The organism is Kitasatospora sp. NPDC088134 (assembly GCF_044741705.1).
Classification (GTDB): Bacteria; Actinomycetota; Actinomycetes; order Streptomycetales; family Streptomycetaceae; genus Kitasatospora.
Window position 1 is genome coordinate 1 of the sequence record NZ_JBIUTD010000021.1, and the last position, 114,120, is coordinate 114,120.

Annotated in this window: 107 protein-coding genes, 1 tRNA gene and 2 pseudogenes (1 of these 110 only partly in view); 52 read left to right on the forward strand and 58 right to left on the reverse strand. The window is 72.2% G+C overall.

What is annotated here, in order from left to right; genetic code table 11:
- Positions 1-39: 39 nt before the first annotated feature.
- The 5 genes and pseudogenes from ACIOHG_RS27030 to ACIOHG_RS27050 form a co-directional block, all read right to left on the reverse strand.
- Positions 40-228: a hypothetical protein gene (locus tag ACIOHG_RS27030; protein ID WP_400954245.1), complete on the reverse strand. Its 189-nt coding sequence runs from the start codon at positions 226-228 to the stop codon at positions 40-42.
- Complete coding sequence (locus tag ACIOHG_RS27035) at positions 225-842, reverse strand: hypothetical protein (protein ID WP_400954246.1); 618 nt, start codon at positions 840-842, stop codon at positions 225-227. The genes ACIOHG_RS27030 and ACIOHG_RS27035 overlap by 4 nt, the downstream gene beginning before the upstream one ends.
- A 226-nt stretch (positions 843-1,068) precedes the next feature.
- Positions 1,069-1,536, reverse strand: coding sequence for a HEPN domain-containing protein (locus tag ACIOHG_RS27040; protein ID WP_400954247.1), 468 nt, complete (start codon positions 1,534-1,536; stop codon positions 1,069-1,071).
- Positions 1,533-2,129: an ArsR family transcriptional regulator gene (locus ACIOHG_RS27045; RefSeq protein ID WP_400954248.1), complete on the reverse strand. Its 597-nt coding sequence runs from the start codon at positions 2,127-2,129 to the stop codon at positions 1,533-1,535. The genes ACIOHG_RS27040 and ACIOHG_RS27045 overlap by 4 nt, the downstream gene beginning before the upstream one ends.
- 65 nt (positions 2,130-2,194) lie before the next feature.
- Positions 2,195-2,437 (reverse strand): annotated as a pseudogene (locus ACIOHG_RS27050) (LLM class flavin-dependent oxidoreductase); the annotation flags it as partial.
- A gap of 300 nt (positions 2,438-2,737) precedes the next feature.
- On the opposite strand from ACIOHG_RS27050, the gene ACIOHG_RS27055 reads away from it, so the two are divergent.
- Together ACIOHG_RS27055 and ACIOHG_RS27060 are read left to right on the forward strand one after the other, a co-directional pair.
- Positions 2,738-2,986 carry a hypothetical protein gene (locus ACIOHG_RS27055; RefSeq protein WP_400954249.1) on the forward strand — a complete coding sequence of 83 codons (249 nt, stop codon included), beginning with the start codon at positions 2,738-2,740 and terminating at the stop codon, positions 2,984-2,986.
- Complete coding sequence (locus ACIOHG_RS27060) at positions 2,983-3,384, forward strand: DNA-binding protein (protein WP_400954250.1); 402 nt, start codon at positions 2,983-2,985, stop codon at positions 3,382-3,384. Before ACIOHG_RS27055 ends, ACIOHG_RS27060 begins: the two co-directional genes overlap by 4 nt.
- A 72-nt stretch (positions 3,385-3,456) precedes the next feature.
- Here ACIOHG_RS27060 and ACIOHG_RS27065 read toward each other — a convergent pair.
- Positions 3,457-3,666, reverse strand: a pseudogene (locus tag ACIOHG_RS27065) (LLM class flavin-dependent oxidoreductase); the annotation flags it as partial.
- Complete coding sequence (locus tag ACIOHG_RS27070) at positions 3,663-4,094, reverse strand: hypothetical protein (RefSeq protein ID WP_400954429.1); 432 nt, start codon at positions 4,092-4,094, stop codon at positions 3,663-3,665. The gene ACIOHG_RS27070 and the pseudogene ACIOHG_RS27065, both read right to left, overlap by 4 nt.
- A gap of 309 nt (positions 4,095-4,403) precedes the next feature.
- Between ACIOHG_RS27070 and ACIOHG_RS27075 the strand changes: the two genes are divergently transcribed.
- A complete protein-coding gene (locus ACIOHG_RS27075; RefSeq protein WP_400954251.1) occupies positions 4,404-7,031 on the forward strand; it encodes an RICIN domain-containing protein in 2,628 nt (875 codons plus the stop codon).
- A 146-nt stretch (positions 7,032-7,177) separates the two neighbouring features.
- Here ACIOHG_RS27075 and ACIOHG_RS27080 read toward each other — a convergent pair whose 3' ends face one another.
- A complete protein-coding gene (locus ACIOHG_RS27080) occupies positions 7,178-8,098 on the reverse strand; it encodes a serine/threonine-protein kinase (RefSeq protein ID WP_400954252.1) in 921 nt (306 codons plus the stop codon).
- Between the two features lie 97 nt (positions 8,099-8,195).
- Here ACIOHG_RS27080 and ACIOHG_RS27085 point away from each other — a divergent pair, with 97 nt between their 5' ends.
- The 3 genes from ACIOHG_RS27085 (at position 8,196) to ACIOHG_RS27095 (ending at position 10,377) form a co-directional block, all read left to right on the forward strand.
- On the forward strand, positions 8,196-8,741 hold the full coding sequence (locus tag ACIOHG_RS27085; protein WP_400954253.1) for an RNA polymerase sigma factor: 546 nt from the start codon (positions 8,196-8,198) through the stop codon (positions 8,739-8,741).
- Positions 8,738-9,550: a hypothetical protein gene (locus ACIOHG_RS27090; RefSeq protein WP_400954254.1), complete on the forward strand. Its 813-nt coding sequence runs from the start codon at positions 8,738-8,740 to the stop codon at positions 9,548-9,550. Before ACIOHG_RS27085 ends, ACIOHG_RS27090 begins: the two co-directional genes overlap by 4 nt.
- Positions 9,551-9,645: 95 nt before the next feature.
- A complete protein-coding gene (locus tag ACIOHG_RS27095) occupies positions 9,646-10,377 on the forward strand; it encodes a hypothetical protein (protein ID WP_400954256.1) in 732 nt (243 codons plus the stop codon).
- Between the two features lie 155 nt (positions 10,378-10,532).
- Here ACIOHG_RS27095 and ACIOHG_RS27100 read toward each other — a convergent pair whose 3' ends face one another.
- The 8 genes from ACIOHG_RS27100 to ACIOHG_RS27135 form a co-directional block, all read right to left on the reverse strand.
- Complete coding sequence (locus ACIOHG_RS27100; protein ID WP_400954257.1) at positions 10,533-10,976, reverse strand: hypothetical protein; 444 nt, start codon at positions 10,974-10,976, stop codon at positions 10,533-10,535.
- Between the two features lie 319 nt (positions 10,977-11,295).
- The gene (locus ACIOHG_RS27105) at positions 11,296-11,775 is read right to left on the reverse strand and encodes a hypothetical protein (RefSeq protein ID WP_400954259.1); all 480 of its coding nucleotides are present in this window, start codon (positions 11,773-11,775) and stop codon (positions 11,296-11,298) included.
- 30 nt (positions 11,776-11,805) lie between these two features.
- Positions 11,806-15,603, reverse strand: coding sequence for an RHS repeat-associated core domain-containing protein (locus ACIOHG_RS27110; protein ID WP_400954261.1), 3,798 nt, complete (start codon positions 15,601-15,603; stop codon positions 11,806-11,808).
- Entirely contained in the window at positions 15,600-16,328 is a 729-nt protein-coding gene (locus tag ACIOHG_RS27115) for a WXG100 family type VII secretion target (RefSeq protein ID WP_400954263.1), read from the reverse strand. Before ACIOHG_RS27115 ends, ACIOHG_RS27110 begins: the two co-directional genes overlap by 4 nt.
- A gap of 31 nt (positions 16,329-16,359) precedes the next feature.
- The gene (locus ACIOHG_RS27120; protein ID WP_400954265.1) at positions 16,360-16,998 is read right to left on the reverse strand and encodes a hypothetical protein; all 639 of its coding nucleotides are present in this window, start codon (positions 16,996-16,998) and stop codon (positions 16,360-16,362) included.
- A 224-nt stretch (positions 16,999-17,222) separates the two neighbouring features.
- Positions 17,223-18,116 (reverse strand): DUF72 domain-containing protein, encoded by an 894-nt coding sequence (locus ACIOHG_RS27125; RefSeq protein WP_400954266.1) that lies wholly within the window; start codon positions 18,114-18,116, stop codon positions 17,223-17,225.
- Between the two features lie 62 nt (positions 18,117-18,178).
- Entirely contained in the window at positions 18,179-19,024 is an 846-nt protein-coding gene (locus tag ACIOHG_RS27130; RefSeq protein ID WP_400954267.1) for a hypothetical protein, read from the reverse strand.
- A 197-nt stretch (positions 19,025-19,221) separates the two neighbouring features.
- Entirely contained in the window at positions 19,222-20,154 is a 933-nt protein-coding gene (locus ACIOHG_RS27135; protein WP_400954268.1) for a LamG domain-containing protein, read from the reverse strand.
- Between the two features lie 255 nt (positions 20,155-20,409).
- Here ACIOHG_RS27135 and ACIOHG_RS27140 point away from each other — a divergent pair, with 255 nt between their 5' ends.
- From ACIOHG_RS27140 to ACIOHG_RS27195, 12 genes are all read left to right on the forward strand, one after another.
- Positions 20,410-20,931 (forward strand): hypothetical protein, encoded by a 522-nt coding sequence (locus ACIOHG_RS27140; protein WP_400954270.1) that lies wholly within the window; start codon positions 20,410-20,412, stop codon positions 20,929-20,931.
- A 103-nt stretch (positions 20,932-21,034) separates the two neighbouring features.
- Positions 21,035-21,958, forward strand: coding sequence for a hypothetical protein (locus tag ACIOHG_RS27145; protein ID WP_400954272.1), 924 nt, complete (start codon positions 21,035-21,037; stop codon positions 21,956-21,958).
- Positions 21,959-22,110: 152 nt separating this feature from the next.
- Positions 22,111-22,923 (forward strand): HAD family hydrolase, encoded by an 813-nt coding sequence (locus tag ACIOHG_RS27150; RefSeq protein ID WP_400954273.1) that lies wholly within the window; start codon positions 22,111-22,113, stop codon positions 22,921-22,923.
- A 160-nt stretch (positions 22,924-23,083) separates the two neighbouring features.
- Positions 23,084-24,424 carry a hypothetical protein gene (locus ACIOHG_RS27155; protein WP_400954274.1) on the forward strand — a complete coding sequence of 447 codons (1,341 nt, stop codon included), beginning with the start codon at positions 23,084-23,086 and terminating at the stop codon, positions 24,422-24,424.
- Between the two features lie 198 nt (positions 24,425-24,622).
- Entirely contained in the window at positions 24,623-25,552 is a 930-nt protein-coding gene (locus tag ACIOHG_RS27160; RefSeq protein WP_400954275.1) for a hypothetical protein, read from the forward strand.
- A 34-nt stretch (positions 25,553-25,586) separates the two neighbouring features.
- On the forward strand, positions 25,587-26,450 hold the full coding sequence (locus ACIOHG_RS27165) for a hypothetical protein (RefSeq protein ID WP_400954276.1): 864 nt from the start codon (positions 25,587-25,589) through the stop codon (positions 26,448-26,450).
- Positions 26,447-27,301 (forward strand): hypothetical protein, encoded by an 855-nt coding sequence (locus ACIOHG_RS27170; protein ID WP_400954277.1) that lies wholly within the window; start codon positions 26,447-26,449, stop codon positions 27,299-27,301. The genes ACIOHG_RS27165 and ACIOHG_RS27170 overlap by 4 nt, the downstream gene beginning before the upstream one ends.
- Positions 27,298-28,302, forward strand: a complete 1,005-nt coding sequence (locus ACIOHG_RS27175) for a hypothetical protein (protein ID WP_400954279.1) — start codon at positions 27,298-27,300, stop codon at positions 28,300-28,302. The genes ACIOHG_RS27170 and ACIOHG_RS27175 overlap by 4 nt, the downstream gene beginning before the upstream one ends.
- A 158-nt stretch (positions 28,303-28,460) precedes the next feature.
- Entirely contained in the window at positions 28,461-29,435 is a 975-nt protein-coding gene (locus ACIOHG_RS27180; RefSeq protein WP_400954280.1) for an ABC transporter ATP-binding protein, read from the forward strand.
- Positions 29,432-30,322: an ABC transporter permease gene (locus tag ACIOHG_RS27185; RefSeq protein WP_400954281.1), complete on the forward strand. Its 891-nt coding sequence runs from the start codon at positions 29,432-29,434 to the stop codon at positions 30,320-30,322. Before ACIOHG_RS27180 ends, ACIOHG_RS27185 begins: the two co-directional genes overlap by 4 nt.
- A gap of 10 nt (positions 30,323-30,332) precedes the next feature.
- Positions 30,333-31,250, forward strand: coding sequence for an ABC transporter ATP-binding protein (locus ACIOHG_RS27190; protein WP_400954283.1), 918 nt, complete (start codon positions 30,333-30,335; stop codon positions 31,248-31,250).
- Between the two features lie 13 nt (positions 31,251-31,263).
- Positions 31,264-31,980 carry an ABC transporter permease gene (locus ACIOHG_RS27195; protein WP_400954285.1) on the forward strand — a complete coding sequence of 239 codons (717 nt, stop codon included), beginning with the start codon at positions 31,264-31,266 and terminating at the stop codon, positions 31,978-31,980.
- 73 nt (positions 31,981-32,053) lie between these two features.
- On the opposite strand, the gene ACIOHG_RS27200 is transcribed toward ACIOHG_RS27195, so the two are convergent.
- Both ACIOHG_RS27200 and ACIOHG_RS27205 read right to left on the reverse strand, forming a co-directional pair.
- Positions 32,054-33,307 carry a CynX/NimT family MFS transporter gene (locus tag ACIOHG_RS27200; protein WP_400954286.1) on the reverse strand — a complete coding sequence of 418 codons (1,254 nt, stop codon included), beginning with the start codon at positions 33,305-33,307 and terminating at the stop codon, positions 32,054-32,056.
- A gap of 59 nt (positions 33,308-33,366) precedes the next feature.
- The gene (locus ACIOHG_RS27205) at positions 33,367-34,086 is read right to left on the reverse strand and encodes a FadR/GntR family transcriptional regulator (protein ID WP_400954288.1); all 720 of its coding nucleotides are present in this window, start codon (positions 34,084-34,086) and stop codon (positions 33,367-33,369) included.
- Between the two features lie 356 nt (positions 34,087-34,442).
- On the opposite strand from ACIOHG_RS27205, the gene ACIOHG_RS27210 reads away from it, so the two are divergent.
- The 4 genes from ACIOHG_RS27210 to ACIOHG_RS27225 all read left to right on the forward strand — a co-directional run bounded on the left by ACIOHG_RS27210 (position 34,443) and on the right by ACIOHG_RS27225 (position 40,033).
- Entirely contained in the window at positions 34,443-34,784 is a 342-nt protein-coding gene (locus ACIOHG_RS27210) for a peptidase inhibitor family I36 protein (protein ID WP_400954289.1), read from the forward strand.
- 68 nt (positions 34,785-34,852) lie between these two features.
- Positions 34,853-35,563 (forward strand): ABC transporter ATP-binding protein, encoded by a 711-nt coding sequence (locus ACIOHG_RS27215; RefSeq protein ID WP_400954291.1) that lies wholly within the window; start codon positions 34,853-34,855, stop codon positions 35,561-35,563.
- Positions 35,560-38,031: a hypothetical protein gene (locus tag ACIOHG_RS27220; protein WP_400954293.1), complete on the forward strand. Its 2,472-nt coding sequence runs from the start codon at positions 35,560-35,562 to the stop codon at positions 38,029-38,031. The genes ACIOHG_RS27215 and ACIOHG_RS27220 overlap by 4 nt, the downstream gene beginning before the upstream one ends.
- 184 nt (positions 38,032-38,215) lie before the next feature.
- Entirely contained in the window at positions 38,216-40,033 is a 1,818-nt protein-coding gene (locus tag ACIOHG_RS27225) for an LCP family protein (protein ID WP_400954295.1), read from the forward strand.
- Between the two features lie 260 nt (positions 40,034-40,293).
- Here ACIOHG_RS27225 and ACIOHG_RS27230 read toward each other — a convergent pair whose 3' ends face one another.
- The 9 genes from ACIOHG_RS27230 to ACIOHG_RS27270 all read right to left on the reverse strand — a co-directional run bounded on the left by ACIOHG_RS27230 (position 40,294) and on the right by ACIOHG_RS27270 (position 50,686).
- On the reverse strand, positions 40,294-41,112 hold the full coding sequence (locus ACIOHG_RS27230) for an HAD family hydrolase (RefSeq protein WP_400954297.1): 819 nt from the start codon (positions 41,110-41,112) through the stop codon (positions 40,294-40,296).
- A gap of 34 nt (positions 41,113-41,146) precedes the next feature.
- Positions 41,147-42,424, reverse strand: coding sequence for a serine--tRNA ligase (gene serS / locus ACIOHG_RS27235; RefSeq protein ID WP_400954299.1), 1,278 nt, complete (start codon positions 42,422-42,424; stop codon positions 41,147-41,149).
- 735 nt (positions 42,425-43,159) lie between these two features.
- On the reverse strand, positions 43,160-44,101 hold the full coding sequence (pheA, locus tag ACIOHG_RS27240) for a prephenate dehydratase (protein ID WP_400954300.1): 942 nt from the start codon (positions 44,099-44,101) through the stop codon (positions 43,160-43,162).
- 147 nt (positions 44,102-44,248) lie between these two features.
- A complete protein-coding gene (gene efeB, locus ACIOHG_RS27245) occupies positions 44,249-45,493 on the reverse strand; it encodes an iron uptake transporter deferrochelatase/peroxidase subunit (protein WP_400954301.1) in 1,245 nt (414 codons plus the stop codon).
- A gap of 209 nt (positions 45,494-45,702) precedes the next feature.
- Positions 45,703-47,724: a FixH family protein gene (locus tag ACIOHG_RS27250; RefSeq protein WP_400954302.1), complete on the reverse strand. Its 2,022-nt coding sequence runs from the start codon at positions 47,722-47,724 to the stop codon at positions 45,703-45,705.
- A 6-nt stretch (positions 47,725-47,730) separates the two neighbouring features.
- Entirely contained in the window at positions 47,731-48,198 is a 468-nt protein-coding gene (locus tag ACIOHG_RS27255) for a copper chaperone PCu(A)C (protein ID WP_400954303.1), read from the reverse strand.
- A complete protein-coding gene (locus tag ACIOHG_RS27260) occupies positions 48,195-48,872 on the reverse strand; it encodes an SCO family protein (protein ID WP_400954304.1) in 678 nt (225 codons plus the stop codon). Before ACIOHG_RS27260 ends, ACIOHG_RS27255 begins: the two co-directional genes overlap by 4 nt.
- A 128-nt stretch (positions 48,873-49,000) precedes the next feature.
- Entirely contained in the window at positions 49,001-49,726 is a 726-nt protein-coding gene (locus ACIOHG_RS27265) for a YcnI family protein (protein WP_400954305.1), read from the reverse strand.
- A 132-nt stretch (positions 49,727-49,858) separates the two neighbouring features.
- Positions 49,859-50,686: a hypothetical protein gene (locus tag ACIOHG_RS27270; RefSeq protein ID WP_400954306.1), complete on the reverse strand. Its 828-nt coding sequence runs from the start codon at positions 50,684-50,686 to the stop codon at positions 49,859-49,861.
- A gap of 62 nt (positions 50,687-50,748) precedes the next feature.
- Between ACIOHG_RS27270 and ACIOHG_RS27275 the strand changes: the two genes are divergently transcribed.
- From ACIOHG_RS27275 to ACIOHG_RS27290, 4 genes are all read left to right on the forward strand, one after another.
- A complete protein-coding gene (locus ACIOHG_RS27275) occupies positions 50,749-51,570 on the forward strand; it encodes an ATP-binding protein (protein WP_400954308.1) in 822 nt (273 codons plus the stop codon).
- Positions 51,571-51,661: 91 nt separating this feature from the next.
- Complete coding sequence (locus ACIOHG_RS27280) at positions 51,662-52,897, forward strand: MFS transporter (RefSeq protein WP_400954309.1); 1,236 nt, start codon at positions 51,662-51,664, stop codon at positions 52,895-52,897.
- Positions 52,898-53,001: 104 nt separating this feature from the next.
- On the forward strand, positions 53,002-53,388 hold the full coding sequence (locus ACIOHG_RS27285; protein ID WP_400954424.1) for a YciI family protein: 387 nt from the start codon (positions 53,002-53,004) through the stop codon (positions 53,386-53,388).
- Between the two features lie 66 nt (positions 53,389-53,454).
- Entirely contained in the window at positions 53,455-53,688 is a 234-nt protein-coding gene (locus tag ACIOHG_RS27290; protein ID WP_400954310.1) for a hypothetical protein, read from the forward strand.
- Between the two features lie 305 nt (positions 53,689-53,993).
- Here the strand turns inward: ACIOHG_RS27290 and ACIOHG_RS27295 are convergent, their stop codons facing one another.
- The gene (locus tag ACIOHG_RS27295; RefSeq protein ID WP_400954311.1) at positions 53,994-54,221 is read right to left on the reverse strand and encodes a DUF5302 domain-containing protein; all 228 of its coding nucleotides are present in this window, start codon (positions 54,219-54,221) and stop codon (positions 53,994-53,996) included.
- 84 nt (positions 54,222-54,305) lie between these two features.
- A complete protein-coding gene (locus ACIOHG_RS27300) occupies positions 54,306-54,449 on the reverse strand; it encodes a hypothetical protein (protein ID WP_400954312.1) in 144 nt (47 codons plus the stop codon).
- Between the two features lie 165 nt (positions 54,450-54,614).
- On the opposite strand from ACIOHG_RS27300, the gene ACIOHG_RS27305 reads away from it, so the two are divergent.
- Positions 54,615-55,436, forward strand: coding sequence for an integrase (locus tag ACIOHG_RS27305; protein ID WP_400954313.1), 822 nt, complete (start codon positions 54,615-54,617; stop codon positions 55,434-55,436).
- Positions 55,437-55,443: 7 nt separating this feature from the next.
- Here the strand turns inward: ACIOHG_RS27305 and ACIOHG_RS27310 are convergent, their stop codons facing one another.
- On the reverse strand, positions 55,444-55,995 hold the full coding sequence (locus tag ACIOHG_RS27310; protein WP_400954314.1) for a 1,4-alpha-glucan branching protein: 552 nt from the start codon (positions 55,993-55,995) through the stop codon (positions 55,444-55,446).
- Between the two features lie 98 nt (positions 55,996-56,093).
- Here ACIOHG_RS27310 and ACIOHG_RS27315 point away from each other — a divergent pair, with 98 nt between their 5' ends.
- Positions 56,094-56,930 (forward strand): hypothetical protein, encoded by an 837-nt coding sequence (locus ACIOHG_RS27315; protein ID WP_400954316.1) that lies wholly within the window; start codon positions 56,094-56,096, stop codon positions 56,928-56,930.
- A 27-nt stretch (positions 56,931-56,957) separates the two neighbouring features.
- On the opposite strand, the gene ACIOHG_RS27320 is transcribed toward ACIOHG_RS27315, so the two are convergent.
- The 3 genes from ACIOHG_RS27320 to ACIOHG_RS27330 are packed head-to-tail and all read right to left on the reverse strand — an operon-like array spanning position 56,958 to position 59,519.
- Positions 56,958-58,121 carry a hypothetical protein gene (locus ACIOHG_RS27320; protein WP_400954317.1) on the reverse strand — a complete coding sequence of 388 codons (1,164 nt, stop codon included), beginning with the start codon at positions 58,119-58,121 and terminating at the stop codon, positions 56,958-56,960.
- Positions 58,118-58,954: a hypothetical protein gene (locus tag ACIOHG_RS27325; RefSeq protein WP_400954318.1), complete on the reverse strand. Its 837-nt coding sequence runs from the start codon at positions 58,952-58,954 to the stop codon at positions 58,118-58,120. The genes ACIOHG_RS27320 and ACIOHG_RS27325 overlap by 4 nt, the downstream gene beginning before the upstream one ends.
- A 52-nt stretch (positions 58,955-59,006) precedes the next feature.
- Positions 59,007-59,519, reverse strand: a complete 513-nt coding sequence (locus ACIOHG_RS27330; RefSeq protein ID WP_400954320.1) for a SigE family RNA polymerase sigma factor — start codon at positions 59,517-59,519, stop codon at positions 59,007-59,009.
- Between the two features lie 377 nt (positions 59,520-59,896).
- Between ACIOHG_RS27330 and ACIOHG_RS27335 the strand changes: the two genes are divergently transcribed.
- On the forward strand, positions 59,897-61,207 hold the full coding sequence (locus ACIOHG_RS27335) for a lectin (RefSeq protein WP_400954321.1): 1,311 nt from the start codon (positions 59,897-59,899) through the stop codon (positions 61,205-61,207).
- Positions 61,208-61,232: 25 nt separating this feature from the next.
- Here ACIOHG_RS27335 and ACIOHG_RS27340 read toward each other — a convergent pair whose 3' ends face one another.
- Positions 61,233-62,075: a hypothetical protein gene (locus ACIOHG_RS27340; RefSeq protein WP_400954322.1), complete on the reverse strand. Its 843-nt coding sequence runs from the start codon at positions 62,073-62,075 to the stop codon at positions 61,233-61,235.
- The gene (locus ACIOHG_RS27345) at positions 62,072-62,602 is read right to left on the reverse strand and encodes a SigE family RNA polymerase sigma factor (RefSeq protein ID WP_400954323.1); all 531 of its coding nucleotides are present in this window, start codon (positions 62,600-62,602) and stop codon (positions 62,072-62,074) included. Before ACIOHG_RS27345 ends, ACIOHG_RS27340 begins: the two co-directional genes overlap by 4 nt.
- Positions 62,603-62,918: 316 nt before the next feature.
- On the opposite strand from ACIOHG_RS27345, the gene ACIOHG_RS27350 reads away from it, so the two are divergent.
- A complete protein-coding gene (locus ACIOHG_RS27350; protein ID WP_400954425.1) occupies positions 62,919-65,306 on the forward strand; it encodes a non-reducing end alpha-L-arabinofuranosidase family hydrolase in 2,388 nt (795 codons plus the stop codon).
- A gap of 267 nt (positions 65,307-65,573) precedes the next feature.
- Here ACIOHG_RS27350 and ACIOHG_RS27355 read toward each other — a convergent pair whose 3' ends face one another.
- Together ACIOHG_RS27355 and ACIOHG_RS27360 are read right to left on the reverse strand one after the other, a co-directional pair.
- Positions 65,574-66,728: a damage-control phosphatase ARMT1 family protein gene (locus tag ACIOHG_RS27355; RefSeq protein ID WP_400954325.1), complete on the reverse strand. Its 1,155-nt coding sequence runs from the start codon at positions 66,726-66,728 to the stop codon at positions 65,574-65,576.
- 38 nt (positions 66,729-66,766) lie between these two features.
- Positions 66,767-70,339: an NB-ARC domain-containing protein gene (locus ACIOHG_RS27360; RefSeq protein WP_400954327.1), complete on the reverse strand. Its 3,573-nt coding sequence runs from the start codon at positions 70,337-70,339 to the stop codon at positions 66,767-66,769.
- Positions 70,340-70,738: 399 nt separating this feature from the next.
- On the opposite strand from ACIOHG_RS27360, the gene ACIOHG_RS27365 reads away from it, so the two are divergent.
- From ACIOHG_RS27365 to ACIOHG_RS27390, 6 genes are all read left to right on the forward strand, one after another.
- On the forward strand, positions 70,739-71,005 hold the full coding sequence (locus tag ACIOHG_RS27365) for an ATP-binding protein (RefSeq protein ID WP_400954328.1): 267 nt from the start codon (positions 70,739-70,741) through the stop codon (positions 71,003-71,005).
- Positions 71,006-71,110: 105 nt separating this feature from the next.
- Positions 71,111-72,448, forward strand: coding sequence for an ATP phosphoribosyltransferase regulatory subunit (locus ACIOHG_RS27370; protein WP_400954329.1), 1,338 nt, complete (start codon positions 71,111-71,113; stop codon positions 72,446-72,448).
- A complete protein-coding gene (locus ACIOHG_RS27375) occupies positions 72,442-73,473 on the forward strand; it encodes a polyprenyl synthetase family protein (RefSeq protein WP_400954331.1) in 1,032 nt (343 codons plus the stop codon). Before ACIOHG_RS27370 ends, ACIOHG_RS27375 begins: the two co-directional genes overlap by 7 nt.
- Positions 73,474-73,538: 65 nt before the next feature.
- Complete coding sequence (locus tag ACIOHG_RS27380; RefSeq protein ID WP_400954333.1) at positions 73,539-74,489, forward strand: phosphotransferase; 951 nt, start codon at positions 73,539-73,541, stop codon at positions 74,487-74,489.
- Between the two features lie 151 nt (positions 74,490-74,640).
- Complete coding sequence (locus tag ACIOHG_RS27385) at positions 74,641-75,114, forward strand: NUDIX domain-containing protein (protein WP_400954334.1); 474 nt, start codon at positions 74,641-74,643, stop codon at positions 75,112-75,114.
- A gap of 143 nt (positions 75,115-75,257) precedes the next feature.
- On the forward strand, positions 75,258-76,919 hold the full coding sequence (locus ACIOHG_RS27390) for a PE-PGRS family protein (protein WP_400954336.1): 1,662 nt from the start codon (positions 75,258-75,260) through the stop codon (positions 76,917-76,919).
- On the opposite strand, the gene ACIOHG_RS27395 is transcribed toward ACIOHG_RS27390, so the two are convergent.
- On the reverse strand, positions 76,849-77,694 hold the full coding sequence (locus ACIOHG_RS27395) for a PE-PGRS family protein (RefSeq protein ID WP_400954338.1): 846 nt from the start codon (positions 77,692-77,694) through the stop codon (positions 76,849-76,851). The genes ACIOHG_RS27390 and ACIOHG_RS27395 overlap by 71 nt on opposite strands.
- A 395-nt stretch (positions 77,695-78,089) precedes the next feature.
- Between ACIOHG_RS27395 and ACIOHG_RS27400 the strand changes: the two genes are divergently transcribed.
- Positions 78,090-78,290 (forward strand): hypothetical protein, encoded by a 201-nt coding sequence (locus ACIOHG_RS27400; protein ID WP_400954340.1) that lies wholly within the window; start codon positions 78,090-78,092, stop codon positions 78,288-78,290.
- A 213-nt stretch (positions 78,291-78,503) separates the two neighbouring features.
- On the opposite strand, the gene ACIOHG_RS27405 is transcribed toward ACIOHG_RS27400, so the two are convergent.
- Both ACIOHG_RS27405 and ACIOHG_RS27410 read right to left on the reverse strand, forming a co-directional pair.
- Complete coding sequence (locus ACIOHG_RS27405; protein ID WP_400954341.1) at positions 78,504-79,463, reverse strand: pirin family protein; 960 nt, start codon at positions 79,461-79,463, stop codon at positions 78,504-78,506.
- Positions 79,464-79,612: 149 nt separating this feature from the next.
- Positions 79,613-80,101, reverse strand: coding sequence for an SseB family protein (locus tag ACIOHG_RS27410; protein WP_400954343.1), 489 nt, complete (start codon positions 80,099-80,101; stop codon positions 79,613-79,615).
- 212 nt (positions 80,102-80,313) lie between these two features.
- On the opposite strand from ACIOHG_RS27410, the gene ACIOHG_RS27415 reads away from it, so the two are divergent.
- Entirely contained in the window at positions 80,314-82,143 is a 1,830-nt protein-coding gene (locus ACIOHG_RS27415) for an acyl-CoA dehydrogenase (protein WP_400954344.1), read from the forward strand.
- Between the two features lie 203 nt (positions 82,144-82,346).
- The gene (locus ACIOHG_RS27420) at positions 82,347-83,648 is read left to right on the forward strand and encodes a M18 family aminopeptidase (RefSeq protein ID WP_400954346.1); all 1,302 of its coding nucleotides are present in this window, start codon (positions 82,347-82,349) and stop codon (positions 83,646-83,648) included.
- Between the two features lie 43 nt (positions 83,649-83,691).
- Here the strand turns inward: ACIOHG_RS27420 and ACIOHG_RS27425 are convergent, their stop codons facing one another.
- The 4 genes from ACIOHG_RS27425 to ACIOHG_RS27440 all read right to left on the reverse strand — a co-directional run bounded on the left by ACIOHG_RS27425 (position 83,692) and on the right by ACIOHG_RS27440 (position 87,662).
- Positions 83,692-85,512 carry an NHL domain-containing thioredoxin family protein gene (locus tag ACIOHG_RS27425; protein ID WP_400954347.1) on the reverse strand — a complete coding sequence of 607 codons (1,821 nt, stop codon included), beginning with the start codon at positions 85,510-85,512 and terminating at the stop codon, positions 83,692-83,694.
- Positions 85,513-85,613: 101 nt separating this feature from the next.
- The gene (locus ACIOHG_RS27430; RefSeq protein WP_400954348.1) at positions 85,614-86,786 is read right to left on the reverse strand and encodes a methyltransferase domain-containing protein; all 1,173 of its coding nucleotides are present in this window, start codon (positions 86,784-86,786) and stop codon (positions 85,614-85,616) included.
- 3 nt (positions 86,787-86,789) lie between these two features.
- On the reverse strand, positions 86,790-86,957 hold the full coding sequence (locus ACIOHG_RS27435) for a hypothetical protein (protein WP_167344929.1): 168 nt from the start codon (positions 86,955-86,957) through the stop codon (positions 86,790-86,792).
- Between the two features lie 450 nt (positions 86,958-87,407).
- Positions 87,408-87,662: a hypothetical protein gene (locus ACIOHG_RS27440; RefSeq protein WP_400954349.1), complete on the reverse strand. Its 255-nt coding sequence runs from the start codon at positions 87,660-87,662 to the stop codon at positions 87,408-87,410.
- Between the two features lie 146 nt (positions 87,663-87,808).
- Between ACIOHG_RS27440 and ACIOHG_RS27445 the strand changes: the two genes are divergently transcribed.
- Positions 87,809-88,552, forward strand: coding sequence for an XRE family transcriptional regulator (locus ACIOHG_RS27445; RefSeq protein WP_400954350.1), 744 nt, complete (start codon positions 87,809-87,811; stop codon positions 88,550-88,552).
- Positions 88,553-88,556: 4 nt separating this feature from the next.
- Positions 88,557-89,027 carry an NUDIX domain-containing protein gene (locus ACIOHG_RS27450; RefSeq protein ID WP_400954351.1) on the forward strand — a complete coding sequence of 157 codons (471 nt, stop codon included), beginning with the start codon at positions 88,557-88,559 and terminating at the stop codon, positions 89,025-89,027.
- 77 nt (positions 89,028-89,104) lie between these two features.
- On the opposite strand, the gene ACIOHG_RS27455 is transcribed toward ACIOHG_RS27450, so the two are convergent.
- From ACIOHG_RS27455 to ACIOHG_RS27485, 7 genes are all read right to left on the reverse strand, one after another.
- The gene (locus ACIOHG_RS27455; RefSeq protein ID WP_400954352.1) at positions 89,105-89,599 is read right to left on the reverse strand and encodes a phage terminase small subunit P27 family; all 495 of its coding nucleotides are present in this window, start codon (positions 89,597-89,599) and stop codon (positions 89,105-89,107) included.
- A 1,473-nt stretch (positions 89,600-91,072) separates the two neighbouring features.
- The gene (locus tag ACIOHG_RS27460; protein ID WP_400954426.1) at positions 91,073-91,291 is read right to left on the reverse strand and encodes an HNH endonuclease; all 219 of its coding nucleotides are present in this window, start codon (positions 91,289-91,291) and stop codon (positions 91,073-91,075) included.
- 224 nt (positions 91,292-91,515) lie between these two features.
- A complete protein-coding gene (locus ACIOHG_RS27465; protein WP_400954353.1) occupies positions 91,516-92,013 on the reverse strand; it encodes a hypothetical protein in 498 nt (165 codons plus the stop codon).
- A gap of 2 nt (positions 92,014-92,015) precedes the next feature.
- Complete coding sequence (locus ACIOHG_RS27470) at positions 92,016-92,264, reverse strand: hypothetical protein (RefSeq protein WP_400954354.1); 249 nt, start codon at positions 92,262-92,264, stop codon at positions 92,016-92,018.
- A gap of 85 nt (positions 92,265-92,349) precedes the next feature.
- Positions 92,350-92,625: a hypothetical protein gene (locus tag ACIOHG_RS27475; protein WP_400954355.1), complete on the reverse strand. Its 276-nt coding sequence runs from the start codon at positions 92,623-92,625 to the stop codon at positions 92,350-92,352.
- A gap of 703 nt (positions 92,626-93,328) precedes the next feature.
- Complete coding sequence (locus ACIOHG_RS27480; RefSeq protein WP_400954356.1) at positions 93,329-94,864, reverse strand: recombinase family protein; 1,536 nt, start codon at positions 94,862-94,864, stop codon at positions 93,329-93,331.
- Between the two features lie 21 nt (positions 94,865-94,885).
- A complete protein-coding gene (locus ACIOHG_RS27485; protein WP_400954431.1) occupies positions 94,886-95,026 on the reverse strand; it encodes a hypothetical protein in 141 nt (46 codons plus the stop codon).
- Positions 95,027-95,168: 142 nt separating this feature from the next.
- Here ACIOHG_RS27485 and ACIOHG_RS27490 point away from each other — a divergent pair, with 142 nt between their 5' ends.
- On the forward strand, positions 95,169-96,302 hold the full coding sequence (locus ACIOHG_RS27490; protein WP_400954358.1) for a hypothetical protein: 1,134 nt from the start codon (positions 95,169-95,171) through the stop codon (positions 96,300-96,302).
- On the opposite strand, the gene ACIOHG_RS27495 is transcribed toward ACIOHG_RS27490, so the two are convergent.
- On the reverse strand, positions 96,283-96,510 hold the full coding sequence (locus ACIOHG_RS27495; RefSeq protein WP_400954360.1) for a hypothetical protein: 228 nt from the start codon (positions 96,508-96,510) through the stop codon (positions 96,283-96,285). The two genes, ACIOHG_RS27490 and ACIOHG_RS27495, sit on opposite strands and share 20 nt — an antisense overlap.
- A 71-nt stretch (positions 96,511-96,581) precedes the next feature.
- On the opposite strand from ACIOHG_RS27495, the gene ACIOHG_RS27500 reads away from it, so the two are divergent.
- The 3 genes from ACIOHG_RS27500 (at position 96,582) to ACIOHG_RS27510 (ending at position 98,454) form a co-directional block, all read left to right on the forward strand.
- Complete coding sequence (locus ACIOHG_RS27500) at positions 96,582-97,370, forward strand: aminoglycoside 3'-phosphotransferase (protein ID WP_400954362.1); 789 nt, start codon at positions 96,582-96,584, stop codon at positions 97,368-97,370.
- Between the two features lie 66 nt (positions 97,371-97,436).
- Positions 97,437-97,928, forward strand: coding sequence for an LURP-one-related/scramblase family protein (locus tag ACIOHG_RS27505; RefSeq protein ID WP_400954364.1), 492 nt, complete (start codon positions 97,437-97,439; stop codon positions 97,926-97,928).
- A 103-nt stretch (positions 97,929-98,031) separates the two neighbouring features.
- Positions 98,032-98,454 (forward strand): DUF350 domain-containing protein, encoded by a 423-nt coding sequence (locus tag ACIOHG_RS27510; protein WP_400954366.1) that lies wholly within the window; start codon positions 98,032-98,034, stop codon positions 98,452-98,454.
- A gap of 43 nt (positions 98,455-98,497) precedes the next feature.
- On the opposite strand, the gene ACIOHG_RS27515 is transcribed toward ACIOHG_RS27510, so the two are convergent.
- Entirely contained in the window at positions 98,498-99,091 is a 594-nt protein-coding gene (locus tag ACIOHG_RS27515) for a GNAT family N-acetyltransferase (RefSeq protein ID WP_400954368.1), read from the reverse strand.
- Between the two features lie 155 nt (positions 99,092-99,246).
- A complete protein-coding gene (locus tag ACIOHG_RS27520; protein WP_400954370.1) occupies positions 99,247-100,530 on the reverse strand; it encodes an adenylosuccinate synthase in 1,284 nt (427 codons plus the stop codon).
- Between the two features lie 126 nt (positions 100,531-100,656).
- Here ACIOHG_RS27520 and ACIOHG_RS27525 point away from each other — a divergent pair, with 126 nt between their 5' ends.
- The 3 genes from ACIOHG_RS27525 (at position 100,657) to purM (ending at position 104,369) form a co-directional block, all read left to right on the forward strand.
- Positions 100,657-101,472 carry a diacylglycerol kinase gene (locus ACIOHG_RS27525; RefSeq protein ID WP_400954372.1) on the forward strand — a complete coding sequence of 272 codons (816 nt, stop codon included), beginning with the start codon at positions 100,657-100,659 and terminating at the stop codon, positions 101,470-101,472.
- 175 nt (positions 101,473-101,647) lie between these two features.
- Complete coding sequence (gene purF, locus ACIOHG_RS27530) at positions 101,648-103,228, forward strand: amidophosphoribosyltransferase (RefSeq protein ID WP_400954374.1); 1,581 nt, start codon at positions 101,648-101,650, stop codon at positions 103,226-103,228.
- 64 nt (positions 103,229-103,292) lie between these two features.
- The gene (gene purM, locus ACIOHG_RS27535; protein WP_400954376.1) at positions 103,293-104,369 is read left to right on the forward strand and encodes a phosphoribosylformylglycinamidine cyclo-ligase; all 1,077 of its coding nucleotides are present in this window, start codon (positions 103,293-103,295) and stop codon (positions 104,367-104,369) included.
- Between the two features lie 135 nt (positions 104,370-104,504).
- Here purM and ACIOHG_RS27540 read toward each other — a convergent pair whose 3' ends face one another.
- Positions 104,505-104,744, reverse strand: coding sequence for a DUF3073 family protein (locus tag ACIOHG_RS27540; RefSeq protein WP_400954378.1), 240 nt, complete (start codon positions 104,742-104,744; stop codon positions 104,505-104,507).
- A gap of 371 nt (positions 104,745-105,115) precedes the next feature.
- Positions 105,116-106,258: a Glu/Leu/Phe/Val dehydrogenase dimerization domain-containing protein gene (locus ACIOHG_RS27545; protein WP_400954380.1), complete on the reverse strand. Its 1,143-nt coding sequence runs from the start codon at positions 106,256-106,258 to the stop codon at positions 105,116-105,118.
- Between the two features lie 170 nt (positions 106,259-106,428).
- Here ACIOHG_RS27545 and ACIOHG_RS27550 point away from each other — a divergent pair, with 170 nt between their 5' ends.
- Positions 106,429-107,331: a hypothetical protein gene (locus ACIOHG_RS27550; protein ID WP_400954382.1), complete on the forward strand. Its 903-nt coding sequence runs from the start codon at positions 106,429-106,431 to the stop codon at positions 107,329-107,331.
- A gap of 452 nt (positions 107,332-107,783) precedes the next feature.
- On the forward strand, positions 107,784-107,990 hold the full coding sequence (gene bldC, locus ACIOHG_RS27555) for a developmental transcriptional regulator BldC (protein WP_030459248.1): 207 nt from the start codon (positions 107,784-107,786) through the stop codon (positions 107,988-107,990).
- A 348-nt stretch (positions 107,991-108,338) separates the two neighbouring features.
- On the opposite strand, the gene ACIOHG_RS27560 is transcribed toward bldC, so the two are convergent.
- Together ACIOHG_RS27560 and hrpA are read right to left on the reverse strand one after the other, a co-directional pair.
- Positions 108,339-108,412 (reverse strand) — tRNA-Asp (locus tag ACIOHG_RS27560).
- A 117-nt stretch (positions 108,413-108,529) separates the two neighbouring features.
- The gene (gene hrpA, locus ACIOHG_RS27565) at positions 108,530-112,495 is read right to left on the reverse strand and encodes an ATP-dependent RNA helicase HrpA (RefSeq protein ID WP_400954384.1); all 3,966 of its coding nucleotides are present in this window, start codon (positions 112,493-112,495) and stop codon (positions 108,530-108,532) included.
- Between the two features lie 212 nt (positions 112,496-112,707).
- Here hrpA and ACIOHG_RS27570 point away from each other — a divergent pair, with 212 nt between their 5' ends.
- Entirely contained in the window at positions 112,708-113,052 is a 345-nt protein-coding gene (locus ACIOHG_RS27570; RefSeq protein ID WP_400954386.1) for a WXG100 family type VII secretion target, read from the forward strand.
- 40 nt (positions 113,053-113,092) lie between these two features.
- A protein-coding gene (locus ACIOHG_RS27575; protein WP_400954388.1) for a hypothetical protein crosses the window boundary here: on the forward strand, positions 113,093-114,120 show its 5' portion. It continues 70 nt past the right edge of the window; 1,028 of the gene's 1,098 nt are visible here — the first part of the coding sequence; the start codon lies at positions 113,093-113,095; the stop codon falls past the right edge of the window.

Consider the following 114,120-nt stretch of genomic DNA (forward strand, 5'->3'; position numbering starts at 1 on the left):
GGCAACGCCGGCGGTCTCACCATGATCGATCAGACTCCTTCAAGCAGCAGGACCCGCAACAAACGAGCCCTGCCACAAAGTCTGACGCGGGACATTGTGGGCGACCTTCTTCAGGTTGTCGCCGGCCTTGCGGTAGAAGTTCTTCAGCGCCTTCCCGGCGTCCTCGGCGAGGGTCTTGCCGAGCTTCTGCGCGCCGTGCTCCAGCGCCTTGACGATCTGGTTGCTCATTCGAAGCTCACCGACGCGATCTTGGACTGGAACACTTCGGCGTGGCCGGCCACCGTCTCGGCGTGCTCGTGCACCATCCGCGCATGCTCGTCCAACGCGTCCGGATCGATCCGGAACCCGGTCCCGCCGCCCCCGCCGCCGTTCGCCGACACCCCGAGCGCGGACTCCGCCGCCTGGAACACCAGGCCCTGCACCGCCCTGGCCACCGTGTCGATCAGCGGACCGATCGCCGTCTCCACCACCTGCGCGATGATGTACTGCTCCAACTGCTGTTCCAGGTAGTTGATCAGACGCTTCGCGGTCTCCTCGATCAGCAGCACCGCCGCCTGGTCCGCCACGAACGCCGCCGCCAGCGCGATCAGCTCGCCGATCGTCTCGACCTTCATCGCTACGGTCACGTCCGCCGCGATGTCCAGCGCGTCCGCCACCACGTGGCACGCCTGGACCAGTTCGTTCAGATGCTGGTCCGAGACCGACGCCCACTTCGCCAGCAACGCCTCGTACGCCTGCCCCAACTGCTGGACCGTCGACGTCGACTGCTCGTGCGCCGACTCCACGTTCTGCCCGAACTCCCGCACATGGGAAGCGAACTCACGAATCTTGTCCTCGTTCACTGTCGGTCAGTTGATACCGATGAACGACAGGAACTCCACTACCTCACCGGGCAGTTCGATCGCCACGCCACGCCCGCCCCCGATGGCACCCACACATCCGTGCGAACGTAACCGCCAATGCTCAGGGGTAAGCACACTTTGCCGATTCGTGACTACGGACGCGCCAAGTCCGGTTCCACGGACCCACCACCCGCGGACCCCAACGGCGCCGGAAATCAGACTGCGCTCAGTAGCGACCCATGTGCGGCATGGCCTTCTCCGCCAGTTCGATGATCGCCCGCGCCTTCGGCAGATCTCCCTCGACTTCCTCGGGCGTGATCAGCGGAGCTTCGGCAGATCGGTACTCGCTCTCGTTCCTGCGGACGCGCATACGGCTGAACGGTCGCAGGATGCTTCCGAGCGGTGGGTCCAACTGTGCCTTCACCGTCTCGTAGACGGCGACATGGCCACCCCTGCTCGTGGCACGAAGTCCCTGATTCGCCAGGACCGCCGCAAGCGCCTTGCGTGCAGCGTCATAGGCGAGGCTGTACGCACCGACCGGGTCGACATCGGCGAGCAACTTCGCAGAGGCCAGGTGCTGCCGGGCCTGGACAAGTTCTGCCTCTGCGTGTTCTGTCGACGCCGGCACCCTCTCGACTTCCCGCCGTTGGATCAGGTCGTCAACTACGGCGCGGCCCTGCTCCCAACGACTCATTCGCTGCTCTCCTCATGTAGTTGCAGCCGGACCAGCGGTCGTTCGCGGACCGAGGTCAGGAACGGTTCGTCACTCGGCGACGCCCATGCCTCAGGAGTGACGCGGTGGACGTTGACCTCCCGGAACAGCTCCCGGGATGCGCGCGCGGCGAGATCGAACAGCTCGTCCGGATCGGGCCGGCCGATGACCAGGACGTCGACGTCCGCCGGGATCGGTCCGGGCACTCCGCTGTGCCTGGCCGCCCAGGAACCGTAGATGTACGCCTCATCGATGCCGTCCAAGCCGGACAGCAGCGAGCTCAGCCGAGGCATCGGGCCGTAAGTCGCCAGCAGCAGGTCACACAGCGGCCTGTACAGGACGGTGTCAGTTCTCGCGCTGATGACTCGGGTTCGCCCCACGCGTTCCTCGGAGAGAATCTCCGCGCCGACCAGCCGGTCCGCCTCTCGAAGGACGGCCGTGTGTGAGGCCCCCAGTTCCTTGGCAAGGTCAGTGAGGGTCCAGCTGCGATCCGGATGCAGCAACACCAGCGCCAGCAGGTCTCCCTGCAATTGCGACCGAAAGAGAGCGAGTAGCGAGGGGGCAGGCATCTTCATCAAGCGCACAATATCATGCGCGTAACGCAGATATGTGTTGTGTATGGCTGCGTCGCCGCAGGTCGGACTGCGATGGGTGAACGAGGATTGACCGAGGTCACCAGCGTCCCCAGCCTGGTCCGCTCCGTGGCCGTCGCCGCCGCCGTCAACGTCGGCACCGCCCCGAACCAGGTCTCCTCGCGGAGGCTCCGCCGGCTCAGCTGGTCGTACGTGCAGGCGGCGTGGAACCCCAGCTCCTCGGCCCGCCGCCAGATCTTCTGCCCCTCGGCCCACCGGTGGACGGGGAGGCTCACCGTGCTGAGTCGCATGCCGCCGACCCTGCGCCGCGGAGCGGGTCTCACCCTCCCGGGCTCCGGACGTCGCTGCCACCACCGGACCGGCAGCGCCGGATCGAGCCGCGAGGGCCCCGGCGCCGCGCGCGGCAAGCCAAGCACAGGAAGCCTCGACGATGCGCAGCGGTCCGGCGCCACTGCCCGAGTGGCCCACCCGGTACTCCTCTCATAGGGGGCGGGGGCCCTGGGCGCCCGGCGGGTTGCCGGCCCAGTTCTCGAACTTCACGCCCAGGGAAAGGCCGACCAAGTCGAGACATACCGCAGTATGCTTGCTTCATGGCAGCTACCACCCGGATCACAGTGACTCTGCCCACCGAGCAGGTGGCCGAGCTGAAGAAGCTCACGGACAACGTCTCCGGCTACGTCGCCGAAGCGGTCGCCCGGCAGATCAGGCACCAGTTGCTCGGCGAGGAGCTGCGCCGCTACGAGGAAGAGCACGGCGCGTTCACAGAAGAGGAGCTTGCTGCCGCGCAGGCGAGGATTTTCGGCTCGGCTGGGCCCGACAACACGGCGAACGCCGCGTGAGCGAGCGTGTCGAGACGGTCGTGCTGGATTCCCAGGGAGTGTCCGCCTGGATTTCACAGGACCGCACCGTGCTTGCGATGATCCGCTCCTTCCACTCCATGGCGGCCGATCTGGTGGTCTGCGCCAACACCATCGTGGAGATCGCGCACGCACGGGTGGACACTCCTCGGCTGAACTGGGTGCTCTCACAGGTCAAGATCGAGGTGGTCACCGAGCAGGCCGCCAGAGCCTCCGCAGCGCTGCTGAAACAAGCCGGCCTTCATGGCCACAAGTACGCCATCGACGCGACCGTTGCCGAGATGGCGCTGCGCCAGCCCGGACCGGTGGCCATGCTCACGCCGGACGTCGACGACATGCGGAAGCTCTGCGGCACCCGAGTCCGACTCATCGCGATCTGAACCAAGCGGGGTCCGGAGGCTCTCGGCGAGCGTTTCCGCAGCTCAGGCTGCGATAGGTGAAAAAGGCTTGACCGAGGTAGCCGGCGTCCCCAGCCTGATCGGCTCCGTGGCCGTCGCTGCGGCCGTCAGTGTCGGCACCGCCCCGAACCAGGTCTGTTCCCGGAAGCTCCGCCGGCTCAGGTGGTCGTGCGGGTAGGCGGCGTGGAACCCCGGCTCCTCGGCCCGCTGCCGGATCTTCTGCCCCTCGGCCCACCGGTGGACGGGGAGGAGCACCGTGCTCAGGTCACCGGCCGGAACGACTCCGATCGGAGGTCGAGGACGATCGTGACGTCCGCGGTGGAACGGATCACCGCGCGGTCGCCGGTGACCGTGAGGTCTACGAACGGATTCGATTCCTCCAGGTACACCGCCCAGAGCAGGTCGTGGTCCGGGCTCAGCCGGGCGAAGAAACCCTCGGACCCGTGGGAGCCCTCGCCGCAGCACAGGTAGCCCGCACCGGCGGGGAGCTCCACCTCGGCAGTGGTGGTCAAGGATGTGATCCACTCGGGGTCCTCCCGGAGGAACTCCTCGACGTCGAACCCGTCGAGGACCCGGAGCCCGCCCGGCGCCCGGGGATCGACCTCGACGTCGAAGGCACCGCCGGCAGCGGTGTACAGGCCGTCGCGGATCGGGAGCTGCTCCCGGCTCCAGAGCCGTGCGAGGGCGGTCATCTGCTTCTCCTTCGCGGGTACGGCACCTGCTGGGGCCGTTCGGAGCGGCCGTGCGACGGCACCGGCCGGCCGTTGAGCCGGTTGCGAGGGTCCCTGGAACGGCGATCGAACGCCTCCTGCCAGGTCGGTCCCGTCGTGGACGCAGGATACGGCGAGTCGGGATCCGACCGGGGGAGAGAAGTTCCCGGCAAGAAGTTCCGACTCGCGGCAACCTTTTGCGACCCCTGCGACCACAAGGGTGCGGAGCCGGCCCGGTGGCCGGCTTCCCCCCGACCCCTCGTGCAGAGTTCGCAAGGAGAACGCCCACCCATGAGCAACCCCACGATCGGCAGGCGCCGCGGACGTCACCGCCGTCGACTGAACGTCACGGCGCTGGCGATCGCTGCGTCCCTCGCCGTCGGGTCGTACTTCGTGTTCGTGCACGAGGACTCCCAGGCCGCGACGGTCGACGGCGGCGCCTACTACCGGCTGGTCTCGGTGCGCAGCGGCCAGGTGCTGGACGTCAACGCCTTCTCCACCGCCGACGGCACCCGTATCCAGCAGTGGACCGACCAGAACACCGCCAACCAGCAGTGGAAGCTGAAGTCCACCGGGGACGGCTACTACGAGCTGGTGAACCGCAACAGCGGCAAGGTGCTGGGCATAGCGGGCGACTCGACCGGGCAGGGGGCCGCCGCCGAGCAGCAGACGGACCGCTCCACCGCCTCCCAGCAGTGGCGGATCGACGAGGTGAGCGGGTCCGACGCCGTCACCTTCACCTCCCGCAAGAGCGGCCAGGTCCTGGACGTGTCGGGCAACTCCACGGAGCGGGGCGCGCAGATCGTCCAGTGGCCCGGGTGGGGCGGCGCCAACCAGCGGTGGCAGCTGGTGAAGGTGCCCGGGACCGGCGGTGCCCAGGGCTCCGGCTCGTACGTGTGGCGGAACGCCCCGGTGGTGGCCGGCGGTTACGTCACCGGCCTGGTCTTCAACCAGAAGGAGAAGGGCCTGCTGTACGCGCGCACCGACATGGGCGGCGCGTACCGCTGGGACACCGGCGCCGAGCAGTGGACACCGCTCACCGACTGGGTCGGCCAGCAGGACTGGAACCTGCTGGGCATCGAGTCGCTGGCCACCGACCCGGTCGATCCGGACCGGCTCTACCTCGCGGCGGGCACCTACACCAACGACTGGGCCGGCAACGGCGCGATCCTGCGCTCCACCGACCGCGGCCGCACCTTCCAGCGCACCGACCTGCCGTTCAAGCTGGGCGGCAACGAGGACGGCCGCGGGGCGGGCGAGCGCCTGGTGATCGACCCCGCGAACCACGACCATCTGCTGCTGGGCACCCGCAAGAACGGCCTGTGGCGCAGCACCGATGCCGGTAGGAGCTGGAGCCAGGTCTCCTCGTTCCCGGTCAAGGACGGCGCGAGCTCCGGCACCGGCCTCTCCTTCGTGACGTACGGCCCGGCCGGCAGCGGAACGATCTACGTCGGCGTCGCCGACAGGTCCACCAACCTGTACCGCTCCACCGACGGCGGCAACTCCTGGCAGGCCGTCCCCGGGCAGCCCACCGGCCAGGTGCCGCAGCACGGCGTGCTCTCCGCCGACGGGTCGCTGTACCTGACGTACACCGACGCCCCCGGGCCCAACGGCGTGACGGCGGGTTCGGTGTGGAAGTACACCACCTCCGGCGGGGCGTGGAAGGACATCTCGCCGTCCCGGGGCAGCTACGGGTTCGCCGGTCTGGCCGTCGACCCGCAGAAGCCGTCCACGGTGATGGTCAGCACGCTGGACCGCTGGTGGCCGCAGGACGAGGTCTACCGCAGCACCGACGGCGGTGCGACCTGGAAGACCCAGTCCGACCGGTCCGTGCGGGACGCCGCCATCGCCCCGTACCTCGGCACCGGCATCGGGCACTGGATGACCGCCCTGAGCATCGACCCGTTCGACTCCGGGCACGTGATGTACGGCACCGGCAACAGCATCTGGGCCAGCAAGGACGCCAACGCGACCGACAACGGCGGCACCAGCCACTGGTTCGTCGGAGCCCGCGGGCTGGAGGAGACGGCGTACTACGACGCGGTCTCCCCGCCCGGCGCCGCCGCCCTCATCACCGCGCTGGGCGACCAGGGCGGCTTCGTGTACGACGACCTGACGAAGGAGCCCACCGGGCGGCTGACCAACCCGGAGATGTACAACAGCACCTCCGTCGACTTCGCCCAGTCCGACCCCGCGCTGGTGGTCCGGGTCGGCCGGGGCGGCCAGCAGGACGGCGCCCTCTCCACCGACGGCGGCCACACCTGGAACGGCTTCAAGAGCGAACCGGTGCCCGGCGCGGACAGCGGCCGCATCGCGATCGCGGCGGACGGCTCCAGCATCGTGTGGGCCGAGGCCGGCCAGGCCCCGTACCGCTCCACCGACCGGGGCGCGAGCTGGTCCAGGGTCAACGGCCTCGGCAACGACGCCGTGGTCGTCGCCGACCGGTCCTCGGCCACCACCTTCTACTCGCTGAGCAACGGCACGCTCTACGCCAGCACCGACGGCGGCGCGAACTTCACCGCCCGCTCCGGCAACCTGCCGGGCGGCAAGCTCAGCGCCGTCCCCGGCGTCGCGGGCGACCTGTGGCTCGCCGGCGACGGCACGGGTCTGCTGCACTCCACCGACGGCGGCCGCAGCTTCGCCAAGGTGTCCTCGGTGGAGTCCGCCTCCGCCGTCGGTTTCGGCAAGGCCGCACCGGGGACCTCGTACCAGGCGCTGTACCTGATCGGCACGGTCAAGGGCGTCGCCGGTGTCTTCCGCTCCACCGACCAGGGCACGAGCTGGGTCCGGATCAACGACGACGCGCACCAGTGGGGCAACTTCGCCGGCAGCCGCATCGTCACCGGTGACCCCGACACCTACGGCCGGGTGTACATCGGCACCAACGGCCGCGGTCTCCAGTACGGCGACCCCTCCTGATCCCCACCCCTCTCCTGATCCCACTCCTCGGCGGGGCCGCAGGCGCAACGGCCTGCGGCCCCACCGCAGTTGACGGGCAGTCCACCGCTTCCCGACGCCACTGTCCGACCCCGTACGTTCGCCGCGACGGCGGTCGGGCGGCGGGGTCAGCGGAGCAGCCAGCTCAGCAGGGTCGTCGCCGCGAACACCGCGCCCGAGGCCAGGGCGAGGGCACGCGGGGTCAGCCGGCCGGGTGTCCGGGCCTCGGGGTGCGGTGGCGGGGGTGAGGGCGGGGACAGGAGGGCGTCGGCGAAGGCGCGGGCGGTGGGTGGGCGGTCGGCCGGGTCGACGGACATGGCGGTGCGGAGGAGGAGGGCGATGTTGGGCGGGAGGTCGGCGTCGGCGGGGAGGGCCGGCAGGGTGGCGGCGGTCGGGAGGTCGGTCAGCAGGGCGGTGGCGCGGCCACCCGGGCCGAACGGCTTCTGGCCGGTGAGGAGTTCGTAAGCGACGACGGCCAGGGCGTACACGTCGGCGCGCCCGTCGAGCCCGCCGGTCTGGAAGGCCTGTTCGGGGGCCATGTACGCGGGCGTGCCCGTGGTCACCGTCAGCCCGGACGCGTCGGCCAGCTGCTTCGCGCTGCCCAGGTCCGCGACCAGCACCGCGGCCGGCCCGGGCCCGGCGGTGAGCAGCAGGTTGGACGGCTTGACGTCGCGGTGCACCACGCCCGCGTCGTGCAGCACCTGGACCGCGTGGCCCGCCTCCGCGGCCAGCCGCAGCGCCTCCTCCGGGTCGCACTGCCCGACCCGGTCGGCCAGTGTGCCGCCGCGCACGTAGTCCATGACGAAGTAGGGCCGGTCCTCCTGCACCCCGACGTCGTGCACCCGGACCACCCGCGGGTCGGCGATCCGGCGCAGCAGCCGGGCCTCCGTCAGGAACCGCTCGCGCACATCGGCGTTGGCGGCCCAGTTCTCGGCCAGCACCTTCACCGCGACCTCGGTGTCGAGCTCCGGATCGTAGGCCTTCCAGACCGTGGCGAAGGAGCCGGCCCCGAGCCGATCCAGGAGGAGGTAACGGCCGAGCTTGTGCATGTGGCAGCATTCTGCCGGAGTCGGGGGGAGTGCGGAACTCCCGCACGACGGACGGCAAGCCGGGCGGGACGCCGGGCGGACTGATCGGGGGCTCCGGGTGTTCGAGGACGACGCGCTGGAACGGATGGTGGCGGCCGCCCGGGCGGGGGACCCGGGGGCGACGGAGTACCTGCTCGCCAAGTTGCGACCGGTGGTGCTGCGCCGCTGCTCGCGCTTCCTGCCGCACCACGCCGACGCCGAGGAGGCCGCGCAGGACGCGCTGCTGTCCATCAGCACGCACCTGCACGAGTACGGCGGCCGCGGCTCCTTCCTCGGCTGGGTGACGGTGATCGCGTCGAACGCCGCCCGCTCCACCTACCGTTCGATGCGCCGGCGCGCCGAGGACAGCCACGCCGACCTCCCCGAGTCCGTCGACCCGCGCACCACCAGCGTCATCGCCGGGACCAGGCTCGACCTGATGGAGGCGCTGGCCGCGCTGGAGCAGCAGCACCCCGCCCTGGTGGAGTCCTTCGTCCTGCGCGACCTGGGGGACCTGACCTACGTCCAGGTGGCCGAGGAACTGGACGTCCCGCTCGGCACCGTCAAGGACCGCATCCACCAGGCCCGCCGCTTCATGCGCGGACGCCTGGGCAGCGGTCTGTGAACGGCGGACCCGCGACGGGCGGCGCCCCCGGGACGGGCGGCGGTCCAGGGACGGGTGGCGGCCGCATCGCCGTCCGGCCCCGGACCGCCGTCGCCGCGCTGGTGGCGGCCGCCGCGCTCGGGCTGGTGACCGGCGGGTTCCTGCTGCCGGCCCGCCCGGGCGGGGCCCGTCCGGCGGCCGCGCCCCCGAGCACCGGCGCTGCTTCCGCCACCGGGCCGGCCGGTGCGTCCGGGCCGGTGACGGCCGCGAACCTGTTGGGGCCGGCGGCGTTCGGCCCGGAGGTCGACCCCGGGCGGATCCACGTCACCGACCGGTACGGCGACGGGTCCTACGCCAACGCGGCCTGCTCCGGGGAGAAGACCCTCGAACAGACGCTGGGCGGGCCCGGCGCGCACTTCCGCGGACTGATGACCGGCACCCGCACCTCCTCGGAGGACCCCACGCAGGCGGTCCTGCCGAGCGAACAGGTCGCCCGCGAGGTCGTCGGCGATGCCCGGACCCCCTCCCTGGCGCAGAACTTCTCCGAGCGCCTGCTGCTGGAGGAGGTGCCCTGCCAGGAGGAGGCGCCGGGCCACTGGGTCTACGGGAGGACCACGGCGGTGCGACTCTCGCCGGACGTCACCGCGAACTGGATGGGCCTCTACCAGGGGGACCTGAACACCACCGGCCGGGCGCCCGAGGGCAGGGAGCCCTGCGGCGGCATCGCCGTGCTGCGCAGCGGCAGCCACTACGGGGTGCTGGAGGTCGACGCCTGCCTGGGGACGGCCGCGATGGACCGCGTGGTCAGGACCGCTCTGTCACAGCTGTGAAACAGCGGGCCGGGGCTCCAACTTTCCCTCCGGCGGCGGCATCTCCCCGGTTGTACGAGGACGCAGCAGGCGTCCCGACCAGCAGGGGGACCACGATGACCGAGAACCTGACCGCCCAGCAGCAGTCCGTCCAGCAGCAGTCCGCCCAGCAGGAGTCCGTCCGGCCGAAGTCCGGCCGCCGCAACCGGATCGCCGCCGCGGCCTGCTTCGCCGCCGCGCTGATCACGGCCAGCGTCGTTGGCACCCAGTCGGCCACCGCCGACGGGGCCGCGCACCCCGCCCCGGCCCGCACCACGGCCGCGGTCGCGGCCGCCGCGCCCGGGCTCGGCTCCGCCGGCCTGCTCCAGAGCGAGGACCAGCAGGGCCTGAACCCGGTCGGCGGGACCGTCTCGCTGACGGGTCGTCAGGGGCTGTCCGCGTGCTCGGGCGAGGAGACGATGCGCGACCTGACCAAGGGCCGGGCCACCGGGTACGCGTCCGTGAACTGGACCTTCGACACCGACGGCCTGCTGACCGAGTCGGCCGCGAGTGCCGCCACCGGGGCCGAGGCCGCCGCCTGGGAGAAGCAGCTCGTCGCCCTCGTCGAGGAGTGCCGCAACGAGCCCGCCGGCCACTGGTACTACGACGCGCCCCACACCCTCACCACCGCCGGCGGTACCGCCCGCTGGTACCTCGCCCACAACGGCGACGGCACCGTCGGCGGCGGGGTCGCCGTCCTGCGCACCGGCACCCGGGTCGCCGTCGTCGAACTCACCGGCCGCCCCGTCGACGCCCGGGCCCGCGTCGAAGCCCTCACCGGCGCCGCCCTCAAGCGCCTCCCCGCCTGACCCCACTGGCCCCGGCTCCGCCTGCGGCGGCGGGCGGAGCCGGTTTTTGACACTCCGTCAGCCCGGGCGGCCCAGGTCCCCTTCGATCTCCAGGTCGCCCAGGTCGAAGCCGCTCTCGGGTGCCTGGTCGGGTTGGCAGGTGAGACGGAAGGTGATCATGGCGCGGTGGAGCGGATGAGCCAGACGTCGTGCTCCTCGGTGGTGACGCCGCAGGTGGCGTGGCCGTCGGGGGACATGGTGACGAACTCGGGCCGGCGCGGGCCGTCGGTCAGGTGCGCGGCCAACTGCGCGTCGTCGGTCCAGCGGACCAGGGCCCAGCCGAGGCGGCCCAGGCCCTGCCCGCCGACGTGGATGAGGAAGGTCTCGTCGGGGGCGGGCAGTTCGGACTCCTGCGCGAGCCGGAGCCACTGCGCGTCGACCCGCTCGGCCCAGTCGGGGGCGTCGAGCGCGACGGTGGCGTCGGGCTCGACGAGGAAGCCCGCGACCGACTGCCAGACCTCGGCCGGGGACGGCAGCCCGGCCGGGTCCGGTGCGTCGAGGACGGTGAGGCCGGCGGTCTCCAGCAGGAGCCGCCTCGCCTCCTCGGGAGAGGTAGACATCATTTCCTCCGGTAGAAGAAGCGGTGGTCTCCCCCGGGTGAATTGTCCCGGCCGAAATTCACCAGTTGCCGACTGTCGTCACCCTTGGGTTTTTCGGCGTGGAAGTGCAGTCCGGCGGGGTCGTCGGTGTGTTCCACGACCACGCGGGAGCCGTTTTCGGTTTTGAATTGCCGGAAATTTCCCCCCGTGCGTGGGACCGCTGGAGCAGACGTGTCCCGGCATGTTCTTGGACCGCTTGTCGCCGACCGCCTTCCATTCCGCGATCGGCTCCTCCCCGTATGGAGCGCCCGCCAGGTCGAACGCCGCGGCACACGAGGGGTCAGGCTTCGAACGTGCGCCGGAAGTCGTCGAGTACGCCCCGGGAGAAGCTGTCGTCTTCGGGGTCGGCCGGGGTGACGAGGGAGACCAGGAAGAACGTGGACATCATCAGTTCGGTGCCCGCGGCCGACCGGCGCACTTCCTCGTCCTCGGTGTCCACGCTCTCCAGGTGCGCGCCGATCCGGCCCCGGTGGAAGCTGTAGAAGAGCGAGAACGGCCCCTCTCCCTTCTCGTCCAGGGCGTATCCGTGTTCTTCCCAGAACTCCTCCATCGGTGCCCCGCTGGAGAACGTCAGGATTTCCGGGTACTCCGCGTCGGGGTCGACGGCCGGCCGCCATCCGGTGTCCAGCGCATCGGCGGCGGGCGCGCCGCAGAAGTGGAGGGTGGACCACCGCTCGCGCTGGGCCTGGACAAAACGGACCACGCATTCCTCGAACGAGGAATCGATCACAAAATCCGTCGAGAAACCACTGATGTCCATCGAACCTCTCCGGCTGTTCCGCTGCGGCGGCTATCCCGTCCAACCCGACGTCGGACCATGGTAGGTGATCGAGCTCTTGGGTATGTTGATGTTCTCGGGGCTGAACCAGATGTGCGAACGCCCGCCGCGGAGCCGTCCGGCGAAATGGTCCGCCGGTACTTGGAATTCGATGAGGTATTCCGACTTCTCCCTGGTGACGCCGAGGAACGATTTGAATCCGCCGGGCTTCTTCAGGAGTTCCGCCGGGCTCATCGGCGTCACGTAGACGCCGCGGGGGTTTCCGCAGTCGGGGTTGGACGCCTTGAGGAGGATGTGTTCCTTCGTGCCGCCGTTCATGATCTTCTGGTAGCTCTCCTTGTTGGTGAAGTGCCGGATGGTGACCAGCTCGGGCGGCTTGGGGGTCTCCGGCCGGCCGGAGCGACGGCCTCCCCAGTGCGGGGAGAGCCCGAGGTGGTCGCTCCACGTGTGCGGATTGTGGACGTAGGTCTCGTTGTTCAGCGCCGGAGCGAGGCCGAGCGGGTCGGGGCTGGTGTACCGGGCCGTCTCGGGGTCGTAGTAGCGGTGGAGGTTGTAATGCAGGCGGGTCTCGGGGTCGAAGTACTGGCCGGGGAACCGCAGCGGGGTGTAGGTGGTGCTGTCGGCGGGCCACGTGGTGATGCCCCAGAGGGTGGTGCCGGCCCGCCAGGCGACGCTGCCGGTGACGGTGTCGACCAGTTCGACGGGGGTGCCGACGAGGTCGGTGACGATCGCGAAGAAGCGCCGGTCGGTCCGCTCCTGGGCGGTGATCGTCTCGGCCTGGGCCAGCGGCTGGAACCCCTCGTGGTCCCAGCTGAGGGTGTACGGGCCGGGTAGGCCGGAGGCGTGCGTGGTCTGTTCGGCGAGGACCGAACCGTCCCAGGTGAAGTCGGTCCACTCGACCACGTCGGTGCCGGCCAGGCGTTGCTTGGCGGTGCGTCGGCCCAGCGGGTCGTACAGGTAGCGCCACCGGGTGCCGTCGGGGGTGGTGGCCTCGACCAGGCGGTCCTCCGCGTCCCAGCCGTAGCGCCAGGTCTCGGCCTTGCCGGAGAGGGTGCGCTGCCGACGTGTCGTCACGCGCCCTGCCGCGTCGTACTCGTAGTGGGTGCGGCCCGCCTCGACGAGCCTGGTGCCGGAGTAGCTGCGGGCGCCGAGGGCGGCCCGGTGGGCCGGGGAAGCCGGCCAGTCCGCCGCGGTGATGTTGCCCGCGAGGTCGTAGGAGTAGCTCTCCTGCCCGGTCGGGGCGGTGACGGCGGACACCCGGCCCATCGCGTCGAGGGCGAAGGTCCGCGCCCCGGACAGCCGGTCGTCGATGCCGACCAGACCGTCGTCCGCCCGGTAGGCGTAGTCCCGCTGGGCGAGTACGGCGTTCGGGGTGTGCAGGGTCCGGCCGGTCAGCCGGTTGCGGCTGTCCCACCGGCTGGCCAGGGTGAGGTGGCCGTTGACGGTGCGCTGCGCCTCGCGGCCCGCCCGGTCGTAGGCGAAGTCGAGCGACCCGCCCGCGGTGGTGAGGGTGGTGGGCCGCCCGGCCGGATCGTAGCGCCACTCGCTGACGTGGCCGGCCGGCGTGGTCCGGCGGACGGGGCGGCCGAGGGCGTCGCGTTCGTGGACGAGGGTGCGGCCGTTGACCGTCTCCGTGAGCAGGTTGCCGGCGGCGTCGAAGGTGCGGCTCAGCTCGCCGTCGCGGCCGGACGCCGCGACCAGGCGTCCGGCGAGGTCGTACGTGTAGCTGGTGGTCTGTCCGTCGGCGAGCACCGAGACGGTGCGGCCGAGCCGGTCGTACTGGTAGGCCAGTTGCTGTCCCAGCGGGTTGGTGAACGTGCTGAGCTGGCCTGCGGCGTCGAGCGCGTAGCCGACCGTGCGCCCGTTGAAGTCCTGCTCGCCCACGACCCGTCCGGCCGCGTCGTAGCTGTACGTCCAGCGCCGGCCGTGCGGGTTGGTCACCGACACCAGCCGCAGCTGGGCGTCGTAGTCGAAGGTGTAGCGCGCCCCGTCCGGGTCCGTGCGGGCGATCGGTGTCTCGAAATGGGTGTACTCGAAGGCGGTGACCTGACCGAGCTGGTCGGTGTGGGTGAGGATGTTGCCCTCGCCGTCGTAGCTCCAGGCTTCGGTGGCCCCGTTTGCTGTGGTGCGCGTGGCCAGCCGGCCCTCGGGCGTCCAGGTGAGCCGGGTCTCGGCGCCGAGCGGGTCGGTGTGCACGACGACCCGGCCGAAGGCATCGCGCCGGTAGCGGTCGGTCGCGCCGGTGGCGTCGGTGACCTCGATCGGCAGGCCGGCCGCGTCGCAGACCATCGTCGAGACCGCGCCCAGGGCGTCGGTGACGGTGGTGACGTGCCCGCGGGCGTCGTACCCGAAGACCGTGGTCGCCCCGAGCGGGTCGGTCACCGAGGTCCGCTTCCCGGACTCGTCGTAGGTCTGGCGCCAGGTCGCACCGCCCGGCTCGGTGATCTCCGTCGGGAGGCCGAGGAACTCGCCGTACGTCGCCCTGAGTTGCTCCCCGTCGTTGCGGGTGACGGAGATCAGGTCGCCGGCGCCGTCGTACTCGTAGCGGGTGGTGCGGCCGAGCGGGTCGGTCTCGACCAGCAGGCGGTCGTACGCATCGCGTTCGTAGTGGGTGGTGTGGCCGAGGGGGTCGGTGACGGCGGTGACCTGGGCGTGGTCGTTGACGGTGTAGGTGGTGGTGCGGCCGAGGGCGTTGGTCTCGGTGTGCACCTTCAGGCCGGTGACCGGATCGGGCTCGCCGTAGGTGAAGCGGAAGCGCAGGCTGCCGTCGGCGCCGCCTTCGTCCACGACGCGGTCGCGGGGGTCGTAGGTGTAGCGGTACTGGGAGTCGTTGCGGTCGGTCCAGGAGAGGATGCGGCCGGTGGCGTCGTTGGCGAAGCGCATCGGCTTGCCGCTGGAGTTGTAGACGGCCGACAGGTGGCCGTCGGTGTAGCTGTAGCGGGTGAGGAGGGCATCGCCGCCGGTGTCGCCGGCACCTGCGAGGCGCAGGGCGGTGATGCGGTCGTTGTCGACGGTGACGAGGAGTTGGTAACCGCCGGAGTGGGTGATCGAGAGCGGGACGCCGTCGGTGTCGTAGGCGAGGGTGCAGCGGCGGCCGTGGCGGTCGCGGACCTCGGTGAGCCGGGCCTCGTCGCCGTCGGGGGTGAAGGTCTTCACCAGGCCGGTGGTGGGGTCGGTAACGGTGAAGTGGCCGTCCACGAGGTCGAGTTCGTTGCGGGAGCCGGCCGAGGCGAAGACCGGGTCACCGGCCTCCGGGTGCGGATAGGCCTGGGTGATCCGGTCGGCGCGGACGTGGACGACGCCCTCGTCGTCGATCTCCAGACGCTCGTCGAAGGGGCACAGCCACTTGGTGCCCATCCAGCGGCCGGTCAGCAGCCCGGACTCGAAGGAGCGGGTGAACTCCATCGGCAGGGAACCGGGGAAGGAGGCGTCGACCTGGTCGATGAACATCCGGCCGGTGGCCATGTCGACGGGCTCGCCGCCCGGGCAGCGCGACTCCTCGGGGCGGCCCTCGGTGCGCGGGCTCCGGACCTGGTCGCGGCCCCGGCCCTTGGGGTGCGAGCCGCCGCGGCCCCGGCCGCCGCCGTTGCCGTGCCGGGGGTGGGGCACCTTGGTGTCGTGGCCCTCCAGGATCTTCTTCAGGTCCTTGGTGTGCTTGGCCTCGATCTCGCGGGTGTTGTGGGCGACCTTCTTCAGGTTGTCGCCGGCCTTGCGGTAGAAGTTCTTCAGCGCCTTCCCGGCGTCCTCGGCGAGGGTCTTGCCGAGCTTCTGCGCGCCGTGCTCCAGCGCCTTGACGATCTGGTTGCTCAATCGAAGCTCACCGAAGCGATCTTGGACTGGAACACTTCGGCGTGGCCGGCCACCGTCTCGGCGTGCTCGTGCATCGTCCGGGCGTGCTCCTCCAGCAGGTCCGGGTCGATGGTGAACCCCGAGCCGCCCCCGCCGCCGTCCACCGACACCCCGAGTGCGGACTCCGCGGCCTGGAACACCAGGCCCTGCACCGCCCCGGCCACCGTGTCGATGAGCGGTTCGATCGCGGCCTCGACCACCTGGGCGATGATGTACTGCTCCAGCTGCTGCTCCAGGTAGTTGATCAGGCGCTTGGCGGCCTCCTCGATGGCGATCACCGCGGCCTCCGCGATCCCGAAGGTCGCCACCGCCGCGGCCTGGTCCGCCACGAACGCCGCCGCCAGCGCGATCAGCTCGCCGATCGTCTCGACCTTCATCGTGACGATCACGTCCGCCGCGATGTCCAGCGCGTCCGCCACCACGTGGCACGCCTGCACCAGCTGGTCCAGGTGGCTGTCCGAGACCGACGCCCACTTCGCCAGCAGCGCCTCGTAGGACGCGCCCTGGTACGCCTCGCCCATGCCCTGGACGGTCTGTGTCGACTGCTGGTGCGCGGACTCCACGTTCTGCGCGAACTCGCGGACGTGGCCCGCGAACTCGCGCACGCTGTCCTCGTTCACCGTCGGCCAGTTGATGCCGAAGAACGACAGCAGGTCCACCACTTCGCCGGGCAGTTCGATCGCCACGCCAAACCCTCCCCCGAAGACGTCCGGACATTCAGGCGACCGTAACCAGTGACATGTACCGATTGGAACGAATTTTCCACAACCTTGACCATGGGCGCGGCCGGTCCACGTCACGAGCGCCCCGGACGACCCCAAGGTGACGGACTGCGGGGGCCCGCGGGCCCGCGCCCTGTCCGAGCGCGATGCTGAAGACGTCTCCCCGGCCCGGCCAGTCGTCACGTTCCTCGTCGCGTTCCTCGTCGCCGTCCACGACGAGGGCGGAGACCCTGGTGGTCGGGGAGCGGTATTCGATGTAGCCGGTCTGGTCGGTCCGGGGAGTCAGTTCGGGGTGGCCGGGAATTCGGGAGATTTCGGCCGCGATCTCGTTCCAGGTGAGGTATTCCGGGAAATCCACGCCCTGGGCCTCCTGCCATTCCGCTGCGAGGTCCTCGACGACGGCCAGACGGTGGATCTCGATGGAGGCGCCCACCACCGTCCACGCCAGGCCGTCGTTGAAGGAGAACTCGACGAGTCCGTAGTCCCGTCGGAGGGACAGGTTCTCCTCCGCGTCCGGATCGTCGACGTAGCCCGCGCGGAAAACGTTCTCCACCTCGGCCAGCGAGGAGCCGATCCCCACTCCGTGCAGCTTTCCGGTGGTGATGGCCGAGGCGATGAATTCGGCGCCGTCCACGGAACGTCCTCCAGGAATTCGATCGGTTCTTGCATTTCGCCGACAGGTCCGCTTGGATTTTCGGGTCGGAATGTACCAGGCCGACGGCCGTCCGTCCGCTCTCGGGGATGCCGTGCCGTGAGTGAGCCGGCCGCCGGGGCCCGGTCCGGAGCCGGCGGGGAGTACCGATCGGGGCGAATTCTCCGCACCCTCGACCATGGGCGCGGTCGGCCCCGCGGGTCAGGTCACCGCGCTCCGGCGGGCCGGTCGGTGGTATCGAGCAGGTGGCGCATCGTGGCGGCGGCGCGGACGGCCGCGTCGCCGCAGCAGTTGTTGAACAGGACGTGGACCTCGCGGGCCCGGTCGGCCATCGCGTGGACGGCCGGGAGCCAGGAGGAGAGCTCCTCCGGGGTGTAGCGGTGGCGGAAGCGCTCCTCCTTCGTCCCCGTGCCCCAGGCGCGGTTGCGGCCGTGGAAGCGCACCACCGCGAGCCGGGCGGAGGTGACCGGGGCGACCGGGGGAACGGAGGTGGGGAGGGACTGCGCGGTGTCGACGGCCACGGCGGACAGCTCCAGTTCCTTCAACAGGCCCGCGGTGGACTCCCGTTGGCCCGGCTGCCACCAGTCGGGGTGCCGGAACTCCACCGCCACCGGCCAGCCCGCGGTGCGCTCGCGGCACGCGCGCAGCGCCGCGACGGCGGCCGCGTCCGGGGCCAGCCAGGGCGGGAACTGGAACAGGACCGCGCCCAGGCGGCCCGCGCTCCGCAGCGGTTCGAGCGCCCCGGCGAAGCGGCGCCACACCTCGTCGAGCAGTTCCGGGGACGCCGTCGTCCGGCCGTACCGTCCGACGGCGGCCGTACGCAGCTCGGCGGGGAGCGCGCCCGGCCGGGTCGGGTGCCCGGTCAGCAGCGAGAACGCCTTCACGTCGAACCGGAACCCGACGGGCGAACGCTCGACCCAGAGGTGGCTGTTGCGGGTGCTGGGCATCGCGTAATAGGTGGCGTCCACCTCGACCAGCGGGAACCGGCCGGTGTAGTACCGCAGCCGGTCCTCCGCGCTCCGGCAGCCCGCCGGGTACCAGCCGCCGGCCAGCAGCTCCCGGTCCGTCCACGAGCACGCCCCGACGAGGATCTCTCCCATGCCCGCCGTCTGCCCGTTTTCGCGCCGCGGACTCCTGGTCGGCCTCCCGGTCGGCCGCCCGCTCAGTTCGGGAAGGCGGGGCGGAGGGCGGCGCGGACGCGGGCGGCTCCGGCGCGGGCGACGGCGGGATCGGGGGCGGTGGGCCGGGGGACCAGGCCGGTGCAGGGGAGGCAGTGGCCCGGGCGGGGGACGGGGTCGTGGCAGGCGGGGCACTCAGGGCGGGGGACGGGGGGCCCGGCGGGCCGGGCGGTGGGCGGGAGTTTGCGTTCGAGGCGGTTGCGGAGGACGCCCGTCGGGGAGTGCATCGGGACGGGCAGGCCGGGGAGCAGGGCGTGCGCGAGGTCGGCGACGGTCGCGCCGCGCTCCAGCCAGCGGGCGACCAGCGGGGCGAGCGCCCGGGCCTCGGACTCGCCGATCCGGAGCCGGGGTTCGGGGCGGATCGCCCGGAACAGGGTGTCGATCGCGGCGCGCAGGCCCTCGTCCGGGAGGGTCGGCTCCGGAGTCGCCGGCTCGGCGGGGAGGGTGGGTGCTTGGTCCCGTTCCTTTGGAGGGGAAGCGTCAACCTCGGCGACGGCCGCTTCACCGGGTACCGGACGGGTGGTACTCGGCAGGAACTGCCACGGCGTGTCGTAGACGTGGTTCTCGGTGACGAAACGCCCGTCGGCGAGCTGGATCCGCTCGACCCGGTAGAAGCCGGCCTCGGTCAGTTCCTTCAGGGCCTTGGCGACGGCGCGGCGGCCCTGCGGGCTGCTGTCGGCCATCTGTCGCCCGTCCTCGCGCCAGCCGTCCGGCCGGGAGAGCAGGTCCACCAGGAGGCCCCGGGCGGTGTACGACAGTTGGCGGTACTGCAGCAGGAAGTTGGGCAGAACCGTGAAATGGCGCGCGTGCGCGCTACGATGAACGTGCATCGGGAGTGTGTGCTCCTGGTGTCAAACCCCGGGGTGTTGGTAGCACCGCCGGGGTCATAAGTTTCTATCCGTGCGCGGAACGTAGCACACGGTGACGCCCGGAGCCGATCCGGTCACCGAACGGTCGGGATCGCTCCGAAGTGATCCCGACCGCCGTACGCGACAGATCATTTGAGCCCGGATCGGTCCGGTTCCGCTCAGGGGTTCAGGACGCCCCCGGCGGAGGTCGCCCCGCCCTTCCCCAGCTTGCCGACCTGATCGGCCGTCAGCGCCTCCTTCCACACCCGGACGTCCGTGATGCCGCCGTTCCAGGCGTCCGCCCACTTCCCCTTCCAGCGGGCCCGGCCGAGCTCCAGCGGGCCCTGGCCGGGGATGATCGCGGGCGCGGGGGAGGTCTGCGCGAGGGCGCCGTCCACGTACAGCGAGATGGTCTTCGCCTTGGCGCTGTAGACGCCGGTGAGGGTGGTCCAGCGGCCGGTGGCGGCCGCGCCGGGGGAGAGCGCCAGCGCGGTCTTCCCGGCGTCCTCGGCGGTCTGCACCTTGAACACCCAGCGGTTGCGGGTGGCGGCCGAGGCATCCTCCCGGCCCAGGTAGAAGCTGAAGAACTGGGCGCCGTTCTGGGAGAGGGCGGCCTTCGGCGCGCTCGCCGCCTCGTTCCGGACCACCGCCGAGACGGTGAAGTCGCGGGAGGTGTCGACGACCGCGTCGGCCGCCTCCCCCCACCCGTCGCCGCTGCCGGTCAGCAGCAGCGCCTGCCCGTCCCGCCCGGCCGCCGCGCCGAGCTTCGCCGCCGGGCCCAGCTTCAGCCCGGGCGCGGAGGCGGTGGTGCCGGGGCCGGTCCCGGTGCCGTCGGCGCGCTCGGGCCCGGCGGAGGCGGCGCCGGGCGCGGTGGGCGCGGCGGCCGCAGCGGTCTGCTGCGGCTCGTCGGCCGGGTGCCCGTCGGCCCGGTTCTGCACGATGACGGCCACCGCCACCATCGCGCCGACCGCCACCATCGCGGTCGCCCAGGCGGTCATCGCCACCGTCCGCTTCCGGCGCGCCTCCCGCTCGTCGGCCGCCGTCATCACCTGCCAGTACGAGGCTTCGGCTCCCCCGAGGGCGGCTCCTCCGGGCGTCGGACGCTCCGTCACGCCCGCTCCGCCCGACCTGCCCGCCGCACGCCTGCCCGCCACGCATCTCCCCGTTCGTCCGTTCGGTTCGTCGGCGGAACTCTAGTGACGCCCCGTACGGGCGCGCTAACCGGAAGGGGCCGGGTGCGATTCGTCACAGCACACGACAACGACCTTCACCGACAAGGGGGTTGAGGTGGTGACGGTTGCCGACAAACCCGCCGGGAGAGGGCCGAAGCGGACATCGAACATACGGGCGGGGGGTATGCTGGCGGGATGGAGCGGACGGCGGCCACCAGCCCGGCACCGACCGGGCGGACCGCCGCCCGGTGGGCGGTGCTGTGCGCCCTGCTGCTCGGACTGTTCCTGATGCACGGCAGCCCGGCGAGCGCCGCCGGGTGCCACCCCGAGACGGTCGCCACCGCGCACGGCGCGGGGTTGCACGGTGCGGGGTCGGGCGGCGCGGGGTCGCAGGCCGCAGGGTCGTACGCCGCTGTGCTGCACGATGCCGGGCCGCAGGGCGCAGGGTTGCCCGAGGCCGAGCCTGCGGGGACGGTGGCGGGTGGCCGACAGGTCGTCAATCTGCCGATGCGACAGGGCAGTTCGGCCGAGGCGTGCGTCTCCATCCAGGCCCGTGACCGGGTGTCGCCCGCCGCCCCGGCCACCGCTGCCGCGCCGTGGACGCACCCGCGCCCGCCGGGTGCCGCCGCCCCGGCCGCCGGTGGGAGGGCCGGGGAGGGCCGGGCCCCGCCCGGTGGGCGGGAGTTGCTGCTCCGGGTCTGCGTCGCCCGCAGGTGAGGGCGCCACCCGGCCGGGCCCGTACGGGTCGGCCGGGCGCCGCGTCCTGTCCACCGCGCGATCCGCCACCGGGCGATCCGCGTGCACCCTGGAGCGAACTCCGATGACCCGCAACACCCGTACCCACTCCCGCACCCTGGCCGCCGTCGCGGCCGCCGCCGTGCTCACGCTGACCCTGGCCGCCTGCGGCAGCGAGTCGATGGCCGGCATGGACCACGGCAAGTCCGCCTCCGCCGCCCCCTCGGGCCCCTCGGGGCACGACATGGCGGGGATGAGCCACGGCCCGGACGGCATGAGCGGCATGGGCGGTGCGTCCACCGGCGCGACCGCCCCCGGCCTGGCCGCTGAGCAGGGCGGCTACCGGCTGGACGGCCGACTGTCCGGCACCGAGTACCGGTTCACCGTCACCGGGCCGGACGGGGCCGTGCTGACGCAGTACCAGCCGGAGCAGACCAAGCAGATGCACTTCTACGCGATCCGCTCCGACCTGTCCGGCTTCCAGCACCTGCACCCGACGATGGCCCCGGACGGCACCTGGACCGCCCCGCTGGCCGCACTGGAGCCCGGCGACTGGCGGATGTACACCTCGTTCGTCCCCGGCACGGGAGCGGGCGCGGGCACCGGCCTGGTGCTCTCCCGCACCGCGAACGTGCCCGGCGCGGCCACCGCCGTCCCGCTGCCGCCGGCCGCCGCGAGCACCACCGTCGACGGGTACACCGTCACCGTCGCGGGCGCCCCGAAGGCCGGGAAGGCAGGGGAGTTGACCGTCACGGTCAGCAAGGACGGGCAGCCCGTCACCGACCTCCAGCCCTACCTGGAGACCTACGCCCACCTGACGGCCTTCCACGCCGGGGACCAGGCCTTCGCGCACCTCCACCCGGAGACCAGGGCCACCGGCGCGGGCGGCGGCCCGACCCTGCCGTTCCACGCCGAACTGCCCGCCCCCGGCGACTGGCGGCTGTTCCTGCAGTTCCAGACCGGCGGCACCCTGCACACCGCCGCGCTCACCCTGAACGTCGCGGCCTGACCCCGGAGCCGGGCCCGCCCCCCCGCCCGGGGCGGGCCCGGTCCCCGCGTCCCGTCCGGTGCCGCACCGACCCGGTCACCGCCCGAGTCCGTTCCCGGGCGAGTCCGCTCCCGCCCGAGTCCGTTCCCGGGCGAGTGCGCGAAGATGGACGGGTGACCTCCTCGCCGCGCCCCCGCCTGATCGCCACCGACCTCGACGGCACCCTGCTCTGCTCCGGCGGAAGGGTCTCGACCCGGACGGCGGCCGCGCTGGCCGCCGCCGAGGAGGCCGGGATGCAGGTGGTGTTCGTCACCGGGCGGCCGCCGCGCTGGATGCAGCACCTGGGGCCGCACATCGGCGGCCACGGCGTGGCGATCTGCTCCAACGGCGGCGCGGTGGTCGACGTCCGGCGCGGCGAACTGCTGGAGACCTCCCCGATCGACCCGGCCGACGCGCTCACCCTCGTCACCCGGATGCGGGCCGAACTGCCCGGCACCGCCTTCGCGTTCGAGTTCCCGGACGGCTTCGCCCGGGAGCCCGGATACACCGTGGTGATGTGGGAGTCCGACAAGGAGCACCCGATCGCCCCCACCGAGGAACTGCTCGCGGACGGCCGGGTGGACGGCCTGTTCAAGATCCTCGCCAAGCACCCCGACCTCGACCCGGACGTCTTCCTGGAGCGGACCCGCGCTGTGCTCGGCCCGCTGGCCGAGAGCACCCGCTCCAGCCCGATCCCGCTGGTCGAGATCAGCGCCCCGGGCGTCACCAAGGCGAGCAGCCTGGCCCGCTGGTGCGCCCAGCACGGCATCTCCGCCGCCGAGGTGGTCGCCTTCGGCGACATGCCGAACGACCTGGAGATGCTGGCCTGGGCCGGGCAGTCCTACGCGGTGGCCAACGCCCACCCGCTGGTGCTCGCCTCGGTCGCCCGACACACCGTCAGCAACGAGCAGGACGGCGTCGCGGCGATCATCGAGACCCTGATCTGACCGCGGGACGCGCCGCGCCGGCCCCGTTCCGACATGTGCAGATGGTCCGCCGGTACGGCCGGAACGGCTCCAGGGGGCGCTGTGGGAAACGTGGGAGCAGCGCCCTAGGCTCGGCCTCGCATCCCGAGGTACGGGAGCGACGGACTCAGGAGGGGTACGGATGAGTGGGGACAGCGGCAGTCCGGGGCAGCAGCCCTACGGGCAGCAGCAGCCGGGCGGTCACGGTCAGCCCGGCGGTTACGGACAGCCGGGCGGTTACGGACAGCCGGGCGGTTACGGGCAGCCGGGCGGGCAGCCGGGCTGGGGCGCGCCCGGCGGGTGGGGGCAGGGCCCCTGGGGCCGGGTGCCGATCGCGCCGAAGCCGGGCGTGATCCCGCTGCGGCCGCTCGGCTTCGGCGAGATGTTCTCCGCCGTCATGGACACCGTCCGCCGCTACTTCAAGGCGCTCTACCTGCCGCTGCTGGCGGTCACCGGCATCGCCGCCGTCCCCGCGCTGGTGCTGTCGTTCTTCTTCGTCGACGGGCTGCGCAACGCGCTCGACAAGCTGCCCGACAGCGACGACGCCCCGACCGACGACCAGGTGCTCACCGTCCTGGGCGCGATCGCGCTGGTCGGCGTGGGCTACCTGCTGGCGCTGCTGGTCCAGTACGTGGTCGCCTCGGTGCTGTCCGCCGTGGTGGTCCGGGCGGCGGCGCTCGGGCGGCCGATGACGGCGGGTCAGTCCTGGAAGGAGTCCAAGCCGCACCTGCTGCGGGCGGCCGGTGCGCTGGCGCTGCTGTTCCTGCCGATGATGCTGATGGCGGCGGGCCCGCTGGTGCTGCTCCTGCTGATCGACGACAGCCCGGGCGCGCTGGTGCTGACCGATCTCCTGTGGTGGGCGCTCATCCTCGGCGGCGCCTACGTCACGGTGCGGCTGGCCCTGCAGATCCCGGTGCTGGTGCTGGAGGAGAGCACCCCGGTCGCGGCGATCCGCCGGGCCTGGCAGCTCAACAACGGCAACTGGTGGCGCAGCCTGGGCCTGCCGCTGCTGGTCTCGCTGGTCGGCCGGATCGCCGTGAACATCGTGACCTACCCCGTGCTGGCGATCGGCATGGGCGTGGTGGCCGCCGCCGTCGACACCAGCGGCTCGCCGTCCGACAGCACCGCCGCGATCACCGTCGCCCTGATCGGCCTCGGCCTGCTGACGCTGCTCTCCGCGACGGCGACCACGCCGCTCGGCATGATCGCCAACGGCATCCTCTACATCGACCGCCGGATCCGCAACGAGCGCCTGGACGTCGCCCTGGCCGAGGCCGCCGGCATCCGGCTGGCCGAGTCGGCCGGCTACCCGGCCTACCAGCCGCCCGCCGCGCCGACCGCCGCCCCGGCCCCGGAGGCCCCGCCGGCCCCGGTCGCCGATGCCGCTCCGCAGGCCCCCGCTGCCGAGCCCACCGTGCCGCCGCAGGCCCCCTCGGCGGACGCTCCGGCCAAGCCCGCGGAGGAGGGTTCGGGGTCGAACTGACCTTGTGTCGGTTGCGGTTCGATCACGGCCTGTCCGATTGCTGAGGAATACGGCTATTGGGCACCGGAACCGTGTTGTTGACGGTCTTACAGGGCTCACATAATTCGTTCACCGCACGTGGAAAACGGTGTCCGGGCCGACCGGGGGGACGGCCGGCACCGCCGTGCGGTCTGCCATGTGAGCCCTGGGGGGAGACCCTTGTCCGTTCCCGAACCGACCCCTGACCGCGAGCAGTCCACCGCCGGGACCCCGGCCGGACCGCCCGCCTTCGAAAAGCCTCCGCTGCCCGAGCAGCCGCCGGCCCCCGAGCAGTCGCCGGACGTCGAGCAGTCACTGGACGTCGAGCCGCCGGTCGCCGACCAGCCGCCCGCCGGGGCGCGAAAGCTGCCCCGGGCCGCCGGGGTCGCGCTCGCGGTGGCCGGACTGCTCGCGGTGACCGCGACCAGCGCGGCCGTCACCGTCGCCGTCGGCAAGCCCGACCACCCCGGACACGCTGTCGCGGGCGCGGCCCCCTCGGCGACGGCCTCGGCCGCTCCGAGCGCCGCACCGAGCGCGAGCGCGAGCCCGTCCCCGACACCGCCCCCGAGCGCGGTGACCCCCGTCCCGCGTCCGGCCAGCACCCTGCAGGGCAGCGTCTCGGGGGACCGGCACAGCGGCGACCTGCGCTACTTTCTGCTGCCGGTGCCGGACACCGCCGACCCGTACGGCTCGTCGGACGGGGCGATGCTGACGGTCGAGGAGATGCAGAAGTCGTACGGCGACGACGTCGACCTCAAGGGCATCCTCGACTCCTGGGGCTTCAAGGACGCGGCCACCCGCACCTACCGCACCCGCGACGGGAAGATGGAGGTGGACGTCGAGCTGCGCCGGTTCAACCGGGCGGACGACGCGCGCGGCTTCGGCAAGGCCACCACGTACAAGCTGGAGCCCTTCGACGTCGACGGGGTGCCGGGCGCCCGGGGCTACCTCGACAAGCCCGAGCAGCAGGCCTTCACCGGGCGGCTGCACGGCATCGGCGTGGTCGGCGACGTGGTCTACGAGGTCCACGTCCGGGTCCAGGGCGACCCCGACAAGGCGCTGCTCGCCGACGCGATGAAGCGCCAGCGCGACCGCCTCGCCAACGGCTGAGCGCCGTCCCGAACCCTTCTTCCAGGAGCACCAGTTGAGCACCGAACCGACGGGCGCCGCGGAGCCCGGGACGGCCGCTGCCGATCCGTCCGAACCGCCCGTCCCCACCGCCCCGCCCGTCCCCGCCGAGCCGTCCGCCGAGTCGTCCGCCGTGACGGCTCCCGAGTCGTCCGAGGTGATCGGGTCGGCGGCCGAACCCGCACCGCGGAAGCGGAAGTTGAGCGCGGGGGCGCTGTTCCTGACGGCCGTGCTGGCCGGGCCGGCGCTCGGGCTCGCGGTCGGCTACGGCGTCCAGGCGTCCCGCCCGGAGACCCCGCTGCCGAAGATCACCGCGTCCCCGCTGGCCTACCCGGCCGCCCGGGTCGACCCGGCGGCGCTGGCCGCGGCCGCCCCGAAGCCGCTGAACATCGACGGCGACCTGCGCGACCTGCTGGTCAAGAAGCCCGACGGGGCGCAGGACACCAAGCGGTTCGGCACCGACGGCTGGATGGACGCCGCGGACATCGCGGAGACCTTCGGCGACACCAAGGGCGTCTTCCAGCGGCTGCTGACCAACGGCTTCCGCCGCGCCGCCGTGGTGGCCTGGGAGGCCGACGACGCGCAGTACCGGGTCGAGCTGCTCCAGTACCTGCCGGAGAACACCGGTGAGGTGATCGACCAGGTGAACATCAGCACCTCCCGCGCGGACGTCTCCAGGCTCCCCGGCAACGACGACTGCCTGATCGTGGTCCACAAGGACGCGATGCACTACGCCAAGAGCACCGAGCAGTACTACTACGGCGAGGCGGCGGCCCGGAAGGGCACCGTGCTGATGCACGTCCAGGTCTACGCCAAGAACCCCGTGGACCGGGCCAAGCTGGAGGACCTCGCCAAGCGCCAGTGGGAGCGGATCGCATGACCGACATCGAATCCGCCGAGCCCGCTGCCGAGGTGACGGGGCGTCCGGAATACCCCGCCGAGGCACCGGAGCAGGCACCGGAACAGGCGCCTGAGCAGGCACCCGAGCCCGTCCGCACCGGCCCGCGCCGCACCGCGCTGAAGGCCGCCGCCGCGGTGGTCGCGGCGGCGCTGGTCGGCGTCGGCATCGGCGAGGTGGTCCTCAAGGTGAACTACCGGGACGAGGCGCCGGTCGCCGCCGCCCCGGCCCCGGCCCCGTCGTCGAGCGCGCCCGCGCCCTGGGGCGCGAAGTCGAACGGCACCCACTTCGGCAGCTTGCGCGACCTGCTGCTGCCGATCCCGGCGGGGTACCGGGCCGGCCCGGACTTCCAGTCCTTCGGCAACGACAGCGAACTCCGGGGCGAGGAGCTGGAGAAGGCGCAGAAGGACATGCTGGCGGAGGTGCCGGAGAAGTACCGGAAGAACACCGAGGACCTGCTCTCCTCGATGCGCCTCCAGGGCATCGGCACCCGCACCCTGGTGACCGGCGACAACCGGATCTCCGTCGCGCTGTCGCTGCGCCAGTTCAACCAGCAGTGGGTGGCGGCGCAGAGCACGGCGTACGGCGCCTGGTACACCGACAACGACCTGTACCGGCAGGGCCCCGGCGTCGCGGGCCACCCGGAGGCGCACTGCGCGCTGCCCGCGCTGAAGGCCGGCGACCAGCTGGACTTCGTGCAGTGCTACTCCGCGATCGGCGACCTGCTGGTGGAGATGGAAGTCTCCGGCGTCGCCCCCCTCGACCAGAACAAGGTCGTCGACCTGTTCCGTCAGCAACTCGACCGCCTGGCCATCCCGGGAGCCTCCGTATGAGCAGCGACAGCGCCACCACCCCGGGCACCGGACCCGCCGCCGAGCCTCCGGCCCCGGCCGCAGAAGCCCCGGCCCCGGCGGACCCGTTCGCCCCGGCCGCCGCCGACCCGTTCGCGCCGGGCGCGTTCACCGAGCCGCCCGCGCCCCCGCGCACGCCGGCCGAGCGCAAGCGGCTCTGGCAGGTCGGCGCCGCGGCCCTGCTCGCGGTGGTGACCGGCGCGGCCACCGCCGTCGCGGTGACCCTGCCCGAGCGCACCGACCTGCCGGGCCTGGCCACGCCGAACGACGGCCGGTACGCCTTCCCGGAGTTGGCGCTGCCGCCGCTGCCGGTGGGCGCCTCGGCCCCGGCCGAGTCGAAGATCCGCACGCACGCCGCGGACCTGCGGGCCCTGCTGCTGCCGCTGCCCAAGGGCGCGACCGCGACCGGCCCGGCCGCCGCCGCGGCGAGCCCGAACCCGTCCGCCTCGCCGAGCCCGTCCGCCACGGCGACCGGCACCGCGACGGGCACCGGCACCCCGACCGGTTCGCCGTCCGCGAGCGCGGCCGCCGCGCTGCCGCCGGTGACGGGCCGCTGGGTCCCGTGCGACCAGGACGCGATGCTGGCCAAGGACGGCACCTACAGCCTGCGGCTGACCACCGCCGCCTGCCGGGCCGCCGCCGCCCAGGGCTGGACCGCGAAGGACGGCACCCGCACCGAGCTGCGGCTGTTCAGGTTCGGCTCGCAGTACGACGCCTCGGACTTCTACTCGCGGGCCACCTTGATGACCTCGACCAAGGACATCGACGGCAGCAAGCCCAACACGAACGGCGAGTTCCCGATCGCCTCCGGGCAGCTGGAGGTCCGCAACGCCACCGCGCTGGCCGGCGACGTGCCGACCGGGCGGTTCGCCTGGCTGCAGTCCGGTGACGTGGTCGCGCTGGTCCAGCTGACCAACCCCAAGGGCGTCCCGGTGCAGTCGTTCCGCCAGGTGGTCGCGCTGCAGAGCGAACTGCTGGCCTGACACCGCCGACCTGACGCCGCGTCACGAGGTGCACCCTCCCGGCCCGCCGCCCCCACCGAACCCCTAGGGGGCGGGCCGGGAAGGTCATCCCGTGGGCGGAGGGAGCCCGGTCCTCCCAGCGCATTCCGCGCCTCCGCGCCCGGGGCTAGGTTGAAGCCGTGTCCACAGTCATCCAGACGGACGGCCTCACCAAGAGGTTCCCCCGGGTCACCGCACTCGACCGGCTCACCGTGGAGGTGCAGCCCGGCGTGGTCGGCCTGGTCGGGGCGAACGGCGCGGGCAAGTCCACCCTCATCAAGATCCTCCTCGGGCTGTCCCCGGCCACCGAGGGCACCGGCCAGGTGCTCGGCCTGGACATCGCCACCCAGGGTCCGGCGATCCGCGAACGCGTCGGCTACATGCCGGAGCACGACTGTCTGCCGCCCGACGTGTCCGCCACCGAGTTCGTGGTCCACATGGCCCGGATGTCCGGCCTGCCGGCCTCCGCGGCCCGCGAGCGCACCGCCGACACGCTCCGCCACGTCGGCCTGTACGAGGAGCGCTACCGCCCGATGGGCGGCTACTCCACCGGCATGAAGCAGCGCGTCAAGCTCGCCCAGGCCCTCGTCCACGACCCGCAGCTGGTCCTGCTGGACGAGCCGACCAACGGCCTCGACCCGGTCGGCCGGGACGAGATGCTCGGCCTGATCCGCCGCGTCCACTCCGACTTCGGCATCTCGGTGCTGGTCACCACCCACCTGCTGGGCGAGCTGGAGCGGACGTGCGACCACCTGGTGGTGATCGACGGCGGCAAGCTGCTGCGCTCCTCCTCCACGGCCTCCTTCACCGAGGCGACCCAGCTGCTCGCCGTCGAGGTCACCGACCACCCGACCGACCGCTCCTTCGACGCGGACACCGCGCTGCGCGAGCGGCTCACCGCCGCCGGGCTGTCGGTGCGCGCCGACAGCGGCCGGGTCCTGCTGGTCGAACTCGCCGGCGACGACACCTACGACACCGTCCGCGACACCGTGGACGACCTCGGCCTCGGCCTGATCCGGCTGGAGCAGCGCCGCCACCGGGTCGCCGAGATCTTCAGCACCCCGTCCGAGGACCAGCAGGCCGCAGCCGTGGCAGCAGGAGGCGAGCAGGCATGACCACCCGCCCCGACGCCCACACCGGCGTCATCCACGACATCGGCTACCGCCCGTACACCGGGCCCCGGTTGGGCCGCCGCTACGCCACCCGCTCGCTGTACGTGCAGAGCCTGCGGGCCGCATACGGCCTCGGCCGCTCCGGCAAGTCCAAGGTGCTGCCGTTCCTGCTGCTCGGCGCGATCACGGCGCCCGCCGTGGTGATGCTCGCCATCGCGGTCTTCGCCAACCTGACCAAGATGCCGGTGGACTACGCCGACTACGTCACCAGGTTCGGCATCCTGGCGCAGATCTTCCTGGCCGCCCAGGCCCCCGTGCTGATGTCCCGGGACCTGCGGCACCACGTCGTCCCGCTGTACTTCTCCCGCCCGGCCACCCGCGGCGACTACGTGGCCGCCAAGTTCGCCGCCCTGTTCACCGCCCTGCTGGTCATCCTGGCGCTGCCGCTGGTGGTGCTGTTCGCCGGCTCGCAGCTCGCCAAGTTCCCGCTCGGCGACAACCTGACGCACCTGTCGTACGGCCTGCTGTCGGCCCTGCTCTACGCGCTGCTGTACGCCGCGCTCGGCATGCTGATCGCCGCCCTGACACCGCGCCGCGGCTTCGGCGTCGCCGCGATCATGGGCACCCTGATGATCACCACGGTGCTCTCGGTCATCACCTACAACCTGGTCGGCGGCTTCCTGCCGAACCCGCCGCAGTCCGCGGGCTGGTCCTTCCTGCTCTCGCCCGACGAGACGGTCGCCGCGCTGATCAACCAGCTCTTCGACCTCGGCACCCCGGACTCCCCGCACGCCCCCGGCGGCTTCGGCGCCCTGGTCTTCGCCCTCGTGATCGCCGCGGTCACGGCCGCCAGCTACGCGCTGACCCTGCGCCGCTACCGGAACGTCTGAGAGGGCAGCCATGGCCGTCATCACCATCGACAAGGTCTCCCGCTGGTTCGGGAACGTGGTCGCCGTCAACGACGTCACGATGACCATCGGGCCGGGCATCACCGGTCTGCTCGGCCCCAACGGCGCCGGCAAGTCCACCCTCATCCACATGATGAGCGGCTTCCTCGCCCCGTCCTCCGGGACGGTCCAGCTCGACGGCGCACCGATCTGGCGCAACCAGGAGGTGTACCGGCAGATCGGCCTGGTCCCCGAGAAGGAGTCGATGTACGACTACCTGACGGGCTGGGAGTTCGTCCTCGCCAACGCCGAACTGCACGGCCTGGCCGACCCGGCCGGCGCTGCCGAGCGCGCCCTCGCCCTGGTCGAGATGGAGTACGCCCAGGACCGGCAGACCGGCACCTACTCCAAGGGCATGAAGCAGCGCGTCAAGATGGCCTCCGCGCTGGTCCACGACCCCGCCGTGCTGCTGCTGGACGAGCCCTTCAACGGCATGGACCCGCGCCAGCGCCTCCAGCTCATGGAACTGCTGCGCCGGTTCGGCGCCGACGGGCGCACCGTGCTGTTCTCCTCGCACATCCTGGAGGAGGTCGAGCAACTCGCCCGCCACATCGAGGTGGTGGTGGCCGGCCGGCACGCCGCCTCCGGCGACTTCCGCGAGATCCGCCGCCTGATGACCGACCGCCCGCACCAGTACCTGGTGCGCTCCAGCGACAACCGGCGGCTCGCCGCGGCGCTGATCGCGGACGGCTCCACCGCGGGCATCGAGGTCGACTCCCGCGAGGACGCGCTGCGCGTCGAGGCGATCCACTTCCAGGGCTTCACCACCCTGCTGCCGAAGGTCGCCCGCGAGGCCGGCATCCGCCTCTACACCGTCTCCCCGGCCGACGAGTCGCTGGAAAGCGTCTTCTCGTACCTGGTCTCGTCCTGAAGGGCCGCACCCGATGAACACCACCGTCGCCAGGCTCACCGCGCGCGGCCTGTTCGGCCGCCGACGGGTCCTGATCCTGCTCGCCGTCCCGGTCCTGCTGCTGGCGATCTCCGTGATCGCCAGCACCACCGACCTCGACAAGCTCGAACTCGCGCACACCGTCCTCGGCAAGCTCGCCCTGGGCACCCTCGTCCCGCTCACCGGCCTGATCGTCGGCACCGGCGTCATCGCCACCGAGATCGAGGACGGCTCCATCGTCTACCTGCTGGCCAAGCCGCTGCCGCGCTGGCAGATCGTCACCACCAAGCTCGCGGTGGCGATCGGCTCCACCTGGCTGCTCGCCTCCGTCCCGACCTACGTCGCCGGGCTGCTGATCTACGGCACCGAGGGCGACGTCGCGCTCGGCTACGCCGTCGGTACCCTGGTCGCCGGAGCCGCGTACAGCGCGCTGTTCCTGCTGCTCGGCGTGGTCACCCGGCACGCGGTGATCGCCGGCCTCGCCTACGCGCTGATCTGGGAGAGCCTGATCGGCAACTTCGTCGAGGGCGCCCGCACCCTGTCGATCCAGCAGTGGGGCCTCGCGGTGACCGACGCGGTCGCCGCCGACGGCACCGTCATCCCCGCGGTGGCGCTGTCCACCGCGGTCTGGCTGCTGGCGATCGTCGCGCTGGGCGCCACCGCCCTCGCCTCGGTCAAGCTCGCCGGGCTCACCCTCAGCGGCGAGGAGTGACGGCGGCGACCCGCCCGCACGACGGCGGGGACGGCTTCGGCCGTCCCCGCCGTCGTGCGCGTCCGAGGGTCCGTCAGACCGTCCGGTCGCGGCCCGCGCCCCAGCCGGCCGCCGCCGCCAGCACGGCCAGCACCAGCATCACCAGCAGCGTGGTGTTCCAGCCGCCCGTCACCTGGTGCAGCAGGCCCGCGCCCACCGGGCCGGCCGCCGCCACCAGGTAGCCCACCGCCTGGCTCATCCCGCCCAGCCGGGCCGCGCCCGGCACGCTGTCGGTGCGCAGCACGATGAATGCCAGGCCCAGGCCCAGCGAACCGCCCTGCGCCAGGCCGAGCACCGCGGCCGAGAACCAGGCCCCGGAGACCGGCGCCAGCAGCAGCCAGGCGATCCCGGCCGCGTTCAGCAGCGCCATCCCGGCCGCCAGGCCGCGCTGCCGGGTCATCCGGCCCGCCGCCAGCGGCACCAGGAACGCGCCGGCCACCTGCACCAGGTTGCTGAACGCGAACACCAGGCCGGCCTCGCCGCGCGGCATCCCGTGGTCCGCCAGGATCTGCGGCATCCACGCCACCAGGGTGTACACCAGCAGCGAGGAGATGCCCATGAACGCGCTGATCTGCCAGGCCAGTCCGGACTTCCACGGGCTCGCCGCCGGGGCCTGCGGCCGGGTCGGCGCCGCGAGGGTCCGCACCGGGGCGACCCGCTCCTGACGGGCCTTCAGCACCTGTGGCAGCCAGGCCACCGCCGCCACCAGCGCCAGCAGCGACCAGGCGCCCAGCGAGGCCCGCCAGCCGCCGCCCAGCGCGTGCTCCAGCGGCACCGACAGGCCCGCCGCCAGGGTCGCGCCGACCAGCATGGTCGTCGAGTAGACGCCCGTCATCGCGGCCGCCCGGTGCGGGAACTCCCGCTTCACCAGGCCCGGCATCGACACGTTCAGCACCGCGATGGCCACGCCGATCACCACGCAGCCCGCGTACAGCGCCAGCACCGAGGGCAGCACCCGCAGCAGCACGCCCGCGCCCAGCAGCAGCACCGCGCCCAGCACCACCCGCTCGGCGCCGAACCGCCGGGTCAGCCGGGGCGTCAGCGGCGCGCCCACGCCCTGGAACAGCACCGGCACGGTGGTGATCAGCCCGGCCGCCGAGGCGGACAGGCCGAAACTGCGCTGGATCTCCGCCACCATCGGCGACACCGCGGCCAGGCAGGCCCGCATGTTCAGCGCCACCAGCACGATGCCGACCAGCAGCACGGCGGGATGCGCGAACCGGGCGGCGGTTCGGGTACCGACCTTTCGGTCGAGGGCGGGACGGACGGCACGGGTGACCGACGACATGGCAGAACTGGCTCTCTGTGCTGAGGAGTGGGTGAAGGAGGACGGGCGCCGGCGGGCCGTTACTTGCGCGCGGCGATCTCGGCGAGCAGCTGCTCCACGGCCGCCGTCGGCTCCGCCAGCAGGGCCCGGCAGGCCGCCTCGGCCCGCTCCGGGTCCCGGCTCTCGATCGCGTCGACCAGCGCGGCGTGGGTGGCGATCACCACCTCCGGCATCTCCTGGTCGCCGAACGCCGTCCGCATCGACTCCCGCACCGAGGCCCCGAAGTACCGGTACACCTCGGTCAGCGCCGGATTGTGCGCCGCCTCCACCACCGCCGTGTGGAACTCCAGGTCGTGCTCGACGGTCGCCTCCCGGCCCGCCCGCTCCGGGTGCGCGGCCAGCACCTCGGCCTCCCGGGCCAGCGCGGCCCGCATCCGGGCCAGGTCCTCGGGAGTGTGCCGCTCCGCGGCCAGCCGGGCCGCCTCGGTCTCCAGCGCGGCCCGCACCTCCAGCACGTCCCGCACCCCCGAACGCTGCACCCCGCGCAGCACCGCCGCCGGGTCACTGGTCGAGCGGACGAACGTCCCCTCTCCCTGCCGGGAGACCAGCATCCCCGCGTGCACCAGCACCCGGATCGCCTCCCGCACGGTGTTGCGCCCCACCCGCAGCCGCTCCGCCAGCTCGTGCTCGGTCGGGATCCGCGCCCCCACCGGCCACGCCCCGGCCGCCAACTGCTCCCGCAACTGCTCGATCGCCTCGTCCACCAGCGAACGCCGCCCGGCCGCCTGCAACCCCTCCACGCCGGGCTCCTTCCACCACGTCCACCGATTCGACCCGAGTCATCCTACAACCAGTTGCCCGGTTGTCCTACAACCCTCCTCCGTCACGCTCCGCCACCTCGGCGTCGCGGAAAGAACCGGACCAAAGGGAAAAGTCGAGGCAATGGCATCGACAAATAAAGCGGAACGAGTGACTCATCGTGAATTCGGCGGATCCGGTGATTCTCCGATATTCCAAGAAGGCGCACCGTAGGCTCCTTCCGGTGCCGGTAGGGTGCCGGTGCGGAACGGTTCATTGGGGGTAAAAGATGCAATCGATTCGACGGCGTACAGCCGCCCTGGCACTGGCGGTCGTCTTCGGGGCGGGGATTCCGCTGGTGACTGCCCCGAGTGCGTCCGCGAGTGCGTCGGACTGCGACAACGGAGGCAACCCGGAGGTCTGCCTCTTCGACGATGCGAACTACGCCGGTCTCAGGTTCGCACGCGACGCCTACTGGAACCCGTGGGTCACGACCTACAACCTGTCGGACAGCGGCTACAACGACCGGATGTCCTCCTGGATCAACAACGGCCGGCACGACGCCAGGTGGTTCTCGGACGCGAACGCCAAGGGCGACACCAGGTGCATGAACAGCCACTCGTTCAACTCCTACGTCGGCTGGTACGACAACGACGAGGCGAGCAGCATCCAGGTCTACACCGACGACCGGGCCTGCTGACCTCGGACGACATTTCGGCGGGCCGCCCCGGCGGGGCGGCCCGCTCCGTACGCGGGAGGGGAAACCACATGGCAGGAATCAGGCTCTCGGGCGTCCGCAGGACGTACGGGGAGAGCGGCGGGAAAGTCCACGCGGTCAAGGACGTCGACCTGGAAATCGCCGACGGTGAATTCATTGTCCTGGTGGGCGCGAGCGGCTCCGGGAAAACCACGCTGCTCAATCTCATCGGCGGCCTGGACCGGCCCTCGGCGGGACGGCTGGACGTCCTGGGGACGGATCTCGTCGGGCTGCCCGAGAAACGGCTGGCCGCCCTCCGACTGACCTCCGTCGGCTTCGTGTTCCAGGAACTCAACCTGCTGCCCGAACTCACCCTGCGGGAGAACGTCGCCCTGCCGCTGGAGGGCGCGGGCGTGCCCCGGACCGAGGCCCGCCGCCGGGCCGACGAGGCGCTGGGCCGGGTCGGCCTGGCCGGGCTCGGCCCGTGCTTCCCCGACGAGGTGTCCGGCGGCCAGCAGCAGCGCGCCGCGATCGCCCGCGCCGTGGTCGGCGAGCGCCGCCTGCTGCTCGCCGACGAGCCGACCGGCGCGCTCGACTCGGAGACCGGCACCCAGGTGATGCGGCTCCTGCGCGAGCTGTGCGACTCCGGGGTGACGGTCGTCGTCTCCACCCACAACCCGGCCAACGCGGAGTACGCGGACCGGGTGGTCCGGATGCGGGACGGCCGGATCGACGGGATCACCGCTCAGCAGGTTTCCTCCACCGCCGGGCGGTCCCGGTGAAGCGGGAACGCGAGACCGCCCGCTGGCTGGCCTGGCGCCTGGTCGTCGGCCGGGGCTGGCGGCGGTTCACCCTGGTGACGCTGTTCGCCGTCCCGGTGCTGCTGTCCACGGCCTCCCTCCAGGTCATCGGCATGCTCAACCTGACCGGGCAGCAGAAGGCCGACTCCCGGCTCGGCGGAGCCGACCTGTCACTGGCGGAGCCCGCCACCGGGGACGCGCGGCCCGCCCCGTCCGGCGCCCCCGGCGAGCTGCTGCCGCTCCGGTCCTCGCCCGCGTTCCCACTGATGCTCTCCGGCACGACCCGGGAGGTCGGCTACCGCGAGACCGACTGGTCGAGCCCGCTGGCCGCCGGCCTGCTGCGCCCGCTGACCGGGCGGCTGCCGGCCGCCGAGGACGAGATCGCCCTCTCCCGGACCCTCGCCGAGGACGAGCACCTGGCGCTCGGCGACACCGTCGCCTTCCGGTGGGCCCCGGCCGCGGCCAAGCCGGTCCGGATCGTCGGCACCGTCGAGGACCCGACCGCCTACCGGGCGCGCTTCGCGGCCGCCGGCCCGGGCCTGTTCGCCCAGTGGGACGACCACGGCCACCGGGGGATGCTCACCGTCACCACGACCTGGTTGGTGAAGTCCGACCCGGCGACCGAGGCACGGCTGGCGGAGACCGCCCGCGGCCGGCACTGGCAGGTGGTCACCCGCGCGGAGGTCTCCTCCGCCCGCACCCTGCTGGACGCCCAGCCCGGGCTGCTGGCGGTGCCCGGCTCGGCGATCGTCCTGTTCGGTGCCGCCGCCGCGTTCAGCCTCCGGATGCGCCGCCTGAACCGCCAGTTGGGCATGCTCTCCGCCGTCGGCTTCGACGGGGACCGGCTGGTGCGGCTGGCCCGGACGGGCGGGGCGGCCGCCGTGACGGCCGGCACCGCCGCGGGCCTGGTCGGCGGCATCGCGCTGGGGCAGGCGGTCCGGCCGCTGGTGAAGCGGGCGGTCGAACGGGACCTGGGCGCGTTCTCGCTGCCGTACGCCGCCCTGGCGTTCCTCGCGCTCGGCGCGGTCGTCAGCGGCGTCGCGGGGATCTGGCTGCCGACCAGGGCCGCCCGCACCTCCTCGGTGCGGCAGCGCCTCACCCGGGCGCCCCGCCCCGCGAACAGCTCGCGCCGCCGCACCGCAGCGGCCGTGCTGGGCGTCCCCGGCGTGCTCGCCCTGCTGTTCGCCACCACCCAGGACGCCGAACTGATCGGCCCGATCGGCGCGTTGCTGCTGGTGCTGGCCGCCCTGGTGGCCCTGCCGGACGCCCTGCACCTGCTCGGCCGCACCGCCTCCCGGCTCCCGACGGCCGCCCGCTTCGCCCTGCGCGACCTGGCCCGGGAGCGCCGCCGGCCGGTCGCCGCGATCGCCTCCAGCGCGCTGGCCGTGGTGCTGGCGGTCGGCGCCGCCTCCTTCGTCGCCTCGCAGACCGCGATGGACCGCACGTCGCACGTCGGCTCCCGCCACCTCAACCAGGTCGAGATCCCGCTGCGCTACGTCGAGCCCTCGGCGGCCGTCCTGGCCGCCTTCCGCGGCGTGGTCGGCGACACGGTGCCGGTGGAGCCCCTGCAGATCGTCGTCCCGGCCGGCGCCCGCCCCTTCGCCGAGGGCAACCGCCTCTCGATGCCACCGGTCGAGTTCCGGGCGGGCCCGCTCCCGTTCGGCTCCGTCCACGTGGTGGACACCGAGGCCCAGTTCCGCGACCTCACCGGGCGGACGCCGACCCCGCGTGAGTGGGCGGCCCTCACCGGGCAGCAGGTCCTCGTCCTGGTCCCCGACCACCCGGGCGGACTCGACGGAGCGACGCTGGAGGGCCGGGCCGCGCGCGACACCCAGGGACAGAAGGTGCCCGTCACCCCGGTCCGGGCCGACCCGGTGGACCGCACCACCCTGGCCCAGACGCAGGCCCTGATGACCGGAGCCGCGGCCCGGGCGAAGGGCTTCGAGGTGTCCGTACAGGGCTACCGGGCCACCCTGCCCGCCGAACCGGCGGCCGACCTGGAGGAACGGCTCGGGAAGGCCCTCGAACCACTGGGCGTCCCCACCTCCGAGTACCACGTCGAACGGGGCTACCGGCCGCCGCTGCCCGCCCGCTGGTCCGTGATGCTGACCATCGGCGCGATCGTCGCCCTGCTGTCCGCGATGACCGCCGTGGCCGGCTCCGCCCAGGAGATCCGCCCCCGGATGCTGCTGCTGCGCGTCATCGGCTTCCCCGGCGGCGTCCAGCGCCGGGTGCTCGCCGTGCAGGCGGCCGCCATCGTCGGCCTGGCGATGGTCCTCGGCATCCTCGGCGGCTGGCTGGTGGCCGGCAGCCGGCTCTGGCCGCAGCACATCCCGGTCGTCCTGCCCTGGGGCACGGTCCTGGCCACCGCGCTCGCCGTCACCGCGCTCGCCTCGGCCGCCGCCGCGGCACTGCGTCCGCACACCGGCGCCCGGCTGCGGGAGCGGTGAGTCTCACACGCCGAATCGGGAACCGGCCATCCGCATACGGCGTTCCAGTGCTCGGAGTGGTGCCCCGGGCAGTGACTCGGACATGATCCCTTTATATGCTCCGCTCTCCGGCTTCATCCGTCCGCCCAGCTGACGGAGCGGTGGCAGAGGCGCCCGAGGGTCGCCTCCGGTGAAGGGTGCAGGAATGACAGGCCAGAGGGCGGGGGCGTCGGACTCGGACGCCGGCTGGTGGGAGAACCTCCCTCCGCAGGGCGGCGGCTACGAGCAGGACGCCCCCTACCGGGACGACGCGGCGCCCGGCATCCCCCGGCGCCGCTCCGGCGCCCACGACGCCACCACGCCCCGCCGGACGGCCACTTCGGCCGCCACCCCGGTCCGCAACGGCGGCGGCCGGGCCGAGGCCCGGCGGGCCACCCAGGGGCGCCCGGCCACCCCCGCGGAGACCGAACCCGCCGAGCAGCCCCCCGGCGGCGGCCGGGCCGCCCGCCGGGCCGCCCAGGGCCGCCGCAAGCCCCGCCGCACCAAGAAGATCGTCATCTGGACGGTGGTCGGCGCCAGCCTCGCCGTGCTCGGCACCGGCGGCTACTTCTACTGGCGCCTGAACGGCAACATCGACTCCTTCGACGGGGACGGCGTCAGCGCCGACCGCCCGCCGGCCGCCGAGGCCGACTCCGCCGGCCGCCGCCCGATGAACATCCTGCTGATCGGCTCCGACTCCCGCGAGGGCGCCAACCGGGACCTCGGCGGCGGCGAGGAGGGCGGCGCCCGCTCCGACACCACGATCCTGCTGCACGTCTACGCCGACCACAAGAACGCCGTCGGCGTCTCGTTCCCCCGCGACGCACTGGTCAACATCCCCAAGTGCATGCTGCCGAACAAGACGTGGACCAAGCCGCAGACCAACGCCATGTTCAACAGCGCCTTCTCGGTCGGCAACAGCGAGAAGGGCAACCCCGCCTGCACCCAGAACACCGTCGAGGCGATGACCAACCTGCGGGTCGACCACACCATGGTGGTCAACTTCCAGGGCCTGTCCTCGATGACCGAGGCGGTCGGCGGCGTCGAGGTCTGCCTGCCCAACGCGATCTACGAGCGCGACCTCAACCCCAACCTGCCCCGCAAGGGCAAGGAGATCTACCCCAAGGGCCTGCAGACCGTGAAGGGCCAGTCCGCGCTCGACTACGTCCGCCTGCGGCACGGCATCGGCGACGGCTCCGACGTCGGCCGGATGCAGCGCCAGCAGGCGTTCCTGTCCTCGCTGATCAAGCAGGTCAAGGCGAAGGGCATGAACCCGACCACGCTGCTGCCGCTCGCCGACGCCGCCACCAAGTCGCTCACCGTCGACCCCGAGCTGGCCGGCGTCGACAAGCTGCTCGACCTGGCGATGTCCCTCAAGGACATCGACCTGCACAACATCAAGTTCCTCACCACCCCCTGGCACTACCAGGGCGACCGGATCGGCCTCAACCACCCCGAGGTCGACCAGCTCTGGGCCTCCCTCAAGGCCGACCGCACCCTCGACGGCAAGGACGCCAGCGGCGCCGCCGCCAGCCCCGCCGCCACCCCGGAGGCCCCGGCCGCCAGCACCCCCGCCGCACCGGCCGCCAACGGCACCGGCATCAAGGTCGGCGTCTACAACGGCACCCCCACCGGCGGGCTCGGCACCAAGGCCGCCACCACCCTCAAGGGCGCCAACTTCACCGTCACCACGGTCGGCAACGCCGCCTCCCAGAACCACGCCACCACGGTCGTCCAGTACGGCTCCGGCCAGAAGGCCAACGCGCAGACCGTCGCCGCGCTCTTCCCCGGCGCCACCGTCGAGGCGGGCAGCTCGGCCGGCATCTCGCTCATCCTCGGCAAGGACTACGCCGCCACCGCCGGCACCCCCGCCGCCGGCGGCGGCGCCACCGACCCGGGCCCCGTCCCCAGCAAGGTCGCCGAGGACGCCCGCTCCGCGGACGACGACCCCTGCGCCAAGCTCAGCTACGGCTCCGCCGGCTGACCCCGCACGGCGGCGGGGGGGGGGCCCCCCCCCCGGGGCCCCCCCCCCCCGGGGCCCGGGCCCGGGCCCCCCCCCCCCCCCCACCCCCCCCCCCCCCCCCCCCCCCCGGCCCCCCCCCCCCGGGGGGGGCCCGCGCCCCCCGGGGCGGGGGGCGCCCCCCCCGGCCCCCCCCCCCGCCCCCCCCCCCGGGGGGCCCCCCCCCGGGGGGGGGGGGCCCCCCCCCCGGGGCCCCCCCCCGCCGCCGTGCGCGCGTTCCGGGCTCAGCCCAGGCCGAAGACCCGCTCCAGGACGACCGCGACACCGTCCTCGTCGTGACTCGCCGTCACCTCGTCGGCCACCGCGCGCAGGTGCTCGTGCGCGTTGCCCATGGCCACGCCGCGGCCGGCCCAGCGGAACATCGGGATGTCGTTGGGCATGTCGCCGAAGGCGATCGTCCCGGCCCCCGTGACGCCCAGCCGACGGGCCGCGACGGACAGGCCGGTGGCCTTGGTCAGGCCGAGCGGCAGCAGCTCGACGATGCCCTCGCCCGCCATCACCACGCCGACCAGCTGCCCGGCCACCGCCCGGGCGGCCTCGGCGAGCTGATCGTCCGTCAGCCGCGGGTGCTGGATGTACAGCTTGCCGACCGGGGCGGCGAGCAGCTCCTCCGGGGCGGCCTCGCGCAGCGGCAGGCCGGCGCCGGTGGTGTGCAGTGCGTAGCCGGGCCCGGCCAGCACCTCGCCGTCCAGGCCGTCCCGGTTGGCGGCCACCGCCAGCGGCCCGGTCTCGGCCTCGATCTTGGCCAGCGCCAGTGCGGCGAGCTGCCGGTCCAGGGTGACCGAGGTGAGCAGCTTGTGCGCGCCCGCGTCGTAGACCTGGGCGCCCTGCCCGCAGACCGCTATCCCGGTGTAGCCGATCCCGTCGAGCACCGGCCGGGTCCAGGCCGCGGACCGGCCGGTGACGACGATGTGCTGCGCCCCGAGCGCGGTGACCGCGGCCAGGGCGTCCAGTGTCCGGGCGGAGACGGTGCCGGCGCTGGTGAGCAGCGTCCCGTCGAGGTCGGTGGCGACCAGCCGGTGGGGCAGGGCGTCGGTGCTCATGCGCGGGGGTGCTCCAAGTCGGCGGGAGGGGGCGTCAGTCGGTGACCGGCTCCAGGACGGCCCGGCCGCCCAGGAAGGGCCGCAGGGCCTCGGGGAGGACCACCGAGCCGTCCGCCCGCTGGTGGTTCTCCAGCAGCGCGACGATCACCCGGGGGACGGCGACCAGGGTGCCGTTCAGGGTGGCGAGCGGGCGGACGCCGTCCGCCTCGCGCATCCGGATGGCGAGCCGGCGGGCCTGGTACTCGGTGGTGTTGGAGGTGGAGGTCACCTCGCGGTACTTGCCCTGGGTGGGCACCCAGGCCTCGATGTCGAACTTGCGGGCGGCGGACGCCCCGAGGTCGCCGGAGGCGACGTCGATCACCCGGTAGGGGAGCTCCAGGGCGTTCAGGAAGTCCTTCTCCCACTGGAGCAGCCGGCGGTGCTCGGCCTCGGCCTCCTCGGGGGTGGTGAAGACGAACATCTCCACCTTCTCGAACTGGTGCACCCGGATGATGCCGCGGGTGTCCTTGCCGTAGGTGCCGGCCTCGCGGCGGAAGCAGGAGGAGAAGCCGGCGTACCGCAGCGGCAGCCGCTCGGCGTCCAGGATCTCGTCCATGTGGTAGGCGGCGAGCGGGACTTCACTGGTGCCGACCAGGTACCGGTCGTCGTCCTCCAGGTAGTACACGTTCTCGGCGGCCTGGCCGAGGAAGCCGGTGCCGTCCATCGCGGCCGGGCGGACCAGCGCCGGGGTGATCATCGGGGTGAAGCCGGCCGCGGTGGCCTGTGCCATCGCCATGTTGACCAGGGCGAGTTCGAGCAGCGCGCCGGGACCGGTCAGGTAGTAGGAACGGGCGCCGGCCACCTTGGCGCCGCGCTCGGTGTCGATCGCGCCGAGCAGCCGGCCGAGCTCGACGTGGTCGCGGGGCTCGAAGCCCTCGGCGGCGAAGTCGCGCGGGGTGCCGATCTCCTCCAGCGTGACGAAGTCCTCCTCGCCGCCGACGGGGGCGGCCGGGTCGATCAGGTTGGCCAGCGAGCGCTGCAGCCGCTCGGCCTCCTCCTTCGCCTCGCCCTGCGCGGCGTCGGCGGCCTTCACCTCGGCGGCGAGCTCCTTGGTGCGGGCCAGCAGCGCGGCCTTCTCCTCGCCCTTGGCGGCGGCCACCAGCTTGCCGAGCTGCTTCTGCTCGCTGCGGAGCTCGTCGAAGCGGGTGCCGGCCGCGCGGCGGCGCTCGTCGGCGGCGAGCAGGGCGTCGACCAGGTCGACGTCCTCGCCGCGGGAGCGCTGCGAGGCACGCACTCGGTCGGGGTCGTCACGGAGCAGGCGAAGGTCGATCACGGGCCCCAGCCTACCGGTGGCGGGGTGCCGGTCCGGGCCGCCGCCGGGCCGCGCGGGGGCCGGGTTCCGGCCACGCCCCCGGGGTGCCCCGGATTGATGCGGTATGTCGTTTTCTGTCCAGGATTCTGGCATCCTGTGCCCGGCCTGTGACGGTGGGGTTGGGGGAAACCCGTCGGAGCCTGGGGATAACCCGCCGCTTCCTGTGGATAACTCCGGTGGACAACCCCGCCGGACGGCGGTTTTCCACAGGTGCGCGGCGGACCCTGTGGACAGGAGGAAAGCCTGGGCCGATCGGCCGTCGAACCGGCAATTCCGGGTTTCAAACCTCGATGCGGCCTCTCGAGTGAGGGAATTGGCTCGCTCGGACAGGTGATTTGTCGGATCGAGGGTGACTCTGGTGCGATTAGTCCGCCCTATGCCCCTAGCTGATGATCTGACCGGAGCTGGGGATGTCTTTACCGTTTTGTCGACTCGACCCATCCCCTGTGGATAACCGACCCGAACCTGGGGACAACCCGCCCTGTGGACGCCGGACGCCCCCCTGTGGATGAACCGGCCGGGCCGCGGGCGGTCGCCGGCGGCCCCGGTGAACGCCGATCGGCCGAGCAGGTGACGGCCCGGCGGGTCGGAAATGAACGGGGCGGGACCGCACCCGGCCCCGCCCCGGCTCGAATCGCCCTCTTGCGGCGAATACCGCCGCAGTGCCGTGCGCGCTCCGCCCGGAGATACGGAGAACTACGCCGGGAGTTCGCCGCGGCCGTCGAGGCAGCGTGACAGCCAGTCCGCGGCGTTGGCGAAATCCAGGTCGGAGGTGCCCTGCCGGACCGGGGACGCGGGGCCCTTGTCGGCCCGGGGGTAGGAGCCGAGGAATCGCACCTGCGGGCAGATCCGCTTGAGGCCCATCAGGGCCTCGCCGACCCGGCGCTCGCTCAGGTGTCCCTCGCAGTCGATCAGGAAGCAGTAGCTGCCCATGCCGCCGCCGGTGGGCCGGGACTCGATCCGCATCAGGTTGATGCCGCGCACCGCGAACTCCTGCAGCAGTTCCAGCAGCGCGCCCGGGTGGTCGTCCGGCAGCCACACCACCATCGAGGTCTTGTCCCAGCCGGTGGCGGAGGAGACCCGGCCCGGTCGGCCGGCCAGCACGAACCGGGTGGTCGGTGCCGCCGCGTCGTGGATCTCGTCGGACAGTACCTCCAGGCCGTACAGCTCGGCGGCGAACGCGCCCGCCACCGCCGCGTCGTAGCGGCCGTCCTGCACCAGCCGGGCGCCCTCCGCGTTGGACGCCGCCGACTGCCACTGCGCGTCGGGCAGGTTGGTGGCCAGCCAGTGCCGCACCTGCGGCTGTGCGACGGGGTGCCCCGTCACGGTCTTCACGTCGGACAGCGCGGTGCCGGGGCGGACCAGCACGGCGAAGGAGATCGGCAGCAGCACCTCGCGGTAGATCATCAGCGGGCTGCCGTTGATCAGCTCGTCGCTGGTGGTGGTGACCGCGCCGTCCACCGAGTTCTCGATCGCCACCATCGCGCCCGCGGCCTCGCCGGCCCGCACCGCGTCCAGCGCCGCCGACACCGAGGCCACCGGCGACAGCTCCCGGGTCGCCGCCTCCGGCAGGGTGCGCAGCGCCGCCTCCGTGAAGGTGCCCGCGGGCCCGAGATAGGTGTAACGGGTCGCCGACATGACCGCCTCCGAACGAACAACCGACAGCGAGAACGCGTGGCCGGACGGCACCCCGCCCGACCACGTCACCATAGCCACTTCCGCCGCCCCGCCGGGCGGCGTCCCGCTCTGCGGGCACCTGACGCACCGCCTGTGGTACGGGGGCGCTCAGCCCTCCAGCAGCGGCTGCCCCACGTAGCCGCCCTCGGGCGCCCCCGGCGGCACCGCGAACAGCGCGGACGCCTCGTGCCGCAGGTAGCGGGAGAGCCCGTCGCCGCGGGCCAGCCGCTGCTGGACGGGGACGAAGCCGCGGGCCGGATCGGCCTGGAACGCCGCGAACAGCAGCCCCGCGTCGGGGGAGCCGTCCGGCAGCAGCCCGTCCTGGAAGGAGAAGCCGCGGCGCAGCATCGCCGCCCCGCCGTTGGAGTCCGGCGCGGCCACCCGGACGTGCGCGTCCGGGGCGATCGCCAGGGTGCCGTCGGCCCGGGTCGCGGCCAGGTCGACGGGGGTGCGCTCGGTCGCGTCCGGGCCGCCGGAGAGCGGGGCGCCGTCGCTCTTGCGCCGCCCGATCACCCGCTCCTGACGGTCCGTCGGTAGGGTGTCCCAGCCCTCCAGCAGCATCCTGATCCGGCGCAGCACCGCGTAGCTGCCGCCCGCCATCCAGTCCGGGCCGGTGGCGAACACCCTGGCGGCGAAGTCCGGGTCGGTGGGACGCGGGTTGTTGGTGCCGTCGACCTGGCCCATCAGGTTGCGGCCGGTCGTCGGGCGCGCGGTCGCGCCCGGGGTGCGGGCGAACCCGGACATCTGCCAGCGTGGCGCGGCGAGGCCGGTGGCGAGCCGGATCAGCACCCGCAGCGCGTGCACCGCGACCAAGGCGTCGTCGGCACCGATCTGCACCCACAGGTCGCCGTCCGAGCGGGCCGGGTCGAGCGCGTCGCCGGGGAAGGCGGGCAGCGCGGCCAGCGCCTCCGGGCGGCGGTCGGCCAGCCCGGCCTTGGCGAACAGCGAGGCGCCGAAGCCGAAGGTGACGGTCAGCGAGGCGGGGCCGGCGTCCAGCGCGATCTGGTTCTCGCCCTCGGCGGCGGGCTCCCCGGCGGCCATCCGGGCGGCCGCCGCGGACCAGCCGCGCAGCAGCGTGACCAGCCCCGGCCGGGCGGTGCTGCTCAGCAGGTCGAACGCCACCCACTCGACCCGGGCCTGCGCGGGCTCCACGATCCCGCCCTGCCGGACCCCGTGGAACGGCACCCGGGCCTCCCCCAACGCCGCACCGGCCGCCTCGGACCCCCGCGCCGAGGCCCGCCCGCCCCACACCCCGCCGCCCGCCCCGACCGCCAGCCCGACCCCGGCCCCACCGAGCACGGCCCGCCGCGACACCCTGCCGGGGCCCGCCCCGACCACACCCGCCGGAGCCACCGCGCGTTCCGGCTCCGCCGCCGTACCGCGTCCCGGCCGCCCGGCCGTGGCGTCGCTCCGCCCACCTGCCCGGCCGGTTCCCCCGTCCTCCTGCCCCCGCTCCGCGGGTCCCGGCTCCGCCGCACTGCCCGGCCCGGCCGTGGCGTCGCTCCGCCCGCCTGCCCGGCCGGTTCCCCCGTCCCTCTGCCCCCGCTCCGCCGTCGTGCCGCTCACTGGATGCCGACCTTCAGCTGCTGGGTGGCCGTCACCTGGTCGATGTCGGAGGAGCGGACGGTCACCGACACCACCCACACCCCGGCCAGCGGCAGCTGCGCGGTGCCGCTCCAGCTGCCGGTGCCCTGCGCCTGCAGGGTGACGGGCAGCGGGCCGAGGTCCCGGTCGGGGAGGGTGAAGGCGAGTTGCAGCTCGGGGACGTCGGTGGGCCGCCCGCTGCTGTCGGCCAGCTTCAGGGTGACGGCGTTGGGGCCGGTGCCGACCGGGTTGACCGTCACCACGGCGGTGCCCTTGGCGTTCGGGGTGCGGCCGCCGGTGTCGTACTTCAGCGTCAGCTCCTGGGTCTTCCCGGGCACCGCGCTGGCCCCGGCCGCGGGCGCGCCGGTCGCCCCGGGCTGCGCGGCCACCGCCTGGGCGACGCGTCCGGGCGGGGAGTTGGTGAGCATCGTGGTGACCACCAGCACCACCACCGCGACGGCGCTCTCCACCGCGACGCTGCGGCGCAGCCCGGCCCGGACGGGGGAGCCCTCGACGGCCCGCCGCTCCCGCGCCCGGACCCGCACCGCGCGCTGGCGGGCGAGTTGGGCGGCCCGCTCCGGATCGGCCTCCTCGGCCGCCGGCTCCGCCGGGCCGTCGGGAGCACCGGCGACCACGGCCGCCGGCTCGCCGGCGGTGCGCAGCCGGGCCGTCCAGGCCCGGGAGATCCAGGCGACGCCGAGCATCGCCACCACCGCGCCGGTCTTGATCAGCAGCAGTCGCCCGTACTCGGTGTCGACCAGCGCGCCCCAGGAGCCGAGACCGCGCCAGGACTGGTAGACACCGGTCAGCACCAGCGCGCCGACCAGCCAGAACGCCAGCCGGGAGAAGCGGTCGACGGCGGCGACGGGCAGGCCGTGCCGCAGGCCGACCACCAGCACGGCCAGGCCGCCCAGCCAGCCGGCCATCGCCAGCAGGTGCAGCGCGGCCAGCGGCAGCGCCAGGCCGACCTGGATGCCGACCGAGGAGTGGTCGGCGCCGACCCAGGTCGCGGACAGCGCCAGCGCCAGGGCGAGCCCGGCCAGGCCCAGGCCGAGCCGGGTGTCGCGCTCCGGCCGCTCGGCCACCGCCCGTTCCAGGCGGCGCAGTTCGGCCTCCTCCTCGTCCAGCTCCGCGTCCGGCTCCTCGTCCGGGCCGGGCTTCGGCGGCGCGGCGGGCTTCGGCTGCAGGCCGAGCTGGCCGACCAGCAGGGAGAGGAACACGCCGGCGGCGGCGAGCAGCAGCAGGCGGGCGGCGAGCGCGGTGCCGATCCGCTCGTCCAGGGTGGCGCGCACCAGCGACAGGTCGAGGGCCTGCCCGAGGCCGGTGCCGCGCTCGTAGGGGCCGCGCAGCATCAGCACGGCGACGGTGGAGACCAGCAGCGCGATCCAGCCGGTCATCAGCAGCCGCTGCACGCCCCGGACGGCCGCCCCACCGGGCCAGACCACGACCACGAACGCGGCGGCGCCGACCAGCAGCGCGAACGCCCCGTAGGCGACGGTGCGGGCGGTGCCGTAGGCGAAGGCCACCGCGCCGTCGGCCTTGGCGCCCTGCACGGCCGCGGCGTTCACCGAGGTGTCGGAGGGGGCGCCGACGGAGAAGGTGAACGCGCCGCCGACCGGGTGCGAGTCCTCGGAGACGGCCCGCCAGGCCACCGTGTAGGTGCCGTTGGCGATGCCCTGACGGAGCGTCACCCGCGCGGTCGCGGCCTTGCCGTCGACGTGCTCGGGCCGGCCGTCGTCGACGGCGTTGCCCTGCGGGTCGAGCACCCGGACCGAGTCCGCGGCCAGCGAGACGCCCTCGCTGAAGGTCAGCGTCACCGCGGCCGGGGCGGTCGCCACCACCGAGCCCTGCGCCGGGTCGGTGCGCTCCAGGGTGGCGTGCGCGGACGCCGCCGTCGCCCCGCCGAGCACCAGCCCGAGCGCCGCCACCAGCACCGCCAGCAGCGCGCCCGCCCGCCGCCTCGCCACCGTCACCACGTGCCTGCCTCTCCTCGTCGCCATCGCCGCTCAGCTCCCCGGACGGTACGTCAGCGGCTTCACCGGGACCTTGACCACGACCCGGCCCGCCTTGGCGAACTGCAGGTCCAGCTCCAGCTCGTCGCCGAGCGCGGGCTGCTTCGCCCAGTCCATGATCATCAGGTGGGCGCCGCCCCGGGCCAGGTCCAGCACGCCCTTGGCCGGCACCTCCATCGCGCCGACCTCCTCCATCGTGGTCTCGGTCGAGCGGTGCAGCGTCACCGACCCGGCGGCCGGGCTGCTCACCCCCACCAGCCGGTCCGCGCCGCCCTCGTTGCGGACCGTCAGGTAGCCCGCCCCCATCCCGCCGGGCGTCGCGGGCAGCGGTATGTACGGGTCCGCCACCGTCAGCCGGGGCGCGCCGTCCGCGCTCTGGTACGCCACCACCCCGGCGCCCGCCGCCAGCAGCGCCGCCACCCCGGCCCCGGCCAGCGCGGTGCGGCGGAAGGACCGGCTCACACCGCCACCCCGTCCGCCAGCAGCGCCAGGTCGTGCTGGTAGGTGCCGGTCGGGGTGCCGGACATGTACAGCAGGTGCGCCTTGTCGTCCGAGGGCAGGAAGGCCAGCACCTGCGCGCCGTGCGTGGAGGTCACCGCGCCCTTCGCGTCCACCACCGGGTCCTCCACCAGGATGCCCAGCGGCTTCGCGGCGGCCTTCACCTTCGCCAGGTCGCCGGTCAGCCCGACGAAGTCCTTGCCCATCGAGTCCAGCCAGGTCCGCAGCACCTTCGGGGTGTCCCGCTCCGGGTCGGTCGAGACGAACACCACGTCGAGCTTCTGCCGCTGCTCCGCCGTCAGCTTCGACATCGCCACCCCGATGTCGCCCATCGTGGTCGGGCAGACGTCCGGGCAGCTGGTGTACCCGAAGAACAGCAGCACGGTCCGCCCGGCGGTCCGCGCCCGCAGGTCGTACGGCTGCCCGGAGGTGTCGTTCAGCACCAGGTCCGGCTTGTCGAAGTGCTTGCCCAGCACCGTCCCCAGGTACTTGCTGGTGGACGCCGGCCGGACCACCGTGGCCGTGCCCCCGTCGCCGCCGTTCCCGCCGGAGGAGCAGGCCGACAGCGCGAGCGAGGCGCCGAGGACGAGGGCGGCCGCGGTCAGGAGCCGGGGCCGGGAGCGCTGGAGGGATGCCAAGGGACTTTCCTGTTCCGTGCGGAGCGGTGCGATACGAAGCGGTGCGGGTGCGGGTGCGGGTGCGGGGGAGCGGGAGGGCCGGGGCGGGGCCGCCGCAGGACGTGCGGCGGCCCCGCCCCGGCGGCGCGTCAGGACTGCGCGGAACGGCGGCGCAGCCCGGCCGCGCCGAGCGCCGCGCCGACCACGCCGACCACGATGCCGACCACGCCCAGGGTGCGGGCGGTGGAGTCCGAGGACTTCGCGGCCGCCGCGTCCGGCTTGCCGGCCGCGTCGTCCGAGTGGTGGTCCGCCGGCGCCCCGGCGGCCGCCCCGGCCTTGGTCAGGGACAGCGTCGGAGCGGGCTTGGCCGGCTCGGGCTGCCCGTCCTTCGAGTCCTCGATCCAGCGGACGACCTCGCCGTTGTCGTACGTCTGCAGCGCCTTGAAGGTCAGCTTGTCGGTGTCGCTCGGCAGCGCGCCCAGCGAGACCCGGAACTCCTGGAACTGCCCGGGCGCGATCCTGGTCCCGGCGTCGGCGGTCCAGGTGATCTTCGAGACGGCCTCGGTGATCTGCTGGCCGTGCGAGTCCAGCGGCTTGTCGAGCTTCGACTTCTCCAGCACCGCCGTCCAGCCCGGCAGCGGCTGGGTCCGCACCGAGGCCATCGGGTGGTCCATCGGCAGGTTGACCTCGATCTTCACGGTCGAGGCGGTGTCGCTCTCGTTCGGCACCCGGAACGCCACGGCCGTGTACCCGCCCTGCTGGGCGCTGCCCGGCTGGACGGTGACGTGCGCGAACGCGGGTACGGCGGACGCCAGCAGGGCGCCGGCCGCCACCACGAGCGCGCCGACGGAACGACGGGCGGTAAGGGAACGCATCAGGGGACTCCAGGGGAGGAAGAGGGGGCCGCGACGAGCGGCGGGAGGCAAGGGGTGACGCGCCGCCCCGCGCACGGCGCGGACACGGCGACAGCGGGCGCACGCCCGGACCCCGGTCTCCCTGGAGCCCGCTCAGCGCGCGAACGCCCCCGCGGGCGGTCCCCGGCGCAGCACGCAGTGCCGCAGCGCCGCCGCCACCGGCAGCGGCCAGTCCTCCGGACGCCCGACCGTGCGCCGCACGGCCGGCCGGCCCGTCCCCAGCAGCAGCGCCGACAGCAGCGCCACCGCCGTCCGCAGCGGTGCCGCCCAGCCCCGGGCGGTCAGCGCCACCGTACGGACCAGCCGCCACAGCGCGGCCTCGCCGCGCCGCAGCCACCAGCCCGCGACCAGCGCCGCCGCCAGGTGGCCCAGCAGCATCGCCGGGCCCAGCCCGAGCCAGCCCTCCGGGTGCGGCACCGCCGCGGCGGCCAGCGCCCGCGGGTCCAGGCCCGCCGCGCTCACCACCTGCTCCGCCGTGGTGTCCAGCGGGACGACCGTCAGCCCGTCGCCGGGCGTGTCGTTGCACAGCAGCCGGCCCGCGACCTCGGCCAGCGGGTCGGCGGCACCGTTTCCGGCCATCTGCGCGTGCACCATCGGCGCACCGCCGCCCAGCCCGCTCCCGAAGAAGTGGAACAGCAGGTGCAGCCCCAGCTGCCCGGCCGCCAGCGCCCCGGCTATCGCCCCCAGCGAGCGCTCCCGCCCGCCGGCCAGCGCCGCCGCCGCGCACACCGCGGCGAAACCCGCCGCCAGCGTGTCCGGCGCCACCGCGCCGCCCGCCCGGGCGTGCCCGAAGGCCGCCACCAGCGTGCACACCAGCGCGAACGGCACCGCGCGCAGCACCCGCAGGTCCCAGGCGGCCGCGGCGGCCCGCGTTGCGGGCAGGGCGGCGCTCCGGAGGGCGGCGGCGGTGGGATCGGTCATGGCCGGGCCATCATCTCACCGCCTACAACCGTCACCGGGGCAGGGGCCGCAACCCGCCGCGAATGGCCGGAACCCGACCGGCGCACTCACCCGTCCGCGCGCTGATCGGCACACCCGACCGGGCCGGTCCATCCGCCGAACGGGCGGTAGCGGCGAACGCGGACGGTTCGCCGCGCGCGGCCGAGGAGATAGCTAGTTGTATGTGGAGCCGCAGCCAGGAGGGATCTCCCGTGGACATCTGGTGGACTCTGCACCTCAAGCGCGACCCGGCCAGCGTGCCGCTCGCCCGCCGCATTCTGCTCGGCGCCATGGACTCCGCCGGGGTCGACCCGCAGATCGCCTTCGACCTGGGCCTGGCCCTCACCGAGGCGTGCGCCAACGCGGTCGAGCACGCCGCCCCCGCGCAGGCCGGCGACACCTACCAGGTCACCGCCTCGATCGGCGGCGACCGGGTGCGGATCGAGGTCGCCAACGCGGCCCCGGCCGGCTCCCGCCCGGCCCCGCTGCGCCGCGCCGCAGACCGCCCGGCCGACCGTCCGGCTGACCGCGCCGCGGACCGCCCCGCGGACCGCCCTGCCCCGCGCTGCCGCACCCGCCGCGGCCGGGCCTCCGTCCCCGCCCGGGTACTGGCCGCCGCCCGCCCCGCGAGCCGCACCGCGCCCTACGACACCCACGTGCTGCCCGCGCTGCGCGCCGTGCTCCCCGTCCCCGGCTGCGACACCGTCCCGGACCTGGAGGCCGAGTCCGGGCGCGGCCTGTTCCTGATCCACGCCCTCGCCGACCACGTCCAGCTCCGCACCCACCCCCAGCGCGGCGCCACCGTCAGCTTCGACAAGCTGCTCACCCCCGGCGCCGCCGCGGCCCTGCTGCGCACCGCCTCCTGACCCGGCGCCGCCCCCGTCCCACCCTCCGGAACCCGCTGGCGGCCCACCCGGCCGCCCCGGTTATGGTCTAGTCCAATCACCGGAGGGGACCATGACCACCACCACCGCGGAGCCGGCCTCCGCCTCCCGCCAGGCGCTGTCCCGGATGGGCCGGGCGCTGCGCGGACGCGACTTCCGGATCTGGTTCGCCGGGCAGCTGACCTCCGCCTCCGGCGCGCTCGCCCAGGGCGTCGTGCTGTCCTGGATGGTCTACCAACTCACCCACAACGCCGTCTGGTTGACCGTCCTGACGGCCTGCACCTGGGGCCCCACCCTGCTGCTCGGCCCGTGGGCCGGTGCGCTGGTCGACCGCTCCGACCGCCGCCGCCTGCTGATGGTCACCCAGGGCCTGATGCTCGCCCTCGGCCTCGCCCTGGCCGCCACCACCGCGCTGTTCGGCCAGCACCTGTGGCTGCTGCTGACCCTCGCCACCTGCACCGGCCTGGTCGCCACCGTCGACTCCCCCGCCCGTCAGGTCTTCGTGGTCGACCTGGTCGGCGCCGGCTCCGTCGCCAGCGCCGTCGGCCTCTGGGAGGTCGCCCTCAACGCCTCCCGGGTGATCGGCCCGGCCGCCGCCGGCGCCCTGCTCGCGGCCGGCGGCCCCGCGCTCGCCTTCGCCTTCAACGCCCTCACCTACCTCGCCCCGCTGCTCGCCCTGGCCCGGCTCCGCCCGGCCGCCCCCGTCGACCGCACCGCCGAGCGCGGCCCGCGGGCGAGCGCCCGCGAGGGCCTGGCCTACGCCCGCCGCTCCCCGATCGTCCGCGGCCTGCTGCCGATGTCCGCCGCCAGCGGCCTGATCTTCGCCATGAACCTCACCGTCCCGCCGCTGGTCGACCGCGCCCTCGACCTCGGCCCGGCCGGCTACTCGACGCTGATGGCCGCCTTCGGCCTCGGCGGCCTGCCCGGCGCGCTGCTCGCCGCCGCCGCGCCCGAACCCACCCCGCGCCGGGTGCGCACCCTCGCCCTCGCCACCTCGGTCGCTGTCCTCGCCACCGCGCTCGCCCCCGACGCGTGGACCGCCGTGGCCGGGATGTTCGCCGTCGGCCTGACCTCGATCCGGTACATCGCCAGCGCCAACACCCTCGCCCAGCTCCGCTCGGCCCCCGAGATGCGCGGCCGGGTGATGTCGCTCTGGGGCAGCGCGATGACCGGCACCCTCCCCTTCACCGGACTCGCCGTCACCTTCGTCGCCCAGGAGGTCGGCGCCCGCACCGGCTTCGCGCTCTCCGGCGCCGCGCTGCTGCTCGCCACCCTGGCCGCCTGGCGCGCGCTGCGCCCCGCGGTCTGAGCCCCCGGCAGGATCGTCGGGGCCGGATGTCGAGAACGGCGCCCCCGCTCCGACCCGGCCGTGGAGACCGACCGCACCGTGAGGAGCCCACCGCCGTGCCGTACATGCTGCAGCTGCACTTCAGCCAGGCCGACACCGCCGTCCCGCCGATCCCCGACTGGGACCCGCAGGCGGTCGCCGCCCACCTCGGGTACATGCGCGACGCCGTCGCCGAGCTCACCGCCACCGGCGAACTCGTCGAGGCCCGCGGTCTGGCCCTGCCCGACACCGCCCGGATCGTCCGCGCCACCGGCGGCGCGCCCGCCGTCACCGGGGGTCCGTTCGCCGCCACCAAGGAGTTCCTGTTCGGCTGGTGGATCGTCGACTGCGCGCCCGAGCGGGCCGTCGAGCTGGCCGCCCGGCTGTCGGCCGCGCCCGGCCCGGCGGGGGAGCCGATGAACATGCCGATCGAGGTCCGCGAGCTGATGTCCGAACCGCCGAGCGCCGACTGACGGCCGGCGGTTCGGACATCAGCTCGCGAATTGCCGGGAATGTCCGACCGGCGGACCATGGTGATCATGATGCACCAGATGCGCGCCGAGACCGATCCGACCGGCGCCACGGAATCCGTGGTCAGCTGGCACATCGTCCGCAACGCGGACCCCGTCGCCCTCTGCGGCCGGGAGCTCTCCCCGGCCGCCCCCGTCCAGGACGCGGCCCACTGGACCGGCGACCCCGACCACAACTGCCACACCTGCGGGGCGCTCTTCCTGCGCGAGGCCCCGTACCTCCCGGAGGAGCACACCGGCTGACACCGGACCGGCCGCCCCGCCGGGCCGGGGGGCCTACGAGCTGTTCCGCCGCCCGGTGCGCCGGTCCCACCTGCTGCGCAAGGCGTACGGCGACCGGCAGCTGCGGCTGATCACCCCTCAGGGGTTGGTCCAGCGCCGGGGCCTGACGGAGCGGACGGTGTTCGACAGCGCGCTCGACTTCCGCGCCGAGCCCTCCGGCGCCCCGGCCGCCGGGCCGGTCCGAGCCCCGCCGGACATGCCGGACGGCCGGCCCCGTGCTCCTCGCACCGGACCGGCCGCCCGAACGCCGGGGGACCGACGGGCGCTCAGCCGCCGCTCTTGCGGCGGAAGGTGCGCTTGCCGCCGGCCGCCCCGTGGGTGCCGTGGATCTTCGAGTCGCCGCCGGGTCCGCCGGCCGCGTTCCGGTTCCCGCCGCCCTTGCGCTGCAGCGCGGCCAGGAACTTCGCCTTCTGGTCGTCCGCCCCGGCCTGCTCGGGGGTGTCGGCGCCCGCCTCCGGCGCGGGCTCGGCGGACGGGGCGGTGTCGCTGCTCATGCGGGACCTCCTGGACGGGAGCGGGTGTGCAGGTCACACCCTGCCATGCCGGGCGGGGGTGCTGTCAGCCGATATCGCGCTCCGTCAGCCCCGGCGCGCCGCGGCGGGCCCGCCCTCCTGCCCGCCGGCCTGCCCGCCGCGGTACTCCAGCCCGCCCATCAGGAAGAGCAGGGTGAGGGTGGGGAAGCCGATCGAGGCGATCACCAGTACGAAGAACTGCCAGACCATGGGAGGCTCCTGTCGCGGATCGGGCGAGCGGGTCGAGAGTCCGGACCGGCGGCCACCAGGTGCCGCCGATTGTCATATCTCGCCCCATTATGTCCGAATCATTCTGCGGACGGATCGCCGTCCGACCCCTGTTCGGGCCCCGGCCCCGCCCGCAGACTGGTGGGCATGCGGGTAGAGCTGGCAGTTGACGCGCGCCGCCCGGACCGGGGCTGCGAGGACTTCGCCGCGGCCACCCCGGAGGCCCTGGTGCTGCTGGACGGGTCCAGCACCCCGGAGTCCCTGGCGACCGGCTGCACCCACGGCACCGCCTGGTACGTCCGCCGGCTCGGCGTCCACCTGCTGGCCCGGCTCACCGACCGCGCCGACCGGACGGCCGCCGAGTGCCTGGCCGACGCGATCGCCGAGACCGCCGCCCTGCACGGCGGCCGCTGCGACCTGGCCAACCCGGCCACCCCCGCCGCGATGGTGGTCGCCGCCCGGCTGCGCGGCGACACCCTGGAGTACCTGGCGCTCGGCGACTCCCTGCTGGTGCTGCACCCCGAACAGGGGCCGCCCCGGGTGATCGGCGACAACCAGCGCTTCCCCGGCGGCGAGGAACTGCGCCGCCAGGTGTGGTCGACCGTCCCCGGCAGCGCCGAACGGGCCGCGCTGCACCTCCGCTACGCCACCGCGGTCCGGGCCGCCCGCAACACCGGCCACGGGCCGTGGATCGCCGCCGCCCTCCCGCGGGCCGCCGAGCACGCCGAGACCGGCACCGTCGCCCGGGCCGGACTGCGCGGCGCCGCCGCCCTCTCGGACGGCGCCGCCCGCTTCACCGACCGCCTGGAGCTGGGCAGTTGGGCCGATGCCGCGCAGCTGCTCGCCGAGGCCGGACCGGCCGAGCTGATCGCCCGGGTCCGGGCCGCCGAACGCACCGACCCGCACTGCCTGCGCTGGCCGCGCAGCAAGGCGCACGACGACGCCGCCGCGCTCTACGCCCGGCTCTGACCCGCCCTCAGTGGGCGGTCAGGAACACCGCCCGGGCCTCCGTGCCGTCCGGCGCGGTGTACCCGGCCACCACCTCGCCCGCCGCCGGCCCGTCCGCCGCGCCCACCGGCTCCAGCACCCGGCGCAGCACCGCCCCGGTCGCCCCGGCCGACGGCCCCACCGCCACGCTGCCGTCCACCGTGTCGCTCTCGCTCTGCATCTGCGGCACCGCCTCGCCGCGCAGCAGCCGCACCAACTGCTCCCGCACCACCGGGTCCCGGTCCCCGTCGTAGAACCAGCGGGTCCCCAGCACACCGTGCTCGGTCACCCCGATCAGCGCCCCCTCGGGCGCCCCCGCCAGCGGCTCCCCCCGGTACGCCATCGGCACCAGGTAGGCGTCCTGACCGTCCGTCACCACCATCAGCTCGATCCCGACCTCCCCCGCCGGATCGTCCAACCGGAACCCGCCGGCCCGGACCAGCTCCCCGCCCCGCCCCAGGAACCACTCCTGCCGGGGCAGCCACCCGCCCAGCAGCTCCAACTTGCCCGGTTCCATGGTGGTCCGGTGGATCGTCGCCATGCCCGCCTCCTGCTCGATGGATTTCCCGCGCCGCCCAGCCTACGGACCGGCCCGGCCGGTAGCGTGGGCGGCCGGAACGGGACACGGAGGGCCGGGGGATGGGGATCAGGCAGGTCGGCGAGGGGGCCGGGCGGCGGGCGGGGGCGGCCCTGGGCGCGGTGACCGGGGCGGTGGCCTCGGCCCGGTCGAAGGTCGGCTCGGACTGGGCGCGGCGGGCCCTGGAGACCCATCCGAAGCCGGGCGTCCCGCCCACCGAGCCCTGGGAGGTCTCGCTCGCCGGACTGGTCGGCCGCCTCCCGCACGTCCCCGGCCCCGCGGTGCGGCTGCTGCACCTGCTGGACGGGCTGGGCCAGGTCGCGGTCGGGCCGGCGGAGGTCGGCTTCGACGGCGAGACGGTCGCCTGGGAGAAGGTGCTGGAGATCCGCTGCCACAGCACCGTCGACCTGCTCCCCGACGTGGTGGTCGACCGCGAGGTGGACCGGATCCGCGAGTTCCTGCCGCCCGTCCCCGGCCGCAAGTGGCTGGTCACCAAGGCCGCCGAGGCCCTGCTCACGATCGGCCTGGCGGCGACCGCCGCCGCCGAGCGGCAGGAGCGGTCACTGCCCTGCGAGATCGTCACCAGGAACCTGATCGGCCGCCCCAAGAGCCTGCCCGGCGGCCTGTTCGCGGCCTCCGTGCTGACCCTGGTCCCGGAGGCGGGCGCGGCCCTGCTCGCCGCCGCCGAGGAACGCGGCATCGAGATCACCGTCGTCGACGACCCGATGACCGGCGTCCACGCCGAACACGCCGCCCGACTCCGCGGCGCCACCGACCGCCTGACCGACGCGCTCCGCCGCCTCCGCGCCGCCGACCCCGAGCACACCAAGGCCGAGATCGGCGCCGCGGCCCTCGCCGAACTCGAAGGGCTGCACCCCCCGCGCCCGGTGGACGGCTGACGGTCAGTCAGCGACCCGCCCGCCCCGTCAGCGGCTCACCGCGAACGGCGCCGGCGGCAGCGGCTCCCCGTCGGGGGCCCTGCCCGCGCTGTCCAGCCCGACGACGGTCAGCCGGCCCGCGACGGACACCACCCCGGTGGGGAAGCGCCCGCCCGCGGTGGTGCCCTGCGGAAGGTCCAGCGGCTCCCAGCCGCGCCGGGTCAGCTCCGCGCCGGTCGGCCGGAAGACGCCGTCCGCACCGGCCGCGCCCACCACGGCGAGCCCGGACGGGGTGCGGACCAGGTCCTCCAGCCGGCCGGCGGCGATACCGGTGTCCCGGTGCGTCCAGCGGCGGCCGTCGAAACGCGCCAGCAGCGGCCGCTGGTCCCGGGAGGCGTCGTTCTGGCTGCCCGCCGCCCACACCTCGCCCGGGCCCGCGGCGACCAGCCGGGTCAACTCGCCGTACCGGGAGTCCAGCTCCGGCGCGGCGAACCGGCGCCAGGACCGGCCGTCCCAGCGCAGCAGCAACGGCCGGGCCCAGCCCTCCGGGGTGCCGATCGAACCGGCCGCCCACACGTCCGCCGGCCCGGCCGCCACGACGGCGGACAGCGTCCAGTAGTCGGTGTCGAGCGCGGGCACCGCCACCCGCGTCCAGGCCCGGCCGTCCCAGTGCGCGATCAGGCCGTAGAAGGTCAGCAGATCGTCCGGCTGGTACGCCCCGACCGCCCACACGTCGTCCGGGCCGCCCGCCGCCGCGAGGCCGCCGAACCCGGCGGTCACCGCGTGCTCGGGGACGGGGGACTCCAGCGCCTGCCAGCGCCCGGCCCGGTGGCGGAAGGCCGGGATCCCGGTGGCGCCGCTCCGGCCGGTCAGCCAGACGCCGCCGGCGCCGTCGGAGGAGACGGTCGACGCCGCGAGGCCCTCCGGCAGGGCGCGTTCACGCCAGACCCGGTCGTGGACGCCGCGGGCGAAGAGCACCGGGACGGTGGTCACGTTGCCCCGGCCCTGCCCGAACCGCCGCGACCCGACCGCCCAGACCTCGCCCCCGCCGACCGCCGACACCTGCTGGACGGACGCGTTGCCGGCCGGGAACTCCTCGCTCCGCCAGCGCCCCGGCCGCTCACTGCCCCCTTCGGCGGCCCGCGCCCCGGTCGGAACGGCCGTCGTCAGCAAGGCCCCGGCCATCGAGGCCAGTACGGTGCGCCGCCTCATCGGACCGCTCCTTCGTCGACCGACACCTCGGGCCCCTGCACGGGGGCCAGGTCGGCCCGGTGCACCAGGTCCAGCACCCGGGGCGCGCGGACGAACGCCAGCAACTGGTCCGCCGTCACCGGCGCGGAGACGCCGGCCCGCTCGTCCGGGGAGACGCTCACCGACACATCGCTCGACCCCAGGTGGAACAGGACCGACGTGCCCGTCACCCGACCGTCGCCCTGCGGGGACACCCGCACCACGGCCCGGGTGCCCGCGTCGAGCGCCACCTCCGCGCACGTCCCGCCCTTGGCCGCCTCGCCCGCCGCGCACGAGCGCTCCGTCGCGCCCTGCGGGGCCGGCACCACCGAGAACCGGATCACGTGGCTGCCCTGCGACGAGGTCGCCAGGTACAGCGGCACCTGGCCGGCCACCAACCGGATCCGCCCCAGCCCCGGCGGCAGCAGGTCCTGCAGCGCCGCCGCCGTGTCCTGCCGGAACGCCGTCACCCGCGCCCGCTCCGCGTCCGGCAGCCCCTCGGACGCCCCCGCCGAACCGGCCGGCGCGGGCGACGGCGACAGCTCGACCGTCCCGAACACCTGCGGGACCGCCGCCGACGCCGGCTGCACCCGAACCCCCGGCCCGTCCCCGTTCCCGACCGGACCGCCGACGGCCGCCAGCCCGGTCGCGGCCAGCGCCACCGCGCACACCGCCGCGGCACCCCCCGCCACCCGGGCCCGCCGCCGCTGCCGCCGCCCGTCCGCCATCGCCCGGACCGCCAGCCCCGGCGGGTCGCCCAACCCCGCGACGGCCCGCGCCATCGCCTCCCGGACGGACACCTGCTGCTCCTCCACCTGCTGCTCCTTCGCCTCTCGATCGGTGGACCGGGCCGCGCACCGCGACCGGTCAGGGGACTCGCACGGGCGTGCAGGAACTCGCCTCGCCCAACTGCTCGCGGAGCCTGGCCAGCGCCCGCGAGCACTGGCTCTTGACGGTGCCGGTGCTGCATCCGAGCAGGTCGGCGACCGTCTCCACGCTCAGGTCCTCCCAGTACCGCAGGACGACCATCGCCCTGGCCCGGGGCGGGAGTTCGGCCAGCGCGTCGAGCAGCACCAGCCGCAGGTCGGCGTCGCCGCGCGGCGCCTCCTCGGGCCGTGCGGCCAGCGCCCCGAGCCGACGCGCCACCGACCGCCGCCGCTGCTCACCCAGGAAGATCCTGGTCAGCACGGTGCGGGCGTAGGCGTCCAGGTGCTCCACCCGGGAGGCCCGCCGCCAGTGCGCGAAGAGCTTGGCCAGGGTGGCCTGTGCCAGGTCCTCGGCCCGGTGGACGTCCCCGCACAGCAGGTACGCCGTCCGGTACAGCCGCCGCCCGGCCCCGGCGGCGTACTCCTCGAACCCCGACTCGTCTGTTCTGCGCATCCGCCCCTCCGGCTGCTCGGCCCTCTCACCCCTCCTCAATGCGCGAGCCCCCCGGAAGGTTGAGCCCCGGATTCCGCGACCGGCGGAGCGGGCGGTGACCACCGCGTCCGTGCGCCGCCCCGCGTGCCTCCGCGGCAACCTTTTCGGCCCCCGCGGCCACTCAGTGGTGTCCGGCCGAGCAGTTCGGTCGGATGCGACGACGGAGAGAGAGCACCGGCGTGTCCCCTGAACGAGAGCACAGAGACGACCCCCGCCCGCCCCACGTCGCCGAGGGCGTCGCACGGGCGGGCCGCCGCGGGCGCGGGGCGCGTCCGCCGCATCGCGCCCGCCGGCTGTCCCGGCACCGGGGTCTCTGGGCGGCGGTCGCCCTGGCGGTCGTGGGCGCCACCGCGGCCGTGGCCCAGTACCACGACCGGAACGGCGCCGACCAGCAGCGGCAGCTCGCCCCGGCCGGCAGCATCGGCGGCACCGGGGATACGGGGAGCTCCGGCAGCAGTGCCGCCCCCACCGGGCCCGCCGCGCCGGACGGCAGCGCTCCGGCGAACCCCACCCCGAGCACCCGCCCGACACCGGCGCCACCGGCCTCCCCGGCCCCCGGCGGCGGCAGCCCGGCGAAGAGCTTCCTGGGCAGCAGCACGCTGCTCATCGGCGGCTCGATGTCCGACGCCTCGGCGAGCGCCGCGCCGTTCGACGTGCAGTACGCCTACGTGCACAGCCGGCCCGCGCCCTCCTCGGACTACTACACGGCAGCCCGCTGCCAGGACGCCTGGTCGGGCTGGTGGGGCTGCTGGACCGGCAGCACCACGGCGCCCGGCACGTACGTGACCTACAAGGACGCCAAGGCGGCTCATGCGACCTACCGGGGCAAGCCGCACCCGCAGAAGCAGCTCTGGACCTGGTACTCGCTGCGCGACCTCGGCGACGCGGCGGGCCAGGGCGACGGTCCGGGCGAGGTCCAGGCCATCAACCGGGCCGACCTGCTCACCCGCTACCTGAACGACTACCGCTTCTTCCTGCAGAAGATCGGCACCTCGCACGACATGATCGACCTCGAACCCGACTTCTGGGGCTACGTCCGGTCGCTCGGCAACCCGCACCGGGTCGCCGCCCAGGTCGGGGCCGCGAATCCGACGGACTGCGGATCGCAGGAGGACAGCGCCGCCGGCCTGGCCCGGTGCCTGATCTCGATGGCGCACACGTACGCGCCGAACACCGGGGTGGGGCTGCACCTGTCCTGCTTCGACTGGCAGCAGAACACCCCGCAATGCGTCAAGGACTACGCGGACCTCGGGGCGAAGGACGCCGACTTCCTGGTCACCGACGTGACGGACCGCGACGCGGGCTGGTACGCGCTGCCCGCCCACGGCAGCCGTGACACCTTCTGGGACGACCGGAAGGGCTTCGCCGCGCTCGGGTTCTACCGGACGATGGCCGAGTCGGTGGGCAAGCCGGTGGTCCTGTGGCAGATCCCCCTGGGCAATGCGGCGCAGAACAACACACCCGACCACTACAAGGACGACAAGGTCGACTGGTTCTTCTCACACCTGGACCAGGTGGCGAACGCCCATGTCGGCGCCCTGCTGTTCGGCGCCGGCTGGCAGGAGCAGACCACGGTCGAGACCGACGGCGGCAACCTGATCAACAAGACCATCGCCCAGCACAACGCGGGCGGTACCGCGCTCAAGTAGGCGCATCCGCGCCGGTGGCCCGGTCTCATTGCGGTGCGGAGAAGCGCCCCCAGACCGCGAGGGCACCGCCGGAGTCCGAGGCGTCAGCCCGGTAGCCGTCGTCCTTGGGGTTCCGCGGGCCGGTGGCGTGGTTGTACTGGGCCGCGAAGACGTGCTGCCCCGGCGGCACCGTGAAACCCGGTTTGAGCGTCCAGCGGTAGACCAGCGCACCGGCCTGCTCCTGCACGGTGACGGTGAACCAGTCGGTCGGCAGCGTCTGCCAGGAGCCGGTGCTCCGCACCCCGCCGGTCTGGGCGATCCGCACCTCCACGGCGAGGGCGGCAAGCGGCTGGGTGGTCCTGAGCGTCAGGTTGCTCTGCGCCCAGTAGACCGTGCTGTGCGGGTCGACCGAGCCGTCCGACGACAGCGCTCCCTGCTGCACCTGCGTGCCGTCGGACGGCGGCCGGCTCGGACCGCCGGTCGGCGCGGCCGAGGCCGGCCCGTCGGCCGGCACCGTTTGGGCCGGACCGCCGGTCGGGACGGTCGGGACCGGGCCGCCCGTCGGCACGGCCCGGGTCGGGCTGCTGCTGGGAGAGCTCGACGGCGTCGGACTCGCCGTCGCCGTCGCGGTCGTCGTGGGAGCGGTCGCGATGTCGGGCCGCGGTGGCGGAGTCCGGACCACGGCGGCCACGGCCACGCCGACGGCCAGGATGCCGGCCGTGGCAACGGACGCGACCACCGCCTTCGGCCAGGAGCGTCCCACCCGCGGCCGGTGGGGGCGGGCCGCGGCGGGTGCCATGCCGCGTTCCAGCCGGGCCCGGATCCGGGCCCGGTCGGGCTGGTGCTGCTCGGCGGCGTCGCGGAGCAGCCCGGCGACCTCCTCGTTCAACGACTCCTCCTGCCCGTCACCAGTTCTCCGGCCGCGCGTGCGCCCAGCATCCGTTCCAGCTCGGCCATGCCCTTCGAGGACTGGCTCTTCACCGTACCGACCGACACCCCGAGAGCCAGCGCCGTGTCCCGCTCCGACAGGTCGAAGGCGTACCGCAGCACCACGCACGCCCGCTTGCGGAACGGCAACCGGGCCAGAGCCGTCCGCACGTCCACCACCGCAGCCACGTCCGGACCCTCGATCCGCTCCGACCGGTGGGACCAGAACAAGGTGATCCGCCGCCTCTCCCGTACCGAACTGCGGATCCGGGCCCGCGCCAGGTTGGCCACGACACCCCGCGCGTACGCGACCGGCTCCTCCGCTGCGCGCAGTCGGTCCCACCGTTGCCACAGGGCGAGCAGCGCATCGGCCGCCAGATCGTCGGCCGCGTCCGCTTCGCCCGTCAACAGGTGGGCGAAGCGGGCGAGTTCGGCGTAATGGCGTTCGAAGAATCCATGGAACTCCGCGGACGCATCATCGAAGAGCATGTCCGTCGGCAGCCTCTCAGTGCGTTGTTGGCGCTCACATCCGAAAGTGGAGAGCGGCAGCGTACCAATGGGTAGCCGGCTCCGGTGCACCCAAGTGGTCCCGTCCGCACACGTCCCCGTCCGCGGGCGGGGGGCCGAGGACGGCACCGACCGCGCCCGACGGCCCGACAGAAAAACTCCTCCCGAACGGCAACCTTCTCGGGACCGGCGGCAACTGACGGGTAACCGGGGCCGAGAGCAGGGCCCACAACGCCAGAAGGACAAGCCCTTGCCGGATCAGAAGCGTGCCCATCGCCGCCGTCCGCCCACCCGCCGGGTGGTCGCCGTCGCCGTGGCCCTCGCCGCCGTGGGCGCTGCCGTACCGCTGGTGGCCCAGGCCGCGTTCACGTCGAATGCCGCCCCGCCGAGCACGCTGGGTGCGGCGGCGGCCGGGAGCGGCCGCTACTTCGGGACGGCGGTCGCCGCGGGCCGCCTCGGCGACCCGACCTACGCCGGCCTCCTGGACCGGGAGTTCACCATGGTCACCCCGGAGAACGAGCTGAAGTGGGACACCGTCGAGCCGTCCCGCGGCAGCTTCGACTTCGGCCCGGGCGACCGGATCGCCGACCACGCGGCCGCGCACGGCCAGCGGATGCGCGGCCACACCCTGGTGTGGCACTCCCAACTGCCCGGCTGGGTCGGCGGCATCCGCGACGCGGGCACGCTGCGCAGCGTGATGAACAACCACATCACCCAGGAGATGGCCCACTACAAGGGCCGGATCTACGCCTGGGACGTGGTCAACGAGGCCTTCGCCGACAACGGCAGCGGCCAGCAGCGCAGTTCGGTGTTCCACGACGTGCTGGGCGACGGCTTCATCGAGGAGGCGTTCCGCACCGCCCGGAGCGCGGATCCCGCCGCCAAACTCTGCTACAACGACTACGGCATCGAGGACCGGTCGTCCGCCAAGACCCGGGGCGTCTACGCCATGGTCAAGGACTTCAAGGCCCGCGGCGTGCCGATCGACTGCGTCGGCTTCCAGAGCCACTTCGGCCCCGGCGGCGCCCCGGCGAGCTTCCGCACCACGCTCGCCGACTTCGCCGCGCTCGGCGTCGACGTCCAGGTCACCGAGCTGGACCTCGCCCAGGCCGCCCCCGCCGCCTACGCCGGCGCCGTCCAGGACTGCCTGGCCGTGGCCCGCTGCACCGGCATCACGGCCTGGGGCATCCGCGACAGCGACTCCTGGCGCACCGGCGAGAACCCGCTGCTGTTCGACAACAACGGCAACAAGAAGTCCGCGTACGGCCCGGTCCTCACCGCCCTGAACAGCGCCGCCGGTGGCGGCACACCCCCGGCCGGGGGCATCGTCCCCGGCACCCTCTACACCCTCTCCGCCGCCGGCGCCGCCGGACGCGTCCTCGACGAACCCGCCGGCCAGAACGCCAACGGCACCCCGCTCCAGGTCTGGGACGCCAACGGCACCGCCGCCAACCAGCACTGGCGCGCCGACCGCAACGCCGACGGCACCTACACCCTGATCAACCAGGCCAGCGGCAAGGCACTCGACGAACCCGGCAACCGGACCGGCAACGGCACCCGGATGCAGGTTTGGGACGCCAACGGCGGCGCCAACCAGCACTGGCGCGCCACCCGCAACGCCGACGGCACCTACACCCTGATCAACGCGGCCAGCGGCCGCGCCCTGGAGACCCCCGGCAACCAGACCGCCAACGGCACCGCCGTCCAGATCTGGGACTCCTGGGGCGCCGCCAACCAGCACTGGACCTTCAGCACGACCGCACCGACGACGGGCGGCACGTGCGCTCTCCCGTCCTCCTACCGCTGGTCATCGACGGGTGTGCTCGCCCAACCGGCCAACGGCTGGGCCGCGTTGAAGGACTTCACCGACGTCGTCTACCAGGGCAAGCACCTGGTCTACGCCTCGAACGTCAACGGCTCCACCTACGGCTCGATGGCCTTCGCCCCCTTCACCGACTGGTCCGCCATGGCCACCGCCGCGCAGACCGGCATGGGCCAGGCCGCCGTCGCCCCCACCCTGTTCTACTTCGCCCCCAAGAACACCTGGATCCTGGCCTACCAGTGGGGCGCCTCGCCCTTCGTCTACCGCACCTCCACCGACCCCACCAACCCCAACGGCTGGTCCGCCCCGCAGCCCCTGTTCACCGGCTCCCTCCCCAACACCGGCACCGGCCCGATCGACCAGACCCTGATCGCCGACGACCAGAACATGTACCTCTTCTTCGCCGGCGACAACGGCAGCATCTACCGCGCCAGCATGCCCCTCGCCAACTTCCCCGGAAACTTCGGCTCCGCCTACACCACCGTCATGACCGACACGGTGAAGAACCTCTTCGAGGCCCCGCAGGTCTACAAGGTCAAGGGCCAGAACCAGTACCTCATGATCGTCGAGGCCCGCGGCGCCACCGAGCAGCGCTACTTCCGCTCCTTCACCGCCACCACCCTGAACGGCACCTGGACCCCCAACGCCGCCACCGAGACCAACCCCTTCGCCGGCAAGGCCAACAGCGGCGCCACCTGGACCGACGACATCAGCCACGGCGACCTCGTCCGCGACAACCCCGACCAGACCATGACCGTCGACCCCTGCCACCTCCAACTCCTCTACCAGGGCAAGAACCCCACCGCCACCGGCCCCTACGACCAACTCCCCTGGCGCCCCGCCCTCCTGACCCTCCAACCCTGACCCGCCCGAACCGCGGCGAGCCTGATCGGGTGCGGCCTGCCGGGAGCGTTCAGCCGCCGCACGTCGCTCCGGAGGAGGTGAACCGGACGCGAGGGGCCGGGGCGGGCTTCGGTGCGATCTCGCTGGTGCCCTGCGCTATGGACTCCTCGCCGGAACGACCTGGAACCTGACTGACGGCCACGCCGCACCCGCCGCCGCTCACTTCTGACACTTGTTGCGTGACGCCTGGGCGAGCGAGGACAGCGGGGTGGGCGGACGGCGCTTCGACTACCGGCGGAGGTCGACCTGGATCACGGCGTGGCGGCCGTTGGTGCGCCATGCCGTCCCGGCGCTGTCGAGCTGAGCGACGACGGCAGCGTCGACGCCGACGATCACGTCCGACTTCAGCGTCCGCAGGGCTGTGACGGCTGAGGGGAAGTGGCTGGCCACCTCGGTGAACGCGGTGGTGGGCGGCCACAGCTGATCGCCCACCAGCCGACGGTAGTTGAGGTCGCCCTTGAGGATCGTCATCGCCGCGTCGGCGAGCTCGGCGCGGAGAGTGGTCGGCATGTCGTGGAACGGCAGTGGCGCGCAGAAGAACGAGTGCGTGCGGACCACGAGAGCACCGCTGTTCATTGCCCGCCACAGCCGTCCGCCGACCGCCTCGGCCGCCGACGAGGACGCGGTGCGCAGGCGTTCGACGGAAGCGAGGACGTCGGCCGTCGTCGCATCCGACACGTAGTACGGCTGCGGCTTCACGTACAGGACGACCTGCGCCGCCAAGCCGCCGGCCAACAGGTGGTCGATCAGTACGAGATCCGGCAGGAGCTCCCGGCCGGCGTTGTCCGCGATGACGCAGACCCGCCCGCCACGAGTTCGTTCCAGCTCGGTCCAGAACGTCGCGCTGTCGTCGGCGACCAGGTCCGAGGACGCGGCCACCGCGCCGGCCTCCGCGGTGATCTGGAAGCTCAGGTCCGCGCGGTTGCCCCACAGGGAGGACGACAGCAGTGCCTCGGCCCGACGGGGCTCCGGCAGGTCGTCGAGCTTGCTCAGCGCGGCCAGCTCGGCGTCCACCGCCGCTCCGGCCAGCTCGGCGTCCTTGAAGGGTGCGAACGGGTCGATACCCTGCCACGCGCCGGACCCGAAGTACCCGGTGGCGTCGAGCAGTCGACGGTAGAAGTAGCTCTCCGCCCACAGGAACGGCACCTCGCCCCAGGGCCGACCCCACAGTCCCTCACCCCACTCCAGCCACTGCGCGGCGTCCGGGGCGTTCGCGCCCAGCGGCTCCAGCACGCCGGTGGTGCTCTCCGCGAGCAGCCGTTCGACCGCCGCCCGTTCGGCGGGGCCGTACGGCAGTGCGTCGAGGACCTGCTGGACGAGCTTGGGGTGGCGCTCGTGGAAGACGCCCCAGGCGAAGGACCCGGGGACATCACTGCGAATCACGGGGGCGTTCGACACGACGGGGCTCGTCTCTCTCGTCATCAGCGGGCGGTGGGTCCGCTGTCGGCCTGTCGGGGGGCGCCTGCTTGGCTGAGGGTGCTGAGGGTGTGGTCGCCGAACCGGAGCAAGGCCGGTCCGACCGCACTGCCGACCAGGACATGGGCGCCGCCCGCGTCGGCCGCCGCGCAGTTCAGCGCCGCGTCGGCCCGGACCTCCGCGAGTTGCTGCTGTCGGCCGAGTGACCAGGCCCTGACCGTCCCGTCGGCTGCAGCCGAGACTAGACGATCACGGTCTTCCGAGAACGCGACCATCAGCACGCGGCCCGCGTGGCCGGTCAGGTGGGCGGTGAACTGCTCACTGCGGAGGTCCCGCACGTGGATCTCGCCGGTACCCGATCCGACGGCCAGCCGAGTACCCGACGAATCGACTGCGACCACCCGGGCCCAGCCGCCCGGGTTGACGAAGCGGGTGACGTGCTGGCCGTTCCTCGCGTTCCAGACGTGCACAGTGCCGTCGCCGCCGGCAGCGACGAGCAGGTCGCCGACGGCGTCGAAGGCGAGCGATCTGATCCGGCCCGCGTGGGCCTGCCGCTCCCAGCGGAGTGTCCCCGAGGGGAGGTCCCAGCAGCGGATGCGACCGTCGCCGGTACTGGCGGCCAGGCACGAGCCCATCTGCGGAAGCGCGACGCCCCAGCTCCGGGCGATGTCGTCGTTCAGTCGCAGCGACCAGCTCTCGTCCGAGAGCGACCACACCCGGACGGCTCCGTCGCCGCAGGCCGCCGCGACCAGGCCGTCTCCGGCGGCAACGGACCAGACTCGTCCGGCTCCGCCGTCCAGTTCGCGGTGCAGCGCTGCGGTGGCGAGGTCCAGGAGCTCGATGCTGCCGTCGCCGTGGCCGACCACGCCGAGCGCACGGTCGCCCGCGATCTGCGTGGACCAGACCGTGTTCAACCCATCGGCGAGGAGCCGCAGTTCGTTCGGACGATCCGGCTTCCAGAGCCTGACCGAACCGTCCTCGCAGGCCGCCGCCACGGCTCCGTCCGGTGTGCAGACGACGCCTCGAACCCAGTCGACACCGGCCGGCATCCTGATCTGCTCGCCCGGCCCGGCGGTGTCGAAGGTCCGGACGACGGCGTCCTCGGTCGTGGCAACGAGCAGGCCGGAGCGTTCCGTGGCGGCCACCGCCCTTACCCGGGACGGGAGACCATCCACCCGGCGGACCAGCTTCAGCCTGCTGCCGTCGGTGTTCCACAGGGCGACCGAGCGGTCGCCCGAACCGGACGCGAGGAGTGTCCCGGAGGGGGAGAACGCGACCGAGCGGACCCAGTCACGATGGGCCGCCTTCTCGTCGAGGAGCGCTCCGGACGCGAGGTCGTACAACCGGACGAACTCATCCTCGCCCGCCGTCGCCACAACGGTCGCGGTGTCGTTCACGGAAACCGTCCACAGCGGTGTTCCACAGGTGGACAGGCTGTGGCTCAGCGTCTGCCGTTCGACATCCCAGACCCGGGCGCGGCCGTCCTCGGCAACGGAGACCAAGTGCTTCCCCGTCGGCGCGAAGGCAAGGCCGCGTACCCGCCGGTCGTGTCCCGCGAGCACGCCGACGACTTCTCCGCTCCGCGGGTGCCAGAGCCGGATGGCGCCGTCGTCGCCGGCCGAGGCCAGGAGCGTGCCGTCCTGCGTCAGCGCGACGGCGAAAACCCAACCGGTGTGGCCCCGGAAGGAGTTCAGCAACCTGCCGGTCGTGAGGTCGCGCGCCTGTACGGTGCCGTCCTCGCCGCCGGAGCAGACCAGTCCGGCCGCGGTCGCGACGGAGACCACCGCGCCGACGTGGCCGGGCGTCGTTCCGGAAACGCCCGCAGGGCGCGCCCAGGAGACCTCGAAGCCCTCCGCCTCCTCAAATCCCTTCGCGCTGATGCCTGGTGGGAAACCAGCACGCACCAGCGCCAGCGTCAGGGTCGCGGCCATGTCCTGCTTCCGCTGGAGACCGCCGAGCAGGTACCCCGACTCGGTCAGCGTGCGGGCTCTGCGCCAAGCACTGTGGCGCAGGTGGGAGCCGTCCTGGAGGGCCGGAAGCGAGCCGAGCAACGAGGCGTCGGTCGCCAGAGCCTGGCTGCCCACGGTCGCCGCCTTGGTGACGACGTAGTCGACGGAGGAGAGCACGTCGAGGAGCTCGTCCGCGAGGCCGGCTTCGCGGAGGTGGTACGGGAGCCGGTGCCACAGGTAGGAGTGCGAGGCCGGAAGTCGTGTCCACTCACCGCCGTTGACGGCGCGGTACGAGTCCACCAGCGACCGGTGCAGGGCCTCCCACTGCTCCCCGACCAGGTGCTTCAAGTACGCGCGGAAGATGTCGTGCAGCACGATCGCGTTGCGGTCGGCCAGGTACGCGCCGATCAGTGAACGGTCCGCCAGGACGCGGCAGAACTGCCGCACCGCGCCGGCGGACCAGCCGTCGGCCCGCCACCAGTGGGTCAGCACGCTGAGGGGGATCGGGGCCGCGGCCGGGAAGACCGCGAGCGAGAGGTAGCGCTCGCGCAACGAGGAGGCGCCGGGGATACGGACGCCGTCGTCGAGGCTGCGCAGGCTCGCGGTGATCGCGTGCCCGATGGCGTTGCTTCGTTGGTCGGCGTCCCAGACGTCGAACGCGTGCGGGCCGAACAGGTGCAGGGTCTCGCGTGCCTCGGACACGGCCTGCTCCGGCGAAGACCCGGCGGCAAGGTCGGAGGAGACGTTGGACCCGACCACGCTGGCCAGCAGTGGCCAACCGCCGCACAGGGCCGCCAGTTGTTCGGCCGCAGGGCGCGCAAGCGGCGAGACCGCGCGGGTGAGCAACTCGCTGATCTCCGAACCCGACATCGGGCCGAGCCGCAGCACCTGGGCGGTGGACGGGTAGGTGCGGATGTTCCTGGTGGTGACGAGGCGGACGCACTCCGGCGCGCCAAGGAGGAACGGCGAGAGGTCGGCGGCGGACCAGACGTTGTCGATGACCAGCAGCGCGCGCCGCCCCTGGAGAAGGCGGGCGAGATGGAAGCCCGCCTGTTCCGGATCGGTGAGGGCCGGCCTGGCCCCGTCGAGATGCACGCACAGATCGGAGATCAGCTCGACGACCCGCGCGCTCGTGCACCCCTCGCCCGTCTCCACCCAGAGGATCTCCGGGTACAGCTCACGGATGCCCGCGTCCTCGCAGACCTGCGTGATCAGCGTGGTCTTGCCGAAGCCGCCGGGTCCGCACACGGCCACCGTGCCGCCCCGGCCTGCCGAACTGGCAGTGCTCAGGAGGGAGATGACGCTCTCGAAGTCTTCCGACCTGTGGACCAAACCATGCTCCGGGGATGGCGCGAGGGCGTAACTCCCCACGGTGGTTGCCCGGCGGGGGTCGGGTACGCCCAGGATCTCCCGGAAGCGCTCCACGGCGTCCGGATCCGCCCGGTCGAGGACCGTGTCGAGTAATGCCTGTGAATCGGGCACGGGGAACAACTGCTCCCCGCCGGCCTCCCATTTGGACACCGTGCGATCGCTGACGCCGAGGTGAGCGGCGAACGCGCGCACACTCATGCGCAACGCCTCGCGCAGTGCCCGGGCCTCCCGGCCTGACCAGCGCTGCACTGTTCCCACGGAAGCTCCCGCGATCGGTGACCAGGACGCTAGCAGCCTAGGACGGCCGTGACCGCGCCGTACGGGCAACGGTTCCACGGGAGTTCAGCAGGAGTGCGACACCGTCGTTTGCTACGGCGCGGCATGCCTCCGCAGACCTGCGTCCGGAGTTCGGTGCCGGTGCGACGGGCGTACGACGCCGGGACATCCCTGCACCCGGTGCCCCGACGCCAGTCTTGGCGGGGCGAGAAGCGGTGCCCCGGCAGACCCCGGGCACCAGTCGAAACGGTCTGCCTCGCAGAGAGAACCGCCGTCATCAACCAGCCGACGAACAGTCAGGGATGCCATGGCAGAGACCTCCGAAAAGAGGGAAGGGCGCGGTTCGAGTTCGAGGCCCGCCCCGAGGCCCTCGTCCACACCGTGCACGGCGAGACGATGGCGGTGGCGGCATGGTGCAGCGGCCCGCTGATCCACATCGAAGTGCTCGACCAGGACTGCCACGTACCGGAGTTGAAACGCCCGGCGGAACTCTCGGGCCCGCTCTCGGAGTACGACCTCCAGGAACGCGGACGCGGCCTCTTCCTGATCGACGCGTTCAGCGAGCGATGGGGCTTCGCCGTCCGACCTCCCGGAAAAGCGGTCTGGTTCGAGCTGACCGACCCCGACCTGGTCGGAGCGCTCGGATGAACCTGACCGGAATCCCCGTTCCCGGTGCGGACCACGCGACCAGAGCTTCCTGCCCGCACGTCACGCACCGCCTCAGACCAGAACCGATGTCCAGGAGGAACCGCTGTGACCACGACCAAACCCCTGCCCGGCACCCGCGACCGCTTCGGTGCCGAACTCCGCCGCCGGGACTTCGCCGCCGCCGCGCTGCTCGAGACTGCCTACTCCCGCGGCTTCGAGCGGCTGGCCGTCCCCGTATTGGAGCGCGCCGAGAGCTTCTCCGAGCAGGTCGTCGGCCGCTCGCCCTGGCCCGAGTGGAACCCGCGGGGCGTCTTCACCGTCCCGGTCCCCGGTTACACCAAGGGCTACACCGAGACGACCGGCGTGACCACGGCCCTCCTGATCCCCGAGGGCACCGTCTCGGTGGCCCGCTGGATCGCCGGCCGCCTGCGCGAGGTCGAGGCCGGCGCCCTGCCCGTGAAGGTCTGCTACGACCTCCCCTGCCACCGCAACGAGCCGCTCGACACGCTCACCGGCACCAAGCTCCGCGAGTTCTCGCAGTTCGGCGTTGAGATCCTCGGCGCGGCCAACCCCGCCGCCGACGCCGAGATCATCACCTTCATCTACGACGCCCTCGCCGCGCTCGGAGTGCCCAGGGACACGATCCGGGCCCGCATCAACGATGTCTCGATCTTCACCCGGGCGGTCGCCGACAGCCGCATCCCCCACGAGACCGCCATCGCGATCAAGGAACACTTGGACGCCCTCGCCGAGTGCCGCGCGGGCAAGCACCCGGAACGCGCGGGCGACCTCCGCAAGACCCTCTCCGACATCCTCGACCACCTCCACCTGACGGATAGCCAGCGTGCGGTGTGGGACCTGCTCGCCGGCCACGCCACCGGCACCGCCGACGACCACGCCCGGCGAATCCTCGGCCCGGCCCACGCCGACGACCTGGACGCCTTGGAAACCATGCGGACCAGCCTCATCGACGACGGCATCCACACCGTCATCGACCTCGGCGTGGTCCGCTCCCACGAGTACTACACCGGCGTCTCGTTCGAGGTCGACGTGCAGCTCCCCGACGGACGGCTGTACGCCGAGATCGCCGGCGGCGGCCGGTACGACAAGCTCATCGGCCACTTCATGACGTCCGCCTCCCTCACCGCGATCCCCTCCACCGGCTTCGCGTTCGGCATCGAGCGCCTCCTCACGATGCTCGCCGACATCGGCGTCTTCGACCGTCCGGCCGTCCACTCCGTCCAGCACCGCTTCGACGACTCCAGCGCCGATACGCTGCTGGTCCCCCGCGACGACGCGGCCACCGTCGCCGGGTACCTCCGGGCCCGCCGCGCGGCCGACCGGCAGCTGCGACGCGTGGACATCTGGGTCGGCGAGAACGACCAGGACGCCATTGCCCAGTACGCCGCCGCCCGCCGCATCACCGGGGTGGACTGGTGCTGACCGACCTCCGCCGACAGCTCGCGCCGCTCCTCACTGCCGGCTACGGCGAGGCGGTGGAGCGGTGGACCAGCCGCCACCTTGCGGACCTGCCGGACCTGGCCACCGCCTACCGCGCCTACACGCTGGCAGACCGGAACCTGAACCGGCCTCTCCTCACCCTCGTCGGCTACGGAGCCCGACGCGGCGGCCTCGGAGCCGAGTTGTACGACGAGGTCGGCCCGGCCTGCTTCGTCGCCCAGGTCGTCCGGGACTTCCTCGCGATCCACGACGACGTCGTGGACGGCGACCGCGAGAAGTTCGGGCAGCCCACCCTGCCCGCGGTCCTGGGCAACGAGGCAGCGATCTTCTTCGGCGACCTGCTCCTCGGCCTGGTCGGAGATCTCATCGCAGGGGCCTCGATCCCCGCAGAGGCCCGCCACCGGCTGCAGACGCGCGTCCTCCGTGCGCTTCGACGCGTCCAGCACGGTCAGCTCACCGAACTCGCCCTTCAGCGCCGACCGTTGCGAGAGATCCGGACCGAGACCCTGCTGAAGGTCTACGCCGACAAGGCCGCCGAGTACTGCTACGTGCTGCCGTTCGAGATCGGCATCGTCCTGGCCGGCGAGAGCAGCGCCCTCGCGGACGCCGTTCGGCCGGTGCTGCTGGACATCGGTGTCGCCTCACAGATCATCGACGACATCGCGGGCCAGACCACCGGCTCCGGCAAGGACACCCCCGGCGAACTGCTGCACCTGCGCCGAACCGTCCTGCTCTCGGAACTCTCCTCCCGGATCCCGTCCGGCCATCCACTCGAAGCCGCGCTCTCCGGGCAGACGGCCACCGCCGACGACATCCCGGCGATCAGGGAGGCGTTCGTCTCCAGCGGCGCGCTCCACGCGACCGGCCGCCGTGCCGAGGCCCTGGCCGACCGCACGAGGGCTGCCATACCGACCCTTCCCCTCGGCGGGCCGGCCACCGAGTACCTGATGGACCTCCTGGCCGCCCGCGTCACCGACAACCTCGCCAGCTGGACCACCGAAGAGTGAACTCGGTGGAGCCCGCACCTCCCGCCGCTCTACGCTCAGTCGACCGACCGAATCAGGAAGGTACCGTGCCCACAAACGATCTCTCCTCGCGCACGTCCGTGAGGCCCTCCTGGGATGAACTCCCCGTCCCCGTACGGGAGTCCGCACAAGCGGTCCTCGGCTCGCCCGTCACCGACTCCCAGGCCCAGACCGGCGGATTCAGCCCCGGCCTCGCAGTCCGCGCCACCCTCGCCGACGGCCGGGCGGTGTTCCTCAAGGGCGTCGCCACCGACCACCCCGTCCACGGGATGTACGCCGACGAAGCGACGATCAACCGCAGCTTGAGCCACCAGGTCCCCGTACCGCGGATGCTCGACTCCTGGGAGGCGGGCGGGTGGCTGCTGATGGCCTTCGAGGACATCGACGGCGGCCACCCCGACCTCAGCCCCGGCTCGGCCGACCTCCCCGCGGTCATCCGATTGCTCGACCAACTCCCCAAGACGGTCAGCCCCTCCCCGATCCCCGGCGCCCCGACCGTCGCCGCCGTCCTCGAAGGGGGCTTCCACGGCTGGCAGGCACTCGCCGACCAACAGGCCGAGCTCGACCCGTGGTCCGCGCGCCACCTCGACCAACTCGCCGCCGTCGAGCGCGACTGGCTCACCGAATCCGCCGGAGACTGCCTCCTCCACGTGGACCTGCGCGCCGACAACATGCTCATGCACGACGGCAACGCCCTCGCCATCGACTGGGCCTACCTCCACCAGGGCGCCGCCTGGATCGACCCCGCCTTCCTTGTCCCCCAACTGATCCGCGCCGGCCACACCCCCGCCCAGGCCGAAGCCCTCATCGCGGACGTCACCTCCTGGACCGCCGCCCCACCGGACGCGATCACCTCCTTCGCCGCTGCCCAGGCCGGCTACTGGGAACGCAGCTCCCGCCTCCCCGCCCCACCCGGAGTGCCCTACCTGCGCGGCTACCAGGCCGCCATGGCGGCCGTCGGCCGGACCTGGATCGAGTTCCGCACCGGCTGGCACTGAGGTTACGCAGCGGTGGCCGCGGGCTTCGGCCCGAGGCCACCGAGCCTTTCGGGTCTCCTCCCATCCACCAGACAGAGAGCCCCGCCGTTGCCGGCAACCGCGCTGTAACTCGCGCCGCCAGATGGCCAGGAGGAGCAACTACGGTCACGCTGTGAACAACTCCCAGCCCCACGAGGCCGTAGCCCAGCCCCTCACCGCCGCCGGCGTTCTCTTCTTCGACGAAGCTGACCGCGTGCTCCTGGTGAAGCCCACGTACAAACCGGGCTGGGAGATCCCGGGAGGTTACCTCCACCCTGGTGAGACCCCGAGCGAGGGCGCGGCCCGAGAGGTCGAGGAGGAGCTCGGCATCACCCCGCCCGTCGCCCGCCTCCTCGTCGTGGACTGGGCGCCCCACCCGACCGAGGGCGACAAGCTTCTCTTCGTCTTCGACGGGGGCGTCCTCCCCATCGAGGAACGAGCCCGGATCAACCTGGACGGCGTGGAGATCGGCGAGTATGCCTTCCACGCCGTCGACCGGCTCGACGAAGTCCTCATCCCGCGACTCGCCCGCCGCGTCCAGGCCGCTTGCACCGCCAGGACGAAGCCCGAAACCGTCTACCTGGAGCATGGAGCGACCCACTTGTAGACCGTGGCTGGTACAAGTGGCGCCTGGGAAACAGGCTCACCAGCATCCGGACGAACCTGGGGCACCCGGCTTCGGGCACTCGACTCAAGCGGGTTTGATCAATCGGCTTGTGCTGGACGGGAGCGAGGGGATACCACGACGGTATGCACCGCTGGACTCCTCTCAACGAGCGTCAGCTCGCTCTCCTGGCCCGGATCGGTGAGGGCGTCAACCCCGTCACCTCGGACGAACCCACGCTGGCCGTCACGGCACGGGCACTCAAAGGCCGCGGGCTCATCCTCATGCCGAAGGCTGCTGACAAGAGGTGGCGAGCAGAGATCACCGACGTCGGACGGTTCTATCTGGAACATGGCCATCACCCGGATCAGCCGGCCAAGAAGGACGGTCGACCTGCTGAGCGAGGCCCCGTTCAGAAGTCGGCTACGAAGATCGTTCGGCAGGACGCTCAGCCGGGCGAAGGGGCCGCAAGTCCGAAGTCAGCGGCACCTACCCGTCCTACCCGTCCGCTGCCGCCTCCTCGCTCGGTGACTGGGCCGGCGTTGATCGAGCAGGTCCAGCAGGCGGGGCGCTTCCTGCGTATCTCGGATCCGCTGCCGGAGGAACGTGCGCGGCTGCGGCGGGCCTTCGACGCTGCCCGGGAGTACGCGCCCGACGGCTACCAGCTGAAGTACAGCGGGCGGGAGAAGGGCGACTTCTTCCTCGGCCTGCTCCGGACGAACGGGCTCGACGAGACCGAGTGGAACCGGATCCGCCTCCAGCGCAGCAGGGTCATCACCGACGTCGACGACGTGATCGCGGCGATCAGAGCCGACCACAGCGCTTTCGAGATCTCCGAGGAGGTGCTCCCGCGAGTGCTGTCGATCGTCCGTCTGATCGCCGAGGAAGCCCTGGCCAAGCACGGGGACGTCGCGATCTCGAAGAAGCGACGTCAGGCCAGGCCGATGCTCAACGTCCACGGTCGGACCTGGGAGATCGGCTTCAAGGAGCGGCAGCAGCAGGTCAAGTACGTGCCTGTCCCCAAGGGGCGGCGCAAGACGTACGACTGGCAGCGGGTCACACCCGCCTACCGAACCGAGCCGTCCGGAGAACTCGACCTCTACCTGGTCGAACCCCATCCCTACGGCTACAACCGCGCCGGCGCCTGGAAGAAGGAGTACGGCGACAAACCCGACCGCCCGTTGGAGGAACAGATCGGCAGTGCCTTCCGGGCACTCAAGGCGCACGCCGAGGACCAGGAGAAGCGCCGCCTGGCGTACGAAGCCGAGCAACGACGCCTTCGGGAGGAACGGGAACGGGCGGAGATCGAGCGGCGACGACTGGAGGCCGAGGAGAAGGAGCGCAAGCAGCGGCAGTGGGAGAAAGCCGTCGCCGCCGCCAAGATCCACGCCGCCGAGGCTGCGCGGGCGGAGACCTTCGGCGCTGCCCTGGACCGGTGGCGTGCTGCGGCTGAGATCCGCCGGTTCTGCGCGGAGCTGGAGGAATCCGTGTCCCGCGCCACGTCCGTCGCGGAGGCCGGGCGCCTGCGCCAGTGGGCCGAGTGGGGTGCGAAAGAAGCCGACAGGATCGACCCGACGTCGCCCGGCCGCGGGCTCGGCATCGAGGACTTCGAGACCGAACCCACTGACGAGGCCCTGCGCCCCTTCCTCGACGGCTGGAGCCCGCACCGGCCCGTCAAGGAGACACCGCCGGTCGAGCCCGCCCAACCACCCCGTGAGGCAGCCCCCTGGCACGACCTCAGCGCCTCACCTCGGGACCAAGGCTGGAGATACGCACGCCGAGGTCGCGCTCAATGGTGGAGGCAATGACGCCGTGCCCTCGCTCGCGCAACGCCTTCACGGCCCGCTCGATCAGGACGTTCAGCCGTTCCACCTCTTCGCGAAGGGCAAGCAGCTCGTCATAGCGGTCCACCCGCTCCCGGCCGCACCATTCGCGAACGGTGCGGAGGGCATCGTCCTCGGCCTTCAGCTTCCCGTCGTCCCGGCGGCGCTCCCAGGAGTGCCATGACGGAAGGGCCCGCTCGCGGTCCACGGCCTCCTGCCGACGATCGACCTCCGGCAGGATCTCCTCGGCCAGCACCTCCGCAGCCCGCCGGGCGATCCGCTCGACGACCGGCCAGCCCGCCAGGCACAGTCCGGATCGGGTCTCGTGGACCATCGGATCGGCGCGCAGCTCGGCTGGATCGAGGTCCAGACGACGCGCTGTGGCATCGAGATCGGTCAGCTCCAACACGCCGCCGTCAGCCGCACCCTTACGCAGCCGGACCTGGCTCTTCGGGCGGACGAACCCCAGGACCGTCCGGGCCGCCTCGAACTCGGGGCTCTTGCGCATCTGCCGGGACGCCTCGGTCAGCCTCAGTTCCGCAGCATTGTCAGCACGGAAGACCTCCACGTCGGCCCACCGGGCGACCAGTGAGGCACGTGCTACCCACTCCTGCAGCCCGGCTTCTTCCCCATCGAGGAACCGGACGTGCACCTGGGCGGACCGGCGCGGGTCTCCCACTCGGACGATCTGCACGCGGCGGACAGCGCCGCCGAGCAGCTTGGGCTGGGCACGATGGGCCCAGTTCTCGTTGATCTCCACGTACTCATTGAGCCAAATCGGCGCCCTGCCGCACTACTGATTCCGAGGACCGTTACCGGTCAGAAACGGAGCTTGGACCGTTGTGATGACGCGCAGCGGATGATGGTTCCGTGCGGCTGGCCTCACGAACTCCGCTCGGTCTTGAGTCGCGCATTCTCGGCTTCCAAGGCCGCGATACGTTGTTCAAGCTGGGCGCGGGTGAGGCGACTGCTCCTGGGGGCTTGAGCGGGGGGATTACTGACATTCGGTGGTTCTGCTACAAGCCCGAGTGGCTCGTAGGCCACGCATGGACGATGATCCGTGCACTTTGGGATTGGACATGGAGCAGCGCCGCTTCGTCTCCACGATGTGGCCGCAGTAGAGCAGTAGAGACGTACGCGCCAGCGCATGATCTGATGATCTGGTTTCTTGAACGATCCCATCATCTCAAGCGCCTTTTCGCGGCCAGCGTTCCGCCGCCGCAGAAGCTCTGGATCTGCTGCCTCTTCGGCTCGCCACTTTTCAGCCTGCTTGTTGACGGCGTCACGGATCTGAACAACACCAGTCATGAGTGGGGGAGTGATGCCTGTATTGGATCGCGAGTGATCAGCCGATGACTGGACAGTGGCCAGCTGCCCGAAGCGCTCAGATGCCAGCGCGAAACTGGGTGACTTGGCCTTCATGCCCTGCTGTCGTCAGGCGTGGTCGGGGCTTTGGCCCTCCGGGCAGGAGATCTCGCCCTGGGACCGGGCTCAAGGTTCTCGTTGCATGCATGGCGAGGCCCTGGCCGCAGAGTGCGCCCAGGGCCTCGCCCGGTGTGACGGTACGGTTCAGTTGGCGTCGGCGGGGATGGTGCCGAGGCGGCCGGCCTGGAAGTCCTCCATGGCCTGCTGGAGTTCGCGGTGGCTGTTCATCACGAACGGGCCGTAGTGGGCGACGGGCTCGCGGATCGGGAGGCCGCCGAGCAGGACGAACTCGAAGGTGGCGGAGCGGGAGTCCTGCTTGTCGTCGGCGCGGATCGTCAGGCTGTCGCCGTCGCCGAAGACCACGGCCTGGCCCATCCGGAACGGGCGGCGCTCCTCGCCGGCCGAGCCGCTGCCGGCCAGGCCGTAGGCGAGGGCGTTGAAGTCGGGGCGCCAGGGCAGGGTGAGCTGGGCGCCGGGGGTGAGCGAGACGTGCGTCATGGTGATGGGGGTGTGGGTGGCGCCGGGGCCCTGGTGGCCGTCGATCCCGCCGGCGATGACCCGGATCAGCGCGCCGCCGTCGGCGGAGGTGAGCAGCTTGACGCTGCCGCCGCGGATGTCCTGGTACTTCGGGGTGATCATCTTGTCCGAGGCGGGCAGGTTGACCCAGAGCTGGAGACCGTGGAACAGGCCGCCGGACTGCACCAGCGACTCCGGCGGGGTCTCGATGTGCAGCAGGCCGGAGCCCGCCGTCATCCACTGGGTGTCGCCGTCGGTGATGGTGCCGCCGCCGCCGTGCGAGTCCCGGTGGATGAAGGTGCCGTCGATGATGTAGGTGACGGTCTCGAAGCCGCGGTGCGGGTGCCAGGGGGTTCCCTTCGGCTCGCCGGCCGCATAGTCCACCTCGCCCATCTGGTCCATCATGATGAACGGGTCGAGGAACTTCTGGTTGATCTTGGCGAAGGCGCGGCGGACGGGGAAGCCCTCGCCCTCGTAGCCCTCGGGGGCGGTGGCCACGGTCAGGACCGGCCGGGCCGTGCTGTGCGCGGGGTCGGGGGTGGTCACGCGCGGGAGGGTGAGCGGGTTCTCGACGGTCACGGCGGGCATGTCGGCCTCCTTCGGGGGTCTGTGGCCTACGTCCACCACAGTAGTTCAATGCTCAACAACTCGCAAGGTTGAACGTTGAACTACATGGGTGCATTCCCGCCCGGGGAAGCCGCCCGCGAAGGGGCGGGGGAGAAGGGGTGGGGGAGGGGTCAGCCGTACATCCGGCGCATGGTGAAGTCCACCATCTGCTCGACCGCGCGGGCGTCGAACACCATCCGGTGCTCGCCCTCCATGTCCAGGGCGAAGCCGTACCCGGTGGGCAGCAGGTCGAGGATCTCGGCGCCGGTGACCGAGAAGTGCTTGGACTCCTTGCCCGCGTAGCGCTTCAGCTCCTTGAGCGAGCTGAACATCGGGATCACCGGGGTGGGGGTGTTGTGCAGCGCGAGGAAGCCGGGGCGGTCGCCGCGCGGGCAGTACACCTTGGAGGTGATGAAGATGGCCTGGAAGTCCTCCACCGGCATCGCCCCGGTGGTGAAGGCGCGCACCGCGTCGGCCAGCGAGGGCGGCGAGGGCTCGGGGTAGAGCGACTGCTGGGCGGCCTGCGGGTCGCCGTACCCGGGGCCGGGCATGCCGGGCGCCCCCTGCTGCGACTGCTGCTGGTAGGGGTCCTGGTAGGCGCTCTGCTCGTAGCCGTACACGGGACAAGGCTATCGGGCGCGGCCCCGGTCGGGGACGGGAGATCCGCACAATCCGGGAGCGGGCCCCGTTGTGGGACGTGACCACGTTCATACCCTTGTCATGTCGGAGGGCTTGAACAAGTTACCAACGGGTAGCATCATGGGGCCTACTGGTGGGTAAGCGGTGCGTCGGAAACGGCCGCCCGTGGAGCAGACGAACCGGAGAAACGGTCATGGGTCACTACAAGTCCAACCTGCGGGACGTGGAGTTCAACCTCTTCGAGGTGTTCGGCCGCGACCAGGTGTACGGCACCGGTCCGTTCGCCGACATGGACGTCGACACCGCGAAGAACATCCTCAGCGAGATCTCCCGGCTGGCCGAGAACGACCTGGCCGCCTCCTTCGTGGACGCCGACCGCAACCCGCCGGTCTTCGACCCGGAGACCAATACCGCTCCGATCCCGGAGACCTTCAAGAAGAGCTACCAGACCTTCATGGACGCCGAGTGGTGGCGCCTGGGCATCCCGGAGGGCATCGGCGGCCAGGTCACCCCGAACTCCCTGGTCTGGGCGTACGCGGAGCAGGTGCTCGGCTCCAACCCGGCGATCTGGATGTACTCCTCCGGCCCGGCCTTCGCCGGCGTCGTCTTCGACGAGGGCACCGAGGAGCAGCAGAAGGTCGCCCAGCGCATGGTCGAGGGCCTCTGGGGCGCCACCATGGTGCTGACCGAGCCCGATGCGGGCTCCGACGTGGGCGCCGGCCGCACCAAGGCGATCAAGCAGGAGGACGGCTCCTGGCACATCGAGGGCGTCAAGCGCTTCATCACCTCGGGCGAGCACGACATGTCCGAGAACATCATCCACCTGGTGCTGGCCCGCCCCGAGGGCGGCAAGCCGGGCACCAAGGGCCTCGGCCTCTACATCGTCCCGAAGTTCGACTTCGACTGGGAGACCGGCGAGCTCGGCGAGCGCAACGGCGTCTACGCCACCAACGTCGAGCACAAGATGGGCCTCAAGGCCTCCAACACCTGCGAGATGACCTTCGGCGCCAAGCACCCCGCCAAGGGCTGGCTGCTCGGCGAGACCGTCGACGGCATCCGCCAGATGTTCAAGATCATCGAGTTCGCCCGGATGATGGTCGGCACGAAGGCCATCGCCACCCTCTCCACCGGCTACCTGAACGCGCTGGAGTACGCCAAGGAGCGCGTGCAGGGCGCCGACCTCGCGCAGTTCATGGACAAGACCGCGCCGCGCGTCACCATCACCCACCACCCCGACGTGCGCCGCTCGCTGCTCACGCAGAAGGCGTACGCCGAGGGCATGCGCGCCCTGGTCCTCTACACTGCCTCGGTGCAGGACGACATGCTGGCCGCCCGCCTGCGCGGCGAGCACGACGCCGCCGCCGAGCGCCTGAACGACCTGCTGCTGCCGATCGTCAAGGGCTACGGCTCGGAGAAGTCCTACGAGCAGCTCGCCCAGTCGCTGCAGACCTTCGGCGGCTCCGGCTACCTGCAGGAGTACCCGATCGAGCAGTACATCCGGGACGCCAAGATCGACACCCTGTACGAGGGCACCACCGCCATCCAGGGCCAGGACTTCTTCTTCCGGAAGATCGTCAAGGACGGCGGCCAGGCGCTCACCGCCGTCAACGAGCAGATCGGCAAGTTCCTCGCCACCGGCGAGGGCGGCGCCGCGCTGGCCGCCGAGCGCGACCTGCTGGCCACCGCCGCCGGCGACCTGGAGGCCATCGTCGGCAAGCTGATCGCCGACCTGACGGCCGTCGAGCAGGACGCCAAGAACATGTACAAGGTGGGCCAGAACACCACCCGCCTGCTGCTGGTCTCCGGCGACGTGGTGGTCGGCTGGCTGCTGCTGCGCCAGGCCGCCGTCGCGCTGGCCAAGCTGGAGGCGGGCGCGTCCGAGAAGGACGTCCCCTTCTACCAGGGCAAGATCGCCGCGGCGAAGCACTTCGCCCGCACCGTGCTGCCCACCACCACCGCGCAGCGCCAGATCGCCGAGGCGATCGACAACGAGCTGATGGAGCTCGCCGAAGAGGCGTTCTGATCCGGCGCCCCCACAGGACCGCCTGACCCACCCTCACCCCGCGGGGCCCGGTACTGCACCGGGCCCCGCGGCGTTGTGTCGCGCCCCGTTCACTGTTGTGTCACCGTTGCGGAGTTCTCGCGGCCCTGTCCGTGTACGGGCATATGCTCAGGGGAGGGCCCTGCAACCCCACCAGGCCCGGCCGCCCTCAACCCAGGAGCAAAATGTCGACCGCCGCCCGTACGGCCCACTTCGACCGGAAGCACACGGACGACCTCATCGCCTTCCTGGCGGCCTCCCCCTCCCCGTACCACGCGGTGGAGAGCGCGGCCGAGCGGCTGGAGCGGGTGGGCTTCCGGCGGGTCCGCGAGACGGACGCCTGGGAGGGCGGCAGCGGCGGCCGCTACCTGGTCCGCGGCGGCGCCCTGATCGCCTGGTACGTGCCCGAGGGCGCCGGCCCGGCCACCCCGTACCGGGTGGTCGGCACCCACACCGACTCGCCCAACCTGCGGGTCAAGCCGCTGCCCGACACCGGCGCGGCCGGCTGGCGGCAGGTCGCGGTGGAGATCTACGGCGGCGTCCCGCTCAACACCTGGCTCGACCGCGACCTCGGCCTCTCCGGCCGGCTCGCGCTGCGCGACGGCTCCACCCGCCTGGTGCAGCTCGACGAGCCGCTGCTGCGCGTCCCGCAGCTCGCCATCCACCTCGACCGGCAGGTCAACGAGGGCCTCAAGCTCGACAAGCAGCGCCACCTGACCCCGATCTGGGGCCTCGGCGACACCACCGAGGGCGCCCTGCTGGAGTACGTCGCCGAACGGGCCGGCCTGGCCGCCGCCGACGTCGTCGGCTGGGACTTGATGACCCACGACGTCCAGCCGCCCGCCTACCTCGGCCGGGACCGCGAGCTGCTGGCCGGCCCCCGCCTGGACAACCAGCTCTCGGTGCACGCCGCCACCGCCGCGCTCGCCGCCGTCGCCGAGGCCGGCGGCGAACTCCCGTACATCCCGGTGCTCGCCGCCTTCGACCACGAGGAGACCGGCAGCGAGTCCGACACCGGCGCGCAGAGCCCGCTGCTCGGCAACGTCCTGGAGCGCTCCTGCTACGCGCGCGGCGGCAGCCCCGAGGACCGGGCCCGCGCCCTGGCCGGCACCGTCTGCCTGTCCTCCGACATGGGCCACGCCGTCCACCCCAACTACAGCGAGCGGCACGAGCCCGGCCACCACCCGCTGCCCAACGGCGGCCCCATCCTCAAGGTCAACGTCAACAACCGGTACGCCACCGACGCCGTCGGTCGGGCCGTGTTCACCACCGCCTGCGAGAAGGCCGGCGTCCCGTGGCAGACCTTCGTCTCCAACAACGCGATGCCCTGCGGCACCACGATCGGCCCGATCACCGCGGCCCGGCTCGGCATCACCACCGTCGACTGCGGCATCGCGGCGCTCTCCATGCACTCCGCCCGCGAGCTGTGCGGCGCCGAGGACCCGCACTACCTGGCCAGTGCCATCAAGGCGTTCCTGGAGGGCTGACCCGCCGCCAGGGTGCGGGGCGGGCCCGCACCCTGAGGCCCGGTCAGTCCATTCCGGCCAGGACCAGCGGCAGCCGGCTCGCACCGCCCGCCACCAGCCGCACCGGCACGCCCCAGTCCTGCTGGTGCACGTGGCAGGCCGGGTACTCGATCTCCGGGTCGTCGTCGCAGGACGCCGCCATCGCCGAGACGTGCAGCACGCCCTCGGCCACCGCGTCCGACAGCACCAGCTCGCGGGAGAGCGCGCTGTCCGCGCCCGCGCCCGACACCAGCAGCTCCGGCGGGGTCGCCGAGACCAGCAGCCGGGTCGACGGCCCGTAGCGCTCGTCCAGCTTCTGGCCGGACGGCGCCGAGAACACCACGTCCAGGCGGAACGCGCCCGGGGCGACCTCGGTCGCGGCCCGCTGCGTGCGGTGCGCCACCGCCTCCACCCGGACCGCCTCCTCCGGCAGCCGCAGCCTGGTCAGCCGGTGCCGGGCCGACTCCACCACCACCAGGTCGCCGTCCGCCACCACCGCGCCGGACGGCTCCCGCAGGTCGGTCGCCAGCGTGCTGACCACGCCCGTCGCCGGGTCGAAGCGGCGCAGCGCGTGGTTGTAGGTGTCGCTGATCGCCACCGAGCCGTCCGGCAGCACCGTGACGCCCAACGGGTGCTGCAGCAGGGCCTGTTCGGCCGCGCCGTCCCGGTGCCCGAAGTCGAACAGGCCGGTGCCGACGGCGGTGTGCACCTCGTGCGTCCCGCGGGAGACCCAACGCACCGCTGAGGTCTCCGCATCCGCCACCCAGAGCCGCTCGCCGTCCGCCGAGACCGCCAGCCCCGACGGCTGGGCGAACCAGGCCGCCGCGGCGGGGCCGTCGACCAGGCCCTCGTTGGTGGTGCCGGCCGCGACCCGGACGGTGCCCGCCACCGGGTCGAACGCCCACAGCTGGTGCACGCCCGCCATGGCGATCCACACCTCGCCGTCGAAGAACGCCACGTCCCACGGCGAGGACAGGTCCACCTCGCGGGCCGGGCCGGCCGTCGGCGACCCCTGCCACCACTGCTTCCCGGTGCCCGCCAGCGTGGTCACGCTGCCGTCCGCCAGCCGCACCCCGCGCAGCGCGTGGTTCACGGTGTCCGCCACCACCACGTCGTAGCCCAGGTCGAGGCCCTCCGGCACCAGCGCCAGCCCCTGCGGTTCGCTGAACCGCGGCTCGGCGCCGTCCACCAGCCCGCGCACGCCGTCGCCGATCCGCCGCACCACGCGCTCGCCGTCCTCGGCCAGCTCCACCAGCGAGTGGTGCCCCGAGTCCGCGACCAGGTAGTGCCCGTCCGGCAGCCGCACCGCCTTCCCCGGGAAGCGCAGGTCGCCCGCCACCGGCTCCGGCGGCACGTACGGCCCGTCGCCGCGCCGCAGCGTCCCCTTCGCCGCGTGCTCGGCCTCCAGCTCCTCCACCAGCCGCTCGATCGCGTGCGCGTGCCCCTCACCGGCGTGCTGCGCGACCACGTACCCCTCCGGGTCGATCACCACCAGCGTCGGCCAGGCCCGCACCGCGTACTGCTTCCACGTCACCAGCTCGGGATCGTCCAGCACGGGGTGGTGCACCTCGTACCTCGCCACCGCGTCCACCACCGCCTGGTGATCCGCCTCATGGACGAACTTCGGCGAATGCACCCCGACGATCACCACCGTGTCCCGGTGCTTCTCCTCCAACTCCCGGAGCTCGTCCAGGACATGGAGACAGTTGATGCAGCAGAAGGTCCAGAAGTCTAGTACGACACACTTACCTCGCAGGTCGGCAAGCTTGAGTTCCTTGCCGCCTGTGTTGAGCCATCCACCGGCGCCGACCAGCTCGGGGGCGCGGACACGTGCACGAGAAGCCATGCCCCAATCAAACCTCACGAGCGGTGTCCGCATTCCGGGTGCTCCGGACTGGCCGTGGCCCGGCTGCCCTGTTGGGATGTAGGGCAGCCGGACCGGTCTGGTCAGCTACGACGCGGCACCGGGTTATCCGGGCTGTCGAGCCACACCGCGTGGCTGTCCGCCGTGACCGTGAGTCCGAACCGGTCGAACCCGGGGCGGCCCTGGTCGTCCCACCAGCGCCAGGCCGCCTCGACCTCGTCCCACAGATTCCGCGGGCCGGACTGCACCACCTCGTAGTCGGTCCGGTCGGGTTCCCAATCGGCGGTAGCCCACGAGGTGACGGCCGTGTCGTGCAGCCACAGCGTGTAGGTCCCATCGGGGTATCGCTCCGTCAGCGGGAACGCTCCAGGTACCTGCACGCCGATGGAGAACATCTCCAGCCAGCCGCCGACATCGTCCGGAGACAGGGAGCTTCGGAACCTGGCTCCACCAGCCGGCCATGGGGCGGAGAGGTACGTCAGGCTGTCCGGCCGGGGTGTGCGTTGCTGGCGGAGCCGCATGAACGCGGACGACCCGATGAACCGGCCGGTGGCCGTGCCGTCGTCGCCGACCGTGAGCCGGGCCACGGCTTCCCCGCCGTACTCCGGCCCCCACGGCGCGACGATCACCCCGCCGGGTCGGGACTGCTCCACCCACGCGTACGGCACCCTGCCCACCGAACACGTGGCGATCACCCGATCGTACGGAGCCGCCTTGGCGTAGCCCTCGGCTCCGTCGGCGACCACGAGTGTCGGGGAATACCCAGCCCGCGCGAGTCGGCCTTGGGCGTCCGTGGCGCTGCCCTCGTCCACCTCGACGGTGACGACGTTCGCCGGGCCGACCCGGTGGGCCAGGAGAGCGGCATTCCACCCGGTCCCGGTGCCGATCTCCAGCACCCGGTTGTCCTCCGCCATGTCGAGGGCGTCGAGCATGGAGAACACCATGGTGGGCATGGAGTTGGACGACGTGGGCATGGTCCCCCGGCTGTCGCCGGTGTGGGTACCGTCGTCCCACTGCGTCGTGAGTGGCACATCGGAGTAGACGGCGCTCCACCAGGCCGCCGGGTCGGCTTGGCGGCTCACAGCCTCGCCCTGGCGCACGCCGTCCGCCTGGCCCGGCCAGATCGTGTCAGGGACGAACCAGTGCCGGGGTACGGCGTTGTACGACGCCAACCAGTCAGAGGTGAGAGATCCGTTCGCGATGAGCGCGGAGGCCAGCCGGGCTCGACCGGCCTCCGCTTCGTGCTTGTCGCTCACCGGCTACTTACCGCCAGCCGGGCCCTGGCCGTCGCTGGTGTTGCCACCCTCGTCCGACCCGCCACCACCGTGCTTGTTGCCGCTGCTGGAGTCGTCCTGCTGGCCGCCACCGGTGCCGGAGCCGGAGCCCCCGCCGTGCTTGCCGTCGGCGTACAGAATCCACGCGGGCATGGGTGTCCCTCCGTCGCTGCTTCGGGTCGAGGGGGTTCCTCCGACCCGGTGTGCACCTTGCTGACCCGTCCCGGCTGAATCCTTCCCCAGGCAGCCGGGACGGGGGTCTGTGGTGGCCCAAGAGGGCCGGTTCTGCGCCCACCAGGGCGCCGGGGCCGGTAAGCCGTCGCGCGCACGCCGCTGACCCGCCCAGGGGCCTCCGAGGCCGAACACGGGAACGGCGTACGGGTCAGGCATTGCTGCCGCGGGTGGTCGGCCTTATGCGCCGGGCCTGCTGGTCGAGCTTTCGGCGGAGCTGCATTCGCCTGGCAAGATGCCTGCGATAGGGGCTGAACATCGTTACAGGCCAAGCGAATTGGATGTAGGCGCCCCACATCCACGCAATCGTGTGGCGGGGCTCCGTCGCCAGTGCACGAAGGACACGTCCCAGGACGACGAGACGTGGGGTGCTCACCGCTCGGTCCGCTCCGAAGCGCAGCGCGGAGTACTCGGCCGCATGACGGCGATCAGCTCCGGGCCGTTCGGCAAGGCTTCGATCTCGCTCGGATAGGTCTCCCACTCCTGCCCGCCGCCTCTGGGGCGAAGGTAGACCATGCCGCCTTGGATGCCCATGTAGGTGCCTTCCGCGCCCTTGTGGGCACGGTCCCTGACGACCTCACCGATCTTGGGCTTGTAGATCGTCCGGGTTGCCTTGCGCGGTGCCACTGCCCCCGCTCCTCTCCGCCGACTTGCCACCAAGATCTGGCAGTTACCCGGGACGGTGGAACCTCGTGCAAGGGACACTTCCGAACGTCCCTCGTGGGGTAGAACGTCCCTGACAAAGGTCCGTGATGTGCGGGGAGACAAGCGGGATGCCGAACGAGAGACTGAAAGACGTTATGGCGTCAGGAGGTTGGACGTGCTCAGCCCTGGCTGAGAAAGCCGGCGTGGACACCAAGTCGGTCGAGCGGTGGGCCAACCAGAACCGCACGCCCCGGTTAGGCACAGCCCGTTTGGCTGCCGAAGCCCTCGGAGAAGACATGTTCGCACTGTGGCCGAGCCTGCGGCAGCCGCGCGCCGCACGCGCGATAAGCCCCGAACTGGTCGCCCTGTACGAGCAGCGAGCCGACCTTCCCGTCTCCGTCTTCGTGGACTTGCTTGGAAAGGCCACTGAGCGGATCGACGTGTTGGTCTACGCGGCCGTGTTCCTGCACGAGGCGTATCCCCGGCTGAACGAACTCCTTCGCGAGCGCGCCGCCGAGGGGTGCGCGGTCCGGATCGCCCTTGGTGACGCCGCCAGCGAGAACGTCAAGCAACGAGGAGAGGAGGAGCGGTTCGGGCACGGCATCGAGTCCCGGTGCAGGCTCGCCCTCCTGCACTACCGTCCGCTGCTCGGCACACCAGGCATCGAGATCCGAACACACGGGACCACGCTCTACAACAGCCTCTACCGGGCCGATGACCAACTGCTGGTGAACGCACACGTCTGGGGAGTCAACGCTTTCGGAGCCCCGGTCTGGCACCTGCGGAGGACCGGCGCAGGGACGCTGTTCGACACCTATGCTGCGAGCTTCGATGCAGTGTGGAACACCGCCCTACCGGTGGAGGAGAGCTGATCACGTGGCACGCACCGAGTTCTACGATGACCCCAACGCGCCCAAGCCGAACCGGCTGGTGGTGGCAGCGTCCGCAGTGGTGACCGATGACGACGGGCGCATCCTGCTGCAACGACGCACCGACAACGGTCTGTACGCGCTGCCGGGCGGCACGATGGATCTTGGCGAGTCGCTCCCAGGAACGGCCGTCCGCGAGGTGCGTGAGGAGACCGGCCTCGACGTGGAGATCACGGGACTCGTCGGCACGTACACCGATCCTCGGCACGTGATCGCCTACTCGGACGGCGAGGTACGGCAACAGTTCAACGTCTGCTTCACCGCGCGCATCACCGGCGGAGAACTCCGGATCTCCAACGAGTCGACCGATCTACAGTTCGTGGCGCCGGACGACCTCGGAGAACTGCCCATGCATCACACGCAGCAACTGCGGCTCCGGCATTTCCTTGAACATCGGGCGACTCCGTACCTGGGGTAGGGAACAGACGACAAAGGGCCCCACCCCGGCCACCACAAAGGGCGGACAGGGTGGGGCCGTTGTGGTGCTTGGGCGGATCAGTCCCAGATGTCGGAGTCATCTTCGGATTCGGGCGGGGCGATAGCGACTCGTGCGCTGGGCGATAGCCCCAACTCTCTGATGTAACGGGAGAGCTGTGACCGGTACTGAGTGGCAATAGTGGCAGCGCCATTTTTCACGGTGCCGCGCTCGGCGGTGACCATGAGCCCACGTTCGGACAGGTCCCGCTCGGCCTGGTCGATCCTGGCAACGCAGACGCACAGGTCCTTGACGGTCGTATGGTCGACTTCGCCGAGCCCTGCGGCAACTTCGAGGATGGGAACGATGCGCAGCCACTCCGCGGACGCGACTTTCCTGCACCGGATGTTCGCCTCCTGCGTCTGGGCGGTCGGCGAGTCTTTGAAAATGTCTCGCCAATCAGGTTCCGCGAGGATGGCGCGCGGGACTATCACACCCTCTTTGATTTCGGACTTGGACGGGTTTCCCTCTCGGGCCCGCGCTACTGCCGGCTTGGGCCGGTATCGGTCAGCCATGATCTCCTTTCGTTTTATGGCGGACGCGCCGGACTGCCAAAAATGGCCTCAGCTCCGGCGCGAGTCTTTTCCCTCCCTGCCGGTCAGGGCCAGGAAGGGAGGGAGACACCCCCCTGGGTAAAACCGTAGGTCAGAGGCCCTTTACGGGCTTTGCCTGGTCAGCGGCCCAACCGCCGGGCTGATGCTGCGCGGTCTCACGGCTGTGACACTGCGTACACAGCGGACGGAGCCGCGACCACGTGTCCGGATCGGCGACACCCCGAGCGACCAGCGATCGGCGCGACTCCGGGAAGTGGTCAGCGACAGTCGCCGACCGAGCACACAGCACGCACCACGGATGTGCGTACAGGTAGGCGCGACGGATGCGAGCCCAACGCCGAGCGTCGTACCCGCGCTCTGCCGCACTGCCTCGCTGCTGCTCTGCCTCGCGCTGGTGCTGTGGGCAGCGACCACCACGGGCCGTCAGCTCCGGGCACCCGGGGACCGAGCAGGGTGGGCGGGGTCTGCGTGGCATGGTGCCCTCCATCAGTACGAGAGAAAATTAATCATGGACGAGCGCCAGAAACGTGAGCGATGGTTCAATGAGGGCGCACCACTATTCCGAAAAATGATCGAGGAATCCGGCCTGGCAGACACTCTTCCACCGGGTGACTTTTATATGTGTCCCCTGTGTTGCCGAGCCCTTCCGCGAGAAGCGCTAAATACAAACGCGCGCCCGCATCTTACGGCAGAGGATGTGCCCCCGAAGAGCCTAGGTGGGCAGAAACTTCTACTCACATGCTCCGACTGCAATCATGCATCGGGAACGGAGTTCGATTCGCAGGCCGCTACGCGCAAGGCACTACGGGAGCTTTATTCGGGAAGGAATCCCGGGCGCACCTTTAAGATGGATTTTAAGGCCGGAGAGTCGACAATTCATGGGGTGGCGTCGCACGACGGAGGCAAGCTTGTTCTCCGACCGACGCGGAACAATCCCCCTGTTCTGGATGCCCATACGGCGGCGCTAGATGAAGCTGTGCGGCGAGGCGACCTGTCGTCTCTCGAATTCAATGTCCGACAGAAGCTCGACATCAGAAGGGCGGATCTCTCGCTTGTTCGGGCGGCTTATTTGGCTGCATTTATTTCGCTCGGATGGCACTACATATTCGGCCCAGCCACAGGGCCGATACGAGCTCAGCTTCGATCTCCCGAGGCGGTTATCCTGTCGACCCTGAGCGCGTTCGCGCCACAGTTTTCGGATGACACTCGAAAGATAATGCTAGTCGAAGAGCCGGAATCAATTGAGTCCGTAATGGTTACATTGGGTCCACATGTTGTCTTTCTGCCGGACCCGTGGGGATCGAACTCTTGTGAATCGTTGTCCGATGCGCTGGAGTGCTGGCAGAAGGATGGAATATGGGAGGAGATATCCGGCCGCGGGAAAAGCGTCCCGTGGCCCGCAGGCTCGGCCAATCGGTACCGGCTTGACAAAATTCAGAACGGGGAAGTCTGAGCGTCGAAGTCCTTGCCCGTCTTGAGCCGACGACACGGGCGGCACAGCGGCCACACGTTGTCGTCGGTGTCCTCGCCGCCGAGGGCGAGCGGGGTCCGGTGGTCCACGTCGACCAGCTCGGCGGGGAAGCCCTCGCCGCACAGCCCGCACGCTGCTGAGCCTGTTTGGTCATTCCAGAGCCGGAGGAATGACCGGTGGATTGATCGGTTCGCCGTTTCTGTGCCTCGGCGTCACGTCCACGGCCAGCAGCCGGCCAGAGTTCATCGGGTCGCGCATCGGCTGGACTCCGCGGGGCATCGGTGCACCACCGTTGACTACCGGCAGACCAGTTGGGGAATCGGACCAAACGGGCCGCCCCTTCGCATCCCGAGGGAAATACGGATAGGTCCCGTCCGGGCCGGGGTCGAGCGCGTCAACAGCCATGTCAGTCCGCCGCTTCGATGTAGGCGTTTCGCTGGGCGTCCAGCTCTTCGGCGTAGGCCACACCGAGGGCCGCAGCGGCGTTGTCCACAGCGCTGGTGATGTCCTCGATGATGCGCAGGTCGTACCAACGCTGCTCGGGGACAGTCCGCGCCTCGCCAAGGTGGGCCTGTGCGTTCTGCGCGGCCGTCAGGATCTTCTCGCGCTTGTACCGCTCGGCACGGTGCGCCACGTACGCCTGAAACCACGGCTCGGCAGACAGAAGCTCGATGAACTCCGCGTGCAGTTCATTGGCTCGGTCGGACCTCTCAGCGGCCTGCGCCGTCCACGTCGTGAGGAACGTGCGGTCGTATTCGGCGGCCCTCTCGGCACGACGGGCCTGCTCAGCCTCCTCGGCGGCCACTAGGGCGGCCTCGGCGTCCGCCATCGGACTCGCGAGGCGGTCCGCCTGGGCGCGCAGCTTGGCGAGCTTGTCAGCGGCTCGGGAAACGTCGTTGCTCATGGTCAGACCTCACGATCGGTAGGGGTGGAAACGTTGCGGCCGAGCTGCACGGCGGCAGCCTTCGCGGCCTCGTAGTGGCCGAGCGACAGGTGAGCGACAGCGCCCATCTGGTCGTACTGCTCGGGGCGGTCGCGCTTCATCTCGGCAAGCCGCTCCATGGCAGCGCTGTAGTGGAAAGCGTCTGCGCGAAGACGGAGTCGCTTCGTCTCGCGGTCCTCGTTCGAGTAGTTGAAACTGCTGCGGGTGATCACGATGTTCCTCTGGTTGGCCGCCTCGGCGGCATGAAAAAGCCCCTGCCCGGAACCGGGAGGGGTCGGCTTACGGCGCCTGCTCTCGCTACGCAGCGTCCGCCTTGCGGGCCCAGTAGGCGGCCTGCTGGCACACCGCGCCGCAGTAGAGCCGGGGGCGACCCGTGGCGCGCTGCATGACCGTGTTGGTGCAGCCCTTGCGCTGGCACGGGCCCGCCTCGGTGATGGGCTCCAACAGCCGCGCCGCCTCAGCGGTCAGCCGGTGCGCTTCGCCGGCTGCCGCGCCCTCTCCGGACAGGGCCCTCAGTGTTGCCGCTTCGGCGCTGCGGATCAGATCCAGCGCGCGGGTGTGGTCAGTGTTCATCTCGAAGCCTCCATGGCTGTCGGTGTTTTCGGTGGGACGGTCAATCCCTCGTAAGTGGAGGGCGAGGGGTTCCCACGTAGAGAGGGACGATTCCCCGTTCATCCTGTAGTGGACGGGGAGGGATTCCTTGGGCCCCGAAGTGGAAGAGGGGGACGAATTCCCCTCCCCGGACTTGTAGGGACGGACGATTTCCTCTCCTACCGTTGGGGAGAGCGGGCAGATGGCCCGTATATTGGGGCATTCAGGTAATCTCGGACATGTGATCTGCGTCTCACTCTTGCGGCATGACGGGTAACGGTCGAAGCGGCCCGGCGGACGCTCTGCGTCGTGGCCTCCAAGATTCGGGGGAGGCCAGATGTGCCCCGCAGACGGTACGGCGCAGGCTCACCATGGTGGGGGACCAGAAATTTCCTACTCGCCGCTTCCCTGCCCCTCGCTTGTTAGGGAGAGCAAACCTTCCCTTCATGCACACCCACCACGTCACCCCTGGCGGTCCACCGCACTGCCCCCGGCGCGGTGAGGTGACGTAGTGACGGTTGAGAGCCTGATGTCGGTTCTCTCTAGACATGTCTGAGAGAACCAGAACAAGCCCCAGAACCGTCACCTCGTCACCCCGCCGGGCGCTGTCCTGCGTTGCACGAGAAAGCCCCCGGCAGGCACCCAGGCACGGTGGCCAGTGGGGGCCATGGACGGGCACGGATTGCTACTCCTTGATCTCAGCCCACTTGATGCGGACTCGCTGCTCCGGGATGAAGCGCTTGCCGCGCTGACCCTTGCTGATGAACACGCCGTCTATGGCCAAGGAAAGGCGATCCCGCTTCTGGTCCTGTGTCGCGGCTGTCCAGGCGGGCCGCAGCAACTCGCCGTCCAGCAGCGGAGTGATGTCGACGGCCGGGAGCGGCAGGGCGGTGAGATCGGCGCGCAGGCCGTCGATGCGGCTCTGGAGTCGGGCGGCGAGGCGGTCGTAGCGGTCGAGCGCGCCGGGGCGGTCGAACTCGCCACGGACGTAGCGTGCGTCTTCCAGATCGGCCAACCGGGCTTCCTGGTCAGCGATTTCGTCGGCTATGGCGTCCCGCTTGGCGAAGGTTTCCGGGTCTGCCCGCTTCACCCAACGGTCGGCGATAGCGACCAACATGGGGTCGTCCAACTCCAGAGCAGGAAGCATGGAGAGGAAGCGCTCGGACACGTACTCGTCCACCCGGTCGGCCATGGCGCTGGCGCCGGGGCACTGGTTGCCCGCTCGGCGAGCCATGCACTGGTAGCTGTTGCCGACCTTGTGCATCCGACGACCGCACCCCGGTACGTCGCAGAAGATCAGGCTGGTGAGCAGCGCCGTGCCGGTCGGCTTCGGCATCCGCTTGCCTGCGTGGGTACGGGTCCGGGATTCGAGCTGCCGGATGATTCGCTCGCGCTCGCCGACCGTGACGATCCCTTCGCCGATGTTGACCGTGTCCAGCGTTTCGGGGTCTCGGTAGGGGAACACACGGCTGGTGAACTTCCGGCTGCCGTCCTCGGCTTCGATGGTTTCGGTCTCGGGCATGAGTCCGGCGAAGGCAGGCGACTTGACCAGGTTCATGATGCTCGCGGCGTTCCACTGGCCGCCCCGGGCCGAGGGGATGTCGTACTCGTTGAGCAGCCGGGCGATTTGCACGAGGGACTTGCCGGCCAGCGCGTCATCGGCGATGAGGCGGGCGTAGACGGCCGTCTCGGGGTCGTGCACCAGCTTCTTCGTGGCGGGGTCGACCAGCAGCCCGTACGGAGGCTGTCCGCCGATCCACTGGCCCTGTCGGCGCAGGTGTCGCTTCGCGTGGGCCACGCGGGTACCGAGATTCTTCGACTCGGACCGGGCGAGTTCGGCGAGCATGGCGACGACCATGCGGGCCGAGTCGTTCGAGGTGTCGAGACCGTCCACGACGGAGACCAAACGGCCGCCCGCCTTCTCGATGTCGTCCAGGACCTTGCCGACCTGGCCGATGCCCTTGCGGGACAGGCGGTCCAGCTTCCACACGATCAGCGTCCCGACGACGCCCGCTGTGACGGCGGCAAGGGCGGAGTCGAAGCCTTTGCGCTCAACGTCCTTGAACCCGGAGCGCCCCCGGTCGATGTGAACCTTGCGGACCGTCAGGCCGTTGCGCTCAGCCCATGCGCGGCAGTCGGCTTCCTGCCGTTCGATCGCCGTCTTGCCGTCCCGGTCCAAGGACAGCCGAAGGTACAGGTCACACAGGGTGTGGTGGTGCACGTACGCCCCCTCTGGAGATCCCTACATTGTGTAGGACTTCCAGAAGTCCAGGACGGTGATCTTGCCCCGGAGATCGGCCAGCCTGATCTCCTTGCCGCCGGTGTTGAGCCATCCACCGCTGCCGACCAGTTCGGGGGCGCGGACACGTGCACGAGAAGCCATGCCACCATCCAACCCCATCCCGGGGCGGAGGCATTCCGGGGCGGGACCACGACGGGGGAGGGGCCGGTGCCGGCGGGTATCCCGGTACCGGATCGGCAACGGAACGGTCCGGCAGGGGATGGTTCTGACACGATCACCCACCGTGGAAGAGAAGACGATTCGCCGCTGGGCACTGATGGTTCGGATCCAGCGGATGGTCGGGCTGGCCGTGCTCGTGCCGCTGTACATCCAGGCCGTGCCCGAGCCGGTGCCCGAACTGGCGACCATGGGCGGGTGGCTGGCCGGGACGTTCCTGGCGGGATGGGTGTGGACGGCGTTCCTCGCCCGGCCGGGGAGCCGGTACGGGCTGCGGGTCGGGGGCTGGGCGTTCGGTGCGGGCCGCGTGGTGCGGACCGCGATCGGATCAGGCTCGGTCAAGCAGGTGCGGAGGTTCCCGCTGCCGGTGCTGCGGCCGCTGGACGTGCGCGTCGAACGGCCGCTGACGGCCGGGCGCCTGCTGTCGGCAGCGCTGCTGGTGGTGGGCGCGGACCTCGTGCTCGGACAGGTGCTGGCGCTGGTGGGCGGGGTGTTCGGGCGGGCGATGGCGGTGGCGTGCGCGGTGGCCGCGCTGGAGCCGGTGCTGGTGCTGGCGTGCGTGATCCGCCCGGTGAGCGGACAGGCCACGGGCGCCCGACACGATCCGGTGGCTGAGGAGCAGCAGCGCCAGGTGCTGGCCCTCCTGCAACGGGACGTTCCCGGGGGGCGCCGTGCGCTGGACGCCCTGCCGCCGACACCGGGCACCCGCAGGATCGAACTGACCCTCCTGCTCGCCGAAGGCCGTTACCGGGAACTCGTCGATCGGATCGGAGAGTCGACCGAGGGGGCGGCAGCCGAGGATCTCTCGGTCACACAGTTGCACGCCAGGGGGCTGGCCTACCTCGACGAGCTCGGCGAGGCCACCGAAGCCGACCGTGAGGCGTTCCGGGCGCTGCGCCGCCCGCTGCTCCGCGCCCCGCGCTGGATCCGTGAAGGCAGCGACCTGCCCGCCCTCTACGAACTCGCCGACGGCCGTTCGGGAGCGGCGATCCACGCGGCCCGTGACGCCGCCGCCGTCGGCAGTGCCCCGCTGCGCCGGAGCATGGCGTACGCGACGCTGGCACTGGCCCACCACCGGGCCGGCCGGGCCGGGGAGGCGCGCGCCGCGCTGCAGAAGGCGAAGGAGACCGGGCCGGCCACCGCCCGGCTGGAGTTCCTGGCGGCGCTGCTGGAGGAGCCGGTCAGGCCCGCGACGCGGTGACCAGGTCGACCGCGTCGCGGAGCGGGAGCGGATCGGGCCGGGTCAGTTCGCGGGTCACCAGGATCGCCTGGATGACGCTGGTCCCCCGCTCCACCAGCAGCCGTTGGACGGCCGTCATGCCCGCCGCGGCCAGCAGCGGCCGGCACTCCTCGACCAGCGCGCGCAGGCGGGCGGCGTGCTCCGGCGGCATCGGGGCGTTCTCGAACACGCTCTCCCCTTCGTTCGCGGCAGGCCCGAAACCGGGATGCCTTCCCCGCACCCCCGCACGACAATGGGCCGATGATCGCATACGTACCCGAGGGCGAGGTCGAAATTCCGCCCGCAGTAGCCGAGTTGGCGAACGGACAGGAGGTCGCCGCGGTGTGGCGCAACGAGCTGGGCGGGCTGACGTTCCGGCTCGGCGACGGCCCCGGGCGGCGGTTCGCCAAGTGGGCGCCGCACGGCAGCGGGGCGGACCTCGCCAACGAGGCCGAACGGCTGCGCTGGGCCCGGCCGTTCACCGCCGTCCCCGAGGTGCTGGGGCTGGGCGGCGACGACACCGGCCGCTGGCTGCTGACCGCCGGACTGCCCGGCCGCTCCGCCGTCGAACCCGCCTCGAAGGCCGACCCGGCCACCGCCGTCCGCGCGATCGGGGAGGGGCTGCGGGCCTTCCACGAGGCGCTGCCGGTCGCCGACTGCCCGTACGACCGGTCCGTCGAGCGCCGGACCGCGCGGGCCGTGGAGCTGCGCCGCGACCCCGCCGACTGGCACCCCGACCTGCGCCACCACGGCACCGTGGACCGGGCGCTGGCCGTCCTCGCCGACCCGCCGCCGGTCGACCGGACGGTCGTCTGCCACGGCGACGCCTGCGCCCCCAACACCCTGATCGGCGCGGACGGCCGCTGGTCCGGCCACGTCGACCTGGGCGCGCTCGGCGTCGCCGACCGCTGGGCCGACCTCGCGGTGGCCTCCTGGAGCACGGTCTGGAACTACGGCCCCGGCTGGGAGCGTCCCCTGCTGGAGGCGTACGGCGTCGAACCGGACGGCGAACGCCTGGCGTACTACCGCCTGTTGTGGGACCTCACGTAGTCCCTGGTGGCACCATGTCCGGTGCCGCCCGACGGCGGGCCGGCGAAGAGACGAGGAGTCGGGGTCATGGGTCGGAAGTTCCAGGTCAAGGAGCGCCTGTTCGCGGTCGGCGACGACTACTGGGTCGAGGACGAGCACGGCGACAAGGCGTTCCTGGTGGACGGCAAGGTGCTGCGCATCCGCGACACCTTCGAACTGCAGGACACCGAAGGCAACACCGTCGCCACCATCCGCGAGAAGGTGCTGACCGTCCGCGATGCGATGAAGATCGAGAACGCCGACGGCGACGTGGTGGCGACCGTCCGGAAGAAGCTCTTCACCCCGTTCCACGACAAGTTCCACGTGGAACTGGAGGCCGGCGGCGAGTACGAGATCCACGGCGACCTGATCGACAAGGAGTACGCCGTCAAGTCCGACGGCCACCGGATCGCCGAGGTCTCCCGCAAGTGGTTCGCCATCCGCGACACCTTCGGCGTCGAGGTCGAGGACGGCGTGGACGTCCCGCTGATGATCGCCATCGCGGTCTGCCTGGACCGCCTGGTCGAGCACAACGACTGACCGCTTCCCGCTGCCGCCCGCTCCGGGTGCGCTATGTTGTGCCGATCCCGAGCACGGGGCCACACGGGCACATGGCACAGGGCACACCGGAGAGGGCGGGCGGATGAGCGACATCCTGCACCAGCTGGGCTACGCGGCGGCGTACGGCGCGGTCGGCCTGGTCCTGCTGCTGCTCGGCGTGCTGCTGGTCGACGTGCTGACGCCCGGTCAGCTGCGTCGGCAAATCTGGGTCGAGCGCAACCGCAACGCCGCCGTGGTGCTGAGCTCCGCGCTGCTGTCGATCGGCGCGATCGTGTTCACCGCGGTGATCTCCACCTACCAGGAGTTCGGCAAGGGCCTGGCGGCGGCCGCCGTGTTCGGCCTGTTCGGCCTGCTGCTGATGGCCGTCTCGTTCTGGGTGCTCGACCTGGTGACGCCCGGGAAGCTCGGCGAACTGCTGGTCGACCCCGAGCCGCACCCGGCGGTCTGGGTCACCGCCGCCACCAACCTCGCCGTCGCCGCGATCGTCTCCGCCGCGATCTACTGACGCCTGATCAGCCCGATCAGCCCGCTCGACCCGGCCGCCCCGATCAGCCCGCCGCCAGCCGCTCGGTCAGCCGGGCCTTCGCCGCGGGCCACTCCTCGGCGACCATGGCGAAGTAGACGCTGTCCCGCCAGCTGCCGTCGGGCCGCCGGCGGTGCCGCCGGAAGGTGCCCTCGTACACCGCGCCCAGGCGCCGGATCGCGTTCTGCGAGCGCTCGTTGAGGTGGTCGGTCTTCCAGCAGACCCGACCCATGCCGAGCTCCTCGAAGGCGTGCGTGAGCAGCAGCAGCTTGGACTCGGTGTTCACCGCCGTCCGCCAGGCCGAGCGGGCGTACCAGGTGCCGCCGATCTCCAGCTGCTCCTCGGCGGCGCTGGCCTCGAAGTAGCAGCTCACCCCGATGGCCCGGCCGCTCGCCCGCTCCACCACCGCGAACGGGAAGCAGGCCGGATCGGCCAGCCGCTGGGCGATCACCGCCGCCATGTCCTCCACCGTGCGCGGCAGCGGGACCGGCACCCAGCGCCACACCTCCTCGTCCCCGCCGCCGGCCGCGAACAGGTCGGGCACGTGCGCGGGCGTCAGCGGCTCCAGCCGAACGTGGCGGCCGGTCAGGACGGTGGGAGCGGGCAGCTTCGCGGTCATGCGTCCCACCGTAGGGCCCGATTGCACTAGAAGCAAGGCAATTACGCACTAGTGCAACTGTGTGCGGACGCAGAAGAGGCCCGGCACCCAGGGCGCCGGGCCTCTCCCGCAGCAACGACCCGCAGGACCTCCAGGTCCTACGGGACCTCCAGGACCTACAGGAAGGAGTTGATCTGGATCGTCTCGGTCCGGCCGGGGCCGACGCCGATCGCCGAGATCGGGGCGCCGGACATCTCCTCCAGCGCCTTCACGTACGCCTGCGCGTTCTTCGGCAGCTCCTCGAAGCTCTTCGCCTTCGAGATGTCCTCGCTCCAGCCGGGCAGGTTCTCGTAGATCGGCTTCGCGTGGTGGAAGTCCGACTGGTTGTACGGGAGTTCCTCGACCCGGCGGCCGTCGATCTCGTACGCCACGCAGACCGGGATCTGCTCCCAGCCGGTCAGCACGTCCAGCTTGGTGAGGAAGAAGTCGGTCAGGCCGTTGACCCGGGTCGCGTAGCGCGCGATCACCGCGTCGAACCAGCCGCAGCGCCGGTCGCGGCCGGTGGTGACACCGCGCTCGCCTCCGATCCGCCGCAGCGCCTCGCCGTCCGCATCCAGCAGCTCGGTCGGGAACGGGCCCGAGCCGACCCGGGTGGTGTACGCCTTCAGGATGCCGATCACCCGGTCGATCTTGGTCGGACCGATGCCGGAGCCGGTGCAGGCGCCGCCCGAGGTCGGGTTCGAGGAGGTGACGAACGGGTACGTGCCGTGGTCGACGTCCAGCAGGGTGCCCTGGCCGCCCTCCAGCAGGACCACCTTGTTCGCCTTCAGCGCCTCGTCCAGCACCAGCGTGGTGTCCGCCAGGTACGGGGCGATCTTGTCGGCGTAGCCCAGGTACTCCTCCAGCACCAGGTCGGCCGGGATCGCGCGCCGGTTGTACAGCTTGACCAGCAGCTGGTTCTTGTCGTGCAGCGCCGCCTCGATCTTCTGGCGCAGGATCGACTCGTCGAACAGGTCCTGGACCCGGATGCCGACCCGGTTGATCTTGTCGGCGTAGGCCGGGCCGATGCCGCGGCCGGTGGTGCCGATCCGGCGCTTGCCGAGGAAGCGCTCGGTGACCTTGTCCAGCGTCCGGTGGTACGGGGTGATCAGGTGGGCGTTGCCCGAGATCAGCAGCTTCGAGGTGTCGATGCCGCGCTCGTCCAGGCCCTTGAGCTCGGAGAGCAGCACGCCCGGGTCGATCACCACGCCGTTGCCGATCACCGGGACGACGTTCGGGCTGAGGATGCCGGAAGGCAGCAGGTGGAGGGCGTACTTCTGGTCGCCGATGACCACCGTGTGACCGGCGTTGTTGCCGCCCTGGTAGCGGACGACGTAGTCGACGGAGCCGCCGAGGAGGTCGGTGGCCTTCCCCTTGCCCTCGTCTCCCCACTGGGCGCCAACGAGCACGAGTGCCGGCACAGGCGTACACCCCTTCCGGTTGGGGCATCCTGCGAAGACCGCAGTCTGGCCCGAGATGGACGAAGCCCCTGGCGCAATGGCGCAAGGGGCTCTTGCACCGAGAGATTACCTGAGGAAGGACCGGTCGTGTCGTCGCTGTCCACGCCCGTATCCCGCCCCCCGGACGACACCGAGGGCCCCGGACCGCTGCTGGTGCTGCTCGACCCGTCGGCCCGGGAGGCCGACGGCGAGTCGGTGCGGATCGCCAAGGACGTGCTGTGCGGCGGCGCCGACGTCAAGGTCGCGCTGCCGCAGAGCCCGTCCGAACTCGACCGGGTACTGGCGCACCGCGGCCGCCGCCGCGCGGTGGTGGTCGGTTCGGACCAGGCGCTCCAGCGGGTGCTCCAGGCACTGCACCGGCAGCGCGAGCTGGACGCCGAGCCGGTCGGCCTGGTCCCGGTCGGCGGCCCGGTCGCCACCGCCACCGCCCGCCTGCTCGGGGTGCCCGCCGAACCCGTCGCGGCCGCCCGCGCGGTGCTGGCCGGCGGCGCCCGCCGGCTCGACCTGCTGCTCGACGACGGCGGCGGGGTGGTGCTCGCCGAGGTCCGGTTCGCCGGGGCGCGCCAGGGCCGACCGGGTGGATGGCGTTCGCTATGGGCGAAATTGGCTGCGGCCGAGCAGGCGAGCCCCACCGGCGCCGCCGACGAACTGCGGATCGAGGCCGACGGCCGCCTGCTGGCCGACGTCCACCAGCGGGTCCGCCACCTGCGGGTCGCCGTGGTCGACGGCGTGATGGAGCTCGCCCTCGACCTCGACGGCCGCCCGCAGCACCACCGCGCCGACCGGCTCACGGTGGCCGGCCGCGGCTTCGGCTACGAGGCCGACGGCTGCCCGGTCGGCCCGGTCCGGCAGCGCACCTGGACGGTCCGCCCGTCCTCCTGGCGGCTGCTGCTCCCGGCCTGATCACCCAGGGTGACCAGGCTCACGTTCCGTCCCCCGGGCCGCCGTGCGAACGCCCGGTGACAAGGGCGTGAAGCCGGACCCGGACCGGTCGGAGAGCTGGTAAGAGGCGTGGTCTACGCGCGTACCAAGGGCCTGCCAGCAGGCCGTTCGCCCGGGCTGCCCTAGACTCGGAGTCGTGCCACGTGGTGACGGACGACTCAACCACGACCTCCTTCCCGGCGAGAAGGGCCCCCAGGACGCTTGCGGCGTCTTCGGTGTCTGGGCTCCCGGCGAGGAGGTCGCGAAGCTCACGTACTTCGGCCTCTATGCCCTGCAGCACCGCGGACAGGAATCCGCGGGCATCGCAGTGAGCAACGGCTCCCAGATTCTCGTCTTCAAGGACATGGGACTCGTCTCCCAGGTCTTCGACGAGACCTCGCTGGGGTCGCTGCACGGGCATATCGCCGTCGGACATGCCCGCTACTCGACCACCGGGTCCTCGGTCTGGGAGAACGCCCAGCCGACCTTCCGCGCGACCGTTCACGGTTCGCTGGCCCTCGGCCACAACGGAAACCTGGTCAACACCGCCGAACTCGCGGCGATGGTCGCCGAACTGCCCGGCGAGGAGCACGTCTCCCGCTCCGGCCGGACCGCGGCCACCAACGACACCGACCTGCTGACCGCCCTGCTGGCCGGCCACCCCGACCTGACGATCGAGGAGACCGCCCGCAAGGTCCTCCCGGACGTCAAGGGCGCCTTCTCGCTGGTCTTCATGGACGAGCACACGCTCTACGCCGCCCGCGACCCGCAGGGCATCCGCCCGCTGGTGCTCGGCCGGATCGAGCGCGGCTGGGTGGTCGCCTCCGAGACCTCCGCCCTCGACATCGTCGGCGCCAGCTTCATCCGCGAGGTGGAGCCCGGCGAGCTGATCGCCATCGACGAGAACGGCATGCGCACCTCGCGCTTCGCCGAGGCCAAGCCCAAGGGCTGCGTCTTCGAGTACGTGTACCTGGCCCGCCCGGACACCACCATCGCCGGCCGCAACGTCCACCTGTCCCGGGTGGAGATGGGCCGCAAGCTGGCAGCCGAGGCCCCGGCCGAGGCCGACCTGGTGATAGCGACGCCCGAGTCCGGCACCCCCGCCGCGATCGGCTACGCCGAGGCCAGCGGCATCCCGTTCGGCTCCGGCCTGGTGAAGAACGCCTACGTGGGCCGCACCTTCATCCAGCCGAACCAGACCATCCGCCAGCTCGGCATCCGGCTCAAGCTCAACCCGCTGAAGGAGGTCATCCGGGGCAAGCGCCTGGTGGTCGTGGACGACTCGATCGTCCGCGGCAACACCCAGCGCGCGCTGGTCCGGATGCTGCGCGAGGCCGGCGCCGCCGAGGTGCACATCCGGATCTCCTCGCCGCCGGTGAAGTGGCCGTGCTTCTTCGGCATCGACTTCGCCACCCGCGCCGAGCTGATCGCCAACGGCCTCTCGGTCGACGAGATCGGCCGCTCGCTGGGCGCCGACTCGCTGGCCTACATCTCGATCGACGGCATGATCGAGGCCACCAAGCAGCCCAAGGACAAGCTCTGCCGGGCCTGCTTCGACGGCGAGTACCCGATGGAACTGCCCGACCCGGCGCTGCTCGGCAAGCTGCTGCTGGAAGCGGAGATCGCAGGCGGGCAGGCCAAGCAGCCGGTCCGCGGCGGCAAGCAGACCAGCGACCTCGACGGCGTGCAGTCGCTGCTGGGTGGCGCGGGCGCGGCGGACGCGCTGCGACGCCCGTAACCGTGCGAGCCGCCCCGGCCCGGCCCGGGGCGGCGGTACCACCACTTCGAAAGGGCCACACCAGGTGACCAGCAACGAGACCGGGGCGACGTACGCCGCCGCGGGTGTCGACATCGAGGCCGGCGACCGCGCCGTCGAGCTGATGAAGCAGTGGGTGAGGAAGAGCAGCCGGCCCGAGGTGGTCGGCGGCATCGGCGGCTTCGCCGGGCTCTTCGACGCCTCCGCCTTCAAGCGCTACGAGCGCCCGCTGCTGGCCACCGCCACCGACGGCGTCGGCACCAAGGTCGCCATCGCCCAGGCCATGGACAAGCACGACACCATCGGCCACGACCTGGTCGCCATGGTCGTCGACGACCTGGTGGTGTGCGGCGCCGAGCCGCTGTTCATGACCGACTACATCTGCGTCGGCAAGGTCGTCCCGGAGCGGGTCGCCGCCATCGTCAAGGGCATCGCCGAGGGCTGCACGCTGGCCGGCTGCGCGCTGGTCGGCGGCGAGACCGCCGAGCACCCCGGCCTGCTCGGCCCGGACGAGTACGACGTCGCGGGCGCCGGCACCGGCGTGGTCGAGGCCGACGCGCTGCTCGGCGCGGACCGGGTCCGCGCGGGCGACGTGGTGATCGCGATGGCCGCCTCCGGCCTGCACTCCAACGGCTACTCGCTGGTCCGGCACGTGCTGCTGAACCAGGCCGGCTGGTCGCTGGACCGCCGGGTCGAGGAGTTCGGCCGCACCCTCGGCGAGGAGCTGCTGGAACCCACCAGGATCTACTCGCTGGACTGCCTGGCGCTCACCCGCGCCACCGAGATCCACGCCTTCTCGCACGTCACCGGCGGCGGCCTGGCCGCCAACCTGGCCCGGGTGATCCCGGACCACCTGCACGCCCGCCTGGACCGCGGCACCTGGTCGCCGCTGCCGGTGTTCAGCACCGTCGCCAAGATCGGCGCGATGCAGACGCTGGAGATCGAGAAGACCCTGAACATGGGCGTCGGCATGGTCGCCGTCGTCCCGCCGGAGTCGGCCGACACCGTGCTCGCCGTCCTGGAGGACCGCGGCGTGGAGGCCTGGCAGCTCGGCGACGTGGTCGACCGCGGCGCCGAGCACGACGGCGGCGCCGCCCTGTACAACGCCTACGAGTCCTTCTGACCCGGGGCACGGCGAGGGGCCCCGTCGCACCCGCGGCGGGGCCCTGCGCACGACCGGGGCGTCACGGAACGCGCGGGACGCCGAAGACCGGCCCGGCGCTCACGGGGAGCGCCGGGCCGGCCCGGTCGAAGAACGTCAAGCGCGACGACGGAACGGAGGGGTTTCCTCTTCCTCGTCGTCGTCCAGGTTGTACCTGTCCGCGTAAGCCGCGTAGGGGTCGTCCTCGTCGTCGTCCTCGATCGGCTCAGGCTCGATCGCGGTCGACGGAGATACACCCAGCTCGTTTGACAGACGGTTAGCGTCGAACCCGCCGCTGTTGTACTTCAGCTCGCGGGCGACCTTCGTCTGCTTGGCCTTGGCCCGGCCGCGCCCCATGGGTCGACCCCCTCAACGGTGGGGCTCACGGCCCCGAGTCTGACACGTGTTGATGATCAGGTCCGGCCTGCCCGAAGTGGGAAACCGTCCCTTGGAGCATTAACGGTACCTGTTTCCGCCGCCGGACGGTACGTCGCCCGTGTGACGTGGCGCGCACCCGAGCCCCCCCGAACCAGGTCCGCCCTGGTCAGAGGGGAATTCCGAGGCTTTCGCAGGCTGTCCGGCCGGTGGCCGGTCCCGTCGTTCCTGCAGAGATTATCCCCCGAAGGAGGCGCGGTATCGCCCGATCGGGGGACGGACTGAGAATCCGGTTCCACATCGTGATGCGCGGGGCCGGGGGGTGTCGGCCCCGCGCATCCGGGCGGTCGCGGTCAGCTCCGCCGGGCCGCCGGGAGCAGCACCGAGCGCAGCGCGCTGATCTCGCGCATCCGCTTCTCGGCCAGCCGGTCGGCGGCCACCGCCGGGGGGACGCCGTCGGAGGCGGCCCGGGTGAAGATCTCCAGCGTGGTGTCGAAGATCTTCGTGGCCTTGTTCTTGGCCCGGTCGAAGTTGAAGCCCTCGATCTCGTCGGCGACCTGGATCACGCCGCCGGAGTTCACCAGGTAGTCCGGCGCGTAGAGGATGCCCCGGTCGGCGAGGTCCTTCTCCACGCCCGGGTGGGCGAGCTGGTTGTTGGCCGCGCCGCAGACGATCACGGTGCCGGCCGCGCCGAGCGCGGCGACGGTGTCGTCGGTCAGCGCGCCGCCGAGCGCGCACGGGGCGTAGACGTCCAGCGCGGAGGCCAGCAGGGCGCCGGTGTCGGCCACCACCTCGACCTCCGGGTGGGCGGCCCGGACCCGGTTCACGGCGGCCTCGGAGACGTCCGTGACGACCACGGCGGCGCCGTCCGCGACCAGGTGGCCGACCAGGTAGTGGCCGACCTTGCCGACGCCCGCCACGCCGACCCGGCGGCCGCGCAGGGTGGGCTGGCCCCAGCGGGCCTGCGCGGAGGCGCGCATGCCCTGGAAGACGCCGAAGGCGGTGAGGATGGACGAGTCGCCGGCGCCGCCGTGCTCGGGCGAGCGGCCGGTCACGAAGGAGGTCTCGCGGGCCACCACGTCCATGTCCTGGACGTAGGTGCCGACGTCGCAGGCGGTGACGTAGCGGCCGCGCAGCGACTCCACGAAGCGGCCGTAGGCGCGCAGCACCGCCTCGTTCTTGTCCTTGTTCGGGTCGCCGATGATCACGGCCTTGCCGCCGCCGAGGTCGAGACCGGCGAGGGCGTTCTTGTAGCTCATCCCGCGGGAGAGGTTCAGCGCGTCCTGCAGCGCCTCCTCCTCGCTCGGGTACGGGAAGAAGCGGGTGCCGCCCAGGGCCGGGCCGAGGGCGGTGGAGTGGATGGCGATGATCGCCCGGAGGCCGGAGGAGCGGTCGTGGCAGAGCACGACCTGCTCGTGCCCCTCGCCGTCCTGGCCGGTGCCGAAGACTCGGCTCAGCACGCCTGGTGCGGAGTGCGTGGTGTGTACGTCGGTCACGGTGGTGACTCCAGTAGGGATGGCCCGCGGCGGTGGTGCGGGCGTCTGATGGAAGCCTAGCCCCGGGTCCGCCTTCGAATCTGCCCCTCGACGGCCCCCGGAGCACAACGACCGAAGCCGTCCGTACGACACCCTGACGTGGACCTGAGGCGCGTGCGACGATGCGGATCGTGACCGCTCCGCGCACGACCGTGATCCCGCCCTACACCGCGCAGCTGCGGGTCTACGAGCCGCTGGCCGCCTACCCCGAGCCGGACCGCTCGCGCTGGCAGGCGTACGCCGCCGCGCACGGGCCCGACGCCGAGGGGCCGGGCCGGCCGGTGACCGGGGCCGCGCTGGCCGAGCAGCGCGGCGCGCTGGCCCGGCTGGCCGCCCTGACGCCCCGTCCGCTGCCCGACCGGGAGGACGGCAGGGCCTATCTGCGGCTGGTGGACGGGGTCACCTACGTCTGCCCCTGGACGACCCGGCTGCGGGGCTGGCTGGCGCTCCAGGAGCTGCCCCGGACGCTGCCCGCGCACCTGGTGGACACGGTGCTGCCGCCGGCCCTGCGCAGCACCGCGGAGGCCGAGCGGGCGCAGTGGCAGCAGGACCACCCCGACGCCCGGCCCTGGATCCTGACGAGCCGTTGGGAGGTGCCGATGCGCTGGTTCCTGGCGTTCGGCGAGGAGGACCGCCACCACCTCCCGGCGGGCGAGTACGGTTCCGCGGGGGAGGGCGAGCGGCCGGAGCCGGCCGCGCTGTTCTACCTGACGCCGATGGTGCAGGCGCGCCGCCGGGTGGCCCGGGCGTACCGGGTGCTGCGGGAGAAGGCGCCGGACGGGGTCCTGGTGGACGGGGCGGAGGAGATCGGGCGCTGGCTGGAGGAGTTCCACCCGCGCTCGCTGGTGGAGCTGGACTACGGCGGCCTGGCCCGGCTGCTGGGCCCCGGGGGACTGGCGGAGGAGCACTCGGTGGGCGAACTGGCGGCCGGGCTGGCGGCGCTGCGGTCCGGCGACACCGACGAGGCGGCCCGGGTGCACGAGGAGCTGACCGGCCGGTGGCGGCGGGTGCTGGCGCTGCGGCAGTCCTCCTGAGCAGGGGCGGAGCCGGTTCTGCTCGAATGTCGGTGCGAGAGGCCAGGATGGTCCATACCATGAGTGGGGTTTCCGGGACCATGGTCCCGGATCGGGTCAATACCCATGGAACGTGACACTACTCACCGTTGACGCCAACTCAGACCTATATGCCAAAATGGGACAACCAACCCAAGCCTGACCGGACACTCCGTAACGTGACCGGTCGTCGCCACTGCGTGACTGTCCGTTATGGGGTGGTCCATGGCCTTCCGTCGCCCTTGAACCCGTGAGGGGTCAATTTTGACGGTTTGGCCGATGGGGCTGGACGGATGGTGTAGTTGTAGACACCAGGACAAGCCGTTCGTCCTATAACCGACTCGGCCCGTCCCTGCCATTTCGGGCATCGCGGGCCAAGGTGCAGAATTTGAAGGATAGAACCGCCCTGGTTCGGTTCTCCGAGGAGGCCGCTCATGACCGCTCGTACCCCTGACGCAGAGCCCCTGCTGACACCGGCAGAGGTCGCCACGATGTTCCGCGTGGACCCGAAGACCGTGACTCGCTGGGCCAAGGCCGGCAAGCTCACGTCGATTCGGACCCTCGGCGGGCACCGCCGCTACCGCGAGGCGGAGGTGCGTGCCCTGCTGGCCGGTATTCCGGCCCAGCGCACCGAGGTCTGATCCGCAGTCTTTCCCCGGATCGCGCTCCCGACTCCGCCGGGTCGGGGCCGCGCACCGGGTGGTCCGAAGGGCCGTTCTCCCCGACTCCGCCGGGTCGGGAGGGGCGGCCCTTCGGTGCGTCCGGAGGCGGAAGCCGCCATTCCCGTTGGGGCGGCAGGGGGAGGGGGGCAATACCGGGAAAGTCGGTGCAATTTTACATATTAAATATGGTGGCTCGGTGGTGATCCCCCGGAAGTGGCGTTCCGAAAGGCATTCCGTGACGGTGGTCACAGCGGTGCCGCCTTGCGGCCCGGGCCCGGAATGCGATAAGGCCCGGAACCTTGACGGTTCCGGGCCTCACCCTTACTGCGATCCCGACGGGACTTGAACCCGCGACCTCCACCTTGACAGGGTGGCGAGCTAACCAACTGCTCCACGGGACCAGTGTTCTGATCCTTGCCCGCCTGCTCTCGCCTGCGAACAAGACAGACTGTACTGCATGGCGACCCCCCAGGTCGAACCGGCTCCGGGGCACCCCGGAGCCGGTTCCCGATCCGCCGTCAGAGGGTCGCCGCGGCCGCCTCCATCGCCTTCAGGATGCGCTTCTCCGAGACCGGGCTCGGAGTGCCCAGGCCCTGCGCGAAGAAGCTCACCCGCAGCTCCTCGATCATCCAGCGCACCGCCCGGATCTCCGGCGACGGCTCCCGGCCCTCCGGCACCCGGGCCAGCAGCTCCCCGTACGCCTGCTGGACGGCCTGCACCTTCACCAGGTTCTGCAGGTCCCGCTGCGGGTGGTTGGGCAGCGCCTCCAGGCGGCGGTCCACCGCCAGCAGGTAGCGCTTCAGGTCGCCCAGCCGCTGCCAGCCCGTCCCGGCCACGAAGCCCGGGTGCACCAGCGAGGCCAGGTGCAGCCGGACGTCGTTCACCGCGGACAGCAGCACCGGGCTGGAGACCGTCTTCAGGCGGTTCGACGCCTTGTGGAAGGCGATCAGCGCCGTCGCCGTCTTCAGCGTGGTGTCCGCCGACAGCTCGTACAGGTCCGCCCGGACCTTGTCGTACAGCGCGCCGAACGCCTCCGCCTCCCAGACCGGCCCGCCGTTCAGCTCCATCAGGCGGTCGGTCGCCGCCGCCACGATGTCCTCGAACAGGGCCGGGATCGAGCCGTGCGGGTTGTACGACAGGGCGAGCTTGGCCTGGTTGCCCAGCCGGCCCTGGATCGACTTGGCCGGGGAGTTGACCCGGAGCATCAGCAGGCGCCGGGTGCCCGCCCACATCGCCCGCCGCTGGGCCTCCGGGGTGTCGAACAGCTTGATGCCGACGCTCGTGCCCTCGTCCACCAGCGCCGGGTAGGCCCGCAGCGAGTGCCCCTTGGAGCGCTGCTCGAAGGTGCGCTGCAGGACCGGCAGGTCGGCCGGCCAGTCCGTCAGGCCGGTGCCGCGGCCGGAGGCGGCGCTGGAGAGCGTCGCCGACAGCTTCGGCTGGAGCTTGCGGCGCAGCTCCTCCAGGTCCTTGGACTCGGCGAGCTTCCGCTTGCCGTCCACCACCCGGAAGGTCACCTTCAGGTGGTCCGGGACCCGCTCCTCGTCCCAGGCCTCCGGCGGGATCGGCAGGCCCGACATCCGGTGCAGCACCCGCTCCAGCGTCGGCAGCAGGGGCTCCTGGCGGTCCGTCAGCTCGCGCATCGCCGCCCGGGCGTAGTCCGGGGCCGGGACGAAGTTGCGGCGCACCGCCTTCGGCAGCGAGCGGATCCAGGCCGTCACCAGCTCCGCGCGCAGGCCCGGGATCTGCCAGTCGAAGCCCTCGTCCACCACCTGGTTCAGCACCGGCAGCGGGATGTGCACCGTCACGCCGTCCGCGTCGCTGCCCGGCTCGAACTGGTACGTCAGCGGGAAGCGCAGCTTGCCCTGCTGCCAGAAGTCCGGGTAGTCGTCCTCGGCGATCCCGTCCGCCGAGTCGTTGATCAGCATCGACTTCTCGAAGTTGAGCAGGTCGGGCTGCTCGCGGCGGGTCCTCTTCCACCAGGCGTCGAAGTGCCGGCCGGAGACCACGTCCTCGGGCAACCGGGCGTCGTAGAAGTCGAACAGGGTCTGGTCGTCCACCAGGATGTCCCGGCGGCGGGCCCGGTTCTCCAACTCCTCGACCTCGTCGAGCAGTTTGCGGTTCTCCGCGAAGAACTTGTGGTGGGTCTCCCAGTCGCCCTCCACCAGCGCGGTGCGGATGAACAGCTCCCGGCACAGCTCGGGGTCGATCCGGCCGTAGTTGACCTTGCGCTGGGCGACGATCGGCAGGCCGTACAGCGTGACCTTCTCGTACGCCAGCACCGCGCCGGCCTTCTTCTCCCAGTGCGGCTCGCTGTAGGTGCGCTTGATCAGGTGCGCCGCCAGCGGCTCCACCCACTCCGGCTCGATCTTCGCGTTGATCCGCGCCCACAGCCGGGAGGTCTCCACCAGCTCCGCCGACATCACCCAGCGCGGCGGCTTCTTGAACAGCCCCGAGCCCGGGAACACCGCGAACCGGGCGCCGCGGGCGCCCGCGTACTCGCGCTTCTCCACGTCGAACAGGCCCAGGTGGGAGAGCAGGCCGGAGAGCAGCGCCTGGTGGATCCGGTCGGCATCGGGCTCGGCGTCCGGGCGGGGCTCGTCGATCGTCACGCCGAGCTGCTTGGCGATGGTGCGGAGCTGGACGTAGACGTCCTGCCACTCCCGTATCCGCAGGTAGTTCAGGAACTCGGACTTGCACATCCGGCGGAACGCCGAGGAGGACAGCTCCTGCTGCTGCTCCCTGACGTAGCGCCACATCGCCAGGTAGGACAGGAAGTCGGAGGTCTCCGAGTGGAAGCGGCGGTGCCGCTCGTCGGCGGCCTGGCGCTTCTCGGCGGGGCGCTCGCGCGGGTCCTGGATGGAGAGCGCGGCGGCGATCACCATCACGTCGCGGACGCAGCCGAGGCGGTCGGCCTCCAGCACCATCCGGGCCATCCGCGGGTCGACCGGGAGCTGGGCGAGCTTGCGGCCCAGGTCGGTCAGCCGCTTGCGGTGGTCCTTCTCGTCCGGGTCGAGGGCGCCCAGCTCGTGCAGCAGGTGGACGCCGTCCTTGATGTTCCGGGAGTCCGGCGGGTCGAGGAACGGGAAGGCGGCGATGTCGCCCAGGCCCGCCGCCGTCATCTGCAGGATCACCGAGGCCAGGTTGGTGCGCAGGATCTCGGCGTCGGTGAACTCGGGGCGGGAGAGGAAGTCCTCCTCCGAGTACAGCCGGATGCAGATGCCGTCCGAGGTGCGGCCGCAGCGGCCCTTGCGCTGGTTGGCGCTGGCCTGGCTGACCGCCTCGATCGGGAGGCGCTGGACCTTGGTGCGGTGGCTGTAGCGGGAGATCCGGGCGGTGCCCGGGTCGATCACGTACTTGATGCCGGGGACGGTCAGCGAGGTCTCGGCGACGTTGGTGGCCAGCACCACGCGGCGGGAGTTCGAGCGCTGGAAGACCCGGTGCTGCTCGGCCGAGGAGAGCCGGGCGTACAGCGGCAGGATCTCGGTGGACTTGAGTTTCAACTTGGTCAGCGCGTCCGCGGTGTCGCGGATCTCGCGCTCGCCGGAGAGGAACACCAGGATGTCGCCCGGGCCCTCGGCCTGCAGCTCCTCGACCGCGTCGCAGATGCCCTGGATCTGGTCCCGGTCGCGGTCCCGGTCGCCGTCCTCCTCGCCGTCGAGCTCCTCGTCCTCGACCAGCGGGCGGTAGCGGACCTCGACCGGATAGGTGCGGCCGGAGACCTCGATGATCGGGGCGTCGTCGAAGTGCGCGGCGAAGCGCTCCGGGTCGATGGTCGCGGAGGTGATGATCACCTTGAGGTCGGGGCGGCGGGGCAGCAGCTGCTTGAGGTAGCCGAGCAGGAAGTCGATGTTCAGGCTGCGCTCGTGCGCCTCGTCGATGATCAGGGTGTCGTACTGGCGCAGGTCCCGGTCGGTCTGGATCTCGGCCAGCAGGATGCCGTCCGTCATCAGCTTGACCAGGGTGTCCGGCCCGGCCTGGTCGGTGAACCGGACCTTCCAGCCGACCGCCCCGCCGAGCGGGGTGTCCAGCTCCTCGGCGACCCGCTCGGCCACCGTGCGGGCGGCGATCCGGCGCGGCTGGGTGTGGCCGATCAGGCCGCGCACGCCGCGGCCCAGCTCCAGGCAGATCTTCGGGATCTGGGTGGTCTTGCCGGAGCCGGTCTCGCCCGCGACGATCACCACCTGGTGGTCCCGGACGGCGGCCAGGATCTCGTCCTTCTTCTGCGCCACCGGCAGTTCCTGCGGGTAGCGGATCACCGGCACCGCCGCGAGGCGGGACGCCACCCGGGCCTCGGAGCGGTCGAAGTCGGCGGCCAGCTCGGTCAGCACCTGCTGCCGGCCCTCGGCCGACCTGACCTTGCGGGTGCCTTCCAGGCGGCGGCCGAGCCGCTGCGCGTCACGCAGCATCACACCGGGCAGCCGGGCGGCCAGCTCCGCGAACGTGGGGGCGGGCTGCGGGGCTACGGGAGAACTCACTGCGGGCATCCCTCTAGGTTGCAGAAAGACAGGGCCGGGGCGCACCTCGGTTTTCGAGCACGTCCAGTGTCACAGGCGGGGCGGGCGGACCGCGAACAGCCGTTCCGGCGGAGTCCGCCGTCCCGCTTCTGCCGGGGCCCCGCCCGTTTCGCCGACCGCTCCCACTGACTAGCCTGGGGGGAACTGGAATTCGGGGAAAACGGGGAAACAGGGGGAGCGTCATGGACCTGTGGGGCGATGTGAAGAACCTCGCCGGGGACGTGGTGAAGGTCGGCGAGGACATCGTGATGGCGCCGGCCGAGATCGCGCACTGGGCGCTGGGCAAGATGTTCGGCGACGCCGACGCCGAGCTCAACAAGATCGCGCAGGAGCTGGCCGAACTCGGCAAGCAGGTGGACGGCCTCGGCCGCGAGGTCAGCGGCGTGCTGTCCAGCATGACCTGGCACGGCGCGGCCGCCGATGCCTTCACCGCGCACGCGCAGGGCCGCGTCCGCGAGCTGAACACCGTCGCCGACGAGCTGACCCAGCTCGGCGACGCGGTCAAGCAGCTGGCGAACGTCCTCTGACGGCGGCGGACGACGGGCGAGGAGAAGGGGACTTCCGTCCATGACGGGGAATCAGTTCGGCTTCCAGGCGGGCGAACTGCTGAAGATCCAGCGCGACTTCGAGCAGATCAACCAGCGGATGGCCGAGATGAGCAAGCAGGTCGGGCACATCAGGGCGACGGTCGCCAAGGCGGCCGCCACCGACGTGTTCTCGGGCTGGATCGCCAACGTCTTCGGTGCCGGGGCGGTCCTCGCCCAGGTCACCAAGGACGTCTCGGCGATCAACAGCCGGGCCGACGCGCTGATGAAGACCAAGGAACAGCTCACCAAGGAGCTGGAACAGGACGCCGCGAAGATCAAGCAGCTGATCGCGTCCTACGAGGCGGCCGAGAAGCGGATCGCCGAGGAGCTGAAGAAGCCCAAGGGCGAGCAGAAGCCGCAGCCCAAGGCGCCCGGCACCCGGATCGACGGGGTCGACGACAAGGGCGGGCACAAGGGCGGCGGCAGCGGTGGCAGCAGCAGCCACCCGTCCCAGCCCGGCTCGCCGGGCCACCACGGGGACAGCGGCGGCGACACCGGCTCGGGCACCCCGACCGGCGGGCCGGGCGGCAAGTTCGACGGCCCGAAGCTCAAGGACCGCTCCACCGGCGACTGGCAGACCCACTACGGCGACAACGGCAAGAGCTGGGACGCCTGGTCCAACCACGCGCACCGGAAGAACGGCGAGGGCCTGGGCGTGAAGGCCCGGCCCAACCTGGACGGGCTCTCCGCCGAGCGCAAGGCCATCGTGGAGCGCGCCCTGGAGCGGGCCGAGCACAAGCTCGGCTACAGCCAGAGCGCGATCACCAACGGCTACCGGGTGGACTGCTCCGGCCTGGTCTCCTGCGCCTGGGGCCTGCCCGGCCCCGGCCGCAACACCTGGGGCCTGATGGAGAGCGACGTCTCCACCCACATCACCAAGGGCGACCTGCAGCCCGGCGACGCGATGATCTCCGGCGACCACACCGTCCTGTTCGCGGGCTGGGCGGACGCCGCCCACACCCGGTACATCGGCATCGAGGACAGCGGCGACGCGGGCATGGTCTCCCG

Coding starts and splice junctions, on each gene's coding strand:
- ACIOHG_RS27030 (WP_400954245.1), bottom strand. CDS start 228: ATGAGCAACCAGATCGTCAAGGCGCTGGAGCACGGCGCGCAGAAGCTC.
- ACIOHG_RS27040 (WP_400954247.1), bottom strand. CDS start 1,536: ATGAGTCGTTGGGAGCAGGGCCGCGCCGTAGTTGACGACCTGATCCAA.
- ACIOHG_RS27045 (WP_400954248.1), bottom strand. CDS start 2,129: ATGAAGATGCCTGCCCCCTCGCTACTCGCTCTCTTTCGGTCGCAATTG.
- ACIOHG_RS27055 (WP_400954249.1), top strand. CDS start 2,738: ATGGCAGCTACCACCCGGATCACAGTGACTCTGCCCACCGAGCAGGTG.
- ACIOHG_RS27070 (WP_400954429.1), bottom strand. CDS start 4,094: ATGACCGCCCTCGCACGGCTCTGGAGCCGGGAGCAGCTCCCGATCCGC.
- ACIOHG_RS27075 (WP_400954251.1), top strand. CDS start 4,404: ATGAGCAACCCCACGATCGGCAGGCGCCGCGGACGTCACCGCCGTCGA.
- ACIOHG_RS27080 (WP_400954252.1), bottom strand. CDS start 8,098: ATGCACAAGCTCGGCCGTTACCTCCTCCTGGATCGGCTCGGGGCCGGC.
- ACIOHG_RS27095 (WP_400954256.1), top strand. CDS start 9,646: ATGACCGAGAACCTGACCGCCCAGCAGCAGTCCGTCCAGCAGCAGTCC.
- ACIOHG_RS27100 (WP_400954257.1), bottom strand. CDS start 10,976: ATGTCTACCTCTCCCGAGGAGGCGAGGCGGCTCCTGCTGGAGACCGCC.
- ACIOHG_RS27105 (WP_400954259.1), bottom strand. CDS start 11,775: ATGGACATCAGTGGTTTCTCGACGGATTTTGTGATCGATTCCTCGTTC.
- ACIOHG_RS27125 (WP_400954266.1), bottom strand. CDS start 18,116: ATGGGAGAGATCCTCGTCGGGGCGTGCTCGTGGACGGACCGGGAGCTG.
- ACIOHG_RS27130 (WP_400954267.1), bottom strand. CDS start 19,024: ATGCACGTTCATCGTAGCGCGCACGCGCGCCATTTCACGGTTCTGCCC.
- ACIOHG_RS27140 (WP_400954270.1), top strand. CDS start 20,410: ATGGAGCGGACGGCGGCCACCAGCCCGGCACCGACCGGGCGGACCGCC.
- ACIOHG_RS27145 (WP_400954272.1), top strand. CDS start 21,035: ATGACCCGCAACACCCGTACCCACTCCCGCACCCTGGCCGCCGTCGCG.
- ACIOHG_RS27155 (WP_400954274.1), top strand. CDS start 23,084: ATGAGTGGGGACAGCGGCAGTCCGGGGCAGCAGCCCTACGGGCAGCAG.
- ACIOHG_RS27170 (WP_400954277.1), top strand. CDS start 26,447: ATGACCGACATCGAATCCGCCGAGCCCGCTGCCGAGGTGACGGGGCGT.
- ACIOHG_RS27175 (WP_400954279.1), top strand. CDS start 27,298: ATGAGCAGCGACAGCGCCACCACCCCGGGCACCGGACCCGCCGCCGAG.
- ACIOHG_RS27185 (WP_400954281.1), top strand. CDS start 29,432: ATGACCACCCGCCCCGACGCCCACACCGGCGTCATCCACGACATCGGC.
- ACIOHG_RS27190 (WP_400954283.1), top strand. CDS start 30,333: ATGGCCGTCATCACCATCGACAAGGTCTCCCGCTGGTTCGGGAACGTG.
- ACIOHG_RS27195 (WP_400954285.1), top strand. CDS start 31,264: ATGAACACCACCGTCGCCAGGCTCACCGCGCGCGGCCTGTTCGGCCGC.
- ACIOHG_RS27200 (WP_400954286.1), bottom strand. CDS start 33,307: ATGTCGTCGGTCACCCGTGCCGTCCGTCCCGCCCTCGACCGAAAGGTC.
- ACIOHG_RS27215 (WP_400954291.1), top strand. CDS start 34,853: ATGGCAGGAATCAGGCTCTCGGGCGTCCGCAGGACGTACGGGGAGAGC.
- ACIOHG_RS27225 (WP_400954295.1), top strand. CDS start 38,216: ATGACAGGCCAGAGGGCGGGGGCGTCGGACTCGGACGCCGGCTGGTGG.
- ACIOHG_RS27230 (WP_400954297.1), bottom strand. CDS start 41,112: ATGAGCACCGACGCCCTGCCCCACCGGCTGGTCGCCACCGACCTCGAC.
- pheA (WP_400954300.1), bottom strand. CDS start 44,101: ATGTCGGCGACCCGTTACACCTATCTCGGGCCCGCGGGCACCTTCACG.
- ACIOHG_RS27250 (WP_400954302.1), bottom strand. CDS start 47,724: ATGGCGACGAGGAGAGGCAGGCACGTGGTGACGGTGGCGAGGCGGCGG.
- ACIOHG_RS27265 (WP_400954305.1), bottom strand. CDS start 49,726: ATGCGTTCCCTTACCGCCCGTCGTTCCGTCGGCGCGCTCGTGGTGGCG.
- ACIOHG_RS27270 (WP_400954306.1), bottom strand. CDS start 50,686: ATGACCGATCCCACCGCCGCCGCCCTCCGGAGCGCCGCCCTGCCCGCA.
- ACIOHG_RS27275 (WP_400954308.1), top strand. CDS start 50,749: ATGGCCGGAACCCGACCGGCGCACTCACCCGTCCGCGCGCTGATCGGC.
- ACIOHG_RS27280 (WP_400954309.1), top strand. CDS start 51,662: ATGACCACCACCACCGCGGAGCCGGCCTCCGCCTCCCGCCAGGCGCTG.
- ACIOHG_RS27285 (WP_400954424.1), top strand. CDS start 53,002: ATGCTGCAGCTGCACTTCAGCCAGGCCGACACCGCCGTCCCGCCGATC.
- ACIOHG_RS27290 (WP_400954310.1), top strand. CDS start 53,455: ATGATGCACCAGATGCGCGCCGAGACCGATCCGACCGGCGCCACGGAA.
- ACIOHG_RS27295 (WP_400954311.1), bottom strand. CDS start 54,221: ATGAGCAGCGACACCGCCCCGTCCGCCGAGCCCGCGCCGGAGGCGGGC.
- ACIOHG_RS27300 (WP_400954312.1), bottom strand. CDS start 54,449: ATGGTCTGGCAGTTCTTCGTACTGGTGATCGCCTCGATCGGCTTCCCC.
- ACIOHG_RS27305 (WP_400954313.1), top strand. CDS start 54,615: ATGCGGGTAGAGCTGGCAGTTGACGCGCGCCGCCCGGACCGGGGCTGC.
- ACIOHG_RS27310 (WP_400954314.1), bottom strand. CDS start 55,995: ATGGCGACGATCCACCGGACCACCATGGAACCGGGCAAGTTGGAGCTG.
- ACIOHG_RS27315 (WP_400954316.1), top strand. CDS start 56,094: ATGGGGATCAGGCAGGTCGGCGAGGGGGCCGGGCGGCGGGCGGGGGCG.
- ACIOHG_RS27320 (WP_400954317.1), bottom strand. CDS start 58,121: ATGAGGCGGCGCACCGTACTGGCCTCGATGGCCGGGGCCTTGCTGACG.
- ACIOHG_RS27330 (WP_400954320.1), bottom strand. CDS start 59,519: ATGCGCAGAACAGACGAGTCGGGGTTCGAGGAGTACGCCGCCGGGGCC.
- ACIOHG_RS27345 (WP_400954323.1), bottom strand. CDS start 62,602: ATGCTCTTCGATGATGCGTCCGCGGAGTTCCATGGATTCTTCGAACGC.
- ACIOHG_RS27390 (WP_400954336.1), top strand. CDS start 75,258: ATGCACCGCTGGACTCCTCTCAACGAGCGTCAGCTCGCTCTCCTGGCC.
- ACIOHG_RS27400 (WP_400954340.1), top strand. CDS start 78,090: ATGATCTGGTTTCTTGAACGATCCCATCATCTCAAGCGCCTTTTCGCG.
- ACIOHG_RS27405 (WP_400954341.1), bottom strand. CDS start 79,463: ATGCCCGCCGTGACCGTCGAGAACCCGCTCACCCTCCCGCGCGTGACC.
- ACIOHG_RS27415 (WP_400954344.1), top strand. CDS start 80,314: ATGGGTCACTACAAGTCCAACCTGCGGGACGTGGAGTTCAACCTCTTC.
- ACIOHG_RS27420 (WP_400954346.1), top strand. CDS start 82,347: ATGTCGACCGCCGCCCGTACGGCCCACTTCGACCGGAAGCACACGGAC.
- ACIOHG_RS27425 (WP_400954347.1), bottom strand. CDS start 85,512: ATGGCTTCTCGTGCACGTGTCCGCGCCCCCGAGCTGGTCGGCGCCGGT.
- ACIOHG_RS27435 (WP_167344929.1), bottom strand. CDS start 86,957: ATGCCCGCGTGGATTCTGTACGCCGACGGCAAGCACGGCGGGGGCTCC.
- ACIOHG_RS27445 (WP_400954350.1), top strand. CDS start 87,809: ATGCCGAACGAGAGACTGAAAGACGTTATGGCGTCAGGAGGTTGGACG.
- ACIOHG_RS27455 (WP_400954352.1), bottom strand. CDS start 89,599: ATGGCTGACCGATACCGGCCCAAGCCGGCAGTAGCGCGGGCCCGAGAG.
- ACIOHG_RS27465 (WP_400954353.1), bottom strand. CDS start 92,013: ATGAGCAACGACGTTTCCCGAGCCGCTGACAAGCTCGCCAAGCTGCGC.
- ACIOHG_RS27475 (WP_400954355.1), bottom strand. CDS start 92,625: ATGAACACTGACCACACCCGCGCGCTGGATCTGATCCGCAGCGCCGAA.
- ACIOHG_RS27485 (WP_400954431.1), bottom strand. CDS start 95,026: ATGGCTTCTCGTGCACGTGTCCGCGCCCCCGAACTGGTCGGCAGCGGT.
- ACIOHG_RS27500 (WP_400954362.1), top strand. CDS start 96,582: ATGATCGCATACGTACCCGAGGGCGAGGTCGAAATTCCGCCCGCAGTA.
- ACIOHG_RS27505 (WP_400954364.1), top strand. CDS start 97,437: ATGGGTCGGAAGTTCCAGGTCAAGGAGCGCCTGTTCGCGGTCGGCGAC.
- ACIOHG_RS27510 (WP_400954366.1), top strand. CDS start 98,032: ATGAGCGACATCCTGCACCAGCTGGGCTACGCGGCGGCGTACGGCGCG.
- ACIOHG_RS27515 (WP_400954368.1), bottom strand. CDS start 99,091: ATGACCGCGAAGCTGCCCGCTCCCACCGTCCTGACCGGCCGCCACGTT.
- ACIOHG_RS27540 (WP_400954378.1), bottom strand. CDS start 104,744: ATGGGGCGCGGCCGGGCCAAGGCCAAGCAGACGAAGGTCGCCCGCGAG.
- bldC (WP_030459248.1), top strand. CDS start 107,784: ATGACCGCTCGTACCCCTGACGCAGAGCCCCTGCTGACACCGGCAGAG.
- hrpA (WP_400954384.1), bottom strand. CDS start 112,495: ATGCCCGCAGTGAGTTCTCCCGTAGCCCCGCAGCCCGCCCCCACGTTC.
- ACIOHG_RS27570 (WP_400954386.1), top strand. CDS start 112,708: ATGGACCTGTGGGGCGATGTGAAGAACCTCGCCGGGGACGTGGTGAAG.